Genomic DNA, 88,215 nt, shown 5'->3' on the forward strand with positions numbered 1-88,215 from the left:
GTTATCGTTTACTATATCGCAGCTGCAATCACTGGTGGTGGTAGAGTTGATGATGAAACTGAACAACTTGGTCTTGATGAAGCTGTTCATGGCGAAAAAGTTCTTAATCTATAAGAACTTTTCGATATTGAAAAAGAGAGAAATCAGATGAAAAAAATAGAAGCAATCATAAAACCGTTTAAACTAGAGGAACTAAAAATTGCTTTAGTTGAAATCGGTATAAGTGGTTTAACAGTTGAAGAAGTACAAGGGTATGGAGAAGCGAAAAAACATTCTGAACTTTATAGAGGTTCAGAATATCAAGTAGATTTTCTTCCACATATGAAGTTGGAGATCGTTGTTGCAGATGATGAAGTTACGAAAGTAACAGATGTAATAAAAGAGGTTAACCATACCGGTAAAGTTGGTGATGGAAAAATCTTTGTATCTCCTATGGTAAATGTTATTAGAATTCGTACCGGTGAAACGGGAGAAAGTGCTGTAGGATAACAAAATGTATCTCGTTACAGCGGTAATAAATAAAGCAAACCTCAAAAATGTTTTAGAAGATCTTTTTTCTAATAATTTTGAAGGGATAACTGTTAGTGACGTTATCGGAAAAGGCTCTTTCGGATTGAAAGAAGCTGATAACGGTATGACGGATTTAGTGGAAAAAGTAAAGTTGGAGATGGTTGTCTCTACACTTGAAAACAGAGAACTTGCTATGGAATGTGTCCGTAGCAATGCCCATGATCTTGGCCGAGGTGCCGGAAAAATGTGGTGGATAGAAGTTGGTGGTGTTGAGCGTATTCGAACAGGTGAAAAAGATAAAGATGCCTTAACAACACAGATTGATAAAAAAATTAGAAACACATCACATACGATTACTACACATGTAGATACCCCGTGTAGCTAAGCCTTATATTTAATTAAATCTCCGTAACACTCGTTACAAATTGAAGAGTTAAAAGTAAATAGATACAGTTACAAAATTGTTCATTTACTAAATGTTAACTCTTCTAATACTACAATTCTGTCATGAAAATTAAATCGTTATTGGTAATTTTATTGTTATCATTGTTTAGTATAGCTTTAGAGGCACAACTGTATATCAACAATGCAGAGAGTGTTTCAGTGGAAAAAATAGCTACACAAACTATGGATATTGTAGAAGAAGTTGATGACGATGACAGACTGTTTTTTGCACTTGAAGATGGTGTAGACCACTCTTATATACCGGTGAAAAAAATAGATTTTCATAACACTATATTTACGCAAGAATTCTCGATAGAGATTCATAGACCTCCTATAGTTTTATAATAAACCTCCCTGATTCAAAACAAATTTCACAAATAATCAACAATATAGCATTGTCTATATTACACAAATTTCAATTATAAACTAAGGATAAAAATATGAAAAAAATTCTTGTATCTACATTAGTTACGGCTACTGTTTTATTAACTCAAGTTCAGGCACAAAGTGTTCAAAAAGATTCGATCAAAGTGGAAAAATCATTCAAAAGTAGTTTTGATATTCAAGTATTAAAAGATGCATTTATTGATGCTGCTGCACAGGAATCGTGGATCTTAAAAAGTACCTCTGCAGAAGGATTGATTTTAGAGAAAAACTTTTCACAAAAAAGCAAATATTATAATCACGCAGCATACCGTGGTCAACGTAAAATCATTCACGAAACGGTAGAATTAAAAGTAAATCTGGCTGAGAGCGGATTTTCAATGAGTTTACATCTAAAGGATAAAGACTCAAAGATTGCTGATGAAGCACAAGATTCTTTAGAAGACTTACAAAGCAAAGTTTATACAAACTTAGTTAAGACTACATTGTAGATTATGGTGCTGCATCTGCAGCACTATAAAAATAACTTAATTGATCAAATATTGTAAGAGTTCCGGATCAAGATCTTTTTTGATACCCGCAACTTCATCAATACTTTTTAGGTTAAAACCGTTTTTATCATAACAGATGATAGATTCTTGCTCTCCCATTAGCAAAGCATCTATGGCATAATGTACAAACTTGTATCCCATAAGACGATCGTAAGAGCTTGGATTTCCACCTCTTTGTATATGCCCAAGAACCGTAACCCGTGCTTCAATTCCAACCTCTTTTTCAAACCACTCCGCGATCTCGCTTGTATCTTGTTTTATACCTTCAGAAACTATGGCTAAAAAGTAGCGTCTTCCATGGTGAAGTTGCTTTTGAAATTCGTTTACGTAAAGCTCTAAATTGTAAGGAATTTCAGGAATTAAACAAAGTTCACTCCCCGAAGTTAAGTGTGATACTAGTGCTAAGTAGCCACAATCTCTTCCCATTGTCTCTATCACAAATGCACGTTTAAACGATGATGCAGTATCACGAATAGAATCAAGTGCATTTCGGATAACATTTAATGCAGTATCAACTCCTAGGCAGTACTCAGTTCCGTTAATGTCGTTATCGATTGTAGATGGGATACCGCAAAATTTTATTCCATGTTCTTTGTAAAAGATGTCAAGTCCACGAAATGAACCGTCACCCCCTAGCACTATAAGCATATCTATATTGTGTTGATCAAGATTTTTCTTTGCTATTTTTCTATACTTTTTCTCTAGAAAACGCTTACTTCTAGCACTTCCTATTTTAGTACCGCCTTTAGTGATAATACCGGCAACGTCCGCATAAGTTGCTTGCTCTATATTATTGTCAATCAACCCTTCATAACCGTCATAGATGAAGTAGGGTATTAAGCCTTTTTCTATAGAGTACTCCACAAAGTGTTTGATCGCAGGATTCATCCCTGAAACATCACCACCGGAACATAAAATAGCTATATTGTTATCCATTGCAACCTCGAACTGTATTTCTTAAAGTATTGTATCCAATTGTTGGGAATTCATCAACTAATCTCTATGGAACACTATTTGAATATTTCAGCTCTAGAGGATGATATTATGAGCAAACCATTACAAACAAACCCAATAAAACTATCACAGCCTATGGGAGCATTATTATGTTTTTTAGGTATTAAAAATTGTATGCCTCTTATGCATGGAGCACAGGGATGTGCTTCATTTTCCAAAGTCTTTTTTACAAGACATTTTAGCGATCCTATAGCGATCCAAACAACCGCGGTTAATGACATTACAGCTGTAATTGACGGCGGGGAATATTCAATCTCCGAAGCGATTAAAAACATCACAAAAAAAGTAACACCCGATTTAGTCGGACTTTTTACAACGGGGATGACCGAAACCAAAGGTGACGATATTAAAGGTGCATCCGTACTACTCAAAGATGAGCAATTGATGTGTTATGTCAATACTCCCGATTTTGAAGGTGGACTAGAGAGCGGTTTTGCAAAATCTATAGAGGCAATTGTTGATCAGCTGGTCAAAGAGCAAGAGAGTATAGATAGTAATAAAGCGGTAATTATCCCCAATGTAAATTTGACACCTATAGAGGTTGAAAAGATAAAAGAGGAGATAGCAAAGTTTGGATTTGAAGTGTATGCACTACCAGATTTAAGTGATTCTTTAGACGGGCATCTTGGTTTAAAACAAGGGGCACTCAGCAGCGGCGGAATAAGTGTTGAGGAGATAAAGTCTTTAGGTGATGCAAGTGTAGTTATCTCCATCGGTGCTTCAGTTAAAAAAGCGGGAGATTTACTGCAAACAAAAAATGAAAAGATGGAACATCTGCATTTTGACACTATTAGCGGTTTATTGGCAACGGATGCTTTTTATAAGGCACTCATGGAGTTTAAAACGATCTCAAAACCGCATCCGAGTGTAGTGAGATGGAGAAAAAGATTGCAAGATGCACTTTTAGATACCCATTTTGCAATCGGTGGAACAAAAATGATCATAGCACTCGAAGCTGATCAGGCTTTAAGCGTTGCTACAACAGTTTTAGAAGCCGGAGCAGATATTAAAACTATTGTTGTACCGACAAAAACAACCCTGTTGGATCATTTAGAGTGTGAAGTACTAGTGGGAGATTTTGAAGATGTAGAAGAGAGGCTTGAAGATGCAGACCTTTTAATTACAAACTTTCACGGTGAACGCATCGCCTATGAGCATCACAAAGCGTTATTACTGCGGGGCTATCCAAACTATGAAACTGTAGGAAATCAGCTAATTAACGACACCTTGTATGAGGGGAGTTGTTATCTCCTTTTTAGTTTGGCAAACCTTATAAACTCCTCTGCTCACCACTAGAAATTTCTCTAAGGAACACTTTCTGTATATATGAATACATATACATAAAAATATGGAGAGAAATCATGGCTTCAACAATTACAGTGACATCAAATGTCGGTGGAGTAGGAACAATTAGAGTTGCTTTTGCAACAAATGACAACGAGAACATTGATGCACACTTTGGAAGTGCTAAACAATTTAATGTTTATGATATCTCAAGCGAAGGTTTTGATATCTCTACGATCATCAAAATAGATAGCAAAGATACAGATAAAACAGTAGCGTTATTAGATAAATGTGACATAGTTTATTTTGTAAATATCGGTCCTACGGCAGCTGCAAAAATTATTAATTCCGGCGTTTTCCCAATTAAATACAAAGAGGTTGTTTCAATTGATGAAGAGCTTAAAAAAATTGTATCGATGCTAGGTACAAATCCACCACCGTTTATTAAAAAAATAATAGAGAAAAAGGCTGCATAATGGAAAATGTTTTTATAGATACTTTAATAGGCCAAGTAAGAGCTCTTGATCAGTTTGGAACATGGGCAAACCGTGAAGATGAAGATATTCTCAAAGAGAAATACGTAAAGAGTAAAGAGGAGCTAAAAAACATCCCAGTAATTGCAGACATTGATGAGATGCAGATCCAAGATATCCGTTTGATCTATCAATCTGTAGCACTTGCGTTTGAAAAAGAAACAGGGATAATGTGTTCAGTAGTTATGGAGATGAGTCATGAAGGTTTTGGTCGTGCAGTTGTGATCGCAGACAAGATCGTAATCGTGAACAAGTTTTTTAAAGATGCTCACCGTTTCTCTTTTAGAACATATGAGAAGCTTGTTGAAGAGGGTGAGAAGATGGTTCAAGACGCAATTAAAATTTATAACGAGTATAAAAAGTAGGAGGTAAAAAATGGCTAAATATGGAATTTTTGTAGGTACTGCAGGTGGAACTAGTATGAAAGTAGCGGACGTATTAGCAGAGGAGTTCGGTATTGATGAAGATGATATTATCAATATGGAAGAGGACTTTGATGATGTAGAAGAACAACTTCTTGAATATGATGTGCTGTTTTTAGGAAGTTCTACATGGGGTCAAGGTGATCTGCACTTTTCTTGGGTAGATCCAATTTTAGAGATAGAAGATGACGGGGTTGACTTCAGCGGAAAAACAGTTGCTTTTTTCGGTGCAGGTGATTGTAAAAAACATGGCGAGCACTTTTGTTCAGCTTTAGGAAAACTTCACCAAACATTTACAAATGCAGGGGCAAAAGCTATTGGTGCTATTGCTAAAGATGACTATAACTATGAGTTTTCCCTTGCAGAGATAGATGGAAAATTTTGTGGTCTGGGAATTGATGAGCACAATGAAAGTGAAAAAACTGCACAAAGGATAGAGCAATGGGTTGGCTTATTAAAATCAGAACTAGGAGAATAAAATGTATTTGGTTACAGCGGTAATAAATAAAACAAATTTAAAAAACGTACTAGAAGATCTTTTTGCAAAACATTTTGAAGGGATCACGGTAAGCGACGTGATCGGAAAAGGCTCTTTTGGTCTGAAAGAAGCTGATAACGGGGTGGCAGATCTCGTTGAAAAAGTAAAACTGGAGATGGTGGTTTCTACAGCTGAAAATAAAGAACGAGCAATGGAATGTGTTCGTTCTAATGCACATGATTTAGGCCGAGGCGCCGGAAAAATGTGGTGGATTGAAGTTGGCGGTGTTGAGCGTATTAGAACCGGAGAAAAAGATCAAGACGCCTTAACAACGCAAATAGATAAGAAAATTGCTAACGTAACTCACATTGCAACAACACATATTGATACTCCATGTAGTTAAAGGAACAGATTATGAATACTATAGAGAAGTCATTAGATGAGTTCTATGAACTAACTGATGCGGAAGATTATTTTGATTTTTTTGATTTAGAATATGATGCACGCTTGGTCAATGTAAAGCGCTTTCACATTTTAAAAGAGTACGGAACACTGATCAAAACGGGTATGCAAAACCTGGGTGGTCAAGAGGAACGTCTTTTAGACTTTTTGAAGTATTCTCTTTTAAAAGTTTACGGTGAGTTTGCAAACGGTTATGCTCCGAGTGCAGCAGATGTTTGGGATATGTTCAAAGATGGAAAATTAAGTGGCTGTATGAGTTGTACACCACAGGCAGGAAACAGTTGTGGCTGCTAATTATACTTTTGACCCGGATGTAAAGCTGTACGACAGTGTTACTGCTGACAGATCAGGACGCGATGCTGACGAACCAAAGTATCTCGTAGGTCAAAAAGTGCGACTCGTTGAAGATATTGTGAATGACGGGACTTATCCGCATGCAAAGATCGGTACCTTGATGATGCCCAAGGGGAGCATTGGATATATCAAGACAATGGGGGATTTTCTTCAAGTTATTCGTGTCTATGAAGTCCACTTTTTCGGTAGCGATATGGAAGTTGAAATAGTCGGGTGTCGTGAGCATGAACTCGAATCTATGGAAGATGACTATGTCGATGAGGAGACTTTGGAGCGAGAGGCATTTGAAGCGCATCGAAAGAAAATGGCTAAATTAAGAGAAGAAAAATAGTGAGAGAAGGAGGGGAAGAATGGCAAAGGTGATTTTCATTGGGTTTGATACAGACAAAGACGGACTATATCATGCACCTAAAGGTGAACCGATTGTTAGATTGGCAAAAGATAACGGTATACCGATTAACTTTGAATGTCAAGACGGTGATTGTGCTAGTTGTTTGATCAAGTATGAAAATATAGAGGATGAAGAACCGACAAACTATATTGAAGATAAAGAGCTTGAAAAGTTAGTAGAACTGGGAGTCTTAAAAACTAAAGATGCTGAACATTGTCAGCAGTTTACAATCAGCCCGAAAGTGAGACTTGCATGTCAAACACTTGTTAAGGGTGATGTAATAATAAAACCGTTTTTACAGTAGTAAAAGCAAACTAAACTAAATCAAATTAAGGAAAGAAAAAAATGACAACAAGAGTAGAGATCATAAACGATTTTTTAGCGATTAACGTAAAAGAGGGAAGTACTATTCAAGATATCGTTGAAGCGAGTGGTAGTGCACTTCCTTTTGGATGCCGTGATGGTGAATGTGGAACATGTATCGTTGAAGTTGAATCTGGAATGGAATTTTTAACAGATAAAACAGATAAAGAGGTAAAAGTACTTAAAGAGATCTGTTCAGGTACATGTACACCAAACTCTCGTCTGTCATGTCAAATGAAAATCTCTAAACCAAACGGTTTAGTAAGATTAAAATACTAATACATTGCATAAATCTTACGCAATAAAGGGACTCAAACCATTCGTGGTTTGAGTAAAATTATATTATGTCAGCATCATTAGGCTTTCAAGCTAAACAAAAACAAACTTTACAATTGTCACTAAGATTATGGTTGCCACTTTTACAGGCACCTCTGCAAGATCTCGAAACTGTATTTAAAGAACATAGTTACGATAATCCATTTCTGGAATATAACTCATCTTTTGAATCAAATTATTCAAGCAGTGGTTTGATTGAAGAGATAAACACCTATAAAGAATCATTTCATGAAAAGGTAGCTAATCAGATCGATGCACCGCTATTTCCTACGCCTAACTCACAAAAAGTTGCAATGGAGATCTTAGACAACATCGACAGTGACGGCTATTTTGACGGCGAGATAGAAAACGTAGCGGTAAAGTGCAATACTACAAAAGAGTTTGCCGAGAGTATCCGCCAACGATTTGCATATATAGAGCCGTGCGGAGTGGGTGCAAAAGATATGATCGAGTGTTTTTTATTTCAACTCTCTCAACTAAGTATTGAGAATGAGCTTAGCGAATTGATAGAAAAAATGGTCAAAAATCTTAAAAGCATCGACAAGTACCATAAGCATCATTATTTTGAAGAAGCGACACATATTATTAAGAAGTTTAAATCACCTCCGGCAATTGATTATCAAGAGGATAACGAATATATCGTTCCCGATTTTTTTGTAGACGTAGATGAAGATATATCTGTAAAAATAAACCATAGTTATTATCCGGACATTGTGATCAAGGATCCGTTTAAGAGTAAGAACGATGAGTTAAAATACAAGTTAAAAGAAGCGCGTGATCTCGTAAATCTTCTTGAGCTTAGAAAATCTACACTTTATAAACTTGTGCTTATCATAGTGGAGAGACAAATGGGCTTTTTTATCGGAAGTGAACTCAAACCTATGACCATGGCACAGGTTGCACAAGAGATAGGGTTTGAAGAATCAACGATCTCTAGAGCGGTGTCGAATAAATATATAAAATGTGAACGGGGTATATTTTCTTTAAAATCATTTTTTACAAATGCGGTCTCGAAAAACCTTTCTTCATCGGAAGTGAAGCATTTTATAGAAAACTTAGTGGAGAACGAATCTCACGAGACTCCTTTAACTGATCAGGATATCGTAGACATGGTGATGCAGCGTTACAATATGAATATGGTAAGACGTACGATCACAAAGTATAGAAAACAGCTTGATATTCCATCATCTAAAGAGCGTAAAAAGATTTATAAAGTTAGAGACTAGTTTTATAAAGTTATAATTGTTTTGATAATATTGAATATATTGATGTTGATAAAGGTTCTATACTAAAATATATAGATCTATAAGTCTAGGCATAAAATATGCATCGAAAACTTATAAGGAGTTGCATATGAAAATAGGTATACCAAAAGAGATCAAAAAAGATGAGTACAGAGTAAGTGTAACACCTCATGGAGTAACGGAGTTACTTGAACTTGGAGTTGAAGTTTATTTGGAAACTTTAGCCGGAGAGGGGAGCGGTTTTAGCGATCAGGAGTATCTGGATGCAGGTGCTGTTGTTTTAAAAAATGCTTCGGAGGTGTTTACCCTTGCCGATATTATCATCAAAGTTAAAGAGCCTATAGAATCAGAATATCCTCTTTTTAAAGAGAAGCAGACACTTTTTACCTATCTTCATCTTGCAGCCGATGAGAAACTTACCCATTTTTTACTTGAGAAAAAAATTCGGGCATTTTCATATGAAACTTTAGTGGTGAACGGAAAACTTCCTTTACTTGAGCCTATGAGTGAAGTAGCCGGAAAAATGGCTGCTTTAATGGGAGCTGTACATCTTGGAAAATACCAAGGTGGTTTAGGATTGCTTGCAGGAGGTGTTGTTGGGACACAAAAAGCAAAAGTTATGGTTTTAGGAGGTGGCGTTGCCGGAACTTGTGCAGCAGAAGTTGCCGCAGGTCTTGGTGCAGATGTAACGATCTACGACATAAATCTTGATCGTCTTCACTATCTTGATGCCGTACTTCCTGTAAATGTTGCAACAATCTACTCTTCAAAAGCTGCTATTTCAGAACTTTTACCGCATGCAGACATAGTGATCGGGACTGTTCTTATCCCCGGTGCAAAAGCACCAAAGCTGATCACAAAAGATATGCTTGGAATGATGAAACAAGGGAGTGTTTTAGTAGACGTCTCGATCGATCAGGGTGGTTGTTTTGAAACATCAAAACCTACAACCCATACTGCTCCAACCTTTATAGAAGATGGGATTGTTCACTATTGTGTAGCAAATATGCCGGGAGCTTATCCACGTACATCAACCTTTGCTTTGACAAATGCAACACTGCCGTATGTAAAAGAACTTGCGAAATACGGAGCTGAAAAAATTTGTGATGAATTAGATGTTATGGCGAGTGCACTCAACACTGATGACGGTGTTTTGTACAACAAAGCAGTTGGAGAAGCACACGCAATAGAGTATAAAGTAAAGGGGTAAGGATAGTGCAAACGGTTTTAAAGATGATACTGTAATACTTATGATGAAATAGAAAATAGAGTTTCATATTTTAAGTAACTTGATGTTAATATTAGTGCAAATTTGAATAAGGTTATTTATGAAGCAAACCAATAATTTTAAGGTTCTATTTGTTGTATCTGGACTATTATTAGTCTTATCTATGAGTCTAACTCTTATTAATTATGCGATCTCTTTAAACTCTGTACAAAAAGATCTGGTAACCCGTTCACTTCCCCTTTCTGTAGATAATATCTATACGGAAATTCAAACACACATAATTGAACCGAGTCTTATCTCCTCAATGATGGCTACTGATACTTTTGTAAAAGATTGGCTGCGCAATGAGGAAAATAATACTGACAAGATTAGAAGTTATCTTGAAACAATTAGAAATAAGTACGGCCTGTTTGTGACATTTTTAGTATCTGAAAAGACACAAAATTATTATACACATAAAGGGTTTTTAGAAAAACTCGATCAGAATAAAACAGATAACCGTTGGTATTTTGAATTTAAAGACTCCCCTGAAGAGCATGAGATCAATCTTGATTATAATGAAAATCTAGATAACTCTTTAATGATGTTTATAAATTATAAAATTTATGATTCTAAATACCACTTTCTCGGAGCTACGGGAATAGGACATAAAATATCTTATATAGACGGTATGTTAAAACGATTTCATGAAGAGTATAAATTTAAAGTTTGTTTTTTAAATGAAGACGGGGATGTTATATTAGCCCAGAGAAATGTGAAACATATTAAAAATATTAAACAGGACCCTCAGTGGTTACTCAACCGTGATGAGATCCTCTCTCCGGTTTCAAAAGTTTTTAAATATAAGAGAGATGAGAACGAGTATCTTTTAAAAACAAAATATATCCCGGAGTTACACCTTTACTTAGTTGTAGAGGCAAAGATAGAGGACTTTACTCAAAATGTAAATCAAGCATTTTATTTCAACTTAACAATTTCGTTGTTATTTACTTTTGTAGTTGCGGTCGTGATTTTAATAACTATTAAAAACTACAATCACAGACTCTCTTTCATGGCTGAGCATGATGCTTTAACAGAGTTGTATAACCGCCGTTTTTTTGAAGATAGGATGGAACATTTTTATCAATTGTCAAAACGTACGAAAGAACCGTTGTCATTACTCTTTTTGGATCTCGACAACTTTAAACAGATCAATGATAAACTGGGACACCATACCGGAGACAAGGTATTAAAACGCATTGCCGAGATCTTGAAACTTTACATAAGACAGACAGATATTGTCTCTCGATGGGGTGGGGAAGAGTTTATCATAGGTCTGATAAATACAAATGCTGAGAATGCAAATACAATAGCGGAAAAATTAAGAAGTATGATTGAGGGGGACTTAATGCTCCAGCAGTTGGTTCAATATAATGTGACGGCAAGTTTCGGTGTCACACAATGTAAAGAGGATGAATCTCTGGAACATACAATTGCACGTGTGGACAATGCAATGTATGAGGCTAAAAAAGAGGGGAAAAATAAGGTCTCTTCGATTTAGCGAACACTGTATTGAAAATTGCCACTTTTGCAACTTTCACTTTGACAAGTAGAAGTTGAAACTGATGAGCAGATGTTTCTGTTAAAAACAGCATTGATCTTCTCTATGCTAAAGCCGCAGATTTTCTCTTCTCCTATGATCAGCAGTGGTCTTTTTATGAGGATGGGGTTTTTCAGCATTAGCTCGATTAACTCCTCTTTTGAAAGCTCTTTGGGATTAATCTCTTTACTTTTTACTTGCGGAGCAAAAGGGTTGTAGATGCTCTCTTTGGCAACGCCGTTAAAAAAAGACTCCAGTAACTCTTTAGTCCATGGATGGGTAAGTATGTTTTTTGTCATGTAAGAGATGTTATGCAGATCCAAGATCTGTTTTTGTTTTGCATTTCCCATGCAACCCGGTTTTTCAAAAAATATGATTCCCATACTCTTATTGCTCCCACGGTGCGGCTTCACCGACAACTTTGAAAACTGGATTGTTTACCGCTGCACAGACATCTTTTGCCAAGTTCTCCAGTCCGCCGTATGCTCCATAGCTTACTTTTTTCTCTTGGTTAACATCTACAAAGGCTACTTTTTTCTTGATCGCAGTGTAGAGACTACGCCCACCCGCAAGGAGGATATCTACATTGTGCTCATCGATCAGTTTTCCTTGTTCCTGTGCGGGAACTTTCATCAATATGTCTACATACTGTTTTGCGATCTCAATATCTTCAAGTGTAGCTTTGCGGATACTTGTCGCGATCACCTCTATCCCTATATCTTGAAGGGCTGAAGCTATTGACCAAGATTTATTTCCACCCGTATTTAAGATAGCTTTTTTATTTTGAAGGATAGTTCTGTATGGGATCAGTCTTTTTTCCAAGTCTGCTTCCTCGTAAGCTATCACTTTTTCTGCTCTTAATGTGAGCTCTTTGTCTCCAAAAGCATTTACGATCGAGCGGATCGCATTTGTAGTATCACGTTTTCCGTAGAAAGATACAGATATGTAAGGGATGTTGTAACGCTCCTGCATTTTTCGCGTGAGTGTGACAAGAGATTTTGCACATACAATTACGTTGAGTTTAGCTGTATGTGCCATCTGGATATCTTCAATACGTCCATCACCTGCTAAAGTGGAAACTACTTTAATTCCGATTCGTTCCAGTATGGCTTTGTACTGCCACATATCACCCGTTACGTTGTACTCACCGATGAGGTTGATTCCAAACGGATGTACCTCTTTAGGTTCGCGGGTCCCTATGAGTTGATTTAGCACTGCCTCACCCCCTAAACGGCTTCCCAGGTTTTTACCTCCTACAAAACCTGGAGAGTGAACAACTACAACAGGCAGTCCGTGTTTCTCCTGCATACGTTTACATACATTGTCCATATCATCACCGATCATAGCGGTAACACAAGTCTCATAAACGAAGATAGCTTTTGGTTCTTTATGTTTTACGATGTACTCTATAGACTCTTCAAGTTTTTTATCCCCTCCGAAGATCACATCGTTTGTAGTAACATCTGTGTAGTAACCCGTAACGGTATTGTTTTGCCCTTTGTAGCTGGTTGGAGTAGCTCTAGTCTCCCAAGATGCACCCTGACAAGTTGCAGGTGCATGGACTAAGTGGACTGCATCAGCGTAAGGAAATAGTGCGATCTGTGCCCCTTCAAAAGCACAGCCTCCACTTGTAGCTCCAGGTTTTGGTTTATCACAAGAGCTTTTCTTTTTATCGTTGTGAGTACAAGCAGATTCACTGAGCAGTTCGCGAATAAGTTTTCTATTTACCATACTAGATCCTTCGTTGAGTTATACATATATTTATACATATTTCATTCCTTTGAACTCTAGGGAACATTATATGTATATGTTAAAGGAAAAAGATATTAGGACAAAAAAATGTTGGCAATCCCTTTAGATAATGAATTTAATACAAATATATCGGAGCTTTACGGTCAAGCTCCATATTTTGGACTGTTAAATCTCAATGACGGAGAACTTACCGTTATAGAAAACGAAGTGAACGGTCAAGGGCCTAAGAGTGCAGGTTTCCTTGCAGCTTACGGTGTAAAAGCTACGGTTTTTTATCATATGGGTGAGGGTGTATATAACTCTTTTGTAGATAGAGGTATGGATGTGTATACGACAGAACACACAAAAATGTCTTTAAATGAGATCTATGAAAAGTTTTTGAAAAAACAGCTGAGTAAGTTAGATAGATTTAATTACAGAGAGAAGTTAGACCCGGGTAACGGCGGAGCTTGTCAATGTGGATGTGAGGGATAAAATGTCCGCAGAGATCAAAGATAGATATATTACCTTTGAAAATATTGATTGTTATCAAAATGCAGCATTGGTTTTAGAAGCTATGGATGAACTTTTTAAACAAATCCCTGACGCTTTTAACGATTTTTGGAAGCGTTTCATGCATACAATTCCTCAAAACTATAAAGAGGAGTTTGTTAAAGGGGAGTATAAAGATACTTTGTATCAAGTGTGCTCGAACGTATTTTACATCTTTGACCTTTTTGAAGAGTACGACTTTGAACAAGGTATTGAGATGATGGACCAGTGTGAATTGGAGTGTTGTTAAGATGGAACATTCTGTAGATTATTATTTAAATTTGGATTACCCGTTAGAGTGTTTTGCAGGTGAGCATGAAGTTGGAGATGCTTATCTGGCCGAGTATATAGATTTTGACATTAAAGCTGCAAGCGAAGATTATGATGAAGCTATAGAGTTGGCCAGAGAATATCTTAAAGAGCATATCATTAGAGAATACAATGCAAACAGAGCATTGCCAAATCCTGGAGAGGGGAGAAGATTTATGAAACATAGAGAAGCACTGAGTGCATATAAACAAAAAGATTATGAGAGAGCGTTGTCATTGTGGGAAGAGGAGATCAAGTACAAAAATGATCAGGCTATGACAAATTTGGGTTTGATGTACTTAAAAGGTGAAGGTGTTGCAAAAGACTTCGCAAAAGCACGTGAGTACTTTGAGATGGCGAGTGAGTACGACAACGATTCTGCTAACTACAATTTAGCGCTTATGTATCAGACAAAGCTTGGCGTTGATGAAGATATTGAAAAAACTATAGAGTACTTCAGACGTGCAGTGAAAAAGAATCACCAAGGGGCTAACTTTAGACTAGGCCTTATGCTTTTAAAAGATAGAACAGACTTAGCACAAGTGAAAGAGGGCTTTAACTGTATGCTCAGTGCTGCAAAAACAAACCATCCTATGGCTTTGGCGCAAATGGGTGGAGTTGATAAAACACCAAACACTTCTTGCCAACCAAATCTGGCATTTAGAAATTCAAGTAAAGAGAAGCAGTTAGAGCTGGTTATGGATGCTTTAGAGAGATATATCCGTCCTATTCTAGTAAAAGACGGTGGAGATATTACACTCATAGATTATATCAATGAGCCTGAAATTGAGATCCGTTTGGCATATCAGGGGAATTGTGCAGGGTGTTCTATGGCCTCAACTACAACGTATGAGATTATTATGAACACGCTTTCTCAAGTTATAGATGAAAATATTCGGGTGTATGTAATATGATTAAAATTGCTTTTGCTTCAAAAGACGGTCTTAATGTTAATGAACACTTTGGTTGGTGTGAAACATTTTATCTTTATGAGATAGATGCAGAAAATGCAAACTTGCTCAAAAAGATTGACTCCTCTAAAAAGTATGAAGCCGAGGTGGATAAACTTGAGTACAAGATCGAGTGTGTGAGCGAAGCAGAGATCGTATATGTTACTCAAATAGGTCCAAAAGCTGCAAATATGGTGAAAATTGCAGGGATCTACCCTATGAAAGCTGCAAGTGAGAGTGAGAAAGTTGAGGTTGTGATAGCACAGCTTCAAAAACTTATTGCAAATCCTCCACTGTGGTTACAAAGGATTTTATTAAAATGAGTGAAGCGATCCAAATTGTCAAAGACCTTTATTATATCGGCGTAAGCGATCCGGATATCCGTACCTTTGATATCATTATGAAAACAGCTAACGGTACAACTTATAATGCATACCTTCTGAAAACTTCAGAGGGTGTAATTATCTTCGACACCGTAAAAGAAGAGTTCCAAGAGGAATTTTTTGCAAAAGTAGAATCTGTTTGTTCTTATAGTGATATCAAATATATAGTGATGCACCATCTTGAACCCGATCACAGCGGGGCACTTCCTGAGCTTACACGTCGTGCTCCGGGAGCAAAAGTTTTCATCTCACCGATGGCACAACCGATGTTAAAGTCGATTGCTAAAACGAAAGATATGGAATTTGAAACAGTTTGGACAAACAAACAACTTAAACTCGGCAATAAAACAATTACGTTTTTAAGTACGCCGAATCTTCACTGGCCTGAGACTATGAGTTCTTATCTTGAAGAGGACAAAGTGCTTTTCAGCGGCGACGTATTTGGTTCGCACTATTTTGACAGCCGTGTATTTGATGATCTTGTAGGGGATTTCGATTATGCGTTTAAATACTACTACGAACACATTATGCGTCCGTTTCGATCAGATGTAGTAAAAGCTCTTAAACTGTATGACAAATTTGACGTCTCGATCATCTGTAACCTGCACGGCCCTATTATGAGAGACAACCCTCAAAAATATATAGAGCTCTATAGAGAGTGGAGTGAAAAAGTTGATCGCCTCCACGGTAAAAAAATCATCTCAATTTTTTATGTGACCAGTTACAAAAATACAAAAGATATGGCGCAAAGTATATTTGACGGGATCGAAGCAGATGAAAACCTCATAGCAAACATATATGACCTCACTGCACTCGATGAGCAAAATATGCTTACGATTTTAGAAGAGAGTACCGGAATCATCATAGGTGCTCCAACGATCAACGGGGATGCCCCAAAACCTGTCTGGGATCTGCTTAGCTGCATGATGCTTTTGGAGAAAAAAGGGAAATTCGGCGGGTGTTTCGGTTCTTACGGGTGGAGCGGTGAAGCGGTAGAGATGATACACCATCGTCTCGGTGCGCTGAACTTTCGCCTTCCTCTGCAACCGATGAAAATTAAGCTAATCCCTACAAAGGAGGAGCTGATGGATTGTTATGAGTTTGGAATTGAATTTGGAAAGATAGTAAACGGAAAAATGGTGGAGATGACATTATGACACAATCGTATATGAGTGCAAATGAAGTTTTAGAAGCAAAGGTGAAACTATTATTAGAGTTTTTTTCAATAGATGATTATGCCAAGCAGATAATTGCTCCTCGCGTAGCTAAGGCGTCTTTAGAGATGAATCATCTTTATCAAGATCTCGGATTTGCCAACAGGGTTGAGATGGGAAGGTTTATGAACCAGTATTTTCCAAGACTCAGCATGATGAAGCCAAAAGAGACATTATGGAAAAAATATATTTACGACTTGATCAATGAAACAGCTCCTGCGTGTGCTGACTGTAATGACCAAGTGACATGTTTTAAGTGTCAAATTTAATTTGAAGGAGAATTTATGCAAGTATATTTAGACAATAATGCAACAACCAAAGTAGATGAAAAAGTTTTTGAAGAGATGACACCGTTTTTTTGCGAAATGTATGGAAATCCCAACTCATTACACAGTGTAGGCTCAGCTACACATCCAAAGATAGCCGAAGCGTTCGATTATCTTTATGAGGGGATCAATGCAGACGATGAAGATGACATCATCATTACGGCAAATGCAACAGAGGCAAACAACTGGGTAGTAAAGAGTGTTTGGCTTGACAGAATCCTAGATGGTGAGAAAAATCATATCATCACAAGTGAAGTGGAACACCCTGCGATCACAGCAGCTTGTAACTATTTAGAGAAAAAAGGTGTAGATATCACTTACCTTACAGTAAATGAAGAGGGTGTACTTGAAGCTGATGCAGTTCGTGATGCTATTCGTGAAGATACGGCTCTTGTTTCAGTTATGTGGGCCAACAATGAAACGGGGAAACTTTTTCCGATCAAAGAGATTGGCGCTATATGTAAAGAAAAAGGTGTGTTGTTTCACTCTGATGCTACACAGGCGATCGGAAAGGTGAAAGTTGATGTTCAAGATGCAGGGGTAGATATGATTAGTTTCTCTGCTCACAAGTTTCACGGTCCAAAAGGTGTCGGCGGTCTTTACATCAAAAAAGGTGTAGCACTCAGTCCTTATATGCACGGTGGTGAACAGATGGACGGTAGACGTGCCGGAACTCTTGATGTCGCATCTATTGTCGGTATGGGTAAAGCGATGCAGTTGGCAACAAATACAATGGCGCTTGCTTATGAAGAGAATCATGTCGGGATGTTGAGAGATAAGCTCGAACGTGCAATCTTGAAACTTCCTGACACAATTGTGATCGGTGATACAAAAAACCGTACACCAAATACAACACTTATCTCGATCAGAGGTGTTGAGGGTGAAGCGATGCTTTGGGACCTTAATAAAAACGGGATCTCAGCTTCAACAGGGAGTGCCTGTGCAAGTGAAGACTTAGAAGCAAATCCTGTTATGAACGCTTTTGGAAGTGACAGTGAACTGGCACATACGGGAATCCGTTTTTCATTAAGTCGTTTTAACACTGAAGAGCAGATAGATTATGCGATCGAGAAGATTAAAGAAGCGGTAGAGAGACTTAGAAGTATCTCAAGTTCGTATGCATATACACCGAAAAATCACGTTAGTGAATTAGAACATAATTAATAAAAAGGATATCAAATGGCGAAAAGTAGTTTAGTAAGTGGGTCAATTTGGGATGAGTACAGTGATATTGTTGTAGATAGAATGAATAATCCACAACATCAAGGACATATTACTGAAGAGGAAGCTGAAGCGATGAATGCAACTTTAATCGTTGCAGACTTTGGTGCTGAGAGTTGTGGTGATGCTGTACGTCTTTACTGGGCTGTTGAAAAAGATACGGACAAAATTGTAGGGAGTAAATTTAAAAGTTTTGGATGTGGTACTGCCATTGCGAGTTCTGACATTATGACTGAGCTTTGTATGGGAAAAACTGTTGATGAAGCTGTAAAAATTACAAACATCGATGTTGAAAAAGCGATGCGTGACAATCCGGACACTCCTGCAGTTCCACCGCAAAAGATGCACTGTTCGGTTATGGCTTACGATGTTATTAAAAAAGCGGCAGCTACATACAAAGGTGTAGATGCAGAGAGTTTTGAAGAGGAGTTCATCATCTGTGAGTGTGCACGTGTGACACAAGATACACTTGTTGACGTGATCAAAATAAACGATCTAAAAACCGTTGAAGAGATCATCGACTTTACAAAAGCGGGCGGTTTCTGTAAATCGTGTATTAAAGCGGGTGGTCACGAGGCAAAAGATATTTATCTGATCGATATCTTGAAAGATACACGTGAAGAGATGGAACGTGAACGCCTAACTGCAATGGCAAATGCTCCAAAGGATGACAAAGAAGATTTCGCATCTATGAGTATGGTTCAAAAAACACGCGCAATCGATGCTGTAGTTGAAGAGTATGTACGTCCTATGCTGATTATGGATGGTGGAGATATGGAGTTGGTAGATATCAAAGAGGAAGCAGGAAACTTTGATGTTTATATCAAGTATCTCGGTGCATGTTCAACATGTTCTACAGGTAGTACGGGTACATTGTATGCGATTGAGAGCACACTAAAACAAAATCTTGATGAGAACATCAGGGTTATTACATTATAGGGATTTATGATGAGCTATGTTCCTTATGTGGTTGAACAAACGGGTCGCGGGGAGAGAAGTTACGATATCTATTCACGTCTGTTAAAAGATAGAATCGTAATGCTCAGCGGAGAAGTAAACGATGCTGTTTCTTCAACAATTGTAGCGCAGTTACTTTTTCTAGAAGCGGAAGACCCGGAGAAAGATATCTACTTTTATATCAACTCTCCAGGCGGCGTAGTTACTGCGGGTATGGCTATTTTTGATACGATGAACTACATTCGCCCGAATGTTGTAACTATCTGTATTGGTCAAGCTGCATCTATGGGAGCATTTTTACTCTCGAGCGGTGAGAAAGGGAAACGTTACGCACTCCCTCATGCCAGAATTATGATCCACCAGCCTTTAGGGGGTGCTCAAGGTCAGGCAACCGACATTGCGATCCAAGCACAAGAGATCCTTCGCATAAAAGAGGTCCTTACTAAACTACTTGCAAAACAAACAGGCAAAAGTGTAAAAACAGTTGCCAAAGATGTAGAACGCGATAACTTTATGAGTGCAGATGATGCTGTAGCTTATGGGCTTATTGATGAAGTTCTTACTAAAAGTGAAGTGAAATAGTTCACTTCACCAATCAAGCTACGTTTCTGTGCTCTTGAATCAGTTCGTACGCTTTTTGGATAGCTTGAAACCTTTTTGTATAAAGCTCTACTACATCCGTATCTTCTGAAAATACTCTGTCGGGATGATATTTTCTTAGCATTTTTTTATAGTTGTTTTTTATCTCTTTAGCCGTACTGTTGTCATTGATATTTAATACCTTATAACATTTTTGAAGTTTTTCCTCTAAGGCGCTCTCTTCATTTTTGAACTGTTCTTGATTTAGTTTTTTAAAGTTGAGGCTATAGGTCTGGAATGTGACTCTGGTATTAGCAATCATATTAGTTGATAATATTTGTTTTAACACCAAAAGATCGTGTTGAGTACGAATGGATATTCTGAAAGTTTTTCTATATAGAGTTCTGCTCATTGAGTTTTTAAAAGCCATTTTAAAGTATCTGATTACTTGTGAATTGTATTGATTGGCAGTAACAGACAATACTTTGTCATCTACGTGTTCTATGGTCATAGTCAAGGTTTGCGATATCTGTTTTTGATCGTTGCAAATAACATAGATAGGCAAGTGGATAGACTCTGAGAGTTTTTTATAGTTCATCTCACTTGATCTGTTTTCGCTCTTAAGATAGATCTTGTATGCCCACTGAATCATATACCTTATTTTTATCGATTCATCAGAGGATCCATTCACTACGGTTACGTTAGAGTAATACTTGACATTTTTAAAACTATTTTCAATGAAGTACATTAACGGTTTGAGATTTACTGAATCATGTTTAAGCCGAATCTGTATTGCTTGCTTTGTTAAAGTAATATCCATAAGAAACTCCTACTGGGCATTATAATAGCAATCGATGTTCCAAAGTAATTGTTATTATTAAGGAGAATAGGGTGGAAATTTTCAATGAAAAATATTTGAAAAATGTTACAATGTGTTGAAAGATTAATTTCACAAAGACGGGAAATATTTCAATGACTGAACATGATTTTGACAATGAAGTAATTGTAGAGGGTGAGTTACAACTGTTTCGAACACTTTGGCATACTTCTAATGATAATCTTTTTATTGTCCGCAGAGATGCAGATGGAAAGTACATCAGTGAAAAATATAATCCCTCTTTAGAAACACTGTTTAATTTAATTCCTAATCAAATAGACGGAAAAGCACTTCAAGATTTCCTGGATGAAACAACTTATAAAAAAATTGCCGAGCGTTATGGCGAGTGCATCGAAAAAAATAAGCCTATAACCTATGAGGAGAAGCATATTATTGACGATAGCGGTGAGCGATTCTGGATCACTACAATATTGCCGATCATTGATACGCAAAATGAGATAATCAGAATTTTTGGAGCTTCAAGAGAGGTAACAGCGATTCGAAATGCTGAGAAAACACTCAAAGAGCTCAATGAAAGTTTGGAACATAAGGTTAAAAAACGTACTCAGGAGCTGACAGTTGCACTAGAGCAGATGGAAAAACTCTCTATTACAGATAAATTGACCAATCTTTACAACCGTTACAAAATTGAAGAGATTCTGAGCAATGAGATAAAAAGGGCCCAGCGTTACGATAGATCTTTTGGTCTGTTGATGTTGGATATAGATAAGTTTAAAGAGATTAACGACAAATACGGGCATATTCAAGGTGACACTGTTTTAAAAGAGTTCGCAGTTATTCTTACAAACTACGCCAGAGAGAGTGATAGTGTCGGTCGATGGGGTGGAGAGGAGTTCCTTATCATCACCCCTGAATCATCACAAGAAGCGATTTTTAAAGTTGCTGAGAGACTTCGTGCAATAATTGAAGAACATCAGTTCGGCACTGTAGGAAACATTACCGTAAGTATCGGAGCGACACTCTACCAAAAAGATGCCACAATTGAAAGCTTGATCGCAAAAGCAGATAACGGACTTTATGCCTCTAAAAACAGCGGTAGAAACAGTGTACATTTTCAGTAGTCCTCATGCTGAACTACTTCCTTTCTCAAGCTCTTATTTGAGAATAAATACGCTTATATACTTTTTATCTCCCTCTTTTATGAAACATTAAAATAACAAAATATACTATTAAAGAAGAAAATTGCTGATTGTAAGGAAATCAAGATGCAAAAAAAGATTATCAGTTTTGTAGTGAGTGATAAGTTTAATGCGAAAATTTATCAATTTTTATCTGGAAAATATAAAACGACACTTTACAAAGATATTTTATTTATTACAGTTGATCCGCAAGAGTATATAGTATTGTTCAAATACGGTGTTTATACCTGTTGGAATATATCTTATGAAAATCTTGAATTTTTTCAAAATGAGATTAAATCTTTTTTGATCAATCCTCTTGAAGAGTGCGCGGAGGAAAAGTTTAAGTATATACTCGAAGACGAGTTTAAAATAATCTACGATAAATTTCTTCTCGATAATGATTCCGAGCGTTTAAAAATAGCAATCTCATCTGCTCTTGCACAAAATGCCAAACTTAGTCAGTTTGAAACAAAAGTGGAAAACACGATCGAAGAAAATTCTGTTATTCCTCAAAATTTGGCTAAATACGGAAAAATCAGTTTGAGTAAAAAAGAGATAGCAAAAAAGATCGGCGAGTTGTTTTTAGTAAAAAGCCAGATTAACCTTCAATATGATCTCCTTGATACACCGGAATTTTTTTGGGAGTATCCTGAATATGAAAAATATTATAACAGTATCAGCAAGTATTTAGATATCACACCCAGAGTTGAGGTGCTTAATAAAAAAGTTGAAGTTATTCAGGAACTGCTTGATGTTTTGAGTAATGAACAAAATCATAAGTACTCCTCTTTTTTGGAATGGATAATCATCATTCTTATCTTTATCGAGATCATAATGGGACTCTACGAGTTTCTAAAATGAATACAAATATATAAAATGAGACTTGTATAACAATTTTGTTGTACATGTTTACATTATTTGTCCTCTAAATCTTACAAAAAACGATTTTTGTCTTCCATTTTTTTCTTTTTTGTTAATAATTTTTTTCCTCTATTCTTAAATTAAAATAAGACAAAAAAACTCCTTTTTTATTTTAAAACTCCTTAAAATAGGGTTTTACAGATAAATTTCAAAATTTCTTTTCAAAATATTTTTTCTAAGGAACGCTATCTGTAATAGTAATAGCGAACTTAAATTAAACGAATTAAAGGAGACGATATGTCTGAGTTAAGACAAATTGCATTTTACGGAAAAGGTGGGATTGGTAAATCAACAACTTCTCAAAATACATTAGCGGCTATGTGTCACTATTATGGTCAAAAGATTTTAATTGTTGGTTGTGACCCGAAAGCGGATTCAACTCGTCTTATTTTACACGAGAAAGCTCAATCTACAATTATGCAATTAGCTTCTGAAGCTGGTACAGTTGAAGACCTAGAGTTAGAAGATGTATGTAAACCAGGTGCTGACGAGTTCCACCCAGATAATGAAGAGATTACAGAAGGTTTCATTATGTGTACTGAGTCTGGTGGTCCAGAGCCAGGTGTTGGTTGTGCAGGTCGTGGTGTTATTACAGCTATTAACTTTCTTGAAGAAGAAGGTGCTTATGACGATGACTTAGACTTCGTATCTTATGATGTTCTTGGTGACGTTGTTTGTGGTGGTTTTGCTATGCCGATTCGTGAAGGTAAAGCACAAGAGATTTATATCGTTATGTCTGGTGAGATGATGGCTATGTATGCTGCAAATAACATCTCTAAAGGTATTTTAAAATACGCTAACACTGGTGGTGTTCGTCTTGCAGGTCTTGTATGTAATGCACGTATGACTGACCGTGAGTATGACCTTGCTAAACACTTAGCACAACAAATCGGTACTCAAATGATTCACTTCGTACCTCGTTCAAATCACGTTCAACGTGCTGAGCTTCGTCGTATGACTGTTGTTGAGTTCTCACCAAACTCTGACCAAGCTATGGAGTACAAAGAGTTAGCTCGTAAAATTATTGCAAATGACTTAAAAGTTATTCCAACTCCACTAGAGATGGATGACCTTGAAAATCTTCTTATGGAATTCGGTCTTGAAGAAGATTGTGATGAAGATGCAATCGGACAAAAAGAAGCGTAAGCTTTCTTTTTTGTACGCTCAATGAACAAAGTCCATTGACGTATACAACGCTGAGTTTTACTCGGCGTAAACCTCAAGCGACTAGTCGCTTTTAAATACTAGAAATTTATTTAAAAATAGAAGAAGTAGGAGAAAATTATGTTTGTATGTGGTTATCATTTCCCAGCAAGTGAAGGAAACGATGTTTCTTTCGAAAAAGTTATTGAAAAAGTTGAAGACGGTACATCTGCAGCAGGTAAAACTGTTACATTAACAAGTGAAACTAGAGAAGGTGTTCAGTTAGAAGAGTTAACAGTGCCAGCAGGTACTTTTGCACACACTGCATTTGTTGACTATTATGAAAATATAGCTGAAATGGAAGGTGAATTTAAAATGGTTTATTACACAAATAAGTACCAAATCTCAGAGATTTCAAAATCTGTTGATGGCGATACTACAAAAGACTTATGTAAAAAACTAGATGATATGAACCTTTACAGAGTAAAAGTAGCATAGAACTATTTAGTAAAGTTCAAATTTTCAAGATTTGGAAATTTGAACTTTAGATGGACGTATAAAGAAGGAGAAGGAATAAAATGGGACCAGAAACATTAGAAGCTTTACAAAAAGAAGCTATTGAAGAAGTTTTAGAGGTTTATCCAGCCAAAGCTGCAAAGAATAGAGCAAAACACTTAGGTGTGGATACTCCAGAGGGTGTAAAAGGTGCTTGTGATAAAACAAGAAGTAATAAGCAAACAGTTCCGGGTGTAATGTCTCAACGTGGTTGTGCATACGCAGGTTCTAAAGGGGTTGTATGGGGTCCAATTAAAGATATGATCCATATCTCTCACGGTCCTGTTGGTTGTGGTCAATACTCACGTGCCGGTCGTCGTAACTACTATATCGGTACTACTGGTGTTGATACATTCGTTACTATGAACTTTACAACAGACTTTAGTGAAAAAGATATCGTATTTGGTGGGGATAAAAAACTTAAAAAAGCTCTTGAAGAGATCGATGAGTTATTTCCATTAAACAACGGTATTTCAATTCAGTCAGAGTGTCCAATCGGTCTAATCGGTGATGATATTTCTGCTGTTGCTAAAATACATAAAAAAGAGAGCTCAAAACCGACTGTTGCCGTATCTTGTGAAGGTTTCCGTGGTGTATCTCAATCACTTGGTCACCACATCGCAAATGATATGATTCGTGATGAAGTAATGCCGGATGCTGCAGCTCGTGCTGATTTTGAATCTACTGAGTATGATGTTGCTATTATCGGTGACTACAACATCGGTGGTGATGCTTGGGCAACTCGTATCTTACTTGAAGAGATTGGTCTTCGTGTAATTGCACAATGGTCAGGTGATGCTTCATATAGAGAGTTAGCTATCGCTCCAAAAGCGAAGTTAAACTTACTTCACTGTTACCGTTCAATGAACTACATCTCTCGTCATATGGAACAAGAGTTCGGTATCCCTTGGATGGAGTATAACTTCTTTGGACCAAGTAAAACTACTGAGTCTTTAAGAAAAATTGCTGCTTTCTTTGATGAATCAATTCAGAAAAAAGCAGAAGAGGTTATCGCTAAATATACAGCTATGACTGATGCGGTTATCGCAAAATATAAACCGAAATTAGAGGGTAAACAAGTAATGTTATACGTTGGTGGTTTACGTCCTCGTCACGTTATCGGTGCATACGAAGACCTTGGTATGGAAGTAGTTGGTACTGGTTATGAGTTCGCTCACGGTGATGACTATAAACGTACAAAAGACGATATCGCACGTTCAACTCTTATCTATGATGATGTTAATGAGTATGAGCTTGAAAAATTCGTTAAAAAATTAAAACCGGATTTAGTAGCTGCCGGTGTAAAAGAGAAATATGTATTCCAAAAAATGGGTCTTCCATTTAGACAGATGCACTCTTGGGATTATTCTGGTCCTTACCATGGATATGACGCATTCGCAGTATTTGCAAAAGATATGGACTTAGCTATGAACTCTCCTGTATGGAATCATACAACAGCTCCATGGGACAAAGAAGAAGTAGGAGCTTAAGATGCAAGACGTAGAAAACATTGTAAACGGTCAGAAATTATTTCAAAAGCCTGAGTACCAAGAGGTACTGGCTAACAAAAAACAGTTTGAAGGTGCGATGGGTGCTGTTAACCCTGCTAAAGTTGAAGAGATTTCTGAGTGGACTAAAACTTGGGATTATAGAGAGAAAAACCTTGCTCGTGAGGCTATCACTGTAAACCCTGCTAAAGCGTGTCAACCACTTGGTGCTATCATGGCTGGTTTAGGGTTTGAAAACACTATGCCATACGTTCATGGTTCTCACGGTTGTGTTGCATACTTCCGTTCATACTTTACTCGTCACTTCAAAGAGCCGACACCATGTGTATCTGACTCTATGAGTGAATCTGCAGCGGTATTCGGTGGTCTTGCAAATATGAAAGACGGTTTACGTAACTGTAACGCTATGTACAAACCAGATCATATCGCAGTATCAACTACTTGTATGGCAGAAGTTATCGGTGATGACTTAAATGCGTTCATTACTGGTGCTCGTGAAGAAGCTGAGGGTGAATTAGATGATTTACCAATCACTTATGCACACACTCCATCATTCGTAGGTAGCCACATTACTGGTTACGACAACATGATGAAATCTATGCTTGAGCAACTTAACCCTACAAAAGATCAAAAAGTTGTAGAAGAGGGTCGTATCAACATCATCCCTGGTTTTGAACCGTACCTAGGTTCTTTAGCTGAGGTAAAAGAGATCGCTGGTATGTTCAGTGACAAAATCCATATGCTTGGTGATCACGAAGCGCAATGGAATACTGGTGCTGGCGGATATTCATTATACGCTGGTGGTACTCCAATGGATATCGCTAAAACTGCTATCAATGCAGAAGCAACTATCTCTTTACAAAAATATTCTACAGTGCAAACTGCTAAGACTATTAAAAACAAATGGAAACAAGGTTATGAAACTTGTAATCCAATCGGTTTAGCTGGAACTGACGCATTCGTTATGAAACTTGCTGAACTTACTGGTAAAGAAGTACCTGAAGAATTAAAAGCTCAACGTGGTCAACTTGTTGATGCTATGCAAGATTCTTATCCGTATATGCACGGTAAAAAATTCGCAATCTATGGAGATCCTGACTTCTTACTAGGTCTAGTATCTTTCATCGTTGAGATGGGTGGTATTCCAACTCACGTTCTTTGCCACAATGCGCCAAGAAAAGGTTGGGAAGATGATATGAAAGCTATCATTGCTAAATCTCAATGGGCTGAAGATTGTCAAATCTGGCCAGGTAAAGACTTATGGCACTTAAGAAGTTTACTATTCACTGAGCCTGTAGACTTTATGATCGGTAACGTATATGGTAAAGAGCTTTACCGTGATACTGGTACTCCGTTAATCAGAATTGGTTTCCCAATTTTTGACAGACACCATTTACATAGATACTCTATGAGTGGTTACAAAGGTGCTTTAAACCTTCTTACATGGATCACAAACTCTGTTCTTGATCAACTTGATGAAGAAACAAAAGATATAGCAAAAACTGACTATTTCTTCGACTGTGTAAGATAATTAAAAACATATTCATTTATTCTCCAAGCTAGAGTGTTTACCCCACTCTGGCTTTTTTTTACCAATACGTTATGTTTTAAATGATATAAAGAAATGAAAGGCAGGCTATGAAAATAAGTGCTAGAAATCAACTCCAAGGGATTGTTGAGTATTTTGAACAAGGGGCTGTAAACACTTCTGTATATATTAAACTGCAAAGCGGATATACACTTGTAAGTGTAATAACAAATGCTGCTGTAGAGCTCTTGAACCTTCAGCTAGGTGATGAGGTGATTGCATTTTTCAAATCAAGCTCAGCGCTAATAACCACTGATGTGACGTTAAACATTAGCGCAAGGAATAAGTTTCAAGGAAAGATAGAAGATATTACAGAGGGAAAAGTTACCGCCGAGATAGTTATTGCGATAGGTAACAGTGACAAAATCGCTTCAGTAATTACAAAAGTGTCTACAAACTCTTTAGGTTTAAAAGTCGGTGATGACGTAAGTGCAATTATTAAAGCATCAGATATTATGATCGCAAAATAGCACTTTTTTTTATTGAAAATTTCAAAGGAATAGTTCTTGAATAGTTATGCTAAAGAGATATTAGGGACTATGTTTATGGAATATTTAATATTAGCAACAACAACACTGGTATATGTTATCGGTATTGGAATGTACGCAAAAAAAGTAGCACAGAAGAATCACCAATGAGTCATGCAACGCTAGAAGATACTTACAATTTTGCCAAAAAATTTGCAAACTACAAAGATTTTTATACAAAATCGAATGGACTTGTATTTTCTAAATTAGGGTTAGGTACTTTTACTAAAGAACCCTATAAAGAGGAAAACTACGTTTTTCATTATATAGAGGGTGTAAAAGAAGCGGTAAGACAAGGGATTAACCTAATTGACACTGCAAGCAACTATCGTTACGGGCAGAGTGAAAAAGAGATCGGTGAAGCGCTGCATGAACTTTTTGATGAAAAAGAGGTAAGCCGCGAAGAGCTGATCATATCTTCTAAAGGGGGATTTATTCAATTAGAATATCCGTTTCCCGAAAACCCATACACTTGGATCGATGAAAATATAATAGAAGCAGGTTTGGCTTCTAAAGATGATATAGAGCTTGATCAGCACTGTATGACACCTGATTTTTTAGAGTGGAGTTGTAAAAGAAGTTTAGAGAATCTAGGAGTAGAGAGCTTAGATATATACTATCTACACAATCCTGAGATGCAGCTGCTGCGTTTAGGAGAGAAAAAGTTTTACAAACAGATAGAAAAAATCTTTGAGCGTTTTGAGAAACTTGCTGACGAGGGTCTGTTCCAAAGTTACGGTGTAGCTGTTTGGAACGGTTTTACATCGGAAACTAAAGATGAACGTATAAGTTTGGAAAAGTTAGTTGAGTGTGCCATTCGAGTAGCTGGGATGAACCACAGGTTTAAGTATATTCAACTCCCTTTTAACATGGGAAAAACTGCCGCGTATACTAATCCGACACAAAAAGTTGACGGCATAGAGTGTAGTGTTATCAATGCTGCACATAATCTGGGTATCGGTGTAGTTGGTTCATCTTCACTTCTGCAGATGAATCTGTTTAAAAAATCTTTTTCAGCCGAAACGGGAGTTATCTTGGATAATACGATGACTCTAAAAAACGATATTCAATTGGCTTTACAGTTTGTGCGTTCAACTCCTGGGCTAATAAGCTCTTTATTTGGTTCTAAAACACCTGTGAATGTACGGGAAAATTGTGAAATTTCAAAAGTAAAAGCAGTACCTAGAACGAAGTATGACCTGCTATACAGGCTGTAAAAATGATCTATGATGTAATTGTAGTCGGTGGCGGTGTTGCCGGATTGATGGCAGCTATTGAAGCAAAAACCAGTGGTAATAAAGTTGCACTTATCACTAAAGGGAATTTATTTAAATCCAACTCATCAATTGCAAGCGGAGGGATCAATGCAGTCCTTGATCCAAATGAAAAAGAGGGGATTCACTTTCATGTAGTGGATACCATAAGAGCTTGTTTCGGTCTTGAAAATAAAAAAGCGATCACTTATATGTGTGAACGTGCACCTTATATGATAAAAAAACTGGTTGAGTACGGTGTTGAATTTGACAGGGATGAAGAGGGCAATATTGCTCAAAGAAGTTTCGGCGGAGGGAGAACTCAGCGAACGTGTTACGTAGGTGACAAAACTGGTTCTGCCATCACTCAGGCACTCATTAAAAAAGCCAAAAATGTAGGTGTCACTTTTTTAGTGAACAATTTTGTAATGAACTTGACAAGTTTAAATAATCGCATAAGCGGTGTAGTGGCGTTAAGAAGATCCGACTCTTCGGTTGTAGTATATCCTGCAAAATCTGTAGTACTTGCCGGAGGCGGATATGCAGGGCTTTATCGCGGACATACTACAAATGCTCAAGATTATTCGGGAGATATGCTGGCTATTGCACTACGAGCGGGACTAACTCTCAAAGATATGGAATTTGTGCAGTTTCATCCGACGGGTCTGCATAAAACTTCCTATCTTGTAAGTGAGGCTGCCCGCGGTGAGGGCGGTTATCTCATAAATGAAAAAGGTGAGCGTTTTGTTAATGAACTAGAGCGTCGTAATGTTGTAAGTTATGCGATCTCAAGACAGATCGAAGCGGGGCATAAAGTCTACATAGACCTTCGCCATCTTCCAAAAGAGAAAATAGAGACAAAACTGCCGAGTTTATATAAAGCGGCATATAATCAGGCCGGCATCGATGTTACCAAAGAGGTTCTGGAGATACGCCCCGTGGCTCACTACTCTATGGGCGGTATTGAGTCAAACATGACAAAAACATCTATAAAAGGACTTTTTGTCTGTGGAGAGTGTGCCGCAGAAGGGATACACGGGGCAAATAGACTAGGTGGGAACTCACTCTTAGAGGGTGTGGTTTTTGGGGAGCTTGCGGGTGAGAATGCTCTTGAGTTTTCCCAAAACAAAGAGTTTTTACCGATCGATTATAACCTGGTTATTAAAGATCAAAAGATGGTGGACTGGATCTTTGATATGGATACCTCTAAAAACTTTAATGCAATGCGTGTGAGCATGGGGGAAACTATGTTCAAAAATGCCGGAATACACAGAAGTGAAACAAGTTTACAAAAGGCATTTGACTATTTAAAATATCTGCGTAATGAAACAATCACGCTGCATTGTATAGACAAGGGGCGACACAATAATGTAGAACTGATCTCAATTTTAGAGTTAAGAAATGCTTTAGAGGTTGCAGAAGCAGTAGTTCTTGCAGCGATGTTCCGCCAAGAGAGTAGAGGTGCCCACCATCGTGATGATTTTAAAGAAGATGATATATCTTTACAAAAATCGATCTTGATTAGTGAGCCTAAAAAAGGGTATTTTGATGTGCGTTATGAAGATAAAGGGCTCATCAAGTTTATACGAAATTTATTTAAAGGATAAAAAATGGCAAAAGTTATGTTACGTGAAAATGATGGAGAGATCTTCTTTTATATTGCAAAAAAAGATATGGAGGAGACTATTGAGTCTTTAGAGTTTGACAGTGAAGAAAAATGGGGTGGAGAAGTTGAACTAAGCAACGGTGAAACGTGGTGGATTCAGCCAGGCGAGAAAAATCTTCCAAGAGAGGCGGTGTGTAAAAAACTCGCTGACTGATGAAATATTATACATTATGATGTTTATTAGATGTACTAATACTAGTATAATAAAATAAAAAAGATGGATAATTATGTTTGGACAATGTGAACAATGTTTAACACACAAAGAATTAAAAGTACTTTATGATATAGCATCTTTGATCTCAGATTCTAGAGATATAAAAAAGTCGTTGGAAAAAAGTTTATTGGCTTTGAAGAACTCTTTACAGTTAGAAAACTGTGTTATCTATAAGCTAGATGATGAGAACTTAAGTGTATTTGCTTCGCTCGGATTTAGTAAGTTTCAAAAAGTAAACTCTGAGTATAAACTTGGTGAGGGTGCTACCGGACTTGCAGCAAAAAGTATGGAACCTGTAGTGATTGAAAACATTCACAACGACATACTTTTTTTAAATAAGTCGGGAAATAAAACAAATCACACGCTCTCATATATAGCGGTTCCTATGATAGCCGAAGATGATGTGATCGGTGTTATCGGTGCAAACTTAACAAAAGATACTGAGATAGATTATGAAGCTACTATTCGTATATTAACAATTATAAGCTCTTTATTCGCACAGTATATAAACTCATACAGTGTGATAGAGCAAGAAAAAGAAAGATTAAAAGAATTAAAACTATATTACAAAATGGAATGGGATTCAAAAGTGCACAATTTCGGTGATATCATTGGTGACAGTCCGAAGATGCAAAATGTGTATCAAGTGATCGAGCGGATCGCACAAAGCGATGTTACGGTACTTGTCCGTGGTGAAACGGGGACAGGTAAAGAACTTGTAGCCGCAGCGATCCATAAACGCTCTAAGCGTGCGGAGGAACCGTTTATCAAACTCAATTGTGCGGCGATTACAGATACACTTTTAGAAAGTGAGCTTTTTGGGCATGAAAAGGGTGCATTTACCGATGCAAAAGAGACAAGAAAAGGGCGTTTTGAACTTGCAGACGGAGGGACACTCTTCTTAGATGAGATCGGAGATATCTCTGCATCTGCTCAGGTAAAACTGTTACGTGTTCTTCAAGAAAGAGAGTTTGAGCGTGTAGGTGGAAGTAAAACCATCCGTGTAAACGTTCGTTTGGTTGCAGCGACAAACAGAGACTTGGAGCAGATGGTGAAAGACGGAGATTTCAGGGAAGACCTTTACTACCGTTTAAATGTCATCCCTATCGATTTACCGCCGCTTAGAAAAAGGGGTGAGGATATTAAACTATTGGTAAACTTTTTCCTAGAACGCTCTATGAAAAATCATAAGAAAATCGTAAAGATAACAGATGAAGCGATGGACCAGTTAATGTCATATCCTTGGCCGGGAAATGTTCGTGAGTTAGAAAATACGATCGAGCGTATTGTACTTATGGGTAGCGAAGATGGAATTACTGCAAGCGATATGATGCTTCTACTTCCTGCACTCAATAATGAAAAACTAATAGCGGAATATTGTCCGATGCCTATGGAGAATATGACTCTTGAAGAGATTGAAAAAGATGCACTTGAAAGAGCGTTAGCAAAAAGCGGCGGCAATCAGGCCGAAGCGGCAAAAGCTCTGGGGCTTACGCAAAGACAAATTGGATATAAGGTAAAAAAATATGGACTCTAGTATATTGTATAAAGGCGAGAAATTAGAACTTTGTGAAGATTTTATAGATGTAGGCTATATGGCCGAAAATATAGAGGTCTCAGACAAGCAGGGGGAGCAAAAAGAGATCAGAAGAAGTCATCCCGATCGGTCGATGACTCTTTTGATCTCTTTTCCAGATGCCTCTGAAGATTTTATTGACGAAATTCTAAAAATTGACGAGCTGCTAAGTCACATTCAGGTACCTCTGCATTGTTACATGATCTTCGATAAAAGGTATGAGGAACAGACTCTTTTAAAAAACAGATTGAAAAAATTTGAGGTTGTTTTAGACACTGAAGATGAGTTTGGATCTATGTACGGTACGGAACTTGTAAGTGGAACTCTAGCAGGTAAGTTAACTAAGTCTCTGTTTTTGATCTCTAAAGACGGAGCTGTTTTTTATCTTGATATGCCGAGTGATTTGGAAAAACCGCTTGATTTAGAGAGATTAAGAGTAGAGTTAAACAAAGCCTATACTAGCTACACTGGAGTAGGATGTCATGGATAATGTCGTAGAAAAATTAAAAAGTGGAGAGCTTATTCCATTTATAGGACTGGGTGTTTTTGCAGATACGAAAGCTAAAGACGGAAGCGTTCTGCCTTATGATAGTGACAGTATGATACTGGCACTCAATAACGGTCGTGCAATGAGCCCGAGATTGATGTACGAATACTCTCGTGCAGCTATGAGTTTGGAACAAAGAAAAGGGCGTGAGTTTATTGTTCAGATGACAAACCACATTTACGCGTCAAAAGAGTATGACCTTCCTTTCACATACGAATATTTTAAATCTATCAAACCAAAATATATGATCGATACAAATGTAGATGACAGCGGATGTAAAGTGTATGAAGATGTAGAACACTTTATGATCACAGGAGTTTCTCGCATTACGGCAGATTACGATAGATTTTTGATCTACAAATATAACCCAGAAACTAAAGAGTACACACGAGTTGATAAAGAGGAACTTAATGATTCGTTACCAATTCTTTTCAAGCCTATGGGGTGTATGAAACCGGAGATGAACTTTATCATCTCTGATGCGGACTTTGTTGACTGGCTCACTGAAGCTATGGGCGGTTATGCACTTCCTCCGTTTCTTAAAGATTACAAAAAAGACAAATCGTATCTGTTCTTAGGTGTGGATTTTTCACGTGACACTTTTAGAATGGTCGCTCATGAAACTACTTTAGGACTTAATGACGGTCTTGTAGTTACACCGAAAGAGGAACTTACAAAAAAAGAGAACAAATTTGTAAGTACGCACAATCTTGAAGTATTACAACAGGATTGCGACACTTTCTTAAAGGCTTTATAATGAGTGATTTAGTTTGTGATTTTTGTGGTAAAAGCGTAAAAGAGGTTGAAAAGATATTTAGTGCGGAAAATGCACATATTTGTAACGAGTGTATAGGTACTTGTTCAGATATTATCTCCAAAGAGCGTATCAAAAAAGAGCGTGCCGAGTTTCAAAAGGGTCTGAGTATCCCGACACAGATCAAAGAGCATCTAGATACTTATGTGATCGGACAAGAAGAAGCAAAAAAAGTGCTTTCAGTTGCTCTATATTCCCACTATAAACGTATAGACAAACCAACTTTCAAAAATGTAGAGATCGAAAAAAGTAATATTTTACTTGTGGGACCGACGGGAAGCGGTAAAACACTTTTAGCAAAATCACTCGCAAAAATCATGGATGTCCCATTTGCCGTAGCTGATGCGACAGCACTTACTGAAGCGGGATATGTCGGGGAGGATGTTGAATCTATCCTTTCTCGTTTACTTGCTTCGGCAGATTATGATATTGAGCGTGCACAAAAAGGGATCATCTACATAGATGAGATCGACAAAATTGCGAACAAAAGTGAAAGTGCGACAAGCGGTCGTGATGTTTCAGGCGAAGGTGTGCAGCAAGGACTTCTAAAAATATTAGAAGGGGGTGAAGTGTACGTCCCTTTAAAAGGAAGCCGTAAAAGCTCTTCGGCAGAAACGGTTCTTTTTGATACTACACATGTACTTTTCATCTGTGGCGGTGCTTTTGTCGGACTTGTCGGAGATGATGAGCGAAGAAAGAAATTTCAACCTAAAAAGATGGGATTTTTAAAATCGGGCGATGAGGAACAAGCTACAAAAGAGATCGAATCAAAAGACTTGATCAATTTCGGACTTATCCCGGAGTTTATAGGGCGTATACCTGTAATCGCTACACTTAACCCGCTCTCAATAGAGGACTTAATCCGCGTACTTAAAGAGCCGAAAAATGCAATTATCAAACAGTATCAGGCACTTTTTGAACTTGACGGTATGGAGCTTGAGTTTACTGACGATGCTCTTGAAGCTATAGCAAAAGAGGCTGATGAAAAAGGTGTCGGTGCCAGAGGTCTGCGTGGAATCATTGAGAAGATAATGTTACCGCTTCAGTATGAACTCCCTGCAAGAGAGGGGATTGAGGCTTGTGTAATTACCAATGATTTTATCGAAGGTAAAAAAGAGGTAGAGCTTCGTTTCGAAGAAGTTAAAAAGGAGGCAGAGTAATGGACGATCAATCAACAGTATATGAGTGGGCAAAGACATATAATTTTACAGAACAAGAGATTCAGTATGCGACTATTTTGGCACTGAAAATTTTGGATGACGAGTGTAAAATGGATTATGACAACTACAACCTTTTTATGTCTGTGTATGACGGGATCAAAGATAAAGCAAATACACCGTTTAATCTAAGTGTTCACAGCATTATCGATCTTGCTCGTGCGAAGGATCCGATCAAAGCTGATCCGGTTTACAAAGAGATGATCGGTGAACTGCGTGTAACTATGATGAAAGATATGGAAAAACCGATCATGAAAGCGTATAAAAACCTTGTATGGGATGTAGTTAGCTGCTAATAGAGATCTAAGTCGTTTTTTGTTGTGAAACTTGACTTTAAAGAAGGAGTCAAGTGATGAACTTTACAACATTAAACAGAGATGAATATCTCGAGTCTGTGCAAAAAATAGGGGATTTCAATACTTTGAAATTCTCTAAGCAGGCATTAGACTGGTGGGATAACCACTTTGATTGGAAAAAATTTCCACCTATCGTTCTTGAAGAGAACTCTACAAACAAATCGTACCTGTTTTATACAGTTTCAAAACAGAAGCGTTACCTTACAATTCACTACCTTTTTACACCCAAGTCTTTTAGAAATAAAGGGTATGCAAACAATCTTTTTAATGAACTTTTTTCCTCTCAGGTTGATGAAGATATAGAACGTTTCCGTATGTTTTGTGTTCCGTCTTCGTTGGGATTTTATAACAATTACGGTCTTAATTATTGGGGTGTAAACACTTCACATCAGTACTATTGTGATTTTAAAATGCCAAAACACGATACAAATGAGATAAAAAACATTGTACATGATAGTACCATTGAGGAGTTTACTCCAAAAGAGATGGAACTTATTTTAGGACATTTAGAAGCTGACGGGAAAGATTTTACTTTAGAGCAAAGAGAAAACTTTTACGCTATACGTGGGATGCTAGGAAAACGATATCTTGATTTTGTACAGCAGTAGATTAAGGTGGAGCGGGTGAAGGGATTCGAACCCTCGACAGCCTGCTTGGAAGGCAGGAACTCTAGCCACTGAGTTACACCCGCATAGGTGAATTGAAGCAGAATTTTACTCTATAAAAACTAAGAATTTCATTAATTTTTTAAAGATCGCAGAACTCTAGATTTGGCAGTTCCGGGCGTTCTAAAGAGTTCTCCTGGATGTATAGATTTTTTAGTTTTGTGAGTTTTGAGAAAGACTCAGGATACTCTTGTATAAAGTTCTCCTCTATATCTAACTCTAAAAGATTTTCCAGCTCTCCTATACACTCGGGAAGTTTTTTGAGTTTATTTGCACTGACACTTAAATGGTTGAGTTTTTTGAGTTTGCAGAGAGAATCGGGCAGGTACTCAAGGTGGTTATTGTCAAGTGTCAGGATTTGGAGATCTTCTAAAGCACTTAGATCAAAGTCGATTGTTACAAGATCGTTGTCGTTAAGATTGAGTTTAATCAGCATATCGTGCAGTTCTAAAGAGGGAAGGTCTTGGATCTGATTTCCCTCAAGAAGCAGTGTTTCAAGCTCTTGTATATCCCCTAAAGATTTTGGAAGATGTGTCAGATCGTTATAGGAGAGATCCAGATAGTAAAGCGAGTACATATCGGAAAAGATCTCGGGAATCTCTTTTAAGCGGTTGGTGTCCAGTGAAAAATAGAGCAGTTTTTTAAGTTTTTTAAGATCGCTGGGAATAGATTCAAGCATATTGGCAGCGATCGTTAAACGTGTTAACTTTGTCAGCTTCGCAAAACTTTGAGGCAGTGATTTTAGTCTGTTGCCGTTGAGGTTTAAGATGATTAAAGACTCTAATGCACCGATGGAATCTGGAAGCTCTTTTAGAAGGTTGTTCTCACATTGCAGATTTTTGAGTTTTTTTAGATTTCCAATGCTTTTTGGAAGTTCTTCAAGTCGGTTGTTTGAGAGTTTCAAGACAATAAGGTTAGGCAAAAAACCTATACTTGAAGGAAGTTCACGAATCTTGCATTTTGAGAGATCAAGCACAGATATATTTTTTAACTTTTCTATATCGGTGGGAACTTTCGATGTAAGCCCTTTGCTCTTTACCCATCTTGCGAAATCTTCTAAAATCGTATCCATTCTAACACCTATGTAGCATTTTTTTGTTCTATGAGAAAATCTATCTCTTCATAGTCTATCTCACCAAACTGGATCATGTTAAACAGTGCCATTAAAGGGCGTCTACAACATGTTTTATTACATCCGGTGACTAATTTTTTTGCTTTTTTATATGGAAGATCAGTAGCGCGCAAAATATTCTCTGCTTCTGCAACGGTTTTATTGCCGCACTCACAAATGACTTTTGCTTGTACTGTTTCCATGGAATTTATTATTGTAAAAAGGTATGCTCAGCTTTGAAGTCTTCAACTACTTTCATAGCTGTTTGAACTTCTTCGCTAAGAGGTATGAGTCTGCTATAGTCTGTCCAGATTGTATCTTCAACTATATCATGGATCTCACCTGCAAGTTCTACAACTTTTCTTTTGTAACCTGCTAACTCTTTTTTTAGTGCTTTTTGTTCATCTGTTAATGCCATTTCTCTATTCTCCTTTAGTTTAAAGTTTAAAATCCATACACCATCTCTAAATTGATGTCGGGTTTTTTGTTTGTGTATAAAAGTGAGTACTCCTCACTCAGGCTGAAATTGTAAGACTTGTACAAATTTGTTATCTCCTCTACATCACTTGGAATGTAGGCAAAAATTCTTTTAAGCCCTCTGTGGTATAACACTCCGCGAAGTATCTTTTCCGCATCGGTATAGGCAGCATCTTCCATGACCCATGGAGAGATCTTGATCAGTGTTTTATCGATAGCGTAAGAGTGTTGGTATCCAAAGTCTGTAGAGAGTACCAAAGAGGATTGTTTAAAGAGCACATCTCGTATATACTCCATTCTTGTCTCATGAAACGCTTTTTTATCAAGCTTCATAATAGTTGGGATATAGTTCTCATTTGCGATACTTTTAGCCGTAGCATTTGAAAAGTTAAATGCCGGTGCACCGCCTGCATAGATCGCTTTTTTGAACTTTGCATACTCTTTGAAGCCAAAAGCAAGAAGCATCGTTCTTTCATCTTTTTTACTCATCAGACAGATCGATTTTTCCGTCTGAGAAGCGTTGTTAAGTAAGAGTTTTACAAGACGTTTTTTTATATCGTCGGTAATATTTGACATATAGTAAAAGTTGTTGATCAAAATTGAATTTTCCATCTCATATGCAGATATAAATGCTACAAGTTTACTCTCATCATACGCTCCGAAACATAGAGAAGGGTTTTGCTCAAATGTTTTTAAAACGAGTGATTTGTCTATAGTTATACTGTTGCTAAAAGCCTCAAGGTCAGCACTGAAATTTTTTGCCCGAATCCATCCTATGAACATAAATACAACTCCACTAATTCATTCGGTTCAAGCACCGTTTTTCTTTGCGTCACTATCTCACGAACTTTTGGCAGGAGACCTTGAACTTTTGCTTTTACAGGTGTAATGCCAAACGCTTTGAGATGATAGTTAATCGTTGCACTTCCGGAGTGTTTTCCGATCGGGAAAAAACGGTGTAGTCCAACCATCTCTGGCTCAAATGCTTCATATGCATTAAGGCTTTTTATCATCCCGCTAACATGGATGCCAGATTCGTGAGAGAAGATATCTCGTCCAACAATAGGTCTGTTGTGACTTACTTGTCTGTTTGCAGCAAGTGCAACGCTCTGTACCAGTGTTTGCAGGTTAATTGGATCTATCTCACGCTCTTCGTGGAATTGGTGTTTTAAACTCATTAATACCTGCTCAAACGAAGCATTGCCTGCGCGTTCACCAAGCCCGATAACCGTCGTGTTTGCACTCATAGCACCAGCTTCAAACCCTGCAATTGAGTTTGCAGTAGCCATCCCGAAGTCGTTGTGCATATGCATCTCTATATCTAAACTTGAATGTTTTGTGAGATAGTCTATCTTCTCATACGTTGCATGAGGCGTTAAGATCCCTACCGTATCACAGTAACGGAAACGATCAGCACCAAGTGATTCACCGAAGTTCATAAGCTCTACTAAAAACTCTTCATCTCCTCGACTAGAATCTTCACCGCCTATACAAACAAACAACCCCTCTTTTTTTGCCGTAGTGACAACATCTTCAAGGTTTCTAAAAAGTTTTTCCTTATCTCCGCCAAACTTTACATCGATCAAAGTTTGTGAAACGGGGACTGAGAGATCAACTGCTTGCACACCGCAAGACAGAGAGGCTTCTAAATCTTGTTGTGTCGCTCTGTTCCAAGTCATTATGCGAAGAGGAAGTTCAAGTGCTAAAATCTCTTTAATATCCTCTTGCTCTTTTGTTCCCATGGCAGGGATGCCCACTTCCAACTCATCTGCACCACAGTTATGAAGAAGTTTGGCAATTTCTAATTTTTCGTGCGTATTAAATGCAACATATGGAGCCTGTTCCCCGTCTCGAAGTGTCGTGTCATTTATGATCGCCATGAAAACTCCTTGGAAATATACTTATGTGTTTATATTCATAAAGTGTTCCTTCATTCGTATCATAATTTTAAGATAATAATGTGATAAAAATATCACATAAGATAATGTGATATTGTTGATTTTTGGGAAATTTATCTAATTTTAGTTTCAATTAATATAACTAAGAGTAATCTTTGTAAGGTTTAGTTTTATTTGAAAATCTAATATTTTAAAACAAAGAGGAGAAACTATGAATCGTAGAGACATATTAAAATTTGGTGCTATAAGTGCAGCGGCAGCAACGGCTACTTTAACAGGATGTACAACTGCTCCGAAACCGGATAATAGTGTAAAACCTGCTGTTGGAATGGGTTCTAAAGCACCGTTACCAGCGGCTAAAGGTCCTAGAGTTGTTATAGTAGGCGGTGGATGGTCAGGTCTGTCAGTTGCCAAATATACTAAAAAGTTTGCGCCTAATGCTGATGTTGTTTTAGTTGAACAAAGAACACAATTCCATTCTTGTCCTATTAGTAACTTATACCTTGTAGGTGCAGTTGATTTAGAATTCATAACTCACGATTATTTACAAGCTGCTCGTGAAAATAAATATACATATTTTAATGCTTCAGCTATCGGAATAGATAAAGCTCAAAAAATAGTAAAAACAACGAACGGTGATATAGATTATGACTATTTAGTATTGTCTCCTGGTATTGACTACGATTATAGTCCTTGGAATGTAGATCTTGCAACTGAACAAAGATTAAGAACAGAATATCCTGCAGGTTTCATGTCACCAAGTGAACATATGACGATTAAAAGTAAACTTGAAGACTTTGAAGGCGGTAATTTTATTATTACGGTACCTGGTGGTAACTATAGATGTCTTCCTGCTCCATATGAAAGAGCTTGTTTAATTGCAGATTATTTCAAAAAGAACGAGATTGACGGTAAGGTACTGATTTTAGATGCTAACCACGACATCACGATCAAATCTGAAGGTTTCCACTCGGCATACGATGAGATGTATAAAGATTATGTAGAGTATGTTCCAAGTGCAGCAATTATGAGTATTGACTTAGAAAACAAAAAAGTGATCGCAGGTGAACTTGAAGATGAGTATGAGTTTACTGATGCTGCATTCTACCCGCATGTACGTGGTGGAAAACTATTGGAAGTTTGTGGCGTGGCAAAAGACAATGCATTTAATAAAATGGAAGGGAATATCGATCCGTTTACATATGAAGTTATCGGTGAAAAAAATATCTTCGTAGCTGGTGATGCACGTCCGATGGGTTACTCAAAATCAGGTAATACGTCAAACTCTGAAGGTCACTACTTAGGAAAACTTATCGCTGAGAGAATCTTAAATAACAAAGATATCAAATGGAAATCTCCGTTAACTGTATGTTATTCTGCAGTTTCTGCTATGCCTAATCATGCAATTTCTGTTAGAGCAGAATATGAGTTTAAAGGTAAAACACTTGCAGGTTTCACAAATGTTGAACTATCACAAGAGTGGCGTGGAAAAACAGGTGAGAATAACGGAAAAGCGCTTATGGAATGGGCTAAAGGTATGTACAGAGATATGTTTAACGCATAATCTGCATACTGTGTATTTTTAAGGAGAAGTATTAATGCAAAGAAGAGAGTTCTTCAAAGTAGTTGCAGGGGTTGGAGCTGTAATAGTAGCTCCTTCTCTCATAACTACAGACTTAAGAGCTGATGACGGAAGATTGTATAAAGCGTACAATAAAGTTCAGTTAGTTGATGGTGATGGTAATCCTATTTTAGCTTCAAAGCTTGTAGAGGAAGAGAACTATATATTTAACTATCCGTTTGTCGGTGTAAGTTCAATACTGATAGCTTTACCGGAAAAAACAGAAACAAATGTGAAGCTTAAAAGTGAAAGCGGTGAAGAGTACATTTGGAAAGGCGGTATAGGGAAGAAAGGAAATATAGTAGCGTACAGCTCTATATGTAGTCATCAGATGACACATGTCAATAAAGCTGAATCTTTTATCTCTTACCAAAAGAGATGTCAAAAAACTATGGCTTGTCCAAGAACAGGTGTAATGGTATGTGCTTCACACCTCTCTGCATATGATGTGCATAAAGGGAGTGAGGTGATCAGCGGACCTGCTCCACAACCTCTTGCAAGTATAGTATTGGAGCATCACGACGATGATACTCTTTGGGCAGTAGGCGTTCTTGGTGCAGACAAGTTCCATGAGTTTTTCAAAGCGTTCAAGTCTGAGTTAAAAGAGCAATACGGCGGAGCTAGAAAAGCAAAGAAAAAAGTAAAAGATACTGCACAGCTTGTTGCTTTGGCAGATTTTACAAAAGATATAATTCAATACTAAAAGAATTAATACAAAGGTGGAGTTTTTCAATCACTCCACTTTTTCTTCACACAATATTCTCACACAAATCCTTTTTATTTTACATAATGTTTTTTGGGTTATAATTCCGCAAAATGTATAAGGAACGTATGTGAAAAAAGTTGCGGTTATCGGTGCAGGGTATGGTGGTTTAAGAGCTATTGAAAATTTAGCGAACAATAAAGAGCTTTCGCTCTATCTTTTTGATGAAAACTCTTACCATTATCTGCAAACTGAAGCATACGGTTACATCGCAGGGAGATTTGATCTGCACGATGTAGCACTTGACCTGCAAAACTGGTGTCACGGGTTTGAAAACAGAGTACATTTCATTCAGGAAAAAGTGACATTTATAGATTCCCAAAACAATATTGTTAAAACAGACAACGAAAACTACGACTTTGACTATCTAATTATTGCAAGCGGAGCAAGAACAAACTTCTTTAAACAGATCAGCGGTTTGGATCAATACGGTTTCGGTGTAAAAAAACTGTTTCGTTCTCACGGTTTTCGAACAGCTTTTGAAAAACTGCTTTATGAGAAGCTTGTAGAGGCAAAATCGCATGGAAAAGTGATGAACCTTGCAATAGGCGGTGCAGGGCTTAGCGGTGTCGAGATCGCAGCTGAGATGGCAGACGTTGTTGCCAGACATACAAAAAGCATAGGTGCTTCTGCTCAGGAGCTGCAGATCTATCTTATTGATGCGAGTGACACAATTCTTCCTGGAATGAGTGAATACATCATTAAAAACACTCAAATAAGGCTTGAAGAGCTCGGGGTAAAAATAGTTACAAGCAGTTTCATAGACAGTGTAGATAAAGATACTATCTACTTTAAAGACGAAACACAGTTAGAGTACACGTTTATGATCTTTACGGGCGGGATAATCGCCAATACAATTGATATGGACAAAGAGGTACAAACAAACAGAATAGGGCAGTATATCTGTGATGATACACTGCGCATACAAGAGAACATTTTTGCCATCGGGGATTGCAGCGAGCTAAAAAGTGCCGACGGAAAACTCTTGCCTCCGACTGCACAAACTGCCGAGAGAAGTGCAGAGTATGTTGCAAGATCGATTTTGAAACTGCTTGAACAAAAAGAAGTAAAACCGTTTAAAGCAAAAGTGGACGGTGTGTTTGTCGCTCTTGGAGGTTACTATGCAGTGGGTGAGTTGTTTAGTTTTATAAAAGTGAAGGGAAAATTTGCTTACATCTTGAAAAAACTGATCACGAAAAGTTACTACATCGGCTTAAAATTACGCCTTAATACAGGGTTTATGAAGCGTACATCTTTAGAGAAAGAAGAACTCTAAAGATATTGAATGTTATCTGCTTTGATCTTCTCTAGTTCTACATCCTGCAACCCGTCATACGCATACAGATAACACATATTTTCAGGTTTTAGTTTTTTGGATAAAGACCAAAAATTGATGATGTTTGTAACGATGGTTACATTTTCAGCTCGTAAAGATTTTAAAGGGAAACCTATTGCACCGTGTGAAGTTGTCACAGGGTAGAGCTCCAGCAGTTCATTGTTTATAGATATAGGACCATAGCCGTGAAGTAATACGATTGTGGGATTGTTTTTCATTTTAATAGCTTTAAAGAGCAGGGGTTACCCTAACTCTTTCTCAGTGTTAAAAAAGTATTTTTTTGCAGCTTCGTGTACAGAGATCTCGATTGGCTCATTTGCATAACTGTCATCACAGATAAGTCCAATCTCGTTTAAGTCGTTCATTGGACACTCACCGATTTTGGCAGTAAGCAGTACGTCAACATCTTTAAGTGTTGTTTTGATCTCTTCGATTGGGTTATAATCTTCGGCAACTTCTGCACCGGAGTATGAACTCTCGATTTTTCTATGCATTACAAACTTGATCGCTTTATCACCTGCTTCGTAGATTAAGAACTCTTGAGCAGAACCGAAGTGTTGGTTGATCATACCTTCACCCGCAGTTGTAATAGCTATGAGTTTTGTCTCACCCGTTGAGCTGAGTTGCTCTTTAGCAGCTTGCTCAATTTTGATACGTTTATTTGCTTCTTCAAGGTGACTTCTCCAGCTCTCGATCATCTCGTGTTTTTTCGTACGAGCTTCGATGTTGTACTTATCTTCAAGTGCCGTAAAAGTCATGTTCATAAATACATCCTTTGTAAACTCTTCACCTCTGTCTTCACCGATAAGTCCTACTGCGTCAGCACGACATTGACGACAGTGACTCATTAGTTTCATATCCATACCACACGCTTCTTGTGCAGCCATAGTCTCTTGGTCAGTCGCACTAGGTACGCCGTCAAGACCAAATTTTGTACCAAACTCAGGAGAAGATAGTAGAGGCATAATGTTATGTAAAAATACATTCATCTCTTTAAGTTTTTTAGCAACGTTTGGAAGATCTTTATCGTTCACTCCTGGAATTAAAACAGAGTTTGCTTTTACCAAAATACCGCGCTCAGTAAGCATACGGATACCTTCAAGCTGTTTCTCTAAAAGAAGTTTTGCACCTTCTGCACCCCAGATTTTTTTGTGTTCCCAGTGTACCCATGGATAGATCTGGCTTCCGATCTCACCTGTTGGATCTACAGTATTGATCGTTACAGTTACGTGGTCAACATTGTATTTTTCGATCTCGTCGATGTAGTCAGGTAGACGAAGACCGTTAGTTGAAAGACATAGTTTCAAATCAGGTGCTTTTTCTTGAAGCATTCTAAAAGTATCAAATGTCTTTTTAGGGTTTGCCAGAGCATCACCCGGTCCTGCAACACCTACAACTGAAAGTTGCTGAATGTCACCACCGACGTAAAGTACTTTTTTTACAGCCTCTTCAGGTGTGAGTTTAGAACTTGTAACTCCCGGACGAGATTCGTTTGAACAGTCGTATTTTCTGTTACAGTAGTTACATTGAATATTACATGCCGGAGCCACTGCCACGTGAATCCTTGCGTAATGTTGGTGAGCTCCCTCACTATAACACGGGTGATTATTGATCTTTTCTTGGATAGCCATAGCCTCGGGATTGTTTGGATCAAATCCCATATCTGGTGACGTACCGCATCCTCCAGTTGAACAACTCATGAAAACTCCTTTGCCGTTTGTTTATTAGGCTTATAGTTTCAAAAACTGTTCCTTAAGAGCTTTTTTCTACTCTGTTTTTACCGTTTTCTTTTGCTTTGTATAAAGCCAAATCTGCATCTTTAAAAATACTCATAGGATGTTTTTCATCGCTAGGAGCGGCTACACCGAAGCTGCACGTAACTTGTCCGACACCTTCAATTTTATGTTCTGCAATTGTTTTACAAATATGCTCTGCTTTTTCATATGCGACATCAAGTGTTGTTCTTCTCATTAAAATTACAAACTCTTCACCGCCCCAACGTGCAAAAATGTCACTCTCTCTGACATTTTTTTCCACAAGCTTCACAAGTTTCTTAAGTACCGTGTCTCCAACATCATGTCCAAAAGTATCATTGATCTTTTTAAAGTTGTCTATATCAAACAAAATCAAACTCATCGGTGTTTTGTAGCGGCGGTAAGAGTTAAATTCACGTTTATAGAGATCATCAAACATCTGTCTGTTGTAAATTTTAGTTAAATAGTCATGCGTTGCAATATTGTAAAACTTCTCTTTCTCTTTGATCGCCTTATTGCGTTTGGTAATGTCTTGAATGAAAGCAACAAATTTGTCACTCTTGCCAATGTGCATCAACTGCAGTTGAATCTCAACGTCGTACAACGTGCCGTCTTTTCTTCTATGTTTTGTTTCAAAATAGATCTGTTCAAGCTCTTTTTTCAAAAGAGGTTTAATGATCTGGGCAAAGAGATCGGCATCAAACTTTGGTTTTATATCCAGAGGAGTCATCTCTAAAAACTCTTCACAGCTGTAGCCGCTGTTTTCGATAGCACTGCTATTAACGTAGCTAAATTTCAGTGTTTGGGGATCAAAAATGTAGATCTCGTTGAGTGAGTTTTTAATAATCTCTTCAAACCCTTTTGCCCGTTTATAACTTTTTTGCAGTGGAGTAAGTACACTTACTTTTAATATCTTCATAATTATTAGATATCCAATAATAGTAATTGCAAGCGATGTAAATATGCTCCATAACATAATGTCGTAGCGGATATTTGTATAATGCTCTTTGAGTTCACTTTCGTCAAGTTCTGAGATAAGTGCCCAGTGGATAGTATCTATAATAAAAGGCTTGTAAACAGAGAGTACATCGATATCCCTGTAATCTTTAATAATGTTATGAGAACTGTTCCCTGCTAAAGCATCTTTTACAGCCTTAGTGTCTATTTTATATTTTTGAGGTTGTAAAAAAGAATTTTTTATATTGAATGCTTTTTTGAGATAGGAACTGCTTCTTAAAAGATGATCGGAACCTACAAGGTAACTCTCAGCTGTTTTTTCCATACCAGCCCGAAAGTATATAATCTCATCAATTACATTTACAGGCATCACCAAAACCAGAATATTTAAAAGTTGTTCATCCTCTTTTACGGGAGTCCCAAGAAGAAGATAAGGGGTCTGTGTATTTAAAACAGAAAACTCTGTATCTGCAATATGGGTCTTATGTGTTTGTAAAACATTTTTGTAAAGTGCTGTAACATTTGAGTTTTGAAAAGTTGGTGAAGTGATCTTTTGACCAATAAGTTTACTGTTTTTAGCACTAAACATTATTTTTGAGTTGTTTGGATCGAGCAGTAAAAGATCGCTGTATTCATACTCATTTAAAAAGACTGAAATATAAGAAGTATCCTTAATGGTGTTTTTGGATATCTCTAAAATATCATTGTTATGTGCAAGAGTGTTAATATCTTGAAGTCTGTGTTTAAAGAAAAGTTTGAGTTTATGCTCTTTTATATTGTTTATCGCTTCAAGGTTCTTAAATGCTAGAGTATAGGAAAGCTGCTCATTTTTGTCGGCGTAAATGTAAGCCGTTATTCCCACCGTAATATTTACAAGTACTAGAAAGGTAAGAGGTAAAATGATTTTAGGATTTAAAAAAAGTTTTTGAATGTTCATAGAAACCCCTTGTTTGCCAAGTATAGCAAATTAGAGTTTACAAAAACTTATAGGACTCAAGTTGAATTGAATCCTATATGGTTTTTAAAACTGCGAAGTTTTAAAGAGTAAAGCTTCCCGCTACCTCTTTTAGAATAGCATTGGCATCATTAGAGTTACCTGCATATTTTACAATTGAAACACCGTGGTTTTTCATAGTGTTTGCAGTGTTTTTACAAGCACGACTAAGTACAATGTAGTCACATTCGTCTAACACTACACCCATTTTGTCATGTTGTGCAATATGTTCTGCATCATCGTGATCGTGTGAACATACATGATCTTCATCATCGTGTTCATGATCAAGGTCGGTACGAGGATTGTTTTTGATCTCATCTAAAGTAAATGAGCGAAACATTCCCCCGCCTTGCATTGTAAAAATGGCAAACTTGGGAGTGTGCCCTGCATTGCCGAAAAAAGTTAGTGATTCATCTTTAACTGGGATAGCGATTTTCATTATATGTACCTTGATTTTTTGATTTTAACTTAAATATTGTAGCACTATATTTGTTTAGAAATTCTTTATAAAAAGAGGCGGAAAAACCCTCTTTTTATACCTCTACAGCCATTGACTCCGCTCTTTGAGTCAAGCTAATAGAATCACGGAATGGTCTAGGCTGATTTGCCGGAGACAACACCCCTTTTTTCTTATGCGTTCTGATCGAGTACTTTCCATTTTCTTGACCTTGGATATAGTACTCGTCATAGTCTGGAATATAAGGCATATCCCAAACTATACACCCCTCTGTCGGACAAACATCGGCACATTTTGGTACAGTAGTGTCAACACACTCTATACACTTTTCAGGTTTTACATATGTGTATTCACCATCTGTAAGAGGAGACTCGTCTGCACTTACTATAGCAGTTGCAGGACACTCCTCTATACAAGCATCACAGTTGATACACAGATCGGTTATATATACAGACATTTATGCCCAGCGACCGATATTTGCATTTGATTCTCTATCGCTCATTGAAACATCAGAGATAAAAGGTTGCTCTTTTTGTTCAGGAAGCATAAGCCCTTTTTTCTTGTGTACGCGAATGTTGTATGTTCCGGCATCCTGACCAGCTTGCCAATAGTCGTTATACTCTTTAGTATAAGGCATATCCCAAACGATCGCACCTTCAGTAGGACACGCTTCAACACAACGCGGTGTATCTGCATGACCCACACACTCTACACAGCTCTCAGGTTTTACATAGAAGTAAGAATCTTGAGGATTTTTTTCATTGTTTTCATCTAAAATTGCTGCAACCGGGCACTCCGGTGCACAAGCGTCACATGAGATACACTCATCTGTAATCATAACTGCCATAATAGCTCCTTTAATAATAATTGCAATTAACCTATACAGATAGTGTTCCTTCTAAGGGTATGCTACTTGTATATCTATATAAAATAATATTTGGAGGGGTATTTTGGAAGTTGTTGTAAACGGTAGAAAGTTAGAGCTACAAAAAAAAGAGCGTCTTGTCGGGGGCGAGGCTCCTGCTGCTAGAGTAAAAATGAACAGCGGTGAGACAAAAGTGATCGGGATGATGGCTGACAAGGTGCAGTGTATGATCACACTTAGCAATAGTTATGATCTAAACGGCTCGCTTTTAGAGGTGATAGAGAAACATAAAGAAAAAGCAAACATCTATGTGATCAGCTCTTCGGAACTTGAAAATAGTTACGATGAAGATATGTGTTCATACGATTTTAAAGATTTTTCACTCAAATACGGTGTAAACATAGATGACAGCACTTGTGCAAAATCTATATTTATCATTGACAAAGAGGGGGAGATAATTTACAAAGAGGTGTTAGATGACCTTGTAAGTGAATTTAATCTGGAGCTCTTGGATAGTGAACTTGATCGTGCGATAAAGTTCAAGAAAAAAGGGCATACGCACGAGAATTGGATGGGTGTGTAATGTTAAGCGAAAAAACAATTGAGTGGATGGTTGAAAACGATTACGATCCAAAAATGATAGACAAGGTCGGTAAACACGGTAACTCAGCACTTATGAAAGCGGTTCGTGAAGCAAAAAGTGAGATCGCATCTGAGTTCATAAAAGCGGGAGCTGCGTTAGAGGTGCGAAACGTTGACGGCAATACGGCACTTTGGAATGCCTGTTTCGGGCAGGACTACAAATGTGTAGAGTTGTTGGTAAAAGCGGGCATAGAGCTTGACAGCACAAACGACAACGGTGTAACTGCCCTTATGTACAGTGCAAGTGCAGGGAAGTTAGATATGGTAAAACTCTTGTTGGAGTACGGTGCAAAAACAGAGATAGAAAATCTTGATGGATTTAAGGCAATAGATTTGGCGGCTACACCTTCAATCTACAAGGCTCTTAAAAATGGTCTATAAAGCGAAGAAAAAAGATTTAGAGAGTTTAGAGCTGTTGTTAAAAGAGCTTTTTACGCAAGAAAAAGAGTTTGTGTACAAAAAGGGTCTGCATAAAAAAGCGTTAAAAAAGATCCTTGAAAATAAAAAGATGGGACGCATTTTTGTCTACAAAATAGAGGACAAAATTGTAGGTATGGTAAGTATCCTTTTTAGTTACTCAACAGCCCTCGGCGGAAAGGTTGGCATTATTGAAGATATGATCGTAGAATCCGATTACAGAGGTATAGGTGTGGGAAATGCGCTATTGGAACACCTTATGTATTATGTAAAAAAGAAAAGGTTAAAAAGGGTAACGCTTTTGAGTGATGCTGACAACAGCATTGCGCATAAACTGTACAAAAAATATGGGATGAAACACTCTCAGATGGTAGTTTTTAGAAAAGGGGTTTAAAATGGGAAAAGTGGAAGATAAAATCAAAGTAGATTTACTGCAAAATATCTATGCAGATACTGTTGCTATTTATGAGTTTATAGAGAGTAGATTTGCATTGGCTGAAGAGGAACGTCAAAAAATTATTGAGCGTATCAACAGTATGAATGACGGTTTGGTGCTTATTTTAAAAGATGTGAAACTCTCGTAAGGTGTTAAGATGGTAACACCCGTCATTGGGGTATCTGAGCTGTATAAACAGCTTGAACTGCTCATACAAACAGATACGCCTGTATTTATTCACGGAAGTCCGGGAATAGGGAAGTCGTACATCGTCAATGAACTCGCCCAAAAGAATGATCTCGGTATTCGCGACATTCGGCTTTCACAACTAGATGCGGTCGATCTCAGAGGTATCCCATCAATTCAAAATGAACAGACAAAATGGATGCCGCCTGTTTTTTTACCCGATGATGAGAACTCGGAGGGGATTTTGTTTTTAGATGAGTTAAACTCGGCACCCCTTTCAGTTCAAGCTGCGATCTATCAGCTCGTACTCGATCGTAAAATTGGGGAGTATGTCTTGCCAAAAGGGTGGAGGATCATCTGTGCGGGGAACAAGATAGACGATAAAGGGATCGTTTTTAAACTTCCGTCCCCTTTGATCAACAGAATGGTACACATTGTTTTAGAAGCGAAATATGATGAGTTTAAAACATGGGGGATTAAAAATAAGATCCATCCATACATCATCGGTTTTTTAGGGTTTCGTCCTGATCTTTTAAGTACACAGATCCCTAGTGCTACAGAAGCAAACCCCGCCTTTGCAACACCTCGTGCCTGGAGTATGCTCTCAAACATTTTGTACGCGGTAAAAGATCTCAGCACGATCAGCTCGATCATTCACGGCACGGTGGGTTACGGTGCGGGGATAGAGTTTATCTCTTTTGTGAAAGTGTATAAAACTCTGCCAAATATAGATGCAATTTTAGCAGGAGAGAGCGAAGATGTTCCAATTGAACCAAGCGCACTTTATGCCTTGTGTGCGGCATTGATCGAAAAGTATCAAATGAGTGAGCATGCAGAGCATATCTTCACTTACGCAAAACAACTCCCTGTTGAGTTTAACGTGATGCTGATCAAAGACCTTATAGTCAAAGATGAGTCCATAGCAGAACTAGAGAGCTTTGAAGAGTGGCTTGAGAAGTATGAAAACTTCATCATATGAGGAGCTTTTTCAAAAAGTTCGCATCCACTTTCTTTTTCATCATCCCTTTTTATCTGTTCTAGCACTCTCAATCCCTACCGTCTTTACCACCAATGTAAAAAGTGCCTTTGAAACAAACGGCACTACTTTGGAAGTTGATCTTGAAAAACTGGAGAGATACAGTGAAGATGAACTGACATATTTGTACGCCCATACACTTTTGCATATAGTACTCAAACACCCCTACAGACAAAAAACAAGAGAGTTAAAACTGTGGAACCAAAGCTGTGACATTGTTGTAAACAATACCCTTGCAACTTTTAATGATGTGGGAAAAATGCCCGAAGATGAGCTCTTTGATGAAACGCTTAAAGACAAATGTGTCGAAGAGGTGTATGAGATCCTCTACAAAGAACAAGAGGAAGAAAATGAAGGCTCAAGCGAAGAGAAAGAGGACAATGAAGCAAAAATAACTCCGGATGAAAAAGGAAAACTCAAAGCGCACATCTACGATGAAAGCAAGCAAGATATTCAAGAGGTGGCGGATGAAAAAACCTCAAGCGGCGAGCAGGAAAAACTAAACGGCATCATTATCCAAGCCCTCTCGATAGCACAAAAAAATACGACACAGTACAGCGGAATGCTTGTTGAAATCGACACGCTCATAAAACCCGAGATCAGCTTTTACGATGTGTTAAAAGAGTACTTGGTTACTTCAACTTTTGAGAAAGAATCAACATTTTCAAAACCAAATAAACGCTTTGCACATTTGGGACTCTACCTCCCCGGAACTAAAAAACAGCAAGAGCAACTTGAAGTAACCGTAGCACTAGACAGCTCTTCAAGTGTGACGATGGAGGAGTATAAAAAATTTTTAGGGATAATCGCTGAGGTATGCGAGGGGTTTTACGAATTCAAAGTGCAGATACTCCCTTTTGACATCAATGTGAAAGAGGAACTGATTGTCAGCTTTGATAGTTTTTCATCACTAGAGAGTGTTGATTGGCATATCCCTAAAAGTGACGGCGGGACAAATTTCGATGCGGTTTTGCGTTACCTCAAAACAACGGAGATTCGCTCAAACGATCTGCTCTTAGTTCTCAGCGACGGAGAGTTTGAGATCAGCGAAGCTTTGGTCTCTCAAACACTCTTTATCATCAACGAAAAAAAGAATCTTCGGAAGTTTGAGCAGTACGGGAGGGTGATAGAGTTTTCGGTATAAGCAGGGTTAAAAAATAGTGCTGTTCCTTGTAAAAAATAGTGATATAATATGATTAATTCAAATAAATAATTTTTAATCATTTAGATATTATCATATGTTTAGTCTGGGGGCAGGATGGAAGTTACAAATGCACAACAAGTTGAACATGCATTGCATGAATGGGTAAGTGCCTTAGATGTTTTGGATGATGCTATTTTCATTCATGACCAAGAGTATCGTATACTTCGCTGTAATCGTGCGTATCAGCGTCTTGCTGCGCTTTCTTTTGAGGAGATTATTTCTCAGCCCTATTTTAAAATTTTCCCAAAATTAGATGCCCCTCTAAGAAGTTGTTCTAAAAGCATAAATAATAGTGTTAGCGATGAGCATGAAGAGGATATTTTGGTCGAGGGTAGCCTATACCGTTCCCGCTCTCACACGATATTTGATAAAACAAGTAACTATTGTTATTCGATCCATGTCCTACAAGATATTACCAAAGAGCAAGCAGATGAAGAGAAGTTAAAACAAAACGAAAAGTTTATTAAGGCCGTACTCAACAATCTTCCCATAGGTATTGCCGTCAATACTGTCTCCCCTGAAGTAAAATTCAATTATATGAACGACAACTTTCCAAAACTTTACCGCACGACACGTGATGCATTAAGTAATCCGGATGATTTTTGGAAGGCCGCATATGAAGATACAGATTTCCGAGAAAAAATCAAAAAAGAGGTGACCACGGATTGTGAAAGCGGTGAGCCATCTCGTATGCGCTGGAAAGATATTCCGATCACTCGTAAAGGGGAAAAGACAACTTATATATCGGCACAAAATATTCCGCTACCAGATATGAACTCAACTATTTCAATGGTATGGGATGTAACAGAGCGTAAGGAGATCGAGGATCTGTTACGCAGTGAAAAACGTTTTTCCGACAAGCTGATTGAAAGTATTCCGGATGTTCTCTTCTTGCTTGACAGTGAAGGGAAACTTGAACGTTGGAATGAAAAAATGGAAACTCTTTTCGGTATGACACCTGAAGAGTTAAAACATCGTGATGCTCTTTTATTTATATATGAAGAGGATCGCTTTGAGATCGCAGAAAAAATTGAAGAAACTCTCACAGTTGGGCATAGCATCGTAGAAACAAGACTCATAACCAAAGATGGAATCCGTTACTATAAATTTACGAGTAAACGGATCACAACGCCTAAGGGCACAGGGATTATCGGCATCGGGTTTGATATGACCAAACGCAAGAAGATGGAACTGCAGTTACAAAGGGAGAGAGACTTTTCAAACAAGCTTATCGACACCGCTCCCGTAATTGTCTTATTGCTTGATCAAACAGGTCACATAGTCAAATACAATCGCTACACGGAGGAGCTCAGCGGTTACCCTCTTGAAGAGGTTCAGGGCAAGGAGTGGTTTTCACTGTTTTTACCCGAAGCGACCCGTGAAAAGACCAAAGAGGTTTTTCTAGAAGCTATTAATGATCTTGATAGCCAAGGAAATATTGACACCATGCTGACACGCTCAGGCGATGAGCTTCACATAGAGTGGTATAGTAAAACAGTTAAAGATGCCGAGGGAAAAACAGAAGGGCTGCTTGCTATCGGTATGGATGTGACCGAACAGCAAAAAGTTCAGGAACGTCTGGAGTTGTTTCATACTCTTTTTGAGCACTCGAAAGACTCTGTTGAGATTATCGAGCCGGGTACGCTCAAACTGCTTGATGTGAATGAAACGAATTGCCGTGAACTTGGTTACAGTCGTGAGGAACTTCTTAAACTGAGTATTTATGATATAGACCCTACAGTGACACCAGAGCTTAGTAAGTCTATTGAAGAGAAGATACAAAAGGAAGGAAGTCTGAGTTTTGAAAGTGTTCATAAGCGCCGTGATGGAAGCACGTTTCCAGTGGAAATTTCGCTATCGCTTAATAACAACTTTGAACACCCTTATTTATTGTCAATTGCTCGTAATATCACCGAACGCAAGGAAGCGGAGGAGCATCTTAAAGAGAGTGAAGAAAAATTCCGTACAATGACTGCTTCCGCACAAGATGCGATCTTGATGATAGATGCAAAAGGAAATATCTCCTACTGGAATGAAGCAGCGGAAAGAGTCCTTGGTTATTCGGCTGATGAAGTTATGGGGACTAACCTTCATAATTTGATCACTCCAGAACGTTTTATGGATGCTCATCTCAAAGGGTTTAAAGAGTTTCAGCGTACGGGTCAGGGTGCTGCTGTTGGAAAGACTGTTGAACTTGCAGCTATAAAAAAAGACGGTACGGAGTTTCCTATTGAACTCTCTTTGTCCTCAATACTTCATAAAGATGGATGGGGTGCTATAGGGATCATGCGTGACATAAGTGAGCGTAAAGCATCTGAAGCTGCACTAAACAGCGCAAATCGAGCGCTTAAAACCCTTTCTGCCGGGAACTTGGCACTTGTACATGCAACCAGCGAAGATGAGTTGCTTAAAGAGGTAACGAGAGTGATCGTTGAAAGGGGCGGTTATAGCCTTGCCGTCGTCGATTATGCAGACGATGGTCCGGATAAACATCTCACTCCTGTCGCTTGGCATGGTTTTAGCGGGGAAGAGTATTGGTTAAGTAACTTATGTTGGAAGGATACGGGAAAAGGTATTCTCCCTGCCGGAGCAGCTGTTCGTGAAGGAGTGACACAGATCTACAGAGATATCTCAGATCCTCTTACTTGTCCTAACTGGCGGGATGCTGCAATGGAACGCGGATATGTTTCACACATCTCTCTGCCGCTTTTTGATGGAAAAAAGCCTTTTGGAGCACTTAGTATCTACTCATCTCAAGAGGAGTCTTTTGACGAAGAAGAGATCCATTTACTTGAAGAGTTGGCAAATGATCTGGCTTACGGTATTGGAAATCAGCGTACGCGTGCTGCTAGTGAAAAGCATGAAGAACTTTTACGAGAAGGCTTGGAGCAAACAATTTTGGCGATTTCGGCGACGGTAGAATCGCGCGACCCATATACTGCGGGTCATCAAAAACGTGTTGCTGAACTGGCAACGGCTATTGCTGAGGAGATGGGGCTTGGTCAAGATGAGATAGAGGGGATTAGGTTTGCGGCTATCATTCACGATCTTGGTAAGATCCACATCCCTGCGGAGATTCTTGCTAAACCGGGACGTTTGAGTGAAATTGAATTTATGTTGATTCAGACACATCCGCAGGCCGGTTATGACATCATCAAGGATGTTCGTTTCCCTTGGCCAATTGCACAGTATGTTCTTCAACATCATGAACATATGGATGGCTCTGGATATCCTCAGGGGCTTAAAGGTGATGAGATCTTGTTAGGTGCAAAGATAATTTCCGTCGCAGACGTGATCGAAGCTATATCTTCACACCGTCCTTACCGCTCGGCATTGGGAATACAAATAGCTCTTGATGAGGTTGTAAAAGGTAGGGGGACACACTATGACACTGCAGTGGTAGATGCTTGCATAAAACTTTTTAATAAAAAGAAATTTACATTTAACACTAAGTCAAGTATGCACTCTTCTTGATTAGAAGAGTATGGTAGAGATATTGAATTTTTATGAGTTGTCTTTTAAGTATTAGGAGGCATGATTTTCTTTACTATTTTCAGATTCTTCATAATCTGGTGGAAGGAGAGTCCATGTTTCATGAGTGCTTTTACGAGTTTCTTTGATTGCTCCATCTAAGCGGAAGCACATTACACCAACTACTGCTCTAAATTGTGAAGCAGGAGAATGATCGTCATCAAAGTATTTTTCTATCATGTATATTAGGGCCCAGTTTTCTGAAAATGGTGCAACTAATTCTTTAATTCGATCCCTATGAGATCCGGCATTTAATGAAGCACTAGAGATTTCATGTGCAAAACTATTTCTAATTCGTCTTATTAAATGTAATGCTCTCGCAAAATCTGCTTCTATAAGTCCTAAACGATATGATATATTTATTCGTGAGCTAAATGTTGCAAGTGGACTATCACCATCAAGTAATTCATCTTTTCCAGATGTACAGGGAAGTAGAAATCTTTCTAGTATCTGATATAACAAAAGGTCTAATTGAGAGGCACCTAAAATAACTGCTGCCCTATCACTTTCTGTTTTAAATTCATTAGCAAATTTTTCAAATTCTTCTGAGGTCATTCCATGATTGATTTTTTTCTTTGCCATAAATATTACTCCTACCTATTTATCTAACAAATATTATATACAATTTGTTCATATATATTCAAATAAATAAACATAAAAAAAGTTAGTTGGAACAATAAAATACACCTTCGGCACAAAACTTGTACATATCTCTTTATTAAAGGAGTGATGTATGAATCCACAAAGTGCCAAAAGAGCTATTGCCCATCTTGTTGATCGAAAGGTACCTATGTTTGTATGGGGGCCGCCGGGGATCGGGAAGTCTTCGATCGTAAAACAGATTGCAAATGAAAAAGAGTTGGAGTACATCGACCTTCGTTTGTCACTGCTCGATCCGACAGATTTACGCGGTATCCCTTTTTTCGATGCGAAAAACGACAAAGCTGTTTGGGCTCCCGCATCGTTCTTGCCGACAGATGAAAATTCCTCGGGAATCTTGTTTTTAGATGAGCTAAATACGGCAGCCCCTATGGTTCAGGCTTCTGCATATCAGCTGATCCTCGATCGTAAAGTTGGGGAGTACTCACTTCCTGATGGTTGGGCGATCGTAGCGGCGGGAAACCGTGAGAGCGATCGCGGTGTTGTGTTTCGTATGGCGGCACCACTTGCAAACCGTTTTATACACCTAGATATGGAGTCCAACGTAGAGGACTGGAAAAACTGGGCGCTCTCATCAAACCTAAGAGGTTCCATCATCGCATTTATCTCTTACAGACCCGATGCGCTTTTTACGTTCGGGGCAAATGCCGAAGCAAAAGCGTTTGCAACTCCGAGAACTTGGGAATATGTAAATGAGATCTTAGAAAGTGAGCCGGAAGATGACCTGCTTTTAGCGATGCTTAGCGGTGCGATTGGTGAAGATCTGGCGGCTTCGTTTTTAGGATTTTTATCGGTTGAGAAATCTCTGCCCGATATTGAAGCTATCTTATCGGGTGAATCTAGTGAAGTACCCGAGGAAGCTTCAGCTCTGCACATCTTAGCTACGGCACTTACGATGCGCATAGATGAAGATACACGCTCAAAAGAGTTAAACAATCTTCTTGCATATACCCTAAATCTCCCTGCCGAGTTTGCGATCATGATCGTTCAAGATCTGCGCGGTCGTAACATAGAACTCGATTACCTGAGTAACTGGGCGCTGTGGAGTAAAAATTTTACAAAGATACTGCATAAATGAGTGCCGAAGAACTCCTTACAAAAGCAAAAAGCCAGTTAATAAACAAACATCCGTACTTTGGGATGTTGGCTTCTCGGTTAAAGCATGAACAAAGTGAGAAAGTAGACCACTATGCAAGTAACGGAGTTCGGTTTCTATACAATGCGGCGTTTGTTGAAGAGTGCTCCATTGAGGAGTTGCAGTTTATTTTGACAAATGCGGTGATGCACCATGTGTTAGCACACAAACAAAGAAAGCTTAGACGCCGTGGGGCACTTTGGCAGCTTGCTACCGATTATGCGATCAACAATATGCTCGTAAAAAACAAGTTTAAACTCCCAAAAGGTGTTAACTACGATAAAGCATTTAAAAATATGTACGCCGAGGAGATCTACGAGGAGCTGAAAAATCAACTGATCGCCGATGGGGTGAGTCTGTATGATGATGCAGATATTCTTGACGAGATTACAGCAGGGAAAAACGAGTTCTCTTTTTTTAGCAGAATAAAGCGTATAGAGAAAAACCCAAGTGAAAAAGATGAAGATGAGTGGGACTATGCGGCAACTTTGGCAAAGGAAGTTGCGCAGAAAAAATCACTCATGCCCTCAGGGTTTGAGCGTTTTGCAAAAAAGATGGTGGCAAACGACATAGACTGGAGGTTTGAGCTTTACAATGCTATCAACCGACATATGAGAAACAACTACGCTTTTATGCCCCCAAACAAAAAACATCTTTACCGCGGAGTGGCATTGCCGTCGTTAGCGAGTGATACTCTCTCACTCATTGTTGCGATCGATACATCAGGCTCGATCAACGAGTCTCTTTTAGGAGTATTCAAATCGGAGTTTGAATCTATTATGCAAAACTTCCCTTCGATCAGAATAGAGCTTTTGATAGTTGATGCAAAAGTGCATCATCATTACACTTTTGTAGGTGCTGAGGAGTTGGACTTTAAACTTACAGGGGGTGGGGGAACCGACTACCGTGTAGTGTTTGACTATGTGGAGCAGAACCTGCCGATGAGTACGATGCTTCTTTACTTTACGGACGGGGAGGGGATATTTCCCCGTATACCGCCGTCGTATGAAGTTCTATGGGCACTCTCTCAAAATAAAAACAAGATCCCTTTTGGAAGAAAACTTTTAATACTAGGATAGGTGATGGAAGAGTTATTTAATCTAACGTATAAAGATGAGGTTGAAGCGCTGAAAGATGAAGAGGAGTTTGAGGCTTTGGGTGATAAGAAGTATATAAATCACGAAGATTTCGAGGCAAGACTCTACTGGGCTTTTTGCCGTCCGTCGGGATCGCACGCCGATCAGATCAAGGACAAACACCCGCTTGTCTCAATCATGGCGTTTAATCACTCCCGCTTGGATGCACTCGAGCGTTTTTGTCTGCTGCACAAAGATGTGATCGAAGATGAGGAGCTGCGCAAAAAGATACGCAACCGTTCTAGAATGTTGTTTCGCGATCTTGTTGACAACGACTTTAACGAGCTTAACAAAGTACTGGAAATGGTACCTATCTACATTGACGTAGCAGTCGATCAGCTTATAAACGGGCGAAAATGGAATGACATTGTTGCCAATGAGTATGAAGCGACACTCTTTTTGGACAAAGCAAAAGATTTTATAGATGATGCTTTTATGGAGGCGTTCTATGAGAAGCTGCAAAATTTTGAGGAGTTTGATGCAAGCGAAGTAAAAGAGTTTATAGAGAAACTCCTTCCCCAAAAAGAGCATCTCTCAACCGTTATTTTAGAGTTTTACTATGAACAGGCGATGGAGTGGTTGGATGAGTGTGATCTTCACATCTTACAAAAAAAGAGTCTTGAAAAGTTAGCCAAAAAATTAATCTAAAATTACAATATAATACTAGTTAGTAATATTAATAGATAATTAGTACTAGTTAGTAGTATAATCTTTTCAAAGGCTGAGTGATGAAATTAAAAATTAAATCATATGGAGAACATCAAGACAAAGTTCTCAAAACTGTTTTTCAGTTACATCGTACACAAAACAAACTGGCTTCTTATGAAGCGAAGTTTTTTTTAGAACACGGTCTTACGTACAATCAGTTTAAAGTTTTAGAAGTTCTGTATCATCGTGGTGATCTCTCAATCGGGGAGATTACAAAGCTAACACTCTCTACACCGGGAAATATTACCGTTGTAGTGAAAAACCTCAAGCGTGATGGTTGGATCAGTTCTATTAAAAATGAAAAAGATAAAAGAAGTACTCTTTTGTCTATTGAACAAAAAGGGGTAGATATTATAGAAGGTGTATTTCCCCAACATATTCAAAATCTTGAAAAAAAGATGAGTGTTTTGAATGATGAAGAGTTAGACACCCTCTGTAAACTCCTGAGAAAAGTTCAAAAAAATGATTTAAAGGATCAATGATGAAAAAGTTATTTGCAGCTTTTGTAGTAGCAGTGTTAGGTACAAGTGTTTTATTTGGTGCGACGTTTAAAGTAGACCCGGTTCATACAAACGTAATCTTTAAAGTAAAACATATGATGATCAGCAATGTAACGGGAAAATTTGAAAAATTTGACGGTTCATTCGAAGTTAAAGATAATAAAGTGACGGCTCTGCAAGGTGTGATCGAAGCGGCATCTTTAAATACTGACAAAAAAGAGAGAGATGAACACTTGCGTTCAGCCGACTTTTTTGATGTGGCAAAATATCCGAAAATCACTTTTGTTCTAGAAAACGTAGTAGGGGACAAAGCGTATGGAAAACTTACTATTAAAGATGTAACAAAAAATGTCGTACTTGATTACGAGTTTGGAGGAGTGTTAAAAGATCCTTGGGGACAAACAAGATCAGGAATGACACTCGAAGGTAAAATCAATAGAAAAGATTTTGGTTTAAAATGGAACAAAGTCTTAGAAACAGGCGGTGTCCTTGTAGGCGATACAGTTAAAATGGAAGTGAGTATCGAAGGAACTTTAGAAAAATAACTTTAAAAAGGGGAAATGATGCTTAACAAAATAGCTAAAGAGGAACTGTTCTTCTCAGACAAAGGTTGGCTGCAAAGCAGGTTTCATTTCTCCTTTGCAGAGTACATCAACCATGACAACAGAAACTTCGGAGTTTTGCGTGTCCTCAATGATGACGTGATCAAGCCACAAAGCGGTTTCGATATGCATCCCCATCGTGATATGGAGATAGTTACCTATGTTACCGAAGGGGAGATAACACATAAAGACTCAATGGGAAACGAAGAGAGCTTAAAAGCGGGTGAGGTGCAGTACATGAGTGCGGGAAGCGGAGTGTTTCATGCCGAGTATAACAATCACCCGAGTCAAGATCTAAAACTTTTACAGATTTGGATCTTGCCTCCAAAGCATAACTTGCCAACACTCTACGGTTCCCATAGATTTGTGAAAGAGGAGAGAGAAAATAAACTCCTGCATATAGTCTCTTCGGAAAATTCAGATGCACAAATAAAACTGCATCAGGATGTAAATATTTATGTCAGTGAACTAGAGGCGGGTAAAACACTCAACTTTGATCTTGGAGTTGATCGTCAGGTCTACTTTGTTGTGATCAAAGGAGAGTTGACTTTAAATGCTTTAGAGTTGAGTGCCCATGATGCTTGTGAATGTGTAGATGAAACTTCGCTTGAGATCAAAGCACTCAGTGATACACACTTTTTATTTATTGAGATGGCAAAAGGGTAGGTACACTTTATGTATAAAGCTTTTATAAATATAACTTTATAGAGGCTAAAAATGAATGAGTGTTTACACAATATTTGCCAATCGTTTGAAGAAACTACGGACTTTTTAATAGATAAGTCTCAAGAGAAAGAAAAGATAGTAACAAAAGCTTTTTATGATTTTTTAGAGTGTTTTTCCTCTTTAAAAGAGGAGAAACTGGAATTTCCAAAAGAGTTTCAAAATGATGTCAGTAATTATCTCAAAGGGAATCTCGGCTTATTGAAAAAGTTTGAAGATATTGAGATGAGATATTTGATGCTCAGCGATTTTTATGATTATTGCAGACTAACAAAACGTTATAAAAAAGAGCACTAATCTATGCCTCTTTTTCATCAACAAACGAAACACTCTTACATAAGCATACGCAAAAATGCCAACTTTTTAGATTGGCGGAGCCAACCCTCTAACACAAAAACTTATCCCCATTTTTATCAACGTTTTGAGATCGAAGACTATGATGAACTCAAAGATCTAAGTCTCATAGGCGGCATCACTTTTGAGAAAAACTATCCAGACGGAGCATACCATCTTCGAAGTGTGCCGAGTGCAGGAGGACTTTTCCCTTGTGAAGTGTATATACAGATACGTTCAGTAAAAGGGCTGCTTGACGGGATATATCACTATGAACCAAAAAGCGCCTCACTAACTCTTTTGCAAGAGATAGAACGTGACGGTGTAGAGGAGAGTTTTAAACAGCAGCAAAAACAAAAAGGTTTTATCTTCTTAATTTCAAGTGTATATTTTAGAAGTTCGTGGAAGTATAACAACAGAGCGATCCGTTATGTACTTTTAGATGCGGGACATCAACTTGGAGCTATCTACGCTGCATTATCGGTAATGGGCAGAGAGAGTGAATTTGTTTTTGATTTTGACAAACTCGCTTTAAACGAGATGTTTGGTTTTAGAGCTGATGAGTTTTTTACCTGTGGAGTGATAAGCGGTGAAAAAACAGAGCAGAGCGTAAAGAGGTTACGACAAAACCTGCCGTTTGTCAGCGGATGTGATTATCTGGAAACAAACGAGTTTATAGAAATTGCCTACAAAGAGAGTGCAGAGTATAAAGAAGAGAGTTTTACCCCTGACCCTTTTTTTATAAATATCCCAAAAGAGCAATTACGTCAGGCGATCGTAAAGCGTAGATCGATTCGTGCATTTCGTTCTTTGGAGCTGGAAAAAGAGGAGCTTTTTACTATTGTTGATGGTGTTTTCTCTTTTGCAAAGCAACACGGCATCGAGATATTTTACACAACCCATTTTGTAAAAAATCTTACAGAGGGACTCTATAAAAATACAGAATTGTTACAAGAGGGGGATTTTAAAGAGAAATCCAGATACCTAGCGCTGGAGCAAAACCTAGGCGGTACAAGCGGTATGACATTTTACTTTACCTCAAATGAAGTGGAGAAATACCAAAAAGTAAATATACTCAGTGGTTTTCTTGCACAGATTATCTACCTGCGCTCGGAGCTTTTAGGGATAGGATGCAGCGGAATCGGTGCATATTATGATGATGAGTGTAAAGAGTTTTTGCAGACGAAAAACAATATTTTATATATGCTGGCGATTGGTCGCTAGGGAATAATAAATGTATCGCTTTTAAAAAAAAAGGATTACAATGTCTAAAGTATTAGAGTACATAAAAACAAATGAGTTAGCATGGCAGCCATCATTTAACGGTGCGGTTGGAGATCTAGAAGGGTACAGAGGTGCTTTAATAGTTGAAGAGGGGAAACAGCTTTCACCGGATAGAAAACTTCCGCCGAAGATTCAAGCAAAACAAGTGATCATGGTATGTGATGATGAGAAGATGAAGTTTCTTACATGTGAGCTTGATAGTTTTAATGATTTTGCTCCTATGTATGATAAATATAAAGAGTTTTTTTCTCCTGAAGGTATATATGTACTTTACGTAACAGACTTAGACGGTAGCGGTACATTTGAGTATGAAGGCGTTACATTTACGGCGTATCCACTTGACGAGAGTTCTGTTTGGAACGAGATCTTAGAGTTAGTTGACCTTGAAAAAGGTGATATGAAAAAACTAAGTGCTGAAGAGAAAATAGAGACACTTTACGACGAAGTTGTTGATAACGATACAACTGATGCACAAAAAACATACGATGCAATGTGTGAGCTGATAGGTGAGAGTTCTAAACAGCTTATGGGTGCAGTGTAAACCAAAACTACATTTTTGTCATAGATCTAAGAGGTTCAGGGGTAAGCTTTTTATCTCCTGTAACTTCACAATTTCTAAAACAACATTCCTCTATTAATACCACTTCATCAAATCATAATATAAGTTTCGCTAAAATTCCATTATATTTTTTTTCAAGGTAAGTTATGAAAAGAGCATTAGTAAGTGTAAGCGATAAAACTGGCGTAGTTGATTTTTGTAAGTCATTAGTAAAAAATGGTTACGAGATCATCTCAACAGGTGGTACTTTCAAACTTTTACAAGAGAGTGGTGTAAGTGCGATCGAGATCGATGAGATCACAAAATTTCCTGAGTGTTTTGAAGGGCGTGTAAAAACTCTTAACCCTTATGTTCACGGTGGTATTTTACATCGTCGTGACAAACAATCTCACCTGGATCAAGCAAAAGAACTTGGTGTTGAGCCGATTGACTTAGTGTGTGTAAATCTTTACCCGTTTAAAGCAACAATCGAGCGTACTGATGATTTTGATGATATCATTGAAAACATCGACATCGGTGGACCTGCAATGGTTCGTTCAGCTGCGAAAAACTTTGATTCAGTTTTAATCGTTACAAATGTTGAAGATTACTCTGTTGTAATCGATGCAATTGAGAACGAAAAAAACACAAAAGATTTCCGTCGCGGTTTCATGATCAAAGCATACGAGCATACAGCTGCATATGATTCAATGATCGCAAACTACATGAATGAAAGATTCAACGAAGGTTTCGGTGAGAAACAATTCATCGTAGGAAATAAAGTTATGGATACTCGTTACGGTGAAAACCCTCACCAAAACGGTGCACTTTACGAATTTGACAAACATTTCTCAAATAACTTCAAAACACTAAAAGGTGAAGCAAGTTTCAATAACCTAAACGACTTAAGCGGTGCTGTAAAAATCGCTTCTGCTTTCGGTGAAGAAAACGCTGTATGTATCACTAAACACGGTAACCCATGTGGTTTTGCAATCCGTGACAATTTAGTTGATGCTTATACTGAAGCACTTAAATGTGATCCTGTTTCAGCATTCGGCGGTGTTGTAGCTGTAAACGGTGTTGTAACTAAAGAGTTAGCTGAGAAAATGAATGAGATCTTCTTAGAAGTTATCATTGCCGGTCGTATCACTGAAGAAGCTCAAGAAGTATTCGCTGCTAAAAAACGTATTAAACTTTTTGAAATGGGAGCTGACAGATTAGTTCTTGCAAATGACAAAAAAGATTTCAAACACGTTGACGGCGGTTTCGTATACCAAGATGCTGACAAAGTAAACGATGACGAAGTTAAAAATGCAAAACTTATGTCTAAAAATGCTGCAACTGCTGAAGAGATGAAAGACCTTGAGATCGCTTATAAAGTTGCTTCACTTACAAAATCTAACTGTGTAGTATATGTTAAAGATGCTGCAATGGTAGCTGTTGGTATGGGTATGACTTCTCGTGTTGACGCTGCACAATGTGCACTGAAAAAAGCTAAAGAGATGGGTCTTGATGTAAGCGGATGTGCATTAGCATCTGAAGCATTCTTCCCGTTCCGTGATTCAATTGATGCTGCAGCTGCTGCGGGTGTTAAAAACGTAATTGAACCGGGTGGTTCAATCCGTGATGAGGAGATCATCGAAGCTGCCAACGAGTTTGGAATGAGCCTTTACTTCTCAGAAGTTCGCCACTTCTTACACTAAAATAGTTTTCCTAGAATTTTCTAGGAAAATTTATTTAATCTTTATCGTGTAAAATTTTATCTAAGATGTTAAAGACAGCATCGCTTCCTTTTTCCATCTCTTCAAATGCAGCTTTTAAAGCCTGTAAATCTACATTTTCCTCTTTTATAATGTCAAATACTTTGTGAGTACCGTTGTGTACAGTTGCATGAGGAGTTTCAAGTTGTTGGAAATGTGAAGTGTGAGAAAATGCTTCTTTACCTTCCCCCTCATAGTACCATTTCCCAAGTCTACAGTTATGGTGATCAACAAATTTAAATTGTTCCTCTTTTGTAGCTGCTGAAAGGTAAGTATTTACTTTCCATAAAATATGGTCAAGTTTAGCTAAAGACATAAATACACGATCGGTAGTGTAGTTAATATCTTTAAAAGCATTTTTCATCTCATCCATATTGTTTTGGAGTTTGTGATCGATCTCGGTAATGAAGTTGCTTGTATTGTCAACCTCTTGCTGAATTTGTTCAGATTGTTCCGAGATGCTGTCTACATCTTGTTTCATAGTTTGCAGTGAGATATTGATCTCGCTTACGGCTTTATCAGTTCTGTCTGCAAGTTTACGCACTTCATCGGCAACTACGGCAAAACCACGACCGTGTTCACCTGCACGAGCAGCTTCTATAGCTGCGTTTAATGCTAAAAGATTTGTCTGATCCGAAATATCTTTGATAAGTTCTAATATACTGGTGATATCGCTTGTACGTTCAGCAAGTCCTGAAACAGTATGTAATGAGCTTGAAGAAACTTCATTTAATCTATTTAGTCTTGCAACAACATCTTTAGTCTCATCTGTGATGGCGTTTATGTTTGTAAGAAGACCATCTGCACATGCCATGGTACTTTTTGATGTGTTGACCGATTCTGCCATGTTCCCTTGTATATCAACCAAGTTTGCCTTGAGCTGAATATTTTGTGTTCGCATCAAAGTGTCAGCTATACTTGTCGTTTGTTGTTGTGTTGAATTTTCCAACTGTTGTTGTAAAGTATGTAGTTGATGTTTTAGTTCATCATTCTCTTGTTGAAGTGATCTATTACTATTTTCTAGTATTTCGATACGTTCCAAGTCTCTATTTGAATTTCCAAAAAGACCCATTATTGACTCCTCTATGCTAAGTGAAGTGATTATAACACATGAGTATAGAATTTGATGAAAAAAACAGAAATTGTTTATTGTTTCTTAGATAATTAAAACTAATAATATCACAAAAGCATCACTAATCCTAAAATGGCAGTTTTCCGTTGATGATCTCTTCATGGTTGACATATTGTCGACACTCTTTTCCCCCTAGATTTTTACACACATTTTCCCATCTGGCTGAGTGCCCTTTTTTGTTTTCGTTTAAGTACCCTTTGTACATTAAAAGTGCATGTGCATATTCGTGGGGGATCACTTCATCTACCATGTATTCAAAACTTTCTTTCATCACATTTTTATTGAGATACACTTTTATTTGCCCGTTTTCATAAGTGGTTACTCCGTAAAGATTCCCTTTGATTTTGTTTGTAACTATGAGTGGAAACTTATAAACAAAGCCGTAGTTCTTTTTCATATTTCTCAACACTTCACTCTGTTTGTTCCCAATGGCATCTATGTAACTTTGCGGAAGGGGATTATGCTTGAAAGCATAGTTGCTGTAAGTATTGTAAGCGAGTATACCACCAAAGAAAATGATAGTAAATATAAACACTTTTTCTAAATTCTTTTTCATACCTTACCTCTAACCTTGATTGACATGCACTCAAGCTTTGTGCTATAATTAAGCTTAATTAAGAAAATATATAAATTATAGAAGTAGGATAACAGATATGAGTAAATCATTATATGAAACATTAGAAATTTCAGAAAACGCTAGTGAAACAGAAATTAAAAAAGCGTATAGAAAACTTGCACGTCAGTATCATCCTGATGTGAACAAAACTCCTGAAGCGGAGGAAAAATTTAAAGAGATAAATGCTGCTTATGAAGTACTGAGCGATAAAGAGAAAAAAGCTCAGTACGATCAGTTCGGTGATCAGATGTTCGGCGGTCAAAACTTCCATGACTTCTCTCGTTCTCAAGGGGGCAATGTTGACCTTGATGATATTCTTCGTCAAATGTTCTCTGGCGGAGGCGGATTTGGTGGCTTCGGCGGCGGAGGAAATCCGTTTGGCGGAGGTTTCGGTGGAGGCGGCGGTTTCCATCAAGAGCCAAACTTAGATATAGAAACGAGTGTAACGATTCCGTTTAATGTTTCTATTTTAGGCGGAAGCCACTCTGTAAGTGTACAGGGTGAGCGATTTGACATCAAGATCCCTGCAGGTGTAAAAACAGGTGAGAAGATGCGTGTTCGTGGTAAAGGACATGTACAAGGGGGGCGTGCAGGAGATCTGTTTTTAAAGATAACTGTAGCACCTTCACCTGAGTATGAGAGAGACGGCGACGATCTTATCAAGACATTTGATGTCCCTTTACATGCTGCACTTTTCGGCGATAAAGTTGCAATTCAAACACTTGAAAAAGAGATCAAACTCAAAGTACCTCAAAATACGAAAAACGGACAAAGCTTCCGTGTAAAAGATATGGGTGCTATGAATAGAAAAACAAAACAGCGTGGTGCTCTTTACTTAAAAGCAAACATTGTACTTCCAAATGTTGATGATTTAGATGAAGAGTTAGTTGAGATGATGAAAGAGAAACTACCAAAATAGTTTCAAAGGAGAGATTATGCACCATTATGACGAGCCGGTATATTTAATTAGCATCGTTTCTAAGATGCTAGATATACATCCACAAACACTTAGACAATATGAAAGGGAAAACCTTATTTGTCCATCTCGCTCAGATGGTCGCATAAGACTCTATTCACAACGTGATGTTGATAAAATAAAATTGATTTTACGCCTCACTCGTGAGCTTGGTGTAAATATTGCAGGTGTCGATATTATACTAAGACTTCGCGAGAGTGTAGATGCTATGGAGAAAGAGATAGCAGAACTGCGCCATGAGGTTCAACGTGCGAACAATGCACGTTCGGTATCACCAGATAAAGCACTCGTTACAAAACGAAGTACTTACGAGATGATTATATTTGAAGAGTAGAAAGAAATTCTACTCTTTTAATCTTTGAACTTTCGCTCCGGCTTCCTGGAGTTTTTCCTCTAACGATTCATATCCGCGATCAAGATGGTAGATACGGTGGATATCTGTATCGCCTTTAGCTATAAGTCCCGCAAGAACTAAAGCAGATGATGCTCTTAAATCTGTTGCCATAACGTCAGTACCGCTGAGTGCAGTTTTCCCGTTTACAGTCGCAATATGCCCGTTTAGATCGATCTCAGCACCCATACGCTGTAATTCACTTACGTGCATAAATCTATTTTCAAAGAGTCTCTCTTCAATAATAGATGTTCCGTTTGCCTGAGTAGCTAATGCCATAAACTGTGCCTGCATATCTGTAGGAAAAGCTGGATACTCTTGGGTGATGATTTTTACAGGTTTTATCTCATTTGCAGGATGGATAGTGATTGTGTCTTTTGTAATAGTAAAACTAAATCCCATCTCTTCAAGCTTTCCGATTACGGCATCTAAATGGTTCGGTTCAACATCTGTGATTGTAAGTTCAGAGTTGGTAATAGCTCCTGCACATAGATACGTTCCAGCTTCAATTCTGTCTGGAATGATTGTAAAATCTTTTATATCTATAAGCTCACCGCCGGTTCCATGGATTTTTAAAACTCCTGTACCGATACCCTCTATTTTTACACCGCTTGCATCTAAGATCTCACACAACTGCACAACTTCAGGCTCACGAGCTGCATTGATGAGAATAGTCTCACCGTGAGCAAGTGCTGCTGCCATAACAATGTTCGCAGTTCCCGTTACTGTGATCTTATCAAAGATAATTTCACACCCTTGAAGACCGTTTGGTGCTTTTGCTTCAACATAACCTGCATTGATATCTATCTCTGCACCCATTTGCTCCAGAGCTTTTAGATGCAGATCGATTGGACGTTGACCGATCGCACACCCACCCGGCAGTGAAACTTCACAATGCCCAAAGCGAGATAAAATAGGACCAAGTACCAAGATAGATGCTCGCATAGTCTTTACTATGTCGTATGTAGCACGTGTTTCATTGATCGAACTTGTATCGACAGATACATGATGTTCATTAAACTCGCAAACACTCCCTAAATTGCTTAAAAGTTTTAAAAGAGTTTTGATATCTACAACATTTGGAAGATTTGAAATGTTTAACTTATTTTTTGCAAGTATCGTCATTGCGATAAGAGGCAATGATGCATTTTTTGCACCAGATATTTTTATTGTTCCGTTAAGAGAGTCAATCCCTTGAATTTTTAAATAGTCCATCTTTCTCTTTTTGCAGTTTTATAGAATTTATTTATTATAGCTGAAAATAGATTAATTTACTGTTTAGTATAGGTTCGTTTAAAATGTAATATATTTACAAAGGAATAGATAGTGCAGTGTCATACTATTACAAAAGAAGGTGATACAATGAGTTTTAACCCTGATGATTTTTTTACTACAACTACCGTAGAAGATATAGTGCCTAAATTTCCCCATTTGGCTGAACTTGACTACTCTGTTACGAGTTTAAACGATGAACTTGTAAAAGTAAACTATGAGATAACTTCACCTGAATATAAAGAGTTTATCTCCAGTGATATTAAAGAGTACTATCATTTTGAGGTAGATACCATCGTTTAATCTCTCTAAACTGCGATGAGGTTTCATCTTTTATAAATTTATATTGTATAATTTTAAAAGAAGGAATTACAGATGAGTTCAGCATTAGACCGATTAAAAAACTTGACAAACAAGATCTCTATATCAAACTACGAAGTAGCACGTAAAGAGAATCTATCTAAACTCAAAGAGTTATATAAAGAGGTGGGGATAGACCAAAAAGTTGAAAAGTTTGAAGATATTTTTGATTTTAAAGCGATCAACCTCTCGGGTGCTTCGCTGCAAAGTGAAAATCTAGGGGAGATCAAAGAGGGTCGTTACCTGCAAGTGCTTGCAATCGCTTATGACAAAAGTGCATCTGTAAAAAGTAAAAACATCTCATTGGGCTATTTCGGAAGAGTTGAAAATGTTGATGTAGAGTTTAAAAACAAGGTTATAGAGTTTATTATCCGTTATAGATTTGAGAAAAGTTTTATGACACTCGAGCATTATCATGAGATGTTGGGGCAGTTTGTTTAAGGGATGAAAAAGTTTTATTTCCTCATTTGGCTCTTTTGGTCTTTGCGTGTTGTCCTGTGCAGTGTTATATCTGCAGCCCTTATCTCATCGATTGTAACAATGGTTCTTTACATAAAAAAAGGGATGCCGAATCTTGAAAATGAAGTGTTCAGCGCCCTTGGAGAAGTGTTTGTTTTTTGGTTTTTAATATCTTTAAATATTACCGTTCTTTTTGCTTTATTTCGAAGTGTCAAGTATATCTTTAACAAGTGTTACGGCGGATACAGCTTTAAGCTTCTCAGTTGCCCGAAAGAGAAAACATTTATTGAATATATCGGTTACGGGGATTTGGTAAAGTTTTGGAGAAAGTGGTTTATGCTCATTATCTGGCTCAGTGCCGTTTTCATGATTATAGATTTTATACTTTTTGATTACTATGATATATACATTTTATACGGTGCTATTTTACTTTCCGGGTATTTCTCATTTATCTTTATAGGTAACCGTTGCAAGCAGGTAAGGATCGTCAAATGTTAGTATTTTTAGAGTTTAAAACTACAGGATACGAGAAAGAAGACAAGATCTGTGCTATGAGTGTTTTAAGTGCAGACGATTATTTTTCTGAACTTATTAACGACGGGAAAAAGATAATTCCAGAACTCTCGGCCTTGCATCATATCGGCAATACAGCACTGAAGGATAAGCCCCCTTTTTTAGAGAGTAAGTCCTATCAGTTTTTACAGGAGTTGAATGAAGACGATACAGTCGTTGTTCATGATTATGACTTTGTTTTCAGCCTTTTAGATAGTTACGGGGTGCAATTAAAGAGTAAAATAATCGATACGAAAAAAGTAACTAAACATACTATTAGTGACATTCAACGCTTCGATCTGCAGTTTTTACGCTATGAATTGCAACTCTCAGAGGAGAAAGAGGTAGTATATAAGCCATTAGAAGATGTTTATGTGTTAAAATCTCTTTTTCAATATTTACTTCAAAGTGTCAGTGAAGAGGAGATGTTAAATCTCAGCTTTGAAAATGTTTTGTTAGAGAAGTTTAGTTTTGGAAAATATAACGGGCGTTACATTGAAGAGATAGTCCAAAATGATCCTCAGTACCTGCAGTGGTTATTGACACTCGATACTTTGGATGCAGATTTACGATATACGATAGAGTATTATTTACAAGGATAGGGTATGAGAGTAGCTGTTGAGTGTTCATCACCGTTGTTACAAAAATCTTTAGAGCTTTTTTTAGGATCATATCTCGATTCTAGTAAGAAAAGTGATATTGTGATCAGAGATACAAAGTGTTTAAACGATCCAAAGTGTTTTTATATAGCAAACAATGAAGATGCAGATCTTCTCAAACCTTTTTCAAAGTCGCAACTTATTTTGGCTTTAGAGAAAAGATATGAAACGCTTCATCAAAAAGAGGAAAAACTTACACCTAAAGAGGAGCTTTTCGAAGACGAGGGGATGGACTTTTCAGTACTTGAAAAGAGAATAGAGTTTTTAACAAATGAATATAAAGAAAATGTATTAAGAGCAGTAAAAGCGTTTTATGAAAAATAATAAATTAACAAAAAAAATAATAGCGGGAAAATATAAAGGGAAAGTTTTAGAATTACCTTCTAAAACAACGACAAGAAGCTCTAAAGCTATAGTGTTGGAATCATTTTTCAATACTTTACAGTTTGACGTGATTGACTCAAACTTTGTTGAGGTGTTCAGCGGAAGCGGTTCGATCGGACTTGAAGCACTTAGCCGCGGAGCAAAAAAGATCTACTTTATGGAAAAAGACAGAGATGCCCTTAGGGTTTTAAAGAAAAATATTGCTCAAACTGATCCGAGCAGTTGTGAAGTGTTAGGCGGCAATAGTTTTGAAAACATTAATGCAGTGGTCTCTTCACTAAAAAAGATGGGTGAAGATGCCTATATCTACATCGATCCACCTTTTAGTTACAGAGAGGGGATGGAAGATATCTACGATAATACGATGAAACTTATCGAAAATCTTCCTAAAGAAGTTGTGAAAATGATTATTATCGAGCATATGAGCAGCTTAGAGATACCTCAAAAGATAGGTATATATGAAACGAAAAAAACGAAAAAGTTTGGAAAAACAAGCTTAACCTATCTCATAAACCCCGAAGTGGAATAAACTTTGCTTGATTTTCCTCAACTAACGAGGGGAATTAATGAAAATACTTTTAACATTTATACTTTTTTTATCATCACTATACGCTACTAAAATCACGGATGTTTCAAACATCGTCGGTGTCAGAGAGAATCAGATTATCGGTTATTCTCTTGTAGTTGGTCTTAAAAAGACGGGTGACGGTACTACTTCAAAATTTACTCTCCAATCTATCGCAAATATGTTAAAAGCGATGAATATTGACATGAACCCCGTAGATATTAAATCTAAAAACGTTGCAGCAGTTGTGGTTACGGCAAAACTAAAACCTTTTGCAAGACAAGGGGACAAACTGGACGTAACGGTCTCTTCAATCGGTGATGCAAAAAGTCTAGAGGGTGGTACACTTTTAATGACTCCTTTAAAAGGGGTGGACGGAAAGATCTACGCTTTAGCTCAAGGGGCACTCAGTATCGGCGGGATGAACCAAAGAGGGGGTGGAGCAGAATCGCATCCAACAACAGGAATCGTCTTTAACGGCGGTTTAGTTGAGCGTGAGATCAACATTGATCTGTTTCACCAAGAGTATGCAACGCTCTCATTAAAAGAAGCAGGATTTGCCAATGCCGTAGCTGTACAAAATGCGATTAACCAGTATTTTAATACACAAGTTGCCGTGGCAATTGATTCTCGCAGTGTAAAACTGCAACGTCCTAAAAACCGCTCTATGATCGAGTTTTTGGCCGAGGTACAAGATGTAGATATGGAGTACAAGCCAAAAGACAAAATCGTGATCAATGAGAGAACAGGTACTATCGTAGCGGGTGTAGATATAGAGCTTAAACCGATCATGCTTACACACGGTGATATCACTATTAAAATCGTAGAAGCCGATGAGATAGCAGCTCCAGATGGTTCAATGGCGGTTGATAACAATATGGTGATAGGAATGAATGATAACCAGCTTTATACAAAAGCGGGGACAACAACGGTTGCTAACCTTGTACGTTCGCTACAAAAACTCGGGGCTACTCCAAAAGATATTATTGCTATTTTAGAAGCGATGAAAAGTGTTGGAAGTATCTCAGCTGAGTTGGAGGTTATCTAATGAGTTACGGATTAAATGCCCTACAGGCACAATCGCAGTTAATTACAAACAATAAAGCGATACCGAAGATAGATACAAATGTAGAAAATGAGGCTCTAAAACAGCAAACTGATGCTTTTGAAGCGATCATTGTGAAGATGTTAATGGATAATGCGATGAAGGATGAAAAAAATATATTTTCATCCCAAAATGACCCAGGTGATAAGATATACAAATCGATGTATAGAGATGAACTTTCAAAGGCGAGTGCTGGTAGTTTCGGGTTTTCTCAGATGTTATACGATTATTTATCACAAAAGTCGTAAAAAGAGTTTAGAAAATTATAATTTTGCCGATATTATAGTTACGAGAATGTTTTATAAAGACAAAGGAAAATTATGATTTCAAGAGTAAACAGTTCAATGGCACAAAATGTTTATGCAAACAATGCCTCAGAAACTAAAGAAAATAAGAATGTTGGTACTCAAAATGCTAAAGAGAATAGCAGAGTAGAACAACTCAAAGAGTCGATAAACTCTGGCGAGTATAAAGTAGACCTTTCAGCCTTATCTAAAAAGATGGCGGACGAGCTACTTTAAAAACAATTAACAAAGTAGGGGATAACGATATGTTAACGCATCATCTAACAAGTGCTTTAGAGGATTTAAAAGACCTCATTCAAATTACAAAATCAGACATAGAAGATATAAAACAAGCACAGCACGATCCCCAATTTGATAGATTATCGATCAAAGATGAAAAGCTGAAAAGTTTTGAGTCTAAAAAAGCGATGATCGATTATGAAATATCTTCATTAATGACACAAAATCCAAATGCGCAATTACCAGATCTTTTAAATGACGAACAACATAAACTATTAGATGAATTAAAAATTCAACTATCAGAGCTAAGAGATGTAAATAAAGAGTATGCAAAATTAGTTGTGATAGTAAGTAATTTATATAATGACTTTTTAGAGAGACTTGTTCCTACAGAGATGCAGGGGTATAACAAAGTTGCATCAAAAAATTCGTCTATTTTGGAAGTAAGGGTATAGTATGGCTAATCTGTTTAACACTTTAGGTATCGGATACTCTGGACTTTCAGCTGCACAAGTCGGGATCAATACAACGGGTCACAACATCTCGAATGCAGAGACTGAAGGATACACTCGTCAAAGAGTGATCACATCAGCTGCAACACCTTTAACTACCATGCCTGGAAATGTGGGTAACGGTGTTGTAATCCAAGATATAAAACGTGTTTTTGATAATTTTGTATTTGATAGATATACGGCTGTTTCAGCTCAGAAAGAGTACAGTGATTATGAAGTAAGAACACTTGAAGAGTTATCGAGCTACTTTCCTGAGATCGACGGTGTGGGTATTAAGGCAGACCTTGCAGCATACTATGACATGTGGCAGACATTTGCGGATAATCCAGACAATGATGCTATCAAAATAGCTTTAGCAAAACAAACAGAGAGTCTTACTGGGCATATACAAGAGACACAAAATCAAATAGTAACTTTACAACAAGAGGTTAATGACCAGCTTGCACTTAATGTTGAACAAGTAAATCAGATCGCAGAGCAGATTGCAGAACTGAATTTGAGTATAGATACGGCTGAAGCGGCAGGTATGTATGAGGCGAGTGATCTTAGAGATAAAAGAAATGTTTTAGAAAAGAATCTGGCAAGACTTATCGGTGCTGAAGTAAATCAAGGACAATTAGAAGCAAATATCCAGATAGACAGCAATTCTAATACAAAAACGGGAAGTTATACTATTTCGGTAAATGGTTTTAACATAGTAGATGGGAATAGTTACCATCCGCTTCACATAGAAAAAGCAAATAATGAGTACGGTTTTTATGAAGTTTCTTTTGAAAGACAAGACGGTACACTTATCCCCTTGGAAGAAGAGATTAACGGTGGAAAAATAGGCGCTATCTTTGATCTTCGAGGTCGTGCGATTGACGAAACGACAGGGATGCCTACAAACGGAATTTTGCAAACAGCAATAGCCGATTTAGATGCATTTGCAAAAGGATTGATCGAGTCAACAAATAATCTTTATGCACAGAGTAATACTACAAGTATGGAATCAAATATTTTGCAGCTTAATGCAAACGATGCAATATTAAGCTCAAATCTTAATATTAAACCGGGTGCTTTTGATATAGTGGTTTACGATATCGACGGCAATGAAGTTGGGCGTAGAACTATAGAAATTAACGCAAGTACTACAATGTCCGGAGCAGCAGGTACAAACTCAATTGAGGGGCAAATTACTCAAAACCAAGATGACAATGACGACTTAAATGCAAATAATGATATTGATGACTTTTTACAGTTTAATTTTCAGCCCTCTGCAACAGGAGAGTTAAGACTAGAATTAGATATGAATGCTCAGTCTAAAGGGGCAGGATATACATTCTCTATCGTAGATAATTTAGATACAAAAGAGTTTGCATCGGGATCAAATTTTGCAGGTGCTATCGGACTGCATAGATTTTTTGACGGAGATAATGCAAAAAACATAAAGCTTAACTTTAGTCTTTCAGATAATCCAACAACTATGAGAGCTGGTTACTCAACAGCAAGTGGCGATAATAGAGTTGCTTTAGATATGATACAACAGCAGTTTGAAAACTATGACTTTAAAGTTGGTAATGATGTATACAACACTACTGTTTACGGTATGTTTGACCTGACTGCAACTTATGTAGGGGTTACGACAAACAGTGCAATCACTCGTAGTGAAACTGTTAATACACAATTCAATGCAACAGAATTAGAATATAACTCAATAACAAAAGTAAGTATAGATGAAGAGATGACAAACCTTATCAAGTATCAAACATCTTATGGTGCAGCAGCAAAAGTTATAACTACTGTTGATCAGATGATGCAAACTTTACTTGGGATTAAACAGTAGTATAGATGCCAATTTTTAGTATATTGGTTTTAGGCTTCATCTTTTTCTTCTCTTTTTTTGGTTCATATTTTTACGGTGTGAACCCTTTTACCTTAGAACCGCAAGCAATCTTATCAGCACCATCATTTTCTCACCCTTTAGGGACTGACCGATTGGGAAGAGATTTGCTCGCACGATTGATCGAAGGTGGGAAAGTCTCTCTAATTATCGGTGTAGGAAGTGCGTTGATCGCATCTTTTATCGGTCTTATCTTAGGCTCAATTGCCGGATATTTTAGAGGGGGTATCGATAAATCTTTCATTATATTAGTTGATCTCTTTTTAACGTTTCCGACTTTCTTTTTACTTTTGGCAATGGTGAGCTATATGAATGCTTCGATATTTGTACTCATTGTGATCATCTCAATTACGGGTTGGATGACTACAGCCAGACTCATACGTGCGGAGAGTTTTAAAATAGGTTCTCAAGGCTATATTAAAATATTGGATATTGCCAAAGTCTCAAAAATAAAAATTCTTCTTAAATATTACGCCCCGATTTTAGCCCCTATCTATTTTGTCAGTTTTACTTTTGGAGTTGGAGGAGCTATTCTCTCGGAATCTGGTCTTAGTTTCTTAGGTCTAGGGATAGTGGCTCCGCAGATGAGCTGGGGGACAATACTCAGCGGCGGGAAAGATGTTGTTGAGATCGCCTGGTGGGTTAGTTTCTTCCCTGGATTGATGATATTTTTGGTGACATTTTCTTTAATAAATATATCAAACTATCTGCAACATAAAACCAATCAGAAAGATATACAAACTACATAATAAAGGGTGATTTATGAAAGAGAAGCATATTGGGTATTATCTCATTGTACTAGCAAGTGTCGTTATCATACTGGCAGGGATTAAAAGTGCTTCTTCAATAGTCGTCCCTTTTCTCCTTTCTGTTTTTATTGCAATTATCTTAGCACCCACTTTTTCTTACTTGAAATCAAAAGGGTTGCCTTCAGCACTTTCTCTCATCACAGTTTTAGGGCTGTTTATGCTCATGATTGTTTTAGTTGTAAAGCTAATCTCAACCTCTGCATACCAGTTTAGTAATAACGTTGAAGATTATTCAGTTAAGTTGACTATTTATTATCAATATGTGGTAGATTTTGCAAATAGTGTAGGCTACACTTTGACAACAGAATCTTTAGCTGAAATGGTTAATGCAAAACAAATAATGAAATTTATCTCCTCGATGGTTCAAGGTGTCGGTGCATTGTTTACTAACGGTTTTGTAGTGATTTTAACCGTTGCATTTATGTTACTAGAGGCAGATACCTTTGTAGAGAAAATAAAAATAAGTTCTAAAAATGGGCTCTCCCATATAGATGAGATCTTCTCAAAAATAAAACACTATATGATCATCAAAGCGCTTATATCTTTTGTAACAGCATTTATTATCTATGTAGCACTGGTTTTAATCGGCACTGATTATCCTTTCCTTTGGGCAGTACTCGCATTTTTACTCAACTTTATCCCAAACATTGGTTCAATTTTAGCAGCAGTTCCTGCAGTACTTATATCTTTGGTAGAGTTGGGTTTTATGAGTGCTTCACTTGTAGCGGGTATATATGTTGTTGTAAACATTCTTATAGGTTCAATAGTAGAGCCTAAAATTATGGGTAAAGGTTTAGGCGTATCTACTTTAGTTGTCTTTCTCTCGTTAATTTTTTGGGGCTGGTTACTTGGAATCGTGGGTATGTTTCTCTCGATCCCACTTACGATCATGGCAAAAATAATCTTTAATGCCAACGAAAAGACACAATGGATTGCCCTTTTACTTGATGATGGAGAGAATTTAAAAAAGTAAACTTTTATAAGAGTGACGAATATGTTACAATAGGTGAAAATAACTAAAGGTTTATCTATGGATATTTCTCCCGCTATACATGAAGAGGTGAAAAAACTTGCTAGAAAATGGCAGGAGAGGATAGAGGTTTCCAGAGAAGCAAAAGAGCAAGAGTTTCATCAAATGATGCTCAAGATGTTAGATAATCCCCTTAATAAAATTTTTTTAATAGAGTTATTGGATCAAAGTTTTCGATCAAATGAAACTAAACGTGTTGCTGACCAGTTGGAGTATATCTTTGAAAAGTATGGCACGACTGATTTTTTTTCAGAGTTTGAATGCTTCCTTATCTGGCTTTTTAGAGAGATAGGAATCTATGTAAGTTCTATCTCAGTACCTTTGTTTATAAAATATCTTCGTAACGACATTAGCAGTATAGTGATACAGGGTGAAGATGAACTGTTGAGAAAACATCTGCAAAAACGTAAAGCTGAAGGTACGCGGGTCAATATCAATGTAATCGGTGAGATAGTCCTCAGTGAAGCAGAAGCGCAAAGACGCCAAGAGAAATATATAAAAATCCTCCAAAATAAAGATATCGATTATCTCTCAATAAAAATCTCCAATCTTTTTTCTCAATTTGTCCCTTATGCACATCAAAACAGTGTTGATAAACTCTCTAAAAGAGTTGAAAAGATATATGAAGCTGCGTTAAATAACGGAGATAAGTTTGTAAATCTTGATATGGAGGAGTATAAAGATATTGAGATAACGATTGATGTTTTTAAATCGCTACTCTCCGAGGAGCGTTTTAAAAATCTATATGCAGGGATAGTAATACAAAATTACCTTCCCGATGCCATGATTTACATAAAAGATCTAACATCTTGGGCGAAACAAAGAGTGGAAGATGGCGGTGCACCGATAAAGATACGTATAGTCAAAGGTGCAAATCAGGAGATGGAGCTTACAGAGGCCAGTTTACGCGGTTGGCCTGCTGTAATATTTGCAACAAAAGCCCAAAGTGATGCAAATTTCAAAGTTGCAATGAACTATCTGTTAGATCCTGATGTAGCACCTTACGTTCATACCGGTGTCGCATCACATAATCTTTTTGATCATGCTCTCGCTATCTTACTTGCAAAAGAGCGTAAAGTTGAACAGTATCTAACTGCAGAGATGTTAGAGGGGATGAGTGAAGCTGCATATCAGACACTTAAAAGTGAAGGGGTAGATGTAGTTTTATATGCACCCACAGCTACAAAAGAAACATTTACAAATGCGATTGCATATCTTGTTCGCCGTTTTGATGAAAATACGGCAGAAAATAACTTCCTGCGTCATAGCTTCGGATTAAAAGTTGATACTCCTGAGTGGGAGGTGCTTCTTAAAAGTTATGATGATGCAATAGAGCTGATGGATACTCTTGAGTCAAAACCATACCGTACACAAGATAGAAATCAAGAGCAAGAAAAAAAAGAGTTAGATCTGAAAAACTACCATTTTAGAAATGAAGCCGATACAGATTTTGTTTTACCTCAAAACAGGAAATGGGCTGAATCTATCAGAGACAAATGGAAGAATATCGGTGACAACGGTGGGATAGATGCATACCCTGTTATAGCAGGAGTGGAAAGAAACGATCAAGAGGATATACATGAAGTTTATGACAAGTCCCAGTACCATGAAAAAAAGAAAGTAGGTTCATTTACGAGAGCTACCTTAGGAGATATGCAACTAGCAGTACAAACAGCCAAAGAGGATCTTGACGGTTGGAGAGAACTCTCACAGCAGCAAAGACAAAAAATTTTAATGGATGCAGCAGAGGAGTTTAGAAAAGCCAGAGGTGACCTTATTGGTATAGCAGCAGCTGAAGTTGGAAAAGTTTTTAGTGAAACAGACGTAGAGGTAAGTGAAGCGATCGACTTTTTAAACTTTTACCCTTACAGTGTTGAAAAACTCTCCTCTTTAGAAGGGGTGAGTGTAACTCCTAAAGGTGTTGGTGTTGTAATAAGTCCATGGAATTTTCCTATCGCCATACCTGTTGGCGGGATTGCGGCAAGTCTGGCTGCAGGAAATACCGTTATACTAAAACCTGCAGAGGATGCAATGCTTTGCGGATATATGTTGTGTCAATGTTTTTGGCGCGCAGGGGTAAGCAAGAACACTCTACAGTATCTTCCTGCACGGGGTTCTGAAGTGGGTGAGTATGTTATTCCAGATAAAAATGTTGATTATGTGATTTTTACAGGCGGGGAGGAGAGTGCCTATAAAATTATAGAATCCCGTCCTGATATAGCGCTAAGTGCTGAAACCGGAGGAAAAGACGCCACAATTGTTACAGCGATGGCTGACCGCGATCAGGCACTTAAAAATGTACTTGTCTCAGCCTTTCACAATTCCGGACAAAAATGTTCGGCAACCTCTTTATTGGTTTTAGAAAAAGAGTTGTATGACGATCAGACGTATAAACAAGCGATCAAAGAAGCAGTTGAGTCTTTAGAAACAGGTTCCGTATGGGATTTTAAAAATCGTATAGGTACACTCAGTAATCTTCCTAGCGGTAACCTCAAAAAATCACTTTCATATTTAGATGATACAGAGGAGTGGTTGGTAAAACCTGAGTATGCCGATGAGCAAAATCCGTACATGTTAAAGCCCTCTGTCAGATGGGGGACTAAAAAAGGGGACTTCTGTCATATGAATGAACTCTTCGGTCCGGTTCTGAGTGTCATGCGTGCCGAAAATCTAAAAGATGCCGTAGATATTGTAAATAGTACCAACTATGGACTTACATCAGGGCTAGAGACACTTGATGATCGAGAGATAACATTTTGGAAAGAAAACATAATCGCCGGTAATCTTTATATAAACAGAGGTACGACGGGGGCAATAGTATTGCGTCAACCCTTTGGCGGTATGCGAAAATCAGCGATAGGAAGTGGCAAAAAAGCAGGTGGATTTAACTACACGAGTCAGTTTATGAACATCGAGTGTATTAATATCAGCAGTGATGAACAAGAATCTTCGGAGTTTATTGAAGAGATACGTAAGTTTTTTACGCAAAAGAAAAATTTTCAAGCAGAGATACAAAAAGCTTTAGAATATGCTGCCGGATTTTCCTATTGGTATAGACGGGAGTTTTTACCGGATCATGATTACGTAAATATAAGGGGTGAAAGTAACGTATCTCGCTACATAGCAGTTCACAGTGTCCTTTTACGTTTAGAAGATAATGATGATTTTACTGAAGTATTAGCTAGTATCTTTGCAATTAAAATGGTAGATATAAAACTGCATATATCATTACCGAAGTTATCTCAAAAACCTGAATATAAATGGTTAGAATCTAGTTTAGCAGTAATACTGGGAAAAGATGATACTGTTGTTCGTGAAGATGAGGTGATGCTAATAGATTCAATAAGTAAATATGAGAGGATCCGTTTTTTATCTAAAGAGAATATTTCTCAAAATATTTTCAATGCAGTTGCAACTGAAGCAAAATATATAGCTTCGGCACCTTTTGTAGCACATGGTCGTATTGAATTGATGCACTATTTCGTTGAGCAAAGTGTGACTCATTCATATCATAGATATGGTAATTTAGGTGTACATGGATTACATCTTTATAAAAAACAAATTCAAGATTAGATACAATTAGAGAAGAAGTATAAGATATAGGAAAAAATATAACATGATTTTAATGATCGATAATTATGATAGTTTTACTTACAATATTGTGCAGTATTGTCGTGAACTTGGAACTGACTTAAAAATTATCCGTAATGATGAAATGAGTGTAGAAGAGATTGAAGCACTTCACCCTGAAAAAATTATTATCTCACCCGGACCTGCATCACCTGATGAAGCGGGAGTTACTTTAGAAGTTATCGAGCATTTTAAAGATAAACTGCCGATTCTCGGTATATGTTTAGGACATCAAAGTATTGCGCAAGTTTTCGGTGGAGATGTTGTTCGTGCAAAAAATATGATGCATGGTAAAACTTCTACTATGAAACAACATATCTCTTGTGAGATTTTTAAAGATCTTCCAGAAGAGTTTATCGCGACACGCTATCACTCTTTGATCGTAGATAAAAATACTTTACCGGATATTATAGAACCGACGGCATACTCAACTGACGATGATGAGATTATGGCATTAAAGATTAAAGATAGAGATATCTACGGGGTACAATTCCATCCGGAATCTATAATGAGCCAATACGGTCATGAGATTATAGGAAACTTTTTAAAACTATGATACAAAAACTCATCTTTTTCCTAATTTTAGGAATTGATGTCACGATCCTCTTTTTTCAGATAGATAATCTTTCCATCTCATCTGCAGAAACATATATATTATATGAAGAGAATTCATACTTGAGTTCTCTTTTTAATTTTTTACTTTCTACTTTCGGTAGTAATGACTATACATTAAGAATACCGATTATTTTAATACATCTGATCTCAACATTACTTTTCTATGAAATATCAAAGAAGTATGTAACAACTACACGTAACAGGTTATGGCTTTTACTATTATATGTAATGCTTCCTGGTACTTTAAGTGCTGCTATAGTACTTAGTCATGCATTTTTAATTCTATTTGGTTTGATGCTTTTTATCTATTTGGATCAAAGGTTTCCTGCTAAATACACTAACCCTTTATTACTGATATATGCATTTATAGATGGCGGGTTTGCATATCTGTTGTTAGGAATTCTGATATACAATATTTTTGTTAAAGATTATAAGAACATTGTATTTACTCTTATACTATTAGCTATCTCAGCATATATGTACAAATTACAAATCTATGGAGTCCCAAGCGGACATTTTCTTGACACCATAGCTGTATACAGTGCAATATTTACACCTATTGTATTTGTATATCTTGTATACGCTTTATACCGAAAGTATCTTGCAGACAAAATAGATAAAGTTTGGTATGTAGCTACAAGTGCATTGATTTTTTCATTATTACTCTCTTTTAGACAAAGACTAGATATAGAATATTTTGCACCCTATTTAATGATAGCCTTACCTTTAGCTGCACAAACTTTTATCCACTCTTATCGTGTACGTTTAAAAATGTTTCGAAAAAGATATCAAACAATTTTTATACTTTCATTCCTATTCTTGTTTGTAAATACACTGATAGTTTTGTTTAATAAACCTCTTTATCACTTCATTGATAATCCAAAAAAACATTTCTTCTATAATATGTATGTAGCAAAAGAGTTGGCAAAAGAGTTAGAGAGTATGAAGATTAACTGTGTTGACACTGATTACAAGATGCAACAAAGATTACAGTTCTATGGAATTGAAAAATGTAACCATTTTATACTTGAAGAGATTCCTTTGAAGGGTGATATCGACTCCGATGTAACAATAAGTTACAAAATGAAACCTGCCTATAAGGCAAGTGTTACAAAAGTTAACACAAAATAAGCTAATTTTATAAGTAAGCTTAGTCTGGAATATAATTGTTAGAAACTTTATGCTACAATCAATCTCATAATATCAAAATAGGGAGTTTCTATGGCTCAAAAAGCGATACGAGAATATGACGCGAAGTCGATTTTAGCAAAACATTGGAATAAGTACTTTCCAGACTTTACTTATGCATATGAAACAGTTATGGTTCAAAACGGTACTGAACTTACTGCTGCTGCAAAAGAAAAAGCTTGGTTAAATGAGAAACCACTAGTTGCAAAACCAGATATGTTATTTGGTAAACGTGGTAAAAATGGTTTAGTTTTATTTAAAGACCAAAAGCCAGGTGATGTATCTTTAGCAAAAGCTGCTTCATGGATAGATGAAAAATCTGGTGATAAACAAAGTGTATATTTCTCATTTGATGGTGATACTCCAACTGGTGATCCAAAAGTAGATTTTTTAACTCACTTTGTTGTTGAGCCATTTACTCCACACGATCAATCTGAAGAGTACTACATCTCTGCAACATGTGTTGGTGATGATGATGTTCTTTATATGTCAGCTGAAGGTGGTATGGAAGTTGAAGAAGGTTGGGATGAAAAAGTTACTGAAGTAGCGTTCCCTATTACTGCAACTGAAGAAGAGATAGCTGAAAAAATTGCTGCAAACGTTCCTGCAGATGTAAAAGCTGAAGATAAAGAAAACTTTGCAAAATTTGCAATCGGTTTTTTCAAAGCGTACCGTGAATTAAACTTTGCATACCTTGAAATCAACCCATTTGTAATGCAAGGGAACAAAATCGAGTTATTAGATATGGTTGCTAAACTTGATGATACAGCTGGATTCATGATGGTAGATGCATGGGGTGATGTTGAATACCCTACAGCATTCGGTATGGAAGAAAAATCTCCAGAAGTATTAGCTGTTGAAGAAGCTGATGCTAAAACTGGTGCATCTTTAAAACTTACATTACTTAAGCCTGAAGCTAGAATCTGGACTATGGTTGCCGGTGGTGGTGCTTCAGTTGTATATGCTGATACTATTGCTGATATGGCAGGTATTGATGACCTTGCTAACTATGGTGAATACTCTGGTGGTCCAACTACTGGTGAGACAAAATTCTATGCTGAGACTTTACTTGATCTTATGACAAGAGAAAAAGATGCTCAAGGTAGAGATAAAATCTTAATCATTGGTGGAGCTATCGCTAACTTTACAGATGTTGCTAAAACATTTACAGGTATTATCCAAGCATTTGAAGAATATGCAGATAAAATGAAAGAAGTTGGTATTAAAATCTACGTAAGACGTGGTGGACCAAACTATGAAAAAGGTCTTAAAGATATTAAAGAGGCTGCGGACAGACTAGGTCTATGGATCGATGTATATGGACCGGAAACTCACGTAACTGATATCGTAAGAATGGCAGTAGAGGCATAAGGAGAAAAAATGGCACAATTATTTACTAAAGATACACAAGCAATTTTTTGGAATAACAACAAAACTGCTATCCAAAGAATGTTAGACTATGATTACACAATCAAAAGAGAAACACCATCTGTAGCTGCTATCGTAGCTCCAACTGCTTCTGGAAAATTTGAGAAATTTTTCTGGGGTGGCGATGAGATTATGATCCCAACATATAAAACTACTGCAGAAGCTAAAGCTGCTCAGCCACAAGCTGATGTACTTTTAAACTTTGCATCTTTTAGAACTGCATATGATGTTACTATGGAAGCATTAGAGATTGGTGGTTTCAAAACTATTATGATCACTGCTGAAGGTATCCCTGAAAGATTAGCACGTAAAATGAACCAAACTGCTCGTGATGCTGGTGTTGTTGTTATCGGACCTGCAACTGTTGGTGGTATCGCTCCGGGTGCATTCAAAATTGCTAACGTTGGTGGTACAATTGAGAATATCGTAAACTCAAAATTACACAGAACAGGTTCTTGTGGTCTTGTAACTCGTTCAGGTGGTTTATTTAACGAACTTTCAAACATCATTGCTATCAATGCTGACGGTATCGCAGAAGGTGTTGCAATCGGTGGTGACCGTTTCGTAGGTTCTGTATTTATTGACAATCTTCTTCGTATGCAAGACAATCCAGATGTAAAATATATGATTTTACTAGGTGAAGTTGGTGGTACAGAAGAGTACAAAGTAATTGAAGCAGTTAAATCTGGAAAAATTACTAAGCCAATTATCGCATGGTGTATCGGTACAATTGCTAAGTACTATGATTCTGGTGTACAATTTGGTCACGCTGGTGCATCTGCAAATGCTGAAAGAGAAACTGCTGAAGCAAAAAATAAAGCTATGGCTGAAGCTGGTATTCACGTACCTGCAACATTCAATGACTTACCTGCAAAAATCAAAGAGGTATATGAGTCATTAAATATTGCTCCAATTCCAGAACCGGAAATGAATGTAGTACCAAAAGTTAGACGTTCTAAACAATTTATCTGTACAATCTCTGATGATAGAGGTGAAGAAGCTACTTACGCTGGTTTCCCAATTTCATCTGTTGCATTACCAAGTACAGGTAAAGGTATCGGTGATGTTATCTCATTACTATGGTTCAAAAAACAATATCCAAAATGGGCTACAGACTTTATTGAGACTGTAATCAAAACTGTTGCTGACCACGGTCCGGCAGTATCAGGTGCGCACAATGCTAAAGTAACTGCTCGTGCTGGTAAATCAGTTGTTGAATCACTAGTAACTGGTCTTTTAACAATCGGTCCAAGATTCGGTGGTGCGATTGACGGTGCTGCTGAGCATTTCAAATATGCGGATGATAATAACTTATCTCCAAAAGAGTTCTTAAACCACATGAAAAAACTAGGTATTCCAATCCCTGGTATCGGTCATAGAATTAAATCTCTTAAAAACCCAGACCTTCGTGTTAAAGGTTTAATGGATTATGCAGCGGAAAATTTCCCTAAAACTCCATTACTTGACTATGCTAGAACTGTTGAAGCTCTAACTACAAGTAAAAAAGAGAACTTAATCCTTAACGTTGATGGTACTATCGGTATCTTAATGGTAGATATGTGGAGAGCTTTAGGTTACCCTGAAGAAGAGATCAATGAATTTATCGCTTCTGGTACACTAAACGCATTCTTTATTGCTGGTCGTACAATCGGTTTCATCGGTCACGTACTTGATGAAAAACGTCTTGCAATGCCAATGTATCGTCACCCAATGGACGATATCCTTTACGACGTACAAAAAGCAGAAGAGATTTAATCTCTTCGCTTTTCCTTCTTTATAATACTTTTTTTTCTTAATTTTTCATTTTCTTCCAAATTATAATTTTTTACGATATACTAGAGCTATGAAAAAAGCTTTTACTATGATGGAACTTATTTTTGTTATTATTGTTATGGGAATCTTAGCAGCAATTGTTACGCCTCGTGTAGAGAGAGATTTAGTAAGAGAAGCTGCTATTCAATTAGTCTCACATATTCGTTACACACAACATTTGGCGTTAGTAGATGATAAGTATAATTTAAATACATCAGATCCGGATGATAGATGGTGGAGAGGTAGATGGCAATTAAAGTTTAAAAATTCAAATACAGAAACAAATGGTGAAGAAAGTTATACAATATTTTCTGACAGCTATGCTATATCTACATATAGTGGAAATGCTAATTCTAAAAATGAGATTGCTACAAACCCTCAAGATAAATCTAAAAAATTAACAGGTGGAGATAGTGCAGTACATTATGATAATAAAGAAGCAACAAGGTCTATGAATTTAGGTATGACATATGGTATAACAAATGTAGGATTAGGCTCTAACTGTACAGATAATAATAGTAAAGGATTAGCTTTTGATCATTTAGGAAGACCATTAAAAGGTGGCTATTCTAGTTTTAGTTCTCCGTATCCATCTAGTAGCAATTTAATTACTTCAGATTGTAATATTACATTAACTGGTGCGAGTGGGAGTATAATAGTTACTATAACTCCAGAAACCGGCTATACATATATAGCAAATTAAAAGAGTAAAATCACTCTAAAAAGTCTGAAAAAGCTTCAAATTAACAAATTTGTAAATTTCTTTCAAATCCTTTCAAACGTTAAGCTTCTTCTAAGCATACTTCTCCTATAATTCCCGTCCACAAACGATGAGAGGCCATCGAAAGAGGGTCAGAAGTACTTCGGGTTGAAGCTACTGAT

Annotated in this window: 102 protein-coding genes, 1 tRNA gene and 1 pseudogene; 83 read left to right on the forward strand and 21 right to left on the reverse strand. The window is 37.5% G+C overall.

Going from position 1 to position 88,215, the window contains the following annotated elements; genetic code table 11:
• The first annotated feature begins 147 nt into the window (after window positions 1-147).
• The 4 genes from QWY88_RS10655 (at window position 148) to QWY88_RS10670 (ending at window position 1,829) form a co-directional block, all read left to right on the forward strand.
• The gene (locus QWY88_RS10655) at window positions 148-489 is read left to right on the forward strand and encodes a P-II family nitrogen regulator (RefSeq protein WP_304546380.1); all 342 of its coding nucleotides are present in this window, start codon (window positions 148-150) and stop codon (window positions 487-489) included.
• A gap of 4 nt (window positions 490-493) precedes the next feature.
• Window positions 494-895, forward strand: a complete 402-nt coding sequence (locus tag QWY88_RS10660; protein ID WP_304546381.1) for a P-II family nitrogen regulator — start codon at window positions 494-496, stop codon at window positions 893-895.
• 122 nt (window positions 896-1,017) lie between these two features.
• Entirely contained in the window at window positions 1,018-1,299 is a 282-nt protein-coding gene (locus tag QWY88_RS10665; RefSeq protein WP_304546382.1) for a hypothetical protein, read from the forward strand.
• Window positions 1,300-1,394: 95 nt separating this feature from the next.
• A complete protein-coding gene (locus QWY88_RS10670) occupies window positions 1,395-1,829 on the forward strand; it encodes a hypothetical protein (RefSeq protein ID WP_304546383.1) in 435 nt (144 codons plus the stop codon).
• A gap of 36 nt (window positions 1,830-1,865) precedes the next feature.
• Here QWY88_RS10670 and QWY88_RS10675 read toward each other — a convergent pair whose 3' ends face one another.
• Entirely contained in the window at window positions 1,866-2,825 is a 960-nt protein-coding gene (locus QWY88_RS10675) for a 6-phosphofructokinase (RefSeq protein ID WP_304546384.1), read from the reverse strand.
• A gap of 108 nt (window positions 2,826-2,933) precedes the next feature.
• On the opposite strand from QWY88_RS10675, the gene nifN reads away from it, so the two are divergent.
• From nifN to QWY88_RS10735, 12 genes are all read left to right on the forward strand, one after another.
• Window positions 2,934-4,199, forward strand: a complete 1,266-nt coding sequence (gene nifN / locus QWY88_RS10680) for a nitrogenase iron-molybdenum cofactor biosynthesis protein NifN (RefSeq protein WP_304546385.1) — start codon at window positions 2,934-2,936, stop codon at window positions 4,197-4,199.
• A 65-nt stretch (window positions 4,200-4,264) separates the two neighbouring features.
• Window positions 4,265-4,663 (forward strand): nitrogen fixation protein NifX, encoded by a 399-nt coding sequence (nifX, locus tag QWY88_RS10685; protein ID WP_304546386.1) that lies wholly within the window; start codon window positions 4,265-4,267, stop codon window positions 4,661-4,663.
• On the forward strand, window positions 4,663-5,085 hold the full coding sequence (locus tag QWY88_RS10690) for a NifX-associated nitrogen fixation protein (protein WP_304546387.1): 423 nt from the start codon (window positions 4,663-4,665) through the stop codon (window positions 5,083-5,085). Before nifX ends, QWY88_RS10690 begins: the two co-directional genes overlap by 1 nt.
• 10 nt (window positions 5,086-5,095) lie before the next feature.
• Window positions 5,096-5,620: a flavodoxin domain-containing protein gene (locus QWY88_RS10695; RefSeq protein ID WP_304546388.1), complete on the forward strand. Its 525-nt coding sequence runs from the start codon at window positions 5,096-5,098 to the stop codon at window positions 5,618-5,620.
• A gap of 1 nt (window position 5,621) precedes the next feature.
• Window positions 5,622-6,023, forward strand: coding sequence for a P-II family nitrogen regulator (locus tag QWY88_RS10700; protein ID WP_304546389.1), 402 nt, complete (start codon window positions 5,622-5,624; stop codon window positions 6,021-6,023).
• 11 nt (window positions 6,024-6,034) lie between these two features.
• On the forward strand, window positions 6,035-6,376 hold the full coding sequence (locus QWY88_RS10705; RefSeq protein WP_304546390.1) for a nitrogenase-stabilizing/protective protein NifW: 342 nt from the start codon (window positions 6,035-6,037) through the stop codon (window positions 6,374-6,376).
• Window positions 6,366-6,767, forward strand: a complete 402-nt coding sequence (locus QWY88_RS10710; RefSeq protein WP_304546391.1) for a nitrogen fixation protein NifZ — start codon at window positions 6,366-6,368, stop codon at window positions 6,765-6,767. The genes QWY88_RS10705 and QWY88_RS10710 overlap by 11 nt, the downstream gene beginning before the upstream one ends.
• Window positions 6,768-6,786: 19 nt before the next feature.
• Window positions 6,787-7,131, forward strand: coding sequence for a 2Fe-2S iron-sulfur cluster-binding protein (locus QWY88_RS10715; protein WP_304546392.1), 345 nt, complete (start codon window positions 6,787-6,789; stop codon window positions 7,129-7,131).
• A gap of 41 nt (window positions 7,132-7,172) precedes the next feature.
• Window positions 7,173-7,469: a 2Fe-2S iron-sulfur cluster-binding protein gene (locus QWY88_RS10720; protein WP_304546393.1), complete on the forward strand. Its 297-nt coding sequence runs from the start codon at window positions 7,173-7,175 to the stop codon at window positions 7,467-7,469.
• Window positions 7,470-7,534: 65 nt separating this feature from the next.
• Complete coding sequence (locus QWY88_RS10725; RefSeq protein ID WP_304546394.1) at window positions 7,535-8,752, forward strand: RNA polymerase factor sigma-54; 1,218 nt, start codon at window positions 7,535-7,537, stop codon at window positions 8,750-8,752.
• A 127-nt stretch (window positions 8,753-8,879) separates the two neighbouring features.
• Window positions 8,880-9,980, forward strand: coding sequence for an alanine dehydrogenase (gene ald, locus QWY88_RS10730; RefSeq protein WP_304546395.1), 1,101 nt, complete (start codon window positions 8,880-8,882; stop codon window positions 9,978-9,980).
• A gap of 118 nt (window positions 9,981-10,098) precedes the next feature.
• Window positions 10,099-11,538: a sensor domain-containing diguanylate cyclase gene (locus QWY88_RS10735; protein WP_304546396.1), complete on the forward strand. Its 1,440-nt coding sequence runs from the start codon at window positions 10,099-10,101 to the stop codon at window positions 11,536-11,538.
• Here QWY88_RS10735 and QWY88_RS10740 read toward each other — a convergent pair.
• A complete protein-coding gene (locus QWY88_RS10740; protein ID WP_304546397.1) occupies window positions 11,535-11,960 on the reverse strand; it encodes an ArsC/Spx/MgsR family protein in 426 nt (141 codons plus the stop codon). The two genes, QWY88_RS10735 and QWY88_RS10740, sit on opposite strands and share 4 nt — an antisense overlap.
• A 4-nt stretch (window positions 11,961-11,964) precedes the next feature.
• Complete coding sequence (locus tag QWY88_RS10745; RefSeq protein ID WP_304546398.1) at window positions 11,965-13,308, reverse strand: nitrogenase component 1; 1,344 nt, start codon at window positions 13,306-13,308, stop codon at window positions 11,965-11,967.
• Between the two features lie 108 nt (window positions 13,309-13,416).
• Here QWY88_RS10745 and QWY88_RS10750 point away from each other — a divergent pair, with 108 nt between their 5' ends.
• From QWY88_RS10750 to clpP, 9 genes are read left to right on the forward strand one after another with little or no spacing between them, the layout of a single operon-like run.
• Window positions 13,417-13,803, forward strand: coding sequence for a NifB/NifX family molybdenum-iron cluster-binding protein (locus tag QWY88_RS10750; RefSeq protein WP_304546399.1), 387 nt, complete (start codon window positions 13,417-13,419; stop codon window positions 13,801-13,803).
• A 1-nt stretch (window position 13,804) separates the two neighbouring features.
• On the forward strand, window positions 13,805-14,110 hold the full coding sequence (cowN, locus tag QWY88_RS10755) for a N(2)-fixation sustaining protein CowN (protein WP_304546400.1): 306 nt from the start codon (window positions 13,805-13,807) through the stop codon (window positions 14,108-14,110).
• A 1-nt stretch (window position 14,111) separates the two neighbouring features.
• Window positions 14,112-15,083 carry a NifU family protein gene (locus QWY88_RS10760; RefSeq protein ID WP_304546401.1) on the forward strand — a complete coding sequence of 324 codons (972 nt, stop codon included), beginning with the start codon at window positions 14,112-14,114 and terminating at the stop codon, window positions 15,081-15,083.
• Complete coding sequence (locus QWY88_RS10765) at window positions 15,080-15,442, forward strand: NifB/NifX family molybdenum-iron cluster-binding protein (RefSeq protein ID WP_304546402.1); 363 nt, start codon at window positions 15,080-15,082, stop codon at window positions 15,440-15,442. Before QWY88_RS10760 ends, QWY88_RS10765 begins: the two co-directional genes overlap by 4 nt.
• On the forward strand, window positions 15,439-16,659 hold the full coding sequence (locus tag QWY88_RS10770) for an FprA family A-type flavoprotein (protein ID WP_304546403.1): 1,221 nt from the start codon (window positions 15,439-15,441) through the stop codon (window positions 16,657-16,659). Before QWY88_RS10765 ends, QWY88_RS10770 begins: the two co-directional genes overlap by 4 nt.
• On the forward strand, window positions 16,656-16,985 hold the full coding sequence (locus QWY88_RS10775) for a nitrogen fixation protein NifQ (RefSeq protein ID WP_304546404.1): 330 nt from the start codon (window positions 16,656-16,658) through the stop codon (window positions 16,983-16,985). Before QWY88_RS10770 ends, QWY88_RS10775 begins: the two co-directional genes overlap by 4 nt.
• Window positions 16,986-17,000: 15 nt before the next feature.
• Entirely contained in the window at window positions 17,001-18,206 is a 1,206-nt protein-coding gene (locus QWY88_RS10780; protein WP_304546405.1) for a NifS family cysteine desulfurase, read from the forward strand.
• 15 nt (window positions 18,207-18,221) lie between these two features.
• Window positions 18,222-19,202: an iron-sulfur cluster assembly scaffold protein gene (locus QWY88_RS10785; RefSeq protein WP_304546406.1), complete on the forward strand. Its 981-nt coding sequence runs from the start codon at window positions 18,222-18,224 to the stop codon at window positions 19,200-19,202.
• 9 nt (window positions 19,203-19,211) lie between these two features.
• Window positions 19,212-19,802 (forward strand): ATP-dependent Clp endopeptidase proteolytic subunit ClpP, encoded by a 591-nt coding sequence (gene clpP / locus QWY88_RS10790; RefSeq protein WP_304546407.1) that lies wholly within the window; start codon window positions 19,212-19,214, stop codon window positions 19,800-19,802.
• Between the two features lie 13 nt (window positions 19,803-19,815).
• Here clpP and QWY88_RS10795 read toward each other — a convergent pair whose 3' ends face one another.
• Window positions 19,816-20,619 (reverse strand): J domain-containing protein, encoded by an 804-nt coding sequence (locus tag QWY88_RS10795; protein WP_304546408.1) that lies wholly within the window; start codon window positions 20,617-20,619, stop codon window positions 19,816-19,818.
• 152 nt (window positions 20,620-20,771) lie between these two features.
• On the opposite strand from QWY88_RS10795, the gene QWY88_RS10800 reads away from it, so the two are divergent.
• The 17 genes from QWY88_RS10800 (at window position 20,772) to QWY88_RS10880 (ending at window position 36,311) form a co-directional block, all read left to right on the forward strand.
• Window positions 20,772-21,758, forward strand: coding sequence for a sensor domain-containing diguanylate cyclase (locus tag QWY88_RS10800; protein ID WP_304546409.1), 987 nt, complete (start codon window positions 20,772-20,774; stop codon window positions 21,756-21,758).
• 144 nt (window positions 21,759-21,902) lie between these two features.
• Window positions 21,903-22,679 (forward strand): RMD1 family protein, encoded by a 777-nt coding sequence (locus QWY88_RS10805; protein ID WP_304546410.1) that lies wholly within the window; start codon window positions 21,903-21,905, stop codon window positions 22,677-22,679.
• A gap of 297 nt (window positions 22,680-22,976) precedes the next feature.
• Entirely contained in the window at window positions 22,977-23,885 is a 909-nt protein-coding gene (gene nifH, locus QWY88_RS10810) for a nitrogenase iron protein (protein ID WP_304546411.1), read from the forward strand.
• 138 nt (window positions 23,886-24,023) lie between these two features.
• The gene (locus QWY88_RS10815; RefSeq protein ID WP_304546412.1) at window positions 24,024-24,380 is read left to right on the forward strand and encodes a hypothetical protein; all 357 of its coding nucleotides are present in this window, start codon (window positions 24,024-24,026) and stop codon (window positions 24,378-24,380) included.
• Between the two features lie 80 nt (window positions 24,381-24,460).
• Window positions 24,461-25,927, forward strand: coding sequence for a nitrogenase molybdenum-iron protein alpha chain (gene nifD, locus QWY88_RS10820; RefSeq protein ID WP_304546413.1), 1,467 nt, complete (start codon window positions 24,461-24,463; stop codon window positions 25,925-25,927).
• A gap of 1 nt (window position 25,928) precedes the next feature.
• Window positions 25,929-27,476, forward strand: coding sequence for a nitrogenase molybdenum-iron protein subunit beta (gene nifK / locus QWY88_RS10825; protein ID WP_304546414.1), 1,548 nt, complete (start codon window positions 25,929-25,931; stop codon window positions 27,474-27,476).
• A gap of 107 nt (window positions 27,477-27,583) precedes the next feature.
• Window positions 27,584-28,003, forward strand: coding sequence for a TOBE domain-containing protein (locus tag QWY88_RS10830; RefSeq protein WP_304546415.1), 420 nt, complete (start codon window positions 27,584-27,586; stop codon window positions 28,001-28,003).
• A gap of 36 nt (window positions 28,004-28,039) precedes the next feature.
• Window positions 28,040-28,171 carry a hypothetical protein gene (locus QWY88_RS10835; RefSeq protein ID WP_304546416.1) on the forward strand — a complete coding sequence of 44 codons (132 nt, stop codon included), beginning with the start codon at window positions 28,040-28,042 and terminating at the stop codon, window positions 28,169-28,171.
• Entirely contained in the window at window positions 28,168-29,277 is a 1,110-nt protein-coding gene (locus QWY88_RS10840) for an aldo/keto reductase (protein ID WP_304546417.1), read from the forward strand. The genes QWY88_RS10835 and QWY88_RS10840 overlap by 4 nt, the downstream gene beginning before the upstream one ends.
• Before the next feature lie 2 nt (window positions 29,278-29,279).
• Window positions 29,280-30,920, forward strand: a complete 1,641-nt coding sequence (locus QWY88_RS10845; RefSeq protein WP_304546418.1) for an L-aspartate oxidase — start codon at window positions 29,280-29,282, stop codon at window positions 30,918-30,920.
• 3 nt (window positions 30,921-30,923) lie between these two features.
• Entirely contained in the window at window positions 30,924-31,133 is a 210-nt protein-coding gene (gene nifT / locus QWY88_RS10850) for a putative nitrogen fixation protein NifT (protein ID WP_304546419.1), read from the forward strand.
• Window positions 31,134-31,206: 73 nt separating this feature from the next.
• Window positions 31,207-32,730: a sigma-54 interaction domain-containing protein gene (locus QWY88_RS10855; protein ID WP_304546420.1), complete on the forward strand. Its 1,524-nt coding sequence runs from the start codon at window positions 31,207-31,209 to the stop codon at window positions 32,728-32,730.
• Complete coding sequence (locus QWY88_RS10860; RefSeq protein ID WP_304546421.1) at window positions 32,720-33,259, forward strand: thioredoxin domain-containing protein; 540 nt, start codon at window positions 32,720-32,722, stop codon at window positions 33,257-33,259. The genes QWY88_RS10855 and QWY88_RS10860 overlap by 11 nt, the downstream gene beginning before the upstream one ends.
• Complete coding sequence (locus QWY88_RS10865; protein WP_304546422.1) at window positions 33,252-34,073, forward strand: SIR2 family protein; 822 nt, start codon at window positions 33,252-33,254, stop codon at window positions 34,071-34,073. The genes QWY88_RS10860 and QWY88_RS10865 overlap by 8 nt, the downstream gene beginning before the upstream one ends.
• Window positions 34,073-35,290: an ATP-dependent Clp protease ATP-binding subunit ClpX gene (clpX, locus tag QWY88_RS10870; protein WP_304546423.1), complete on the forward strand. Its 1,218-nt coding sequence runs from the start codon at window positions 34,073-34,075 to the stop codon at window positions 35,288-35,290. Before QWY88_RS10865 ends, clpX begins: the two co-directional genes overlap by 1 nt.
• Window positions 35,290-35,643 carry a hypothetical protein gene (locus tag QWY88_RS10875; protein ID WP_304546424.1) on the forward strand — a complete coding sequence of 118 codons (354 nt, stop codon included), beginning with the start codon at window positions 35,290-35,292 and terminating at the stop codon, window positions 35,641-35,643. Before clpX ends, QWY88_RS10875 begins: the two co-directional genes overlap by 1 nt.
• A 56-nt stretch (window positions 35,644-35,699) precedes the next feature.
• Window positions 35,700-36,311 (forward strand): hypothetical protein, encoded by a 612-nt coding sequence (locus QWY88_RS10880; RefSeq protein ID WP_304546425.1) that lies wholly within the window; start codon window positions 35,700-35,702, stop codon window positions 36,309-36,311.
• 7 nt (window positions 36,312-36,318) lie between these two features.
• Here the strand turns inward: QWY88_RS10880 and QWY88_RS10885 are convergent.
• The 6 genes from QWY88_RS10885 to nifV form a co-directional block, all read right to left on the reverse strand.
• A tRNA-Gly gene (locus tag QWY88_RS10885) sits at window positions 36,319-36,394 on the reverse strand.
• 56 nt (window positions 36,395-36,450) lie between these two features.
• Entirely contained in the window at window positions 36,451-37,440 is a 990-nt protein-coding gene (locus tag QWY88_RS10890; protein WP_304546426.1) for a leucine-rich repeat domain-containing protein, read from the reverse strand.
• An 8-nt stretch (window positions 37,441-37,448) separates the two neighbouring features.
• Entirely contained in the window at window positions 37,449-37,682 is a 234-nt protein-coding gene (locus QWY88_RS10895) for a hypothetical protein (RefSeq protein ID WP_304546427.1), read from the reverse strand.
• 8 nt (window positions 37,683-37,690) lie between these two features.
• Window positions 37,691-37,897 carry a CCE_0567 family metalloprotein gene (locus QWY88_RS10900; protein ID WP_304546428.1) on the reverse strand — a complete coding sequence of 69 codons (207 nt, stop codon included), beginning with the start codon at window positions 37,895-37,897 and terminating at the stop codon, window positions 37,691-37,693.
• 26 nt (window positions 37,898-37,923) lie between these two features.
• Entirely contained in the window at window positions 37,924-38,739 is an 816-nt protein-coding gene (locus QWY88_RS10905; RefSeq protein ID WP_304546429.1) for a hypothetical protein, read from the reverse strand.
• Window positions 38,730-39,836, reverse strand: coding sequence for a homocitrate synthase (gene nifV, locus QWY88_RS10910; RefSeq protein ID WP_304546430.1), 1,107 nt, complete (start codon window positions 39,834-39,836; stop codon window positions 38,730-38,732). The genes QWY88_RS10905 and nifV overlap by 10 nt, the downstream gene beginning before the upstream one ends.
• 229 nt (window positions 39,837-40,065) lie before the next feature.
• On the opposite strand from nifV, the gene QWY88_RS10915 reads away from it, so the two are divergent.
• The 3 genes from QWY88_RS10915 to QWY88_RS10925 all read left to right on the forward strand — a co-directional run bounded on the left by QWY88_RS10915 (window position 40,066) and on the right by QWY88_RS10925 (window position 43,514).
• Entirely contained in the window at window positions 40,066-41,418 is a 1,353-nt protein-coding gene (locus QWY88_RS10915) for an FAD-dependent oxidoreductase (RefSeq protein WP_304546431.1), read from the forward strand.
• A gap of 34 nt (window positions 41,419-41,452) precedes the next feature.
• The gene (locus tag QWY88_RS10920) at window positions 41,453-42,178 is read left to right on the forward strand and encodes a Rieske 2Fe-2S domain-containing protein (RefSeq protein ID WP_304546432.1); all 726 of its coding nucleotides are present in this window, start codon (window positions 41,453-41,455) and stop codon (window positions 42,176-42,178) included.
• A gap of 130 nt (window positions 42,179-42,308) precedes the next feature.
• On the forward strand, window positions 42,309-43,514 hold the full coding sequence (locus QWY88_RS10925; RefSeq protein ID WP_304546433.1) for an NAD(P)/FAD-dependent oxidoreductase: 1,206 nt from the start codon (window positions 42,309-42,311) through the stop codon (window positions 43,512-43,514).
• Here the strand turns inward: QWY88_RS10925 and QWY88_RS10930 are convergent.
• The 6 genes from QWY88_RS10930 to QWY88_RS10955 all read right to left on the reverse strand — a co-directional run bounded on the left by QWY88_RS10930 (window position 43,511) and on the right by QWY88_RS10955 (window position 48,583).
• Window positions 43,511-43,792, reverse strand: a complete 282-nt coding sequence (locus QWY88_RS10930; protein WP_304546434.1) for a hypothetical protein — start codon at window positions 43,790-43,792, stop codon at window positions 43,511-43,513. The two genes, QWY88_RS10925 and QWY88_RS10930, sit on opposite strands and share 4 nt — an antisense overlap.
• A 24-nt stretch (window positions 43,793-43,816) precedes the next feature.
• On the reverse strand, window positions 43,817-45,274 hold the full coding sequence (nifB, locus tag QWY88_RS10935) for a nitrogenase cofactor biosynthesis protein NifB (protein WP_304546435.1): 1,458 nt from the start codon (window positions 45,272-45,274) through the stop codon (window positions 43,817-43,819).
• Between the two features lie 52 nt (window positions 45,275-45,326).
• Window positions 45,327-47,222 (reverse strand): sensor domain-containing diguanylate cyclase, encoded by a 1,896-nt coding sequence (locus tag QWY88_RS10940; RefSeq protein WP_304546436.1) that lies wholly within the window; start codon window positions 47,220-47,222, stop codon window positions 45,327-45,329.
• Between the two features lie 100 nt (window positions 47,223-47,322).
• Window positions 47,323-47,718, reverse strand: a complete 396-nt coding sequence (locus QWY88_RS10945; protein WP_304546437.1) for a NifB/NifX family molybdenum-iron cluster-binding protein — start codon at window positions 47,716-47,718, stop codon at window positions 47,323-47,325.
• A gap of 94 nt (window positions 47,719-47,812) precedes the next feature.
• Window positions 47,813-48,193, reverse strand: coding sequence for a 4Fe-4S dicluster domain-containing protein (locus tag QWY88_RS10950; protein WP_304546438.1), 381 nt, complete (start codon window positions 48,191-48,193; stop codon window positions 47,813-47,815).
• Window positions 48,194-48,583 carry a 4Fe-4S dicluster domain-containing protein gene (locus QWY88_RS10955; RefSeq protein ID WP_304546439.1) on the reverse strand — a complete coding sequence of 130 codons (390 nt, stop codon included), beginning with the start codon at window positions 48,581-48,583 and terminating at the stop codon, window positions 48,194-48,196.
• Between the two features lie 103 nt (window positions 48,584-48,686).
• Between QWY88_RS10955 and QWY88_RS10960 the strand changes: the two genes are divergently transcribed.
• The 7 genes from QWY88_RS10960 to QWY88_RS10990 all read left to right on the forward strand — a co-directional run bounded on the left by QWY88_RS10960 (window position 48,687) and on the right by QWY88_RS10990 (window position 55,996).
• A complete protein-coding gene (locus QWY88_RS10960) occupies window positions 48,687-49,184 on the forward strand; it encodes a thioredoxin domain-containing protein (protein WP_304546440.1) in 498 nt (165 codons plus the stop codon).
• Window positions 49,184-49,624: an ankyrin repeat domain-containing protein gene (locus QWY88_RS10965; RefSeq protein ID WP_304546441.1), complete on the forward strand. Its 441-nt coding sequence runs from the start codon at window positions 49,184-49,186 to the stop codon at window positions 49,622-49,624. Before QWY88_RS10960 ends, QWY88_RS10965 begins: the two co-directional genes overlap by 1 nt.
• Complete coding sequence (locus tag QWY88_RS10970) at window positions 49,614-50,054, forward strand: GNAT family N-acetyltransferase (protein ID WP_304546442.1); 441 nt, start codon at window positions 49,614-49,616, stop codon at window positions 50,052-50,054. The genes QWY88_RS10965 and QWY88_RS10970 overlap by 11 nt, the downstream gene beginning before the upstream one ends.
• A 1-nt stretch (window position 50,055) precedes the next feature.
• A complete protein-coding gene (locus QWY88_RS10975; protein ID WP_304546443.1) occupies window positions 50,056-50,244 on the forward strand; it encodes a hypothetical protein in 189 nt (62 codons plus the stop codon).
• A 9-nt stretch (window positions 50,245-50,253) separates the two neighbouring features.
• Window positions 50,254-51,261, forward strand: coding sequence for an ATP-binding protein (locus QWY88_RS10980; RefSeq protein WP_304546444.1), 1,008 nt, complete (start codon window positions 50,254-50,256; stop codon window positions 51,259-51,261).
• On the forward strand, window positions 51,242-52,462 hold the full coding sequence (locus tag QWY88_RS10985; RefSeq protein ID WP_304546445.1) for a vWA domain-containing protein: 1,221 nt from the start codon (window positions 51,242-51,244) through the stop codon (window positions 52,460-52,462). The genes QWY88_RS10980 and QWY88_RS10985 overlap by 20 nt, the downstream gene beginning before the upstream one ends.
• Window positions 52,463-52,576: 114 nt before the next feature.
• Window positions 52,577-55,996 (forward strand): PAS domain S-box protein, encoded by a 3,420-nt coding sequence (locus QWY88_RS10990; protein ID WP_304546446.1) that lies wholly within the window; start codon window positions 52,577-52,579, stop codon window positions 55,994-55,996.
• 51 nt (window positions 55,997-56,047) lie between these two features.
• On the opposite strand, the gene QWY88_RS10995 is transcribed toward QWY88_RS10990, so the two are convergent.
• Window positions 56,048-56,635 (reverse strand): hypothetical protein, encoded by a 588-nt coding sequence (locus QWY88_RS10995; RefSeq protein ID WP_304546447.1) that lies wholly within the window; start codon window positions 56,633-56,635, stop codon window positions 56,048-56,050.
• A gap of 151 nt (window positions 56,636-56,786) precedes the next feature.
• On the opposite strand from QWY88_RS10995, the gene QWY88_RS11000 reads away from it, so the two are divergent.
• From QWY88_RS11000 to purH, 10 genes are all read left to right on the forward strand, one after another.
• Window positions 56,787-57,791, forward strand: coding sequence for an AAA family ATPase (locus tag QWY88_RS11000; protein WP_304546448.1), 1,005 nt, complete (start codon window positions 56,787-56,789; stop codon window positions 57,789-57,791).
• Window positions 57,788-58,927, forward strand: coding sequence for a vWA domain-containing protein (locus QWY88_RS11005; protein ID WP_304546449.1), 1,140 nt, complete (start codon window positions 57,788-57,790; stop codon window positions 58,925-58,927). The genes QWY88_RS11000 and QWY88_RS11005 overlap by 4 nt, the downstream gene beginning before the upstream one ends.
• A gap of 3 nt (window positions 58,928-58,930) precedes the next feature.
• The gene (locus QWY88_RS11010; protein WP_304546450.1) at window positions 58,931-59,632 is read left to right on the forward strand and encodes a hypothetical protein; all 702 of its coding nucleotides are present in this window, start codon (window positions 58,931-58,933) and stop codon (window positions 59,630-59,632) included.
• An 80-nt stretch (window positions 59,633-59,712) separates the two neighbouring features.
• Window positions 59,713-60,174, forward strand: a complete 462-nt coding sequence (locus QWY88_RS11015) for a MarR family winged helix-turn-helix transcriptional regulator (protein ID WP_304546451.1) — start codon at window positions 59,713-59,715, stop codon at window positions 60,172-60,174.
• Complete coding sequence (locus QWY88_RS11020) at window positions 60,174-60,737, forward strand: YceI family protein (RefSeq protein ID WP_304546452.1); 564 nt, start codon at window positions 60,174-60,176, stop codon at window positions 60,735-60,737. The genes QWY88_RS11015 and QWY88_RS11020 overlap by 1 nt, the downstream gene beginning before the upstream one ends.
• An 18-nt stretch (window positions 60,738-60,755) precedes the next feature.
• Window positions 60,756-61,460: a pirin family protein gene (locus tag QWY88_RS11025; protein WP_304546453.1), complete on the forward strand. Its 705-nt coding sequence runs from the start codon at window positions 60,756-60,758 to the stop codon at window positions 61,458-61,460.
• Window positions 61,461-61,511: 51 nt separating this feature from the next.
• Entirely contained in the window at window positions 61,512-61,814 is a 303-nt protein-coding gene (locus tag QWY88_RS11030; protein WP_304546454.1) for a hypothetical protein, read from the forward strand.
• Window positions 61,815-61,817: 3 nt separating this feature from the next.
• Window positions 61,818-63,074 (forward strand): SagB family peptide dehydrogenase, encoded by a 1,257-nt coding sequence (locus QWY88_RS11035; protein ID WP_304546455.1) that lies wholly within the window; start codon window positions 61,818-61,820, stop codon window positions 63,072-63,074.
• Window positions 63,075-63,114: 40 nt separating this feature from the next.
• Complete coding sequence (locus tag QWY88_RS11040; protein ID WP_304546456.1) at window positions 63,115-63,675, forward strand: hypothetical protein; 561 nt, start codon at window positions 63,115-63,117, stop codon at window positions 63,673-63,675.
• 164 nt (window positions 63,676-63,839) lie between these two features.
• Window positions 63,840-65,375 (forward strand): bifunctional phosphoribosylaminoimidazolecarboxamide formyltransferase/IMP cyclohydrolase, encoded by a 1,536-nt coding sequence (gene purH, locus QWY88_RS11045; protein ID WP_304546457.1) that lies wholly within the window; start codon window positions 63,840-63,842, stop codon window positions 65,373-65,375.
• A gap of 34 nt (window positions 65,376-65,409) precedes the next feature.
• Here the strand turns inward: purH and QWY88_RS11695 are convergent, their stop codons facing one another.
• From QWY88_RS11695 to QWY88_RS11055, 3 genes and pseudogenes are all read right to left on the reverse strand, one after another.
• Window positions 65,410-65,805, reverse strand: a complete 396-nt coding sequence (locus QWY88_RS11695) for a CZB domain-containing protein (protein ID WP_369811230.1) — start codon at window positions 65,803-65,805, stop codon at window positions 65,410-65,412.
• 9 nt (window positions 65,806-65,814) lie between these two features.
• Window positions 65,815-66,108 (reverse strand): annotated as a pseudogene (locus QWY88_RS11725) (methyl-accepting chemotaxis protein); the annotation flags it as partial.
• 523 nt (window positions 66,109-66,631) lie between these two features.
• Complete coding sequence (locus QWY88_RS11055; protein WP_304546459.1) at window positions 66,632-67,120, reverse strand: SprT-like domain-containing protein; 489 nt, start codon at window positions 67,118-67,120, stop codon at window positions 66,632-66,634.
• Between the two features lie 97 nt (window positions 67,121-67,217).
• On the opposite strand from QWY88_RS11055, the gene QWY88_RS11060 reads away from it, so the two are divergent.
• Both QWY88_RS11060 and QWY88_RS11065 read left to right on the forward strand, forming a co-directional pair.
• A complete protein-coding gene (locus tag QWY88_RS11060; protein ID WP_304546460.1) occupies window positions 67,218-68,099 on the forward strand; it encodes a DnaJ C-terminal domain-containing protein in 882 nt (293 codons plus the stop codon).
• Window positions 68,100-68,115: 16 nt separating this feature from the next.
• The gene (locus QWY88_RS11065) at window positions 68,116-68,490 is read left to right on the forward strand and encodes a heat shock protein transcriptional repressor HspR (RefSeq protein ID WP_304546461.1); all 375 of its coding nucleotides are present in this window, start codon (window positions 68,116-68,118) and stop codon (window positions 68,488-68,490) included.
• Between the two features lie 9 nt (window positions 68,491-68,499).
• Here the strand turns inward: QWY88_RS11065 and murA are convergent, their stop codons facing one another.
• On the reverse strand, window positions 68,500-69,762 hold the full coding sequence (gene murA, locus QWY88_RS11070) for a UDP-N-acetylglucosamine 1-carboxyvinyltransferase (RefSeq protein WP_304546462.1): 1,263 nt from the start codon (window positions 69,760-69,762) through the stop codon (window positions 68,500-68,502).
• A gap of 111 nt (window positions 69,763-69,873) precedes the next feature.
• On the opposite strand from murA, the gene QWY88_RS11075 reads away from it, so the two are divergent.
• The 19 genes from QWY88_RS11075 (at window position 69,874) to QWY88_RS11165 (ending at window position 88,036) form a co-directional block, all read left to right on the forward strand.
• Window positions 69,874-70,122: a hypothetical protein gene (locus tag QWY88_RS11075; RefSeq protein WP_304546463.1), complete on the forward strand. Its 249-nt coding sequence runs from the start codon at window positions 69,874-69,876 to the stop codon at window positions 70,120-70,122.
• Between the two features lie 72 nt (window positions 70,123-70,194).
• The gene (locus QWY88_RS11080; protein ID WP_304546464.1) at window positions 70,195-70,620 is read left to right on the forward strand and encodes a hypothetical protein; all 426 of its coding nucleotides are present in this window, start codon (window positions 70,195-70,197) and stop codon (window positions 70,618-70,620) included.
• 3 nt (window positions 70,621-70,623) lie between these two features.
• Window positions 70,624-71,136 carry a hypothetical protein gene (locus QWY88_RS11085; RefSeq protein ID WP_304546465.1) on the forward strand — a complete coding sequence of 171 codons (513 nt, stop codon included), beginning with the start codon at window positions 70,624-70,626 and terminating at the stop codon, window positions 71,134-71,136.
• The gene (locus QWY88_RS11090) at window positions 71,130-71,792 is read left to right on the forward strand and encodes an exodeoxyribonuclease X C-terminal domain-containing protein (protein ID WP_304546466.1); all 663 of its coding nucleotides are present in this window, start codon (window positions 71,130-71,132) and stop codon (window positions 71,790-71,792) included. The genes QWY88_RS11085 and QWY88_RS11090 overlap by 7 nt, the downstream gene beginning before the upstream one ends.
• A 3-nt stretch (window positions 71,793-71,795) precedes the next feature.
• Entirely contained in the window at window positions 71,796-72,173 is a 378-nt protein-coding gene (locus QWY88_RS11095; RefSeq protein WP_304546467.1) for a hypothetical protein, read from the forward strand.
• The gene (gene rsmD, locus QWY88_RS11100; protein WP_304546468.1) at window positions 72,163-72,762 is read left to right on the forward strand and encodes a 16S rRNA (guanine(966)-N(2))-methyltransferase RsmD; all 600 of its coding nucleotides are present in this window, start codon (window positions 72,163-72,165) and stop codon (window positions 72,760-72,762) included. The genes QWY88_RS11095 and rsmD overlap by 11 nt, the downstream gene beginning before the upstream one ends.
• A 37-nt stretch (window positions 72,763-72,799) precedes the next feature.
• On the forward strand, window positions 72,800-73,846 hold the full coding sequence (locus QWY88_RS11105; protein ID WP_304546469.1) for a flagellar basal body P-ring protein FlgI: 1,047 nt from the start codon (window positions 72,800-72,802) through the stop codon (window positions 73,844-73,846).
• Entirely contained in the window at window positions 73,846-74,151 is a 306-nt protein-coding gene (locus QWY88_RS11110; RefSeq protein ID WP_193114208.1) for a rod-binding protein, read from the forward strand. The genes QWY88_RS11105 and QWY88_RS11110 overlap by 1 nt, the downstream gene beginning before the upstream one ends.
• A 72-nt stretch (window positions 74,152-74,223) precedes the next feature.
• On the forward strand, window positions 74,224-74,424 hold the full coding sequence (locus tag QWY88_RS11115; protein WP_304546470.1) for a flagellar biosynthesis anti-sigma factor FlgM: 201 nt from the start codon (window positions 74,224-74,226) through the stop codon (window positions 74,422-74,424).
• Window positions 74,425-74,453: 29 nt separating this feature from the next.
• Window positions 74,454-74,882, forward strand: a complete 429-nt coding sequence (locus tag QWY88_RS11120; RefSeq protein ID WP_193114210.1) for a hypothetical protein — start codon at window positions 74,454-74,456, stop codon at window positions 74,880-74,882.
• Between the two features lies 1 nt (window position 74,883).
• Window positions 74,884-76,764, forward strand: coding sequence for a flagellar hook-associated protein FlgK (flgK, locus tag QWY88_RS11125; RefSeq protein WP_304546471.1), 1,881 nt, complete (start codon window positions 74,884-74,886; stop codon window positions 76,762-76,764).
• 5 nt (window positions 76,765-76,769) lie between these two features.
• A complete protein-coding gene (locus QWY88_RS11130; protein WP_304546472.1) occupies window positions 76,770-77,570 on the forward strand; it encodes an ABC transporter permease in 801 nt (266 codons plus the stop codon).
• 13 nt (window positions 77,571-77,583) lie between these two features.
• Window positions 77,584-78,603: an AI-2E family transporter gene (locus QWY88_RS11135; protein WP_304546473.1), complete on the forward strand. Its 1,020-nt coding sequence runs from the start codon at window positions 77,584-77,586 to the stop codon at window positions 78,601-78,603.
• Window positions 78,604-78,660: 57 nt separating this feature from the next.
• Complete coding sequence (locus QWY88_RS11140; RefSeq protein WP_304546474.1) at window positions 78,661-82,233, forward strand: proline dehydrogenase family protein; 3,573 nt, start codon at window positions 78,661-78,663, stop codon at window positions 82,231-82,233.
• A gap of 43 nt (window positions 82,234-82,276) precedes the next feature.
• Window positions 82,277-82,846 (forward strand): anthranilate synthase component II, encoded by a 570-nt coding sequence (locus tag QWY88_RS11145; RefSeq protein ID WP_304546475.1) that lies wholly within the window; start codon window positions 82,277-82,279, stop codon window positions 82,844-82,846.
• Window positions 82,843-84,036: a hypothetical protein gene (locus QWY88_RS11150; RefSeq protein ID WP_304546476.1), complete on the forward strand. Its 1,194-nt coding sequence runs from the start codon at window positions 82,843-82,845 to the stop codon at window positions 84,034-84,036. Before QWY88_RS11145 ends, QWY88_RS11150 begins: the two co-directional genes overlap by 4 nt.
• A gap of 90 nt (window positions 84,037-84,126) precedes the next feature.
• Window positions 84,127-85,464 carry an ATP citrate lyase citrate-binding domain-containing protein gene (locus QWY88_RS11155; protein ID WP_304546477.1) on the forward strand — a complete coding sequence of 446 codons (1,338 nt, stop codon included), beginning with the start codon at window positions 84,127-84,129 and terminating at the stop codon, window positions 85,462-85,464.
• A gap of 9 nt (window positions 85,465-85,473) precedes the next feature.
• A complete protein-coding gene (locus QWY88_RS11160; protein ID WP_304546478.1) occupies window positions 85,474-87,276 on the forward strand; it encodes a citrate/2-methylcitrate synthase in 1,803 nt (600 codons plus the stop codon).
• 88 nt (window positions 87,277-87,364) lie between these two features.
• Window positions 87,365-88,036 (forward strand): prepilin-type N-terminal cleavage/methylation domain-containing protein, encoded by a 672-nt coding sequence (locus QWY88_RS11165; RefSeq protein ID WP_304546479.1) that lies wholly within the window; start codon window positions 87,365-87,367, stop codon window positions 88,034-88,036.
• Window positions 88,037-88,215 lie beyond the last annotated feature (179 nt).

Origin of the sequence: Sulfurimonas sp. hsl 1-7, assembly GCF_030577135.1 — a bacterium.
GTDB classification, from domain to species: Bacteria; Campylobacterota; Campylobacteria; order Campylobacterales; family Sulfurimonadaceae; genus Sulfurimonas; species Sulfurimonas microaerophilus.

Excerpts from the sequence above, each read along its gene's own strand:
- QWY88_RS11090 (WP_304546466.1), top strand. The coding sequence starts at position 71,130 with ATGTTAGTATTTTTAGAGTTTAAAACTACAGGATACGAGAAAGAAGAC.
- nifX (WP_304546386.1), top strand. The coding sequence starts at position 4,265 with ATGGCTTCAACAATTACAGTGACATCAAATGTCGGTGGAGTAGGAACA.
- QWY88_RS10875 (WP_304546424.1), top strand. The coding sequence starts at position 35,290 with ATGGACGATCAATCAACAGTATATGAGTGGGCAAAGACATATAATTTT.
- QWY88_RS10845 (WP_304546418.1), top strand. The coding sequence starts at position 29,280 with ATGATCTATGATGTAATTGTAGTCGGTGGCGGTGTTGCCGGATTGATG.
- QWY88_RS10690 (WP_304546387.1), top strand. The coding sequence starts at position 4,663 with ATGGAAAATGTTTTTATAGATACTTTAATAGGCCAAGTAAGAGCTCTT.
- QWY88_RS10805 (WP_304546410.1), top strand. The coding sequence starts at position 21,903 with ATGCAAAAAAAGATTATCAGTTTTGTAGTGAGTGATAAGTTTAATGCG.
- QWY88_RS11025 (WP_304546453.1), top strand. The coding sequence starts at position 60,756 with ATGCTTAACAAAATAGCTAAAGAGGAACTGTTCTTCTCAGACAAAGGT.
- QWY88_RS11155 (WP_304546477.1), top strand. The coding sequence starts at position 84,127 with ATGGCTCAAAAAGCGATACGAGAATATGACGCGAAGTCGATTTTAGCA.
- QWY88_RS10895 (WP_304546427.1), bottom strand. The coding sequence starts at position 37,682 with ATGGAAACAGTACAAGCAAAAGTCATTTGTGAGTGCGGCAATAAAACC.
- QWY88_RS11695 (WP_369811230.1), bottom strand. The coding sequence starts at position 65,805 with ATGGATGAGATGAAAAATGCTTTTAAAGATATTAACTACACTACCGAT.
- QWY88_RS10705 (WP_304546390.1), top strand. The coding sequence starts at position 6,035 with ATGAATACTATAGAGAAGTCATTAGATGAGTTCTATGAACTAACTGAT.
- QWY88_RS10980 (WP_304546444.1), top strand. The coding sequence starts at position 50,254 with ATGGTAACACCCGTCATTGGGGTATCTGAGCTGTATAAACAGCTTGAA.
- QWY88_RS11120 (WP_193114210.1), top strand. The coding sequence starts at position 74,454 with ATGTTAACGCATCATCTAACAAGTGCTTTAGAGGATTTAAAAGACCTC.
- QWY88_RS10675 (WP_304546384.1), bottom strand. The coding sequence starts at position 2,825 with ATGGATAACAATATAGCTATTTTATGTTCCGGTGGTGATGTTTCAGGG.
- QWY88_RS11015 (WP_304546451.1), top strand. The coding sequence starts at position 59,713 with ATGAAATTAAAAATTAAATCATATGGAGAACATCAAGACAAAGTTCTC.
- QWY88_RS11165 (WP_304546479.1), top strand. The coding sequence starts at position 87,365 with ATGAAAAAAGCTTTTACTATGATGGAACTTATTTTTGTTATTATTGTT.
- QWY88_RS10750 (WP_304546399.1), top strand. The coding sequence starts at position 13,417 with ATGTTGGCAATCCCTTTAGATAATGAATTTAATACAAATATATCGGAG.
- QWY88_RS10775 (WP_304546404.1), top strand. The coding sequence starts at position 16,656 with ATGACACAATCGTATATGAGTGCAAATGAAGTTTTAGAAGCAAAGGTG.
- QWY88_RS10990 (WP_304546446.1), top strand. The coding sequence starts at position 52,577 with ATGGAAGTTACAAATGCACAACAAGTTGAACATGCATTGCATGAATGG.
- ald (WP_304546395.1), top strand. The coding sequence starts at position 8,880 with ATGAAAATAGGTATACCAAAAGAGATCAAAAAAGATGAGTACAGAGTA.
- QWY88_RS10970 (WP_304546442.1), top strand. The coding sequence starts at position 49,614 with ATGGTCTATAAAGCGAAGAAAAAAGATTTAGAGAGTTTAGAGCTGTTG.
- QWY88_RS11005 (WP_304546449.1), top strand. The coding sequence starts at position 57,788 with ATGAGTGCCGAAGAACTCCTTACAAAAGCAAAAAGCCAGTTAATAAAC.
- QWY88_RS10715 (WP_304546392.1), top strand. The coding sequence starts at position 6,787 with ATGGCAAAGGTGATTTTCATTGGGTTTGATACAGACAAAGACGGACTA.
- QWY88_RS10865 (WP_304546422.1), top strand. The coding sequence starts at position 33,252 with ATGGATAATGTCGTAGAAAAATTAAAAAGTGGAGAGCTTATTCCATTT.
- QWY88_RS10745 (WP_304546398.1), bottom strand. The coding sequence starts at position 13,308 with ATGGTAAATAGAAAACTTATTCGCGAACTGCTCAGTGAATCTGCTTGT.
- QWY88_RS10965 (WP_304546441.1), top strand. The coding sequence starts at position 49,184 with ATGTTAAGCGAAAAAACAATTGAGTGGATGGTTGAAAACGATTACGAT.
- purH (WP_304546457.1), top strand. The coding sequence starts at position 63,840 with ATGAAAAGAGCATTAGTAAGTGTAAGCGATAAAACTGGCGTAGTTGAT.
- QWY88_RS11095 (WP_304546467.1), top strand. The coding sequence starts at position 71,796 with ATGAGAGTAGCTGTTGAGTGTTCATCACCGTTGTTACAAAAATCTTTA.
- QWY88_RS10670 (WP_304546383.1), top strand. The coding sequence starts at position 1,395 with ATGAAAAAAATTCTTGTATCTACATTAGTTACGGCTACTGTTTTATTA.
- QWY88_RS10890 (WP_304546426.1), bottom strand. The coding sequence starts at position 37,440 with ATGGATACGATTTTAGAAGATTTCGCAAGATGGGTAAAGAGCAAAGGG.
- QWY88_RS10920 (WP_304546432.1), top strand. The coding sequence starts at position 41,453 with ATGCAAAGAAGAGAGTTCTTCAAAGTAGTTGCAGGGGTTGGAGCTGTA.
- flgK (WP_304546471.1), top strand. The coding sequence starts at position 74,884 with ATGGCTAATCTGTTTAACACTTTAGGTATCGGATACTCTGGACTTTCA.
- cowN (WP_304546400.1), top strand. The coding sequence starts at position 13,805 with ATGTCCGCAGAGATCAAAGATAGATATATTACCTTTGAAAATATTGAT.
- nifH (WP_304546411.1), top strand. The coding sequence starts at position 22,977 with ATGTCTGAGTTAAGACAAATTGCATTTTACGGAAAAGGTGGGATTGGT.
- QWY88_RS10695 (WP_304546388.1), top strand. The coding sequence starts at position 5,096 with ATGGCTAAATATGGAATTTTTGTAGGTACTGCAGGTGGAACTAGTATG.
- nifK (WP_304546414.1), top strand. The coding sequence starts at position 25,929 with ATGCAAGACGTAGAAAACATTGTAAACGGTCAGAAATTATTTCAAAAG.
- QWY88_RS10900 (WP_304546428.1), bottom strand. The coding sequence starts at position 37,897 with ATGGCATTAACAGATGAACAAAAAGCACTAAAAAAAGAGTTAGCAGGT.
- QWY88_RS10815 (WP_304546412.1), top strand. The coding sequence starts at position 24,024 with ATGTTTGTATGTGGTTATCATTTCCCAGCAAGTGAAGGAAACGATGTT.
- QWY88_RS10780 (WP_304546405.1), top strand. The coding sequence starts at position 17,001 with ATGCAAGTATATTTAGACAATAATGCAACAACCAAAGTAGATGAAAAA.
- nifT (WP_304546419.1), top strand. The coding sequence starts at position 30,924 with ATGGCAAAAGTTATGTTACGTGAAAATGATGGAGAGATCTTCTTTTAT.
- QWY88_RS10985 (WP_304546445.1), top strand. The coding sequence starts at position 51,242 with ATGAAAACTTCATCATATGAGGAGCTTTTTCAAAAAGTTCGCATCCAC.
- QWY88_RS11060 (WP_304546460.1), top strand. The coding sequence starts at position 67,218 with ATGAGTAAATCATTATATGAAACATTAGAAATTTCAGAAAACGCTAGT.
- QWY88_RS10945 (WP_304546437.1), bottom strand. The coding sequence starts at position 47,718 with ATGAAAATCGCTATCCCAGTTAAAGATGAATCACTAACTTTTTTCGGC.
- clpP (WP_304546407.1), top strand. The coding sequence starts at position 19,212 with ATGAGCTATGTTCCTTATGTGGTTGAACAAACGGGTCGCGGGGAGAGA.
- QWY88_RS11150 (WP_304546476.1), top strand. The coding sequence starts at position 82,843 with ATGATACAAAAACTCATCTTTTTCCTAATTTTAGGAATTGATGTCACG.
- QWY88_RS10905 (WP_304546429.1), bottom strand. The coding sequence starts at position 38,739 with ATGTTCATAGGATGGATTCGGGCAAAAAATTTCAGTGCTGACCTTGAG.
- murA (WP_304546462.1), bottom strand. The coding sequence starts at position 69,762 with ATGGACTATTTAAAAATTCAAGGGATTGACTCTCTTAACGGAACAATA.
- QWY88_RS10855 (WP_304546420.1), top strand. The coding sequence starts at position 31,207 with ATGTTTGGACAATGTGAACAATGTTTAACACACAAAGAATTAAAAGTA.
- rsmD (WP_304546468.1), top strand. The coding sequence starts at position 72,163 with ATGAAAAATAATAAATTAACAAAAAAAATAATAGCGGGAAAATATAAA.
- nifB (WP_304546435.1), bottom strand. The coding sequence starts at position 45,274 with ATGAGTTGTTCAACTGGAGGATGCGGTACGTCACCAGATATGGGATTT.
- QWY88_RS10655 (WP_304546380.1), top strand. The coding sequence starts at position 148 with ATGAAAAAAATAGAAGCAATCATAAAACCGTTTAAACTAGAGGAACTA.
- QWY88_RS10830 (WP_304546415.1), top strand. The coding sequence starts at position 27,584 with ATGAAAATAAGTGCTAGAAATCAACTCCAAGGGATTGTTGAGTATTTT.
- QWY88_RS11085 (WP_304546465.1), top strand. The coding sequence starts at position 70,624 with ATGAAAAAGTTTTATTTCCTCATTTGGCTCTTTTGGTCTTTGCGTGTT.
- QWY88_RS10800 (WP_304546409.1), top strand. The coding sequence starts at position 20,772 with ATGACTGAACATGATTTTGACAATGAAGTAATTGTAGAGGGTGAGTTA.
- QWY88_RS11160 (WP_304546478.1), top strand. The coding sequence starts at position 85,474 with ATGGCACAATTATTTACTAAAGATACACAAGCAATTTTTTGGAATAAC.
- QWY88_RS10915 (WP_304546431.1), top strand. The coding sequence starts at position 40,066 with ATGAATCGTAGAGACATATTAAAATTTGGTGCTATAAGTGCAGCGGCA.
- QWY88_RS11000 (WP_304546448.1), top strand. The coding sequence starts at position 56,787 with ATGAATCCACAAAGTGCCAAAAGAGCTATTGCCCATCTTGTTGATCGA.
- QWY88_RS10765 (WP_304546402.1), top strand. The coding sequence starts at position 15,080 with ATGATTAAAATTGCTTTTGCTTCAAAAGACGGTCTTAATGTTAATGAA.
- QWY88_RS11105 (WP_304546469.1), top strand. The coding sequence starts at position 72,800 with ATGAAAATACTTTTAACATTTATACTTTTTTTATCATCACTATACGCT.
- QWY88_RS10725 (WP_304546394.1), top strand. The coding sequence starts at position 7,535 with ATGTCAGCATCATTAGGCTTTCAAGCTAAACAAAAACAAACTTTACAA.
- QWY88_RS10930 (WP_304546434.1), bottom strand. The coding sequence starts at position 43,792 with ATGAAAAACAATCCCACAATCGTATTACTTCACGGCTATGGTCCTATA.
- QWY88_RS11110 (WP_193114208.1), top strand. The coding sequence starts at position 73,846 with ATGAGTTACGGATTAAATGCCCTACAGGCACAATCGCAGTTAATTACA.
- QWY88_RS10975 (WP_304546443.1), top strand. The coding sequence starts at position 50,056 with ATGGGAAAAGTGGAAGATAAAATCAAAGTAGATTTACTGCAAAATATC.
- QWY88_RS11080 (WP_304546464.1), top strand. The coding sequence starts at position 70,195 with ATGAGTTCAGCATTAGACCGATTAAAAAACTTGACAAACAAGATCTCT.
- QWY88_RS10940 (WP_304546436.1), bottom strand. The coding sequence starts at position 47,222 with ATGAACATTCAAAAACTTTTTTTAAATCCTAAAATCATTTTACCTCTT.
- QWY88_RS10720 (WP_304546393.1), top strand. The coding sequence starts at position 7,173 with ATGACAACAAGAGTAGAGATCATAAACGATTTTTTAGCGATTAACGTA.
- QWY88_RS11130 (WP_304546472.1), top strand. The coding sequence starts at position 76,770 with ATGCCAATTTTTAGTATATTGGTTTTAGGCTTCATCTTTTTCTTCTCT.
- clpX (WP_304546423.1), top strand. The coding sequence starts at position 34,073 with ATGAGTGATTTAGTTTGTGATTTTTGTGGTAAAAGCGTAAAAGAGGTT.
- QWY88_RS11145 (WP_304546475.1), top strand. The coding sequence starts at position 82,277 with ATGATTTTAATGATCGATAATTATGATAGTTTTACTTACAATATTGTG.
- QWY88_RS10660 (WP_304546381.1), top strand. The coding sequence starts at position 494 with ATGTATCTCGTTACAGCGGTAATAAATAAAGCAAACCTCAAAAATGTT.
- QWY88_RS11035 (WP_304546455.1), top strand. The coding sequence starts at position 61,818 with ATGCCTCTTTTTCATCAACAAACGAAACACTCTTACATAAGCATACGC.
- nifD (WP_304546413.1), top strand. The coding sequence starts at position 24,461 with ATGGGACCAGAAACATTAGAAGCTTTACAAAAAGAAGCTATTGAAGAA.
- QWY88_RS10770 (WP_304546403.1), top strand. The coding sequence starts at position 15,439 with ATGAGTGAAGCGATCCAAATTGTCAAAGACCTTTATTATATCGGCGTA.
- QWY88_RS10665 (WP_304546382.1), top strand. The coding sequence starts at position 1,018 with ATGAAAATTAAATCGTTATTGGTAATTTTATTGTTATCATTGTTTAGT.
- nifN (WP_304546385.1), top strand. The coding sequence starts at position 2,934 with ATGAGCAAACCATTACAAACAAACCCAATAAAACTATCACAGCCTATG.
- QWY88_RS10785 (WP_304546406.1), top strand. The coding sequence starts at position 18,222 with ATGGCGAAAAGTAGTTTAGTAAGTGGGTCAATTTGGGATGAGTACAGT.
- QWY88_RS10950 (WP_304546438.1), bottom strand. The coding sequence starts at position 48,193 with ATGTCTGTATATATAACCGATCTGTGTATCAACTGTGATGCTTGTATA.
- QWY88_RS10860 (WP_304546421.1), top strand. The coding sequence starts at position 32,720 with ATGGACTCTAGTATATTGTATAAAGGCGAGAAATTAGAACTTTGTGAA.
- QWY88_RS11030 (WP_304546454.1), top strand. The coding sequence starts at position 61,512 with ATGAATGAGTGTTTACACAATATTTGCCAATCGTTTGAAGAAACTACG.
- QWY88_RS11055 (WP_304546459.1), bottom strand. The coding sequence starts at position 67,120 with ATGAAAAAGAATTTAGAAAAAGTGTTTATATTTACTATCATTTTCTTT.
- QWY88_RS11065 (WP_304546461.1), top strand. The coding sequence starts at position 68,116 with ATGCACCATTATGACGAGCCGGTATATTTAATTAGCATCGTTTCTAAG.
- QWY88_RS10880 (WP_304546425.1), top strand. The coding sequence starts at position 35,700 with ATGAACTTTACAACATTAAACAGAGATGAATATCTCGAGTCTGTGCAA.
- QWY88_RS11020 (WP_304546452.1), top strand. The coding sequence starts at position 60,174 with ATGAAAAAGTTATTTGCAGCTTTTGTAGTAGCAGTGTTAGGTACAAGT.
- QWY88_RS10700 (WP_304546389.1), top strand. The coding sequence starts at position 5,622 with ATGTATTTGGTTACAGCGGTAATAAATAAAACAAATTTAAAAAACGTA.
- QWY88_RS10735 (WP_304546396.1), top strand. The coding sequence starts at position 10,099 with ATGAAGCAAACCAATAATTTTAAGGTTCTATTTGTTGTATCTGGACTA.
- QWY88_RS11010 (WP_304546450.1), top strand. The coding sequence starts at position 58,931 with ATGGAAGAGTTATTTAATCTAACGTATAAAGATGAGGTTGAAGCGCTG.
- QWY88_RS10795 (WP_304546408.1), bottom strand. The coding sequence starts at position 20,619 with ATGGATATTACTTTAACAAAGCAAGCAATACAGATTCGGCTTAAACAT.
- QWY88_RS10740 (WP_304546397.1), bottom strand. The coding sequence starts at position 11,960 with ATGGGAATCATATTTTTTGAAAAACCGGGTTGCATGGGAAATGCAAAA.
- QWY88_RS10955 (WP_304546439.1), bottom strand. The coding sequence starts at position 48,583 with ATGGCAGTTATGATTACAGATGAGTGTATCTCATGTGACGCTTGTGCA.
- QWY88_RS10995 (WP_304546447.1), bottom strand. The coding sequence starts at position 56,635 with ATGGCAAAGAAAAAAATCAATCATGGAATGACCTCAGAAGAATTTGAA.
- nifV (WP_304546430.1), bottom strand. The coding sequence starts at position 39,836 with ATGGCGATCATAAATGACACGACACTTCGAGACGGGGAACAGGCTCCA.
- QWY88_RS11135 (WP_304546473.1), top strand. The coding sequence starts at position 77,584 with ATGAAAGAGAAGCATATTGGGTATTATCTCATTGTACTAGCAAGTGTC.
- QWY88_RS10760 (WP_304546401.1), top strand. The coding sequence starts at position 14,112 with ATGGAACATTCTGTAGATTATTATTTAAATTTGGATTACCCGTTAGAG.
- QWY88_RS11115 (WP_304546470.1), top strand. The coding sequence starts at position 74,224 with ATGATTTCAAGAGTAAACAGTTCAATGGCACAAAATGTTTATGCAAAC.
- QWY88_RS11040 (WP_304546456.1), top strand. The coding sequence starts at position 63,115 with ATGTCTAAAGTATTAGAGTACATAAAAACAAATGAGTTAGCATGGCAG.
- QWY88_RS11140 (WP_304546474.1), top strand. The coding sequence starts at position 78,661 with ATGGATATTTCTCCCGCTATACATGAAGAGGTGAAAAAACTTGCTAGA.
- QWY88_RS10840 (WP_304546417.1), top strand. The coding sequence starts at position 28,168 with ATGAGTCATGCAACGCTAGAAGATACTTACAATTTTGCCAAAAAATTT.